Below are 115,343 nucleotides of genomic sequence, written 5' to 3'. Positions count from 1 at the left end.
ATAGAAGGGAATAAAGATAAGCTAAAAGTTTCTGAAGAGGCACCAAAAGTAGAAGGCCTCTCTACAGCTCTTAGAAATATGGTCACTAAAAGTGTTTGCCAATTCCCATTTTACTTACACAAAGAGGCTGCGCACTTTAAAACAGGTGCTATTGGCTTTGGTTTATATGCAAGTCCAATGCATGTGATTTTACAAAACTTTGGCTTATTAAGTAATAAAACCGACTTATCGAGTATTTTAACGCAAGAGCAAATAGTTGATGTGATCACCCCTAATATTAAAGATCGCAGCCGACAAGACCCACCACTTGCTTTTACACTTGCTATTAACTTTGACCCGCGCAAGGGCAGTATTGAAGATGCTGTGGTAAGCCAATGCGTATTAGGTGAAGATTACACCAGCTTTAATAAGCAAATAAGCAAAGGTATTAAGTCGGAGCTCATATTTGTAATGCGACTTTATATTTCACGCACGGGCCGCCCAGATACCGACTACTTATCTAACGAGCTAAAATACGTAAGCCAATACGCCATGCACAAAGCAAAAGATTTAGAAGAAGCCTTATGGGCTGTTGCTGGTGTGGGCGACATGGTTGATATAACTGAAGAAGCTTTAAGTCATCTTGAGCTTAAACAAGAACAAGTTGAACAAATGGGTCGTCGTAAATTAATTTGGTTAAACCGCTTACGCTAAGCGGTTTAACCTTTTACTTATGCGTTTGGCTTTACATTTAGCGGAATAGCTAGCATATACAATAACTGCAATAATGAACCTTGGCATATAGCAGCTTGGGCTTGCTCAATTACTTTAGGCTTGCCATGTACGGCAACACCAAGCCCAGCCTGAGCCATCATGACTAAATCGTTTGCACCATCCCCAATTGCTACCGTTTGTGCTTTTTCAAGGCCTAGTTTTTGTTGAAGTGACTTTAATACCACCGCTTTTTGCTGCGCATCCACAATAGTACCAAGTACTTTACCTGTTAGCTTGTCGTCTTTAAACTCCAGCACATTAGCATGCACTTCATCTAAATTAATTAGCTCCTGAACACGCTCTGCAAAAGGCACAAAACCACCGGACGCAATAGCTAAATACCAGTGGTGTTGCTTTAAAATTTGACACAACGCTTTAATGCCCGGCATTAAAGGAAGCGCACTTTTAAGCTCCTCAATTAAGCTTTTTTCAATCCCTGCAAGTTTTGCTACTCGCTGATTTAAACTTTCGCTGAAATCAAGCTTGCCAGCCATGGCGAGCGCTGTTACCGACGCAACTTCATCATAAACATTGGCTAAACGCGCTATTTCATCAATACATTCAATAGTAATAGCCGTTGAGTCCATATCCATAACAAGCAAACCAGGCTCGTATAAGTTAGGAGGCGTGGCTACTTGCACTAGTTGGCAATCAAGCGAGCTTGAAAACTCTTGAAGCGCTAACGGGTTTATTGCTTGCTCTGCATTTTGTGCATAAAAACACAACGCAGGCGCTAAGCCTAAATCTGGTTGATACTGACATACAGCCGTTACTGTTTGATTATATTTAGCTAAAAACTCAATAATTTGTGTTACATGGATGTGTTCGAAATCACCCGCAAATGCAATGCTAAATAACCCTAACTTTTTATCTGGAATATCATTAACCGGTATAAAATTGCCACTACTGTAAGTAAACCACTTATTTAAAGTTAAGTGTTGTAATGGCTGCTCAGCAGCTGGCTGTGCCATGCTAGTTTGCGACATGGGGTCTCCGTGTTTATTTTTATTTTCCTGACTTTTGGCATTTCTTGAATAACTAATATTAACGCTAAATTCGCCATCAGGTGGGGTTTAAGGTTATAGTTAGTGTAGTTGTAACATCAAATCAAAATGCTGTCAGTAGCATATACGGTGACTATGAAAAATAACCATATTAAAAACCCTATATCCGCATCTCAAAGAAAACGCCTCGTACGCTTAATACTTGCGGCTGGCTGTTTTGTATTATTAAGCTGGGTAGGTGTTAATAGTAGTTTTCAGAGTCATCAGTTATTATATGACAGCGCCGACAACACAGCACAAAGCTTAACTAAGTTTATGGCTTTAAACGTTAAAACCCCGCTTATTGAAAAAAACAAACCCCAGCTAAATGCTATTTGTAACGATATAAGTAAAGATAAATTTGTGCTTTCGGCGACCATTTACGATCAACAAGGTATTTTGATAGCCAGTAGCGATAATTGGCAATCACACCATATTTTTGGTCAACTACCTGACTCCACCCCAGGAATTAGCAAGCTAAAAACACCTTTTATGGAACCCGTAATAAGCGATGATGATCGCCCTATTGGTTTTGTGTCGGTAACGTATTTAACGCGTGCAGCTATATCAGACAGCCACAATCATTTTCATGATTTAGGTAGGCAAGTTTTATTAATGCTAGTTATTGCATGTATTTTTACATGGCAATTAGGACGCGGTTTAAAACGCTGGCAGGTGAGTCGTTATATGCAAAAAACTTCTGAGCAAGAGTCATAAAGCGCTTTAGCAAGCGCCTCTTTATCACTACTTTGTTTTAAACTACATAATACGTTGAACACATTTGGAATGTGTAGCGGCGTATTAATTTCTCCCTGATGACCGCTCAGTGGCATTGAAGGCGAATCAGTTTCGAGCACTAAATGTTGTGGCTCAATTTGAGCAATTACATTACGAGTTTTTGCTGCTCGCTCATAAGTTATAACCCCACCTACACCTAATTTAAAGCCCTGTTTAATATAATAGTGCGCTTGCTGTAGTGACCCCGAAAACGCATGTATTACACCACCACATTTTGGCTTGCAGCGTTTAAACGATTGCGCAATTAAATCATGGCTTTGCCGATGGTGGACAATAAGCGGTAAATTCAGCTCATTAGCAAGGGTAATTTGTTTCTCAAATAACCACGTTTGCTTTTCAAGGTTTCCAATACTCCTATCGAGCCCACACTCACCTATTGCCACCAGCTGGTTAATATTTGCTTTTGCAAAATCAAACAGCTGCGCTAAGTGAAGTTCTTTATGAGCATCTAAAAAGTAAGGGTGGAGCCCTGCAGCTATATGCACTTGTGGGTATTTGCTTTTAAACTCAATTAACTGTTTAGATTGCACCAAACTAATGCCTGGCACTATAAAGCGCTCAACGCTCTTTGCGACACATGCTTTTATAAGTGATTCACGCTCTGCGTCAAATTCACTAAAGTCGAGATGGCAGTGGGAATCTATAAACTTCACAGCGTAAACCGTTTAAGGGTTTAAACGTGTAACTTGCCAGCTATTATCATCCTGGCGCTGGTACATAAAGCGGTCATGTAAACGGTGTGCGCCACCTTGCCAAAACTCTATTTTAGTAGGCACTACGCAATAGCCGCCCCAAAAGTCAGGCAATGGGATTTCACCTTTGGCAAACTTGCTCTTCATATTAGCAAAGGTTTCCATAAGCACTTTTCGCGACGACACGGGCCTACTTTGCGCTGAAGCCCAGGCCGCTAATTGGCTTTCTTTAGGGCGTGATAAAAAGTATTTTGCCACGGCAGATGTAGGCAATGGTTTTGCCTCACCGTACACAATCACTTGGCGTTCCATATGGTGCCATGGAAAGTGCAGCGATATTTTGTTATTGCCTTTTAGCTCTTGCGCTTTGCGTGAGCCGGTATTAGTAAAAAATACAAACCCGTTATCATCTAAATGTTTTAACAATACAATACGCTGTGAAGGTTGCCCGGTTTCATCAACCGTTGCCACAACCATTGCCGTTGGATCAGGCACATTACTGCCCACAGCATGCTCAAGCCACGTTTCAAATTGTTTGAATGGATCATCTTGCAAGTTATCTTCGCTTAGCGCGTCTTGCAGGTATTCACGGCGGATATCTTCGAGTTTCATAAACAAATCCTTCTCTGTTTATTAAAGCGTATGTGGGTAAGTTAAGTTAAGGTCAGGCAATCAATAGTAATCAGTAATAAGAACAATTTTATATTTTGGGTTAGTGCTTGGTTAATGTTGGGTTTCGTTTCACTCAACCCAACCTACGGTGCTATCAGCTATCAGCTATCAGCTATCAGCTATCAGCTATCAGCTATCAGCTATCAGCTATCAGCTATCAGCTACAAAATTGATTAACTTACAAAAGTTCGTCAAGTAAAGCCTAAAATCATCTGCAAGTGTAGGAGTGCTAGCAAGGCGGTAAAACTATTTATGCCAAGGAGCATACGGTTTGTATGTGACTTAGGCTAAATAATTTTACCAACGCAGCTAAAGCGAACTACACGAAGCAGACGTTCACCTAAGTAGTTTAGCCTAAGACAAGGCATTCACCCCTACTTATCCCTATGAGCATACGGTGTGTATGTGATTAGGGTAAGTCGGGGTGGATAACGCAGTATTAGGTTAAAATACGACGGTGATTACATTTGCTCCATGACTTCAATGCCTAACAAATCCAATCCTGTTTCTAGTGTTTTAGAAACCAAATTACATAGCACTAAACGGCTGTCACGTACGTTTGGCTCTACTCCTTCTTTAAGTACTGGGCAGGCTTCGTAGAATGTCATGTATAAGCTAGCTAGCTCGTATAAGTAACCACATAATACGTGCGGAGTGGCCTCATTGATCATTAAATCAAGCACTTCTTCAAGCTGTAGCAGTTTAAGTGCGAGTGCTTTTTCTTGCGGCTCAGCTATGGCTACATCAGCATTTAGCGTAGCGGCATTTACTCCTGATTTACGGAAAATACTACGCACGCGAGTATAAGCATATTGTAAGTAAGGTGCTGTAGCGCCTTCAAAGCTTAGCATGCTGTCCCAGTTGAATATGTAATCGCTGGTACGGTGCTTAGAAAGATCAGCATATTTAACTGCGCCAATACCTACTTTACGAGCAATTTCGCTGCGATCATGATCCGATAAGTCAGATTCACGCTCTGCTAATTTTGCTGCTGCACGGCTAATTGACTCTTCAAGTAAATCAGCAAGTTTAACAGTGCCACCTGTACGGGTTTTAAATGGTTTACCATCAGCGCCCATCATGGTGCCAAACGGGCAAAACTCGTAGCTTGTTTCATCGCGTAAAAGGCCTGCTTTACGAGCTGTAAGCTCTACTTGGTTAAAGTGAAGGCTCTGGCGTGCATCAACAAATATTAAAATACGTTCAGCACCCAATTTATTTGAGCGGTAATCACACGCGGCTAAATCAGTGGTTGCATATAAAAAGCCACCGCCTGACTTTTGCACGATAAACGCAGATGGCTCACCGTCTTTATTTGCAAGCTCATCTAAAAATACTACTTGTGCGCCTTGCGACTCTACAGCAATGTTTTTATCTTTTAATAAGCTAATAATATCGTTAAGCTCACTGTTGTAAGCACTTTCAGCCATAATATCAGCTTGAGTAAGCGTTACATTTAGGCGTTTGTAAACTTCTTCAGAGTGCTTAACAGAGGTTGCTATAAATAGCTTCCATAGTTTTTCACAGTGCGCATCGCCGCCTTGTAGTTTAACGACGTAATCACGGGCTTTATCTGCAAAACCTTCTTCATCGTCAAAGCGTTTTTTAGCGTCGCGGTAAAACGTTTCTAAATCAGCAAGCGCTACCGACTCTAAGTCTACGCCTTGGCTAATTTGATCTTCTAAATGCGCAATCAGCATACCAAATTGTGTGCCCCAATCGCCCATGTGGTTTTGACGAATTACTTTATCGCCTCTAAATTCAAGGGCGCGTACAATGGCATCACCAATAATGGTTGAGCGTAAATGACCTACGTGCATTTCTTTTGCAAGGTTAGGCGATGAGTAATCTACCACGACTGTTTGTGGCTTAGTGTGCTCGTTAACGGCAAGTTTTGCATCGCTGTTAGCCGCTTCTACGCTTTTGGCTAAAAACTCAGGCTTTAAATGAATATTAATAAAACCAGGGCCAGCAATCTCAGTTTTTTCAGCAATATCGCTTACATCTAGCTGATCAATAATTTTTTGCGCAAGCTCACGTGGATTACTTTTCATTTTTTTAGCGGCGCCCATTGCACCATTAATTTGGTAATCACCAAACTGTGGGCGTGTGCTTTGTGTAACCGCTGGGTTTGTATCTTCAGGTAGGCCTGCTGCGGTCATAGCTGCAATGGCTTTTTCTACTAAAATAGTACGAATGTTCATTATATTATTTACCTTTGTAAGCCCGCCTTAGCAGGCTTTCAGTTAACTGTAGTCAGTTGATTCTAGTTTTCGCGCGTATGGTTAAAGGTTACTTCTGGGTAACGCTCTGTTGATAAATTAAGGTTTACACGGCTCGGTGCTATGTAAGTTAAATTATCGCCACCATCCAGTGCTAAGTTGCTCTCGCACTTACGTTTAAACTCTTCAAACTTTTTAACGTCATCACTGCTTACCCAGCGCGCTGTATTGACGTTTACACCTTCGTAAATAGCATCTACGTTGTACTCAGCTTTTAAACGCGCTACCACCACGTCAAACTGTAGTACACCTACCGCGCCTACAATTAAGTCGTTATTAATAAGCGGTCTAAATACTTGTACTGCACCTTCTTCAGAAAGTTGTACTAGGCCTTTTAATAACTGCTTTTGTTTAAGCGGATCGCGCAAACGAATACGACGAAACAGCTCAGGCGCAAAGTTAGGAATACCGCTAAACTTAAGCTTTTCGCCTTGCGTAAAGGTATCACCAATTTGAATGGTACCGTGGTTATGTAGGCCTATAATGTCACCTGCGAATGCATCTGCTGCACGCTCACGATCGCCCGCCATGAACGTTACCGCATCAGAAATACTTACCTGTTTACCAAGGCGTACATGGTTCATTTTCATGCCTTGGCTGTATTTACCCGACACAATACGCATAAAGGCAATACGGTCACGGTGTTTAGGGTCCATGTTGGCCTGTATTTTAAATACAAAACCAGTAAAGTTTTCTTCTGATGCAACTACTTGGCGGTCTTCTGTTTCACGTGGTAATGGCGTAGGCGCCCACTGCGTTAAACCATCAAGTACGTGGTCAACACCAAAGTTACCAAGGGCGGTACCAAAGTACACTGGCGAAAGTTCACCCGCTAAAAATAGTTCAAGATCAAACTCGTTTGAAGCACCAATTACAAGTTCAAGCTCTTCACGTAGTTGCTCAGCTAGTTCTTCACCAATGGCGGTATCAAGCTCTGGGTTATCAAGGCCTTTTACAGTACGTACTTCTTGAATAGTATGACCTTGGCCTGTTTTGTATAAAACCGCTTCGTCGTTATGAATGTGGTAAACACCTTTAAACTCTTTACCACAACCAATTGGCCACGTAATAGGCGCACAGGCAATGTTTAGCTCTGTTTCTACTTCATCGAGTAGCTCCATTGGGTCACGAATATCACGGTCACACTTATTCATAAAGGTAACAATAGGGGTAGTACGTAGGCGCGTAACTTCCATAAGCTTACGAGTACGTTCTTCTACACCTTTTGCGGCATCAATAACCATTAAGCACGAATCTACTGCGGTAAGAGTACGATAAGTATCTTCTGAGAAGTCTTCGTGTCCAGGGGTATCAAGTAAATTAACCAGCGCTTTGTTATACGGAAATTGCATTACAGAGGTAGTAACCGATATACCACGCTCCTTTTCCATTTCCATCCAGTCAGACTTTGCATGCTGATTAGAGCCACGGCCTTTTACCGTTCCGGCTTTTTGAATCGCTTGTCCGAACAAAAGTACTTTTTCGGTGATGGTGGTTTTACCAGCATCCGGGTGCGATATGATTGCAAAAGTCCTTCGCTTGCTAATTTCGTTGATAATATTCTGGTCTGCCATTAATAAGTTCTTTTAGTTTGATGCCAAGTTACATGCATAACATTAGGTGTATGCAAGGCAACCCGTTAAGTTGATCGTTATTAACTGGGCTTTGAGCAATTTAATATGAATAAATTGACAACAATTAACGCCATATAGCTAATTTTTTAATAGTGGCAATTGTAACAGGAGTCGGTATAAAAGTGTGCTATCTAACTCAAAAATATCTTGGCTTTGTAAGAAACCGATATGGCTAATTCAACTTGAGAACGATTAAAAATAAGTGAAAGGTAATAATTTAAACATTTTTTAATTAATATTTGAGCTAATGCTGGCTATGAATTTTTAATTTAATAACTTACTTTCAGTATGTTACGACAAATAAAACAGTCCATATATTAAGCAACCAACTTTTATAGCTGATTATATTTCAGCCATCAAGACAGCTATAAGCTTGTGTAATAAAGTCGTAACGCATATTATTGATAGATTGCACGGAGGATAAGTAGTTTGGTCATGAAAACCAGTAAGTTAAGTATCAGGTTATTGTGGTATATAACACCTTTAGTTATTTTACCTTTGCTCTTTTTAGGTGGCTTTACGCTCACCAATGTAACTAATTCAACACAAAAACAAGCTGATTTAATAATGAGCCGTTTTGTTGAACAGCAACAGCAAAAAATATTTAACTACATTGACTCTTTTCACTCGACAGCAAAGCTACTTTCTACCTCGCCAGTACTCAGTGATTTTTTAACAAATGACATTAGAGCTAACGGCGATCATACCCGCAGACTTGGCGCTTTAATGGATGTATTTGCCAGCTACAGCGAAGCCTATCCAGACATTATTAGTATTAATTTAGTTTCTGCCAGTGGAAAAAGTGATGCGTATTACTCTAATAACTTAACCACTGCGCCTAAAAGTTACCCTTTTTTTAATAAAGTGCTGCAAAGTAATTTAAGTAAACAGCAGTTTATGATTCAAAAGGACGATGGCACCACAAGTTTGTATTTTATACAGCGAATTTATAGTGTTGATTACTATTTAAAACGCCCACAACAACTTGGTTTTATTGTTATACATGTAGAGCCTTCAATACTTAATACTAGTATTTTAGAAGCCCCATATAACAACACCCTTAATTTAATGCTTACCAAAGACGGTAAGATTTTATTTAGCTCCGACTACAACATGCGCGGTCAATATATTAGTGAGTACGAGCTTAATCAGGTACACAGCTTGGCCGATATTGGTATGCTTTCGACTATTGAGCTTTCAAGCATTGATAAAATTGAGCGAATGATTTTTGCCGTGCAAATGCCCGGTGGTTATTATTATGTTTCTACTATTCCTAAAGGCGTACTTTACCAATCGGGTAAAGCCATAAGCCTTATTACCGGCTTAATCGTTATTATATCGGTGATTACCCTACCTATTTTAATTTTTGTAGTAGTACGTAACTTATTACTTAACCCTATTGAGCTATTAGGTGCTGCCAGCCACCGCGTAGGTGACGGTGATTTATCAGTGCATTTACCTGCTCATACCAACGATGAAGTAGGCGTACTGTTTAACGACTTTAACCACATGGTTAATCAAATTAGGCATTACCAGCAGCAGCTTGAAGAATATAAACATCATCTTGAAGACAAGGTAGAAAGCCGTACTAAAGCGCTTGAGGCAATGAATAGTCAATTAGAGCTTGCTATTGGGCAAGCCGAACAAGCAAACCAACTTAAAAGTCGCTTTTTAGCGAATATGAGTCATGAAATACGCACTCCGCTTACGGCTATTATGGGCTTTACAGAGCAGCTATTACATAACGATAAAGTAGCTAACGATAAACAGCATTTAAGTACTATTTTACGAAACTCAAAACATCTATTAGAGCTTATAAATAACATACTTGATTTATCTAAAATTGAAGCTGAAAAGCTCGCTGTTGATCAGTCGGCATTAAATGTAGTGCAGCTAGTGCACGACATTGAATCGATAATTGAGCCTTTAGCACAAGAAAAACAACTAACGCTAAACGTAAAATACGATCTGCCACTTCCACGTACCATTTACAGCGATGTAACTCGCTTAAAGCAAATACTTATAAACATTGCTAATAACGCGGTTAAATTTACCGAGCAAGGTAACGTATCTATTTGTGTGCACTATTTAGAAGCTAGCCAAAAGCTTGAGTTTGTAATTAACGACACCGGTATTGGTATGTCTGAGCATCAAATAGAGCGAGTATTTAAACCGTTTGAACAAGCTGATGCCACGACGACCCGTCGATTTGGCGGCACTGGGTTAGGCTTATGTATTTCTAAAAACTTAGCGCAGCTACTTGGCGGCGATGTAACGCTTGAAAGCGAGGTGGGCGTTGGTAGCCGCTTTACAATCACCGTGGCGTGTAAACTCTCTGACGATCAACCAATGCTTGAGTTTTTAACTCAACAAAGCCAACTAGTGCCAGAAAAAGACCCGTTTTTATCGTTTGCTACAAACAGCTTTGACGCCAATATTTTAGTTGCGGAAGATAACCCAGATAACCAATTATTAATTAAACTGCTACTACAAACTTGGGGCCTTGAGCCCGATATAGCTAATAATGGAGCTCAAGCGGTAGAAATGGCTCTAGTTAACGACTACCAGCTTATTATTATGGACATGCAAATGCCGGTAATGGGCGGTTTAGAAGCCACTAAGATGCTGCGCCATGCTGCTTACGACGGCCCTATTATTGCACTTACAGCTAATGTAATGAACCATGACATAGGCACTTACCTAGAGGCTGGTTGCGATAAAGCACTTGCTAAACCTATAGACAAAGACGCCCTAGAAAACGTACTAGTAAGTTACCTAAATCTTGAAAAAGATAATCAAAATAAATGGGATAGCTTATTAAAAAGTGAGAAATTTCAGCAGATTGCTGACAACTACTTAGCTAATTTACCCGCTCATCTTGAAGAGGTTAAAGCTTTACAATACACAGATGATTGGGAAGCATTAAGAACAATAGCGCATAGTATAAAAGGTAGTTCAGGGTGTTTTAACTTTGACGAAATTTATCACAGTGCAGCTGCACTTGAAGAAAACCTAAAAAGTAATAATAAAGTACCCAGAGATGAGTTAGTAAGTGATTTAATAAACGCTATTGAGCAAGCTATACAAGATAAAGTAAGTTAAATAGGTTTGAGAAGCGTTGTTGGCTACGAAAAACCTAAGCTCAAAGCCATACCCATTAAAATAGCATCTTCAAAGCCATTTTTAGCAGGGTTATCACTTGGGTAATAGTTCTTACGCACCGACATTTCTATAAAGCCAGCACGCTCGTATAAGGCAATTGCGCGAGTATTTGACTCTCTGACTTCTAAAAATAAGTTTTCTGCGTTTTGCTGTTCGCCATATTCAATAAACTGACGAAGCAACTGCTTAGCAATGCCCTTACCTTGCTCGCTTGGCGTTACACAAATATCCATAAGTGTAAAATCAGGCCCCGCTTTTTCACCAATATAAAAACCCACTAACGTGTTTTTATTAAACGCCGCTAAGTTAAAGTAACGCCCCCCCATACATGAACTCATTGTTTTAAGTGTCCAAGGGTGGCTATGGCATGCTGTCTCAATTGCCATTAATTGCTCAATAGCGCTTTCATCTACTTCTTTAAAGGTTATCAAGGTGTTTACTCATTAAGGCCCATAAAGCGCGTTTATCATTTGCACTGAGCTGTTGGGTTGGCAATATAAGCTTATCATCGGTTAACTGCATTTCACTGCCTTTTAAAACACTATTAATGACCATAGGTTGAACACTTAGCTTTATATCAGTAAATAACTGCTTATTAAGTGTTAAAGGCTCAGCCTCAGTGCTTTGTATAGGCGCTGACGAAGAATTAGTATTTTTTGGACGATAATGCTGATTTAGTTCGAGGTTTTCTATACCAAAAATAGCTGCGTAACGTGGATGCATAACAACTCAGTAGATTAAACACTTGAACAATATATGAAGTAATAAAAACGATGTAAAGAAGAAATGGCAGGGGCGGAGAGATTCGAACTCCCAACCGTCGGTTTTGGAGACCGCTGTTCTACCAATTGGAACTACGCCCCTGCAATGTCGACGAATTATAGAGACCTTTGAGAAAAGGTAAAGTAAAAAATCACTTTTTTAGTTTAACTGCTTTTAAAACATACAAAACGATGAAATAGCATGCTAATTAGCTGTTTGTAGCCACTTAAAATTACGTAATGTTGAGATTAAAGTAACTCGTTATACTGCAATTATTTTTACGTACTTGTTGTGATAAGTAATATAAAAATAAAAACAGAACATAAAACAACCACATTTTTATTTTTGCAAATCATAGAATGCGCCAGAGCTAAACACATAAACAAATCAATAACATTGGCATCAATTATGATACACTTTTTGTCTTAGAGGATCCGCGCCTTATCACCTAATTACATATTTCATCATGTATCTTATTTACGTGGATCATACACAATGCAAATATGGAGGAGCTTTACTATTGGCTTTTGCCTGTAGTCACGCCATCTTATATGAAGTTTAAATCAAAAAAATACAGTATCGACTCAACCGATTATCAAGTAGGTCAAGATAATGTTAGTAAATGGGGCATGGATATTCATAGTAATGTGTTTTCCGTTTCTATTGGGTTATCTCTACTATTTATTATTACTCTACTTGCCCTCTCACCTAGCGAAGCTAAAGACGCTATTAACACCATAAAAAATGCAGCTTTAACAAACTTTGACTACGTATTTATGTGGGGCGCAAACATACTCCTACTATTTGCAATAGGCATAGCAGCTTCACCGCTTGGTAAAATTAGATTAGGAGGCGATAAAGCAAAGACGGAATACTCTACCCTTTCTTGGATCTCTATGCTGTTTGCAGCAGGTATGGGTATTGGCCTTATTTTTTGGGGTGTGGCTGAGCCTACCGCGTTTTACACTAACTGGTTTGGTACACCGCTAAATGCTGAGCCCTTTACTGAACAAGGCCGAGAGATGGCCTTAGGGGCAACGGTATTTCACTGGGGTCTGCATGCATGGGCTATTTATGGCATGACCGCATTATGCCTAGCGTACTTTGTTTATAACAAAGGTTTACCGCTTTCTATGCGCTCAGTGTTTTACCCTCTTTTTGGCGATAGAGTATGGGGCAAGCTCGGTGATGTTATAGATGTAATGGCCGTATTAGTAACTCTTTTTGGTCTTGCTACATCGCTAGGCCTAGGAGGCTCGCAAGCGGCTAGTGGCATAAGCCATGTTTTAGGGTTCGAAAATTCATTATTATTACAACAAGGTATTATTTTACTAATAATGGGCCTAGCTATTTTATCTATTGTGCGTGGCATGGATGGCGGCGTTAAATTACTCAGTAATATAAATATGGGCATTGCTATTGTGTTTTTAGCACTTGTATTTATTTTAAACTTTACCACTGTACTTGATTCAGCCTACACAGCAGTAATAGGCTACGTAAAAAATATTATTCCGCTGAGTTCTAGCACCGGTCGAGAAGATACGCAGTGGCTTCACGGTTGGACTGTGTTCTATTGGGCTTGGTGGGTGGCTTATGCTCCGTGTTTTGGTATGTTTGTAGCGCGCATTTCTAAAGGGCGTACCATACGCGAATTTTTAGTATATGTACTTCTTATCCCCACTTTAGTAACCACTGCGTGGATGTCGGTGTTTGGTGGTGTAGCTATTGATCAAGTTATAAATGAAATTGGCGTACTCGGTGCTGATAAAGGTATTACCGATGTGTCACTTAGCTTATTTTATATGCTTGATGCGTACTCTTTTGGTACCGCGCTTTCACTTTTAGCTGTAGCATTAATAATTATATTCTTTGTAACCACACTTGATTCTGGCTCTATAGTAATTGACAGCCTTACATCAGGCGGGAAGCTTGAAGTGCCAATAAAGCAAAAGCTAGTATGGGCTAACATTGCCGGCATAATTGCAATGCTAATGCTGTGGATTGGCGGTACTGAGTCTATTCAGGCACTGCAGTATATAACTATTATTGCCGCGCTCCCTTTTACGTTTATTTTGCTGTTTGGCAGCGTAAGCCTTGTAAAAGGGCTGCTGACTGAGTTAGAGCCAAAAACTAAACATTAAAAATTAAAAGCTAAGAACTAAAATTAGCGCGTAAAAAAGCCCGTTTAAAAAACGGGCCTTTTAATGCGCAATAATAAGCTCAGCAAAGTAAGCTTACTTATTTGGTATTATTCCCACTCAATTGTGGCTGGTGGCTTACCAGAAATATCGTAAACTACACGTGAAATACCATCAATTTCGTTAATGATACGGTTAGATACCACGCCTAAAAACTCATATGGTAAATGTGACCAACGCGCCGTCATAAAGTCGATAGTTTCAACACAACGAAGTGATACAACCCAATCGTACTTACGTGCATCACCCATAACCCCTACCGATTTAACTGGTAAGAATACAGTAAACGCTTGGCTTACTTTATGGTAAAGCTCAGCTTTGTGTAGCTCTTCAATGAAAATCGCATCAGCGCGGCGTAGTAAATCACAGTATTCTTTTTTAATTTCACCAAGTACACGTACACCTAAACCTGGTCCAGGGAAAGGATGACGGTAAAGCATGTCGTACGGTAAACCAAGCTCTAAACCAATTTTACGTACTTCATCTTTAAACAATTCACGAAGTGGCTCAACTAGACCCATTTTCATGTCATCTGGTAATCCGCCCACATTGTGGTGAGATTTGATAACGTGTGCTTTACCTGTAGCAGATGCTGCTGACTCAATAACATCTGGGTAAATAGTACCTTGGCCTAACCATTTAGCGTTTTTAAGCTTTTTAGATTGCTCATCAAATACATTAATAAACGTGTGGCCAATAGCTTTTCGTTTATCTTCTGGGTCTGATTTTCCTGCTAAGTCATTTAAAAACTGATCCTCAGCATCAACCTTAACAATGTTTAGACCAAACTTATTACCAAACATGTCCATTACTTGCTGACCTTCGTTTAAACGAAGTAAACCGTTATCAACAAATACACATGTTAATCTATCGCCAATTGCGCGGTGAATAAGCATAGCCACAACCGATGAATCAACACCACCTGATAGGCCTAAAATAACTTCATCATCGCCAACTGTGTCTTTAATACGCTCAATGGCATCATCAATAATTTTTGCAGGAGTCCACAGTTTTTCACAACCACAAATATCAATTGCAAAGCGTTCTAATAAACGTTGCCCTTGATGAGTGTGCGTTACTTCTGGGTGAAACTGTACGCCGTAAAAACGTTTTTCTTCGTTAGACATAGCAGCATGCGGACACGTTGGTGTTTTAGCTGTTGTGCTAAAGCTTGCTGGTACTTCCATAACTTTATCGCCGTGGCTCATCCATACGTCTAAAACGCCGTTGCCGCCATCGGTAATATGATCTTCAATTGCATCAAACAATGCACAATTGCCTACCTTTTCCACTTGCGCGTAACCAAACTCTTTTTTATCAGAGCTGTGAACGCTACCGCCAAGTTGAGCGGCCATTGTTTGCATGCCGTAACAAATGCCTAATACAGGAACACCTGCATTAAACACATACTCAGGAGCGCGCGGGCTGTTTTCAAGTGTTGTTGATTCTGGGCCACCAGAAAGAATGATACCTTGTGGGTTAAACTCGCGGATTTGCTCTTCAGTCACATCCCATGCCCACAGCTCACAATAAACACCAATTTCGCGTATACGACGCGCAATTAGCTGAGTGTATTGTGAACCAAAGTCTAAAATGAGAATTCGTGAATCGTGAATATCTTTGCTCATGGAGTATCTCGTAAAGTCTGATGCTAAATGTCATTTGTTAATGTAAACGACTAAAAAGAGGGCTTGCAAAGCAAGCCCAATAAATTATTAATTACGCGCTTAACCTAAGCGGTAATTTGGTGCTTCTTTGGTAATTTGCACATCATGTACGTGCGACTCACCCATACCTGCAGATGTAACACGTACAAACTGAGGTTTTGTATTAAGCTCTTCAATAGTTGCACAACCGGTTAAGCCCATTGCACTACGAAGACCGCCTACTTGCTGATGAATAATCGTTGCAATTGGACCTTTGTATGCTACGCGACCTTCAATACCTTCTGGTACTAACTTGTCAGCTTGGTTTGATTTTTGGAAGTAACGATCTGATGAACCTTCTTTTTGATCCATCGCACCTAAACTACCCATACCACGGTATGATTTGTAGTAACGGCCTTGATATAACTCAACTTCGCCAGGCGCCTCTTCAGTACCAGCAAGCATTGAGCCCACCATTACACACGATGCACCCGCAACAAGGGCTTTAACTATATCGCCAGAAAAACGAATACCGCCATCAGCAATTACTGGAATGTCGCGGCCTTTTAGGCCTTCAACTGCGTCAGAAATAGCCGTAATTTGTGGAACGCCACAACCCGTTACGATACGTGTAGTACAAATTGAACCTGGGCCGATACCTACTTTTACTGCATCAACGCCTGCATCAGCGAGGGCAATAGCACCTTCAGCTGTTGCTACATTACCCGCAATAATTTGTAAGTCAGGGTATGCTTGACGAGTTTGCGATACACGGTCAATAACACCTTGAGAGTGGCCATGAGAAGTATCGATAAGTAGAACATCAACACCTGCTTCGACTAATGCAGCAATACGCTCATCAGTGCCAGCGCCAACACCAACCGCAGCACCTACACGTAAACGACCCTGATCGTCTTTACATGCATCTGGTTTATCTTGTGCTTTTTGGTAATCTTTAACGGTGATCATGCCTTTGAGTTTAAACGCATCGTCTACGACTAAGATTTTTTCAATGCGGTGTTCATGCATTAAACCTAAAATCTCTTCGCGAGAGGCACCCTCTTTAACAGTTACAAGCTTTTCTTTTTTAGTCATAACAGTAGAAACTGGCTGCTCTAGCTTAGTTTCAAAACGCATGTCACGGCTTGTTACAATACCAACAAGTACATTGTTGCTATCGGTAACAGGAAAGCCTGAAAAACCCTTTTCCTGAGAAAGCTCAACAGCGTCTGCAATAGTTAAATCTGCAGTTACTGTTACAGGGTAAGATACAATACCCGCTTCGTAGGTTTTAACTTTACGAACATTTTTCGCTTGTTCTGCGATGGTCATGTTTTTGTGGATGAAACCAAGACCGCCTTCCTGCGCAAGGGCAATAGCTAAACGTGCTTCTGTAACAGTATCCATAGATGCTGAAATAAGCGGCAAGTTAAGTTTGATACCACGCGTTAAGCGAGTTGAAATATTTGCCGTGTGTGGCAAAACAGTAGAATGACCAGGTACTAAAAGTACGTCATCAAAGGTAAGAGCTTCTTTAGCAATTCTAAGCATTTTGGCAACTTCTCACATGTGGATCTAAGATAAGGAATTGCGGCCAAATTTTAACAGCGTTGTTGGCATTCGTAAATAATATTTCGCAAATATTTATGATAAACTTGTCTCATAAATAGTTTTAGGTTGTTTTTTATGTTTTCAAAGCCTTCGCAGACGGTTTACACCGTTTCACGCCTTAACAGAGAAATTCGTACAGTGCTTGAGCAAGGCTTTGCATCTTTAGTGCTCACTGGTGAAATTTCTAATTTTATTACCCCTGCGTCTGGGCATTGGTATTTTTCGTTAAAAGACGATAAAGCGCAAATTAAGGCTGCTATGTGGCGAGGGAATAATCGCAACCAAAGCTACCGCCCAGCCAATGGCGCACAAGTCACCGTAAAAGCACGAGTATCACTTTATGAACCTAGAGGTGATTACCAACTTATTGTTGAACATATGGAGCCCGCAGGAGAAGGTCAGCTTAAGCAAGAGTTTGATGCATTGAAAATGCGCTTAGCCGCCGAGGGGTTATTTAGCTCTGCCTACAAAAAACCTCTGCCACAAAATATAAACCGTATCGGTGTGGTTACCTCTGCTACCGGCGCTGCAATAAAAGATATTTTAACTGTACTTAAACGCCGTGCGCCGCAATTAGAAGTCATAATTTATCCAGCCATGGTGCAAGGTAAAGAAGCCCACATACATTTAATTAATCAAATAGAGCTGGCAAATGCACGTAATGAAGTAGACGTACTTATTTTAGGGCGCGGCGGCGGTTCACTTGAAGATTTATGGTGTTTTAACCACGAACAACTTGCGCGCGCTATTTATCAAAGTGAATTACCCATAGTAAGTGCGGTAGGCCACGAAATAGACACAACCATTAGCGATTATGTTGCCGATGTTCGTGCTGCTACTCCATCAGCGGCTGCTGAGCTTGTAAGCCCTAACACGCAAGAGCTACACAATAAAGTAACGCAACTCATTAACCGTTTAAACAATGCATTTAAACACGATATTGCAGATAAGCGCGCGCTTGCCACGCAACTTCAGCACCGTCTTAACTTGTGCCATCCACGCAATCAGCTAAATCAAAAGGCGCAGCGATTAGATGAACTGAGCATTGCGCTGCACCAAGCTATGCGAAACCGTTTATATCAGCAAGAGCGCACGCTTAATAATTTAACGCCGCGCTTAATGCGTCAATCACCAGATAAAAAGCTAGCGCAGGCCTCTCATCAACTGTCGCAGTTACAAGCAAGGTTAAACCAAGCTATACAACAACAATTACAGCAAGCCAATAATAGCCTAGCATTACAAGCAAGTAAGCTGGACTCGGTAAGCCCTCTTAATGTTTTAGCGCGCGGTTATAGCATCACTAAAACACAACAAGGAAAAGTGGTTAAATCGGTGGGACAAATTAAAACAGGCGATGTGTTAATTACAGAGCTTGCCGATGGCTCTGTAGAATCGCAGGTCATACCTATTACTTAATACTGATACAGTTTAAAGCTCTGTGCTTAACAACAAGCTAAGCTTAGTATCACTTGATGTAGATGTAGAACTTACAAATTGCTTCCAAAACTCTTGTTTCATCAACTTGTCGTTTAACTCACGCCATTGAGCACTCCCAAATGCATCGTTATCAGCGGGTGCGGCAAGTTCAAATTCACATACCGTCGTTTTACATTTAGCGCTAACAACATCAGGAATAATTGCCAAATCTGCGGTTAATAAAAAATCTTGTAATGCCATTTCAGTACGATAAGCCCACTCTTCGTCACGTACTTGCTCGTCAAATTTATCACGTAAGACTTTCTCAAAATCTGAAGGGCCTCTCATTTGCTTTAAAACACTTTTAAGTGCTGCTTTTTGCTCGGCAAGTTGTTGCTTAAGTTGCACAACTTGTTCTTCTAGAGGTAACTCATCAATTTCTTGAGGTTCGAAAGCGGTGGAAGTAATATTTTCATTTTGCTCTAAACTAACGGCTTGTTCAGTTACAGCTGGTATAACTTTATTTGCTACTACTTTACTGCTTTTTGGCTGCTGAGCATGAGTTTTTTGCAAAAGAGCATTACTTTGCTGTAACTTAACTGGCTCTAAATTATTTGGGGTAAAATTAAAATAACCCCAAGTTAAACCTACACCAGCAATAAACCCAATACCTAGAGTTAACAAACTATTCTTGTTCATCTTAATTCCTTTTAAGTTTTATTTTTTTACTTACATGTCACAGCATAGCACTGGTATGTGATTCGTTTTCAGGCTCGGGTGTCGCTAAAAAGTTTTGGTTCATACTTTGCGCGGGACAGGGACAATCCGGTTTACCTATAATTTTAGCAGGTACGCCAACAGCTGTGGTATGTGGCGGCACTGCTGTTAGTACCACTGAGCCTGCGCCAATACGTGCGCCCTCACCCACTTCAATATTACCAAGCACTTTAGCACCTGCGCCAATTAGCACACCCGCTCTAATTTTAGGATGACGATCGCCTTGCTCATTACCTGTACCACCAAGCGTTACCGATTGCAGTATTGATACGTTATCTTCAATTACCGCCGTTTCACCAATAACAATACCTGTTGCGTGGTCAAACATTATCCCTTTGCCAACCTGACATGCTGGGTGAATATCTACACCAAACACTTCAGAAGTACGGCTTTGAATAAATCGCGCTAACTCTCTGCGATTTTGTTGCCACAGGCAATTAGCCAAACGATGCGCTTGAATAGCATGAAAACCTTTTAGGTTTAACATTACAGTAAGGTGAGTTTCAGCAGCGGGGTCGCGGTCTTTCACTGCTTTAATATCTTCGGCAACAAAAGAAAGCATGCGGTCACATTTTACAAACGCTTGGTCAAACAGCTCACGAATAGTAAATGCAGAGACCACAGCATCTGCCAATTTATTAGCAACAATAAAGCTTAACGCCGAACCTAAGCACTCATGATTCAAAATGCATGAATACACATGACTTGCTAAAAGTGGTTCGCGAGTTACTACTTCATTTGCTTCACTACGAAGCTGTTGCCAAATTTCATGACGCATAATACTACACTGCCTTAAATTGATATAAAAAGAGCCTTTTCCTAAGTTTAACGGATTTAAAGCCTAAGGTGTTAACGCCTTAGTTATTTGTTCTGGTTATTAGGTATAACTAAGAGTAAAAAAGTTATATGAACGCTAAATCACTCACACATAAAGCATCTTTTCCTTTATTTTTTGCTTTATAAAGTAAATCGTCTGCTTCTTTGATTAAATGAGCACATGTAAAGTCACTATTTGGTGTAATAGTCGTGAGCCCTACACTAACAGTAAGGGTTCTGCTGGGTAAAGAATGCTTATTTTCAATGTTTAAATGTTTTAATTTTTCTAAAATATCGTTCAATACTAACAAGGCCTGATCTGAGCTTGTATTTCCATAAACTAACACAAATTCTTCACCACCAAAACGGGCACATAAGTCACCTGGGCGTTTAGTAAATTCATTGAGTACTTTAGCCACCTTTTTTAAGCATGTATCGCCTTGTTGGTGCCCGTAGGTATCATTAAGTAATTTAAAATCATCAATGTCGATTATAGCCAACGACAGCGGCATACCTAAACGCTGACAACGATTCCACTCTTGCTCTAAAAAGGTATCAAAAAAGCCTCGGTTAGCAATATCAGTTAAGCCATCAATAGCGGCAAGTTTTTGTACTTGCTCTTCGGCTAGTTTACGCTCGGTAATATTTTGATGGCTAATAACATAATATTTTTTATCACTTAGTTCAAAAGGCACAACACGCATCATAAACCAGCGTTTTTCGTTTTCGCTATGACAAGGATACTCTAAATAAAAATCACTTTGCTGTTGCTCTATTATCGCTAAAATACCTTGATACGCATTTAAGCCAAACTCATCGCCATTATCTGCGGCTTTTTTGCATTCTACTAAGTAATTTTTTTGCTCCCACACATCACAGCAAGTACAGTCGTTTTGCTCACCAAAGTTTTGCCAGCTCTTGTTTACAAAAACAATCTCCCCTGAGTCATTAATCACGACGACCTGATCCGGTGTGGTGTCTAAAACTTGCTTTAAAAACATTTTATCGTCTAACACGTGCTTTCCATTTTAATTTTTCTGTTTATCAGTATAGTCATTAACATTTTTTTAATAAAAAATTATTAAGCAGCATAACTCTAGGTATTATTTTGCTCAGTATGCTTAAATCAAAGCATATACTATATGACAGCCTGTTAAATTAACTCAAATTTAAATTTGTTATTTTTATAATAAAAATCAAAAGGTAACGATGTATGACAGGCTTTTTGTCATACGTCAAAACAAGTACTGGCATACTACTGACGGCGTAAAAAATAATAATTACCGCTAAATTAGCATCGTCAACTCAACAAGGATAACGATGATGAAAAACGATGTATTGAATACTAAAAAACTTGGTTATAAATTTTACTTTCAAGATGGTGATAATCAAATAGCCTGTTTTGGAAGTTACTTTACCGGTAAAGAGGAAGTGTTTGTAAACGATGACCTATTCAGTAAAAAACGAAATATCTACTGTGCAAGCACACACTCTTTTGCTTTTGAGGGCTCACAGTACCAAGTAAAATTTGACATGCTTAATATACTTACAGGGCGTCTGGAGTGCACTCTTTATAAAAATAGCAGTGTGATAGACAAACAAGTTCAAAGTAGTCTTTCAGACGATCCTAAAAAGGCAGCATTTTTTCTTGCTGGTTGTACATTAGGTGGCGCGGTGTTTGGCTATACAACGGCAACCATTGTTGAACTATTTGTAGGGAAGCTTTAACGTGCAATTAAATCCTACAACAGTTAAATCGCTTAGAAGTAAGTTAGATTGGACGCAGCAACAGCTCGCAGATGCCTGCGATGTAAGTTTGCGGACCATTCAACGGGTAGAAAAAGAAGGCGCCGCTTCTAAAGAAACCACTATGGCGCTTTGCGCGGTACTTGAAGTACGCCAAGGCGAGCTAATTAAACTTGATGAGCCTATAAATAATGACGTTAAAAGTACGCCAACTAAAAGCTTTTTAGCGGGGGTTGTTATTAGCTCCTTAATAAGCTTTGCTCTAGGCGCAGGCTCAGTGCTTTTAGCGACTAACTAATATTACGCTTCAATAACACTAATTAAATAAAAATGCCCCAGGCTATAAGCACTGGGGCATTTTTTATATGTTAGAAAAAGAGATTAATTACTGAAACACTTTTTCAACAGCCATTACTTCAATGTTGTTAGCTGGAATAGCTAATGTGTAATCGGCAATGACTTTATCCTCAGCAACAAGCGCTGCTGGTTTTTCTGTGTTGTAAACCATTGGTGAGGTTTGCTCTGACACTAAACGTTTTTTCATGTCTTCGCCGTCACCGGTAATAAACACGTACTGTACGTTTTCTGTTTGAAGGTTATCTTTTATCACGCGATTAACATCTGCAAGCGTTAGCTTTTCAAGCTTACTTGTCACGTATTTTACAAACGACTCTGTGTTGTAAAATTCGCTATCAAGTGCATACCCTAACTGACGGTTTTGACTTGCTACTAGCTGCGGCACGTAGTTTATTAAAAAGTTACGAGTTGCTTCAAAGCCTTTTTCGGTTAAGCCATTTTTAATGAGTTTATCAAGTTCAAACAACGCAGTACGCGTTGCAAAGTGTGCATCGTTATTAGAGCGCAGCGGGCGTAACCAAATTTGGAATATTTGCTCAGAGCGCCCTAAGTTTGCATCAGGCTTAGTTTGAAACATGCCACGCGGGAAGTATTCAATGTACGAGTAATCACCGTAGTTCATACCACGTGTTTGACGAATTCGCTCATACAAGTATGAGTTAGAACTACGATGCTCACCAAAGTACGAGCGCACAAGCCAAAGTGCTGTCCAATCTTCGCTGCTGCGAATAGTATCAATTGGGAAACCAAACGATACCGCGGTAGATTGCGCCGACTTTTCTACAATTGTTGCATGATGACCTTTAAGGACTGGCGCATCAGGAATACTTAAACGGCTTTGCTCACCTTTAGGTAAGGTTGCTAAGTCGCTCATAATATTTGCTTTAAGTGCGTTAGGCACTGCGCCAATTAAACCAAGTGTTAGTTTAGATTGGGTAAGCTCTGAGTTATAGAATGCTTTAACATCATCAAGGGTAAGTGCTTCTAAATCAGAAATATCACCATAGTTGTAGCTCTCATATGGGTGGCCTTTATAAAGCGTACTGTAAAGCACCTCTTTACCAAGCTCTTCATCGTTAGAGGCTTTTAAGCCCGACTTAATACCGTCGATCATTTCCTTTTTAAGGCGTTTAAAGTCATCGTCTCTAAACCCTGGATTAAGTAATTGATCACTTACAAGTGCATACCAAGTTTCAGCGTTATCTTTATGAATACGCCCTTGGAACGACAGCATTTCTTTATCTATTTGATAACCAAAGCTACCCGCAAGCGGATAAAGCGCTTTTTGAATTTCTTTGTAACTAGTACTTTGTGAGCCACCTTGAGCAAGCATAGCGGCGGTGAGCGCGGCTACACCTTTTTTACCTTGAGGGTCTGCGGCTGCACCTGTATTGAATAAAAAGTTTACGTCAATCAGCGGCGAGCTATTAGTTTTATCAAGCACTTTAAATACCGGTGCCTCTGGTGCTTGCTCAAGCTTTGCGACTGCTGCACTTAAGTTAGCCTCTTGCTCAAACCCTGGGGCTTTATCAAGTGCCGACATGGTCACGGTTGTACGCGAGTCATCTACAAAGTATTTATTAGCCACGGCTTTAATATCTTGTGCTGTGATGTTGTCGGCCGATTTATAAAGCTGATTAATAACCTCAGGGTCGCGCTCAAAATGCATGTAACTTGCAAGGGTTGATGCAATCGCTTGAGATGAATCTAAGCCATTAATAAAGCTGTATTTAAGGTTAGATTTTAAATCGCTTAACTTTTGCTCATCAACAAGTTCAGTGCGTGCTTTAGCGTAAGTGCGGTTAATTGCATCACGTGCTTTTGCTAAATCTTCTTCGTTTTCAACTTTTACAAATACATGTAATAAACCAGGATCTTTTGTCTCTGGATTGTAGGTAAACATTTGACTCGCTATTTGTTTATCAACAACAAGCTCTTGGTATAAGTCAGAGTTGTTTGAAAAATAAAGCTGTGAGATTAAATCAAGCGCAGCTCTGTCTTTTTTAGCAGGCTCCCATGGCGCACCTTTATACGATACAAGTAACCAATGCCCTGGTAAGGCTTCGTTTTGTTCATGTATATATTTAGGTGCTTGCTGCTTTGGCTCAGCTTTAATATCGGCAACGTAATCGCCTTTTTCCCAACCACCCCAATGCTTTTTAACCATTGCCATAGTGGCTTTAGGGTCAACATCCCCTACAATCACTAGCGATACATATTCAGGCTTATAAAACTTATCAAAAAACTCTTTACCGTATGCCATTTGATCTGGCATGGCTTCTATATCTTCAAAAAAGCCCATAGTGGTATGTTTATAGGTATGCTTATCAAAGGCTTCTTCGCGTACAGCGCTTAATAATTTACGAATTGGACTGGCGTTATTTTTTAAATATTCACCTTTAACCGTTAGCGCTTCGGTTCTAAATTGCTCTTCGGTGTAGGTTAAGTTTTGAAAAATATCGGCTTCAATTTCAAGTACTTTATCAAGGTGCTGCTTTGAAAAATTTAAATGGTAGTTAGTGTAATCGTTAGTGGTGTAAGCACGGTTATCGACCCCTGCATTTTTAAATATGGCAGTGTATTCGTCTTGCGGAAATTTTTTAGAGCCTTTAAACATCATGTGCTCAAAAAAGTGAGCAAAACCGGTTTTACCTTCTTTTACTTCATTGCGCGAGCCAACTGATACCGGAATTTGCAGCGAAACTACATCTGGGTAATCGGTTTTAACTACCATTACACGTAAGCCGTTATCTAGCTCTTCAATTAAGTACTCTTGCGAAAATACACGTTCGTCAGCTTTTGTTGTTTGCTGCTGTTGTGCTGTTTGGGTGTTTTCGCTTTGCTGTGTTACGCAGCCAGTTAGCGCTAGTGATACCGCTAAGCTTGTTGCTAATAATTTAAATTTCATTATTGTCCCTTTTTAAATTGAGCAAATTTATTGTTAGGTTTATTACTAACTCACATTCGATTATGCCTTAAAGCGAGTAAATGTAAGAGCTTTAGCCCATTTTTTATGTAAACAACTGTGTCAATCAGGCGGTTTATTAAATTGTCAGTATGAATATTCCTCACCTAAGTTGAAAAATTTTCATTAGATAAATCTATCTAGACGTCTAAATGGCTGCTATATTAAATTACATACATTGGACTAAGCTGGAATGAGGATTATGGCTTTATCACTTCAAGAGAAAATAGAAGACACCAAACAAGGTGTTTATCTTATTGGTACTACCCCGCCTAAAGTTGGCACCGATAAAGCGCAATTAAAAACCATTGCAGAGAAGCTATTAGGGCGCTTGCACGAAATTGAATACGACGGCGTAATAATTTACGACATTCAAGACGAAAGCAGCCGCACTAACCAAGCTCGCCCATTTCCGTTTAAGCAAACTGTAGACCCACGTGAATACAGCCAATTACTTCGTAATTTATCTGCTCAAGATGTAATTACATATAAAAGTGTAGCGCAACGTGGCGTAGGCGAATTTAAAGATTGGCTAAGCGAAACTAAAAACGACTACGATTTAAAAAATGTGGTTTTAGTGGGTAGCCCATCATCGGTGGGTGATATAAAACTAAGCCTACCGGATGCCTATAAAACATTGGCAGAGCAAAGTGATGACTTCTTTTTAGGTGGCGTTACTATTGCAGAACGCCATTCAAGTAAACGAAATGAGCACGAACGCTTAATAGAAAAAACAGCACAAGGTTGCCAGTTTTTTATATCTCAGGCTGTTTATGATGGGCAAGCCACAATTGATTTAATCACCAGTTACGCGCGTACCTGCAAAGCACAAGGCATTACACCAAAACGACTTATTTTAACGTTTACTCCCTGCGGCGGCGAAAAAACCTTAGAGTTTATGCAATGGTTGGGTATCTCAGTGCCAGAAGCCACCAAATGGCGCATGCTTGATGCAGAAAACACATTAAGTGAATCTGTACGTATTTGCCGCGAAAACCTCGACTTAATCCTTAAAAGCTGTGCGCACCTAGACGTGCCACTGGGCTTAAATATTGAAAGCTTAACAAACCGTAAAGAAGAAATTGATGCATCAATAAATTTATACCGTTTATTAAAAGCCATTATGGAGCTCAACCTAGCTGAGAAACAAATCGCTTAAAAGTTAAACTAAATTCACACCCTTCTTGGCAAGCCTAATAGCTTGCTTTTTTATCGCTATGATTAAGTGTACTGCTTTTATTGTTAAGCTTTTTTAGCCTGCTTATAAGCTTGTTTATTTTTATACATGGCTTGGTCTGCGTCATTGAGTAATGCGTCAAATGGTTGTTTTTGTTTATCCGTAAAGCTATAGCCAATACTCAGCGATATATCGCGAACACCTTTTTTAAGTAAAGCTTTTGAATACTCAGTGGTAATTTTATTAATAATGTAGCTAAGCTTACTTTTATCACTTACCTGCATTACAGCCACAAACTCGTCGCCGCCTAAACGCCCTACTATATCAGCATCTATTAAATGTGTTTTTAGGGTATTAGCCAAAATAATTAACGCTTTGTCGCCTACTTCATGGCCGCAGGTATCGTTTAATTTTTTAAAATCGTTTATATCAATAAACAAGCAGCATACGTCAAAGCCTAAACGCAGTGCTAAGTTAAGCTTTTGCTGAGCTAGCAAGGTAAGTGCGCGGCGGTTATAAATGTTTGTAAGTGGGTCAAGCATGGCTATTTCGCGCATTTGCTCAAAGCTATAAATAAGCGCTAAATCGTCTTCAATCAAGTCGCGAAGCTGCTCTATTAGCTCAAAATACTCATCGGTATAACTAGTTTGTTTTGTGTCTTTTAAACATAGCGTGCCAAACACATCACCTTCGGGCCAATGAATGGGTAATCCTAGGTATGATTGAACGCCATCTTCAACAACCTCAGGCATGGTATTCCATTGCTCATTATTGCAGGCATCGTTAACATATAAAATATTGTTATTTTCCGCTACGTATCTGCAAAAAAGAGGTGTTTGTGGAGGGAGTATTGAGTTGGTTTCAAAGTTAGAGCCGCCTTCATTACTTCTAATTACAACCCGGTAGCCTTTGCTAGTTGCCTGTACTATATAACCTGACGGAGCCGAAAACAGCCCCGTAATAAGATCAATGGTCTTTTGCCATTTGTGCAGTGATATTTGGCCATCGACTCCCGAAAATGCCCATTGATCCGTTTCAAACATAACTTTACCTCAGCTATTTATTAGCTCAAGTATAGGCAAAAAAGCGAAACAAAAGCTATTACTTACGGCGTCTACTGGGTGCTCTTTGACCTGTAATGCGTTTTTTATCACGATCTTTTCGCGCTTTATTGGTGTTTTTACGATTATCTTTAGGCTTTTTGTTTAAATCTGGCTCGTAACCTTCTAACCATTGAGGCGCTAAACGCGTATCAAGCAGTACTTCTATTTCTTCCAGTAACCATTGCTCATCAATACTTACTAGCGACATTGCAAGGCCTTGCTCACCGGCGCGACCTGTACGGCCAATACGGTGCACGTAGTCTTCAGCTATGTATGGCAGTTCAAAATTTATTACGTATTTAAGCGCAGGAATATCGAGCCCGCGCGCAGCTACATCAGTGGCAACTAATACGCGTGTAGTGCCTTCTTTAAAGTTTTGTAGTGCACGGTCGCGCGCGCCTTGCGATTTATCACCATGAATGGATTCTGTTTTTAAACCGTCTTTACACATTTCTTTAGCAAGCTTATCGGCCATTTGTTTAGTACGCGTAAATATGAGTACTTGGCGCCAGTTTTTCATACCAATCATGTGTGATACCAGCTCACGCTTTCTGTCTTCATCTACCGAATAAATAACTTGCTCTACTTCAACGGCAGCCGAGTTACGTTTATCAACCTCTATAAGCTCAGGGTTTTTAAGTAGCTTTTTACTCAACTCAAACACGCTATCGTCAAATGTTGCTGAGAACAATAAAGTTTGGCGATCGCCTGGAATGTGGCGCAGAATACGTTTTATTTCGTCAATAAAGCCCATGTCGAGCATGCGGTCTGCTTCATCAAACACTAATGAATCAACACTTGAAAGTATCACACTGCCTTTAACTATATGATCGAGTAATCGCCCTGGGGTTGCGACTATTACTTGCGCTGTTTTAAGTGCTTTAATTTGCGGGCCAATACTTGCGCCGCCATACGCTAAAGCGCCATTAATATTGCTGCCTTGTGCGTACTTTTCAAAGCTGGCAAATACTTGCTGAGCAAGCTCACGCGTTGGCGTTAAAATGACCACTCGGGCAATGCCTGGCTCATCTTTTTTAGGTGTATTTAAAAGCTTATGTAGTAGTGGTAATACAAAGGCTGCTGTTTTACCTGTGCCTGTTTGTGCACTGCCCATTACATCGTTGCCCGCTAAAATAGGCGGAATAGTTTTAACCTGAATTGCGGTTGGCGTAGTGTAATTATTTTGCTCAATCGCTGTTAATAATAACGAATCGAGTTTAAGAGATGAGAACGATGTAGCAGACATAGGCTTAGCTTTAAAATAACAAAGAGCGCTATTATACCTGAGCTTTAGTAATAAAAAAGGCGCTATAAATAGCGCCTTTATTTAAAATAAACTTTAAGCCGGTTTTAATGTGGCTTTTCGCTCATTATAAAATGCGATTAAATCGTCAACGGTTGCCTGGCAATATTCACGAATACCCGACACCACCATGTGCTTTTCACCAAAGCCGACTTTTTCGCCGTTTTCTAGTAAATTAAAGCGCAAAGTAATTTTTCCGCGTTTACCGGCATACTCAAAACTTGGCTCAGCAAATTCAAGCGTAGGTTCTTGAATATCAATGTTATCAAGGTTAATAATCATCGACTCGTAAATAACCATTGGGCGCGCAGGGTTAATCATCACCTCTTGCTTACCCATTAGTGGAATAATTACATGCGGGAAAGCCGCACCAGAAAACTCAACATAGTTTTTTATTAGGCTATTAGTAAGTGTTGGGCATTTGCTGGTTTTACCTTCGCGTTTTACCTTTAATATAACTTTATCGCCGTTGGTTACATCAAATTCGTCATCCCCTTGTGGGAAATTAAGTTTAGTGTTTTCGTCAACCATACCAGCAAAGGTAAATTCCATTCGCTCACTTATACCATAGCGGTCTAACACTAAAGAAAAAAGTAAGTCTCCTGGCGCGCAAAACTTTTTAGCATCTTTGTCATGAAGTGGGTTGTAGTCATCGGCAACACATTTTGCGAAACGACAACCTTGCTCACGAGAGATAGAAACGTAATCAGCATGTTGCTGAAAATAAGGACTTAACATAGTTTGTTCACTGCTTAAACTGCTTATAACCTATCCATACTACCAGAAATAAAATAAAGAGAGGTCGAATCACTTACTAAATCTTACAATTAACTTAAGAGTAAATGTTGCACACTTCTGTTTTTGTTAGTAATTTACTTTCCAAACTACATAAGGGACTAATAATTATGCTACGTGTTATAGCAACAATAAGCGTACTAACAACTTTGGCTGGGTGCTCTGGCATGACTTATCATACAGATATAGACAACGGCGTTTTATCTCAAGAAATTGGCACCTACGTTAATAAAAGAGATTTGCAGCAATTTTATAGCGACCAAGAAGCACACGAAAGTGGCGCAACACTTTTAGGGAGAATAGAAGGCGAAAGCTGCGATGGCGACGGTAGAGGCAATAAAAATATAAGCTACAATCGCTCTAAATCAAACGCGATTGATTCGCTTAAAGCGGATGCAATGCGCAGAGGCGGCAATGCCTTTACTATCAATTCTTGTAGTGAAACCTCAGTATCGTATTGTGACCTATCTGTTTTATGCACCGGACAGGCCTACGACTATTAATTAAATACCCTTAACTCTGGCTAAATATTTAATGCAAAGCTAAGTAATACACGCTTGCCCGACTCTATTTTAGTTACACTGTGCTCATACTTATCGGGTCTAAATAAATACACGCGGTTAAACCAATTAATAATGCATTTAGAGCATTTAAATGCCCCGCCAGTTTTAGGCTTTACTAGTACAAAATTAAGCTTGTAATAGCGACCTTGTTGCACTGGGTCAATATGATTCATTACGCTGTGGTTTGTAGGGTAAGTAACTAAATTTATTGAAAAGGTATTGCTGCTAAATAAGGCTTTGTTTTTTACAGGTGCAATCATACTGCCTCCTTTGGGTTTACATGCAGCATTATAGCATTTAGTAAATTACGAATGCTTGCGCTAAACAATATCAAAATACCATGACATATAGCCAAACAGCCTGAAACAAAAAAGCCGAACTTAATTAATAAGCTCGGCTTTTTATAAAGTAAGACTAAAGATTATGCACTTGGGTATGTGCGGTACGCACGCTCAATATTTTTAGCCTGCTTTTTAGAAATACCTAAATGAGCAAGCGCTACACGTAAACGCGCACGTGATAGATCAGAGCCCAAAATTTCCATTGCATCAAGCACTGAGGTAGATGATGTTTTACCTGTGATTGCTACAAATATCGGCTCTAAAAAGTCTTTAATTTTAAGCTCATGGAATGTAGCGACTTCTTTTGCAATGGCAAAAATAGCTGGTTTTTCAAAGCTACGTAAGCCTTCTAATTGCCATACAAAAAATTGTAGCGCTTGGCGTATTACGTTTTCGTCAGCTTTGCCCGCAGTTAAAAGTGCTGGGTCGTAAGTTGGAATCCCCCCAACAAAGTGACCGGCTAAATCAACCATATCCGACAACGTATTAATACGCGTTTTAGCTTCTGGTAATACTTTAGCTAGCATTTCACCGTTAAACTTCCAATCAACAAAACGCTGCACAAGCTCTTCGTCAGTTAGGTTTTCGCGGATCCACGTGCCGTTTAACCAGCTTAGCTTGTCTACGTCAAATACTGGGCCACCAAGCGATACACGCTTCATGTCGAAGTTTTCAATCATCTCGTTAAGGGTGAATTTTTCACGCTCATCAGGCATTGACCAACCCATACGGCCTAAGTAGTTAAGCACTGCTTCTGGTAGGTAACCCATTTCTTTATAGTAATTAATACTGGTTGGGTTTTTACGCTTAGAAAGCTTTGATTTATCTGGGTTACGCAATAATGGTAAATGCCCTAGCACTGGCGCTTCCCAACCAAAATCTTCGTAAAGTTTTAATAGTTTAGGTGCTGAGTTAATCCACTCTTCGCCACGGAAAATATGGCTAATTTGCATGTGGTGATCATCTACCACGTTTGCTAAAAAGTACGTTGGGAAACCATCGGCTTTTAATAGCACTTGCATGTCTACGTTTTCCCACGGGATCTCAATTTCGTCGCGTAGGTAGTCGTTAAATTTAAAGGTGCCTTCGCTTGGTATTTTCATACGTATAACGTAAGGCTTACCAGCAGCTAGGTTTGCTTTAATTTCGTCTTCTGTGTGGTTTAAACCACGACCATCGTACTTAGGGCGCAGACCTTCGGCCATTTGCTCTTCGCGCATTTGATCAAGCTCTTCGCTTGTAGCAAAACAGTAAAACGCTTTACCTTGCTCAACTAGCTGGTGCGCGTATTTTTTATATAAATCGCTACGCTCAGACTGACGGTACGGGCCAAATTCGCCACCTACATCAGGGCCATGATCCCACTCAAGGCCTAACCAACGCAGGCTATCCATAATAGCTTGCTCTGATTCTGGTGTGCTGCGCACTTGGTCGGTATCTTCAATACGAAGAACAAACTCGCCGCCTTGCTGTTTAGCAAAACAGTAGTTAAATAAAGCAATGTAAGCTGTGCCAAGATGCGGGTCACCTGTTGGTGACGGGGCAACACGAGTACGGATTGTCATGGTAATGTCTCTTTAAATAAGTGAGATAAAAATTATATGGTTACGTTTAAGCTGCTACTTTATTTAAGTAAGCAATAATATCGTTTGATTCGTATAGCCATTGTACTTGGCCATCTTTTTCAATACGTAGGCATGGCACTTTAATTTTGCCGCCTTGCTCTAACAACTCTTGACGATATTGCTGATTATTTTTTGCATCACGTGTTTCTACTTTTAAGCCTTCGCGCTTAATAGCACGGCGCACTTTTACGCAAAACGGGCATGATTTAAATTGATAAAGTTTAAATTGTGAGGTTTGCAGATCAAGCTTTGCTTGCTCGTCGCTTGCACGCTTTTTACTGCGAGGAGTAAATACAAAATTAAAGAATAAAATTATACAACCTAAAAACCAACGAACGAATTTCATGTTTTGTGCTCTGCCTACAACAATTTAAGGAGCCAGATTTTAGCACAAATTTACAATCAAAAAAGCTCAATGCTGTTATCTACTTGTTGTTGGAAGTTTACGCCTAATTCATTATAAGAAGTTACTCTGTTTCGGCCATTATTTTTAGAGTGATATAGGGCTAAATCTGCTTGGTTAACAATGCTTGAAACCGTATCAATACTGGCAAGTTCTAAAAAACCACAGCTAATGGTGAGCTGCCCTACTTGCGGAAAAGGATACTCTGCAACATTTAAGCGTAATCTGTTAAGGGCAACACGCGCTTCGGTCTCTGTTTTAGTTTGAAATAATACCGCAAACTCTTCACCACCGTATCTAAATACGTAATCCTCTAATCTAAAGTTATTTTTTAAAAGCCTTGCCACTAACAAAATAACCTCATCGCCAATTACATGCCCGTAGTTATCATTTACATTTTTAAAAAGATCAATGTCGGCAATGGCTAAATACCATCGGCGCTTATTTGAAACCTCACTTCGTGGTTCTAAAAAGCCATTACCTGAAACTATTTCAATTACTTTTTTGTCAAATGTTTGCCTATTTAATAGCTCAGTTAACGGGTCTAAGCGCGATTTATACAAAAGCCCGAGTTGATTAGCATAAATATTTAAAATATGAATAGCCAACGCGGTTATGCGTTCACTTAGTGCATGCTGAGTTTCTATTAATAAAACCCCCATTACTTCGCCTAAGTGATAAACAGGTAAGTAACTTCTAATTACGTTGCTACTGCGGCTTACTCGTATTTTATTCTGAGAAACCTTATTAAGAACCAATAAGGCTTCTGTGGGAGATAAAGCTTTAAGGCTACTGCTGGTGTTAATTAATGTAGGAGGCAATGGCCTCGAAATATGTTTATTTATGTATATGGCAAAGTGCTTGATTTCGAGTAAATCGGCAATAATTTGAATAAGAGCAGTGTCTAAGTCGCTTTCCTCTTCTTGCTGTGTAAGCTTAACAATCCATTCATGCCCGCAACTATTCGCCTTCATTAAAAATGCCTAAACTGTTTATTATCTCAACAGTTTAGACAAAATTATCAGTTTTGCTAAATTATTAGCAACACCTTATTCCCATACTAAAGCATGGTTTAAAATAAGACTAAATCGTCTCGGTGTAATACCTCTGCTCCTGTATCGTAATCGAGTAAATTGCCTATTTGATTTGAATGCGCTCCTTTAATTTTATTTACCTCAACACTGCTAAAGCGTGTTAGGCCACGTGCAATAACTTGGTTATCGACATCAATTAGATCTATTAAGTCGCCTCGCTCAAAGCGACCAAATGCACTTGTAACTCCTTTAGAGAGTAAACTTGCGCCTTTGTTTTGCAGTGCTGCAATGGCCCCTGCATCAATCATTATTTGGCCTGTGCTTTTAGGCCCTGCCATTAGCCATTTTTTACGGCCATCTTTTGGCGCACTAAGCTTTAAAAAACGCGTCCCCGGTAATTGCTCACTCATGCATTTTAAAATAACGTTGTTTCCAGCACCTTTGGCAATAATAACCTCAACCCCTGCGCGCCTTGCTATATCGGCAGCTTGGAGTTTTGTGGCCATACCGCCGGTGCCTAAGTTTGTCCCACTGCCACCAGCAAGTTGGCGAAGTTCATCGTTTATGTGGGTTACTTCGTCAATTAGCTTTGCATCAGCATTAGTGCGCGGGTCGCTGGTAAATAAGCCTTCTTGGTCGGTAAGTAGCAATAACTTGTTGGCATTAGCCAAAATGGCTACAAGGGCCGATAAGTTATCGTTATCGCCCACTTTAATTTCGCTTGTAGCGACTGCATCGTTTTCGTTAATAATGGGCACTACATCGTAATTTAATAATGCGGTGAGTGTATCGCGAGCATTTAAATAGCGAGCGCGATCATCTACATCCGCTCGGGTTAGTAACATTTGCCCTACGTTAATACCATATAAAGCAAATAAGCTTTGCCAAATATGGATAAGTTGGCCTTGCCCTACTGCCGCTAACATTTGCTTATCAATCAGGCTTCGGCCACAGGGTTTAATAAGTTGCTCACGACCTGCTGCAACAGCGCCGCTTGATACTAAAATGACTTGGTGGCCTTGTTTTTTAAGCTCACTACACTGGCGTACAAGTTCAACCATGTGAGCTTTGTCTAATTTATCGGTGCCACCAGTAAGTACACTTGTACCAAGCTTTACAACTATTACCTGTTCCCTTTGCATTATTTTTTACTATTAAAATTTTTAGATAATTTAACTTATACCAGCTCGGTATTTTTGAACAAGTTAAAATTATTCATGCTAGGATCGCATTATATTTTATTGTTTAAATTACCCGCTATGCCCGCCAGTTTATGTTTAATTATTGCCACCTTTTTATGGGGCAGCTCTTTTATTGCACTTAAGTATGCTATTGCCATTTACGACCCCGCATTAGTAATATTTTTGCGCATGCTGACCACGTTAGTTTTATCGCTCTGTTTATGGCGTTACGTTATTCGATTTGAATATTTAAAAGGTGACTGGAAATATTTACTGGGAATGTCGCTTGCTGAGCCTTGCTTATACTTTTTATTTGAAGGTCATGCAATGGAGTACACCTCAGCCTCGCAGGCGGGTGTTATTGTGTCGTGCTTGCCTATTATTGTGGCGTTACTGGCGTTTTTAATGCTTAAAGAGTACATAAGTAAAGCCATTGTTGTCGGTTTTACCTTGTGTATTGGCGGCAGTATTTTACTTACATTACTCTCTCCTAACTCCGAGCAAGCACCTAACCCGCTGCTAGGTAATTTTTTAGAATTAATGGCCATGGTGTGCGCTGCTTTTTATACCGTTAGTATTAAACATTTAGCAAACCGGTACTCCCCCATTACCCTTATTGCACTTCAAGGTATTAGCGGTAGTTTATTTTTTGCGCCCTTTCTATTTTTTATCGACTTGCCAAGCGAAAACCAACACGACTTAACCGCACTTATGAGTATTTTATATTTAGGCTCGTGCGTCACCCTTGGTGGCTATGGCATGTATAACTACGCCATTAGTAAAGTGTCGGTATTAACTGCGGCAGCATATTCTAATTTAATCCCTATATTTACGCTTATTTTGTCAGCCATTATTTTGGGAGAAGTACTTAACGTTTGGCAATGGCTGAGCATCTTTGTCGTGTTTATTGGTGTGATGATAAGCCAGCGTCATCAAGAACTAGTGGTTGATATTCCACTTAGTGAATCTGGCGAAGATATTAATGCAGATACTACTTTATCTGGCATTAGCTCAGCTGAAACCAATAGCCTTAAATCAGTACCAGCAGCCAGTGAATCAAAAGGGTAACAGGTGAGTAAATAAAGCCCCGACTTTTGTAAAAACTCATGTTGGGATTGATGAATCACTTCTATCCCCGTTACTTTATAAACTTGTATTTCTGCGCTTTGCAATTGCAAAGTGAACGTTTCACCCACTTTAGCGTGTTGCAAAAATGCAAAGTGGGTGTCGTTATGCCCCGCGATTAACGCACCTTTTGGATTACCGTGCGCTTTACCACCAAGCTCTCCGGCGGGTAAGAATTGGCTTGGGGCAAATGCCAAATTACGACCGCTTGCCCCCGCCAATACAGTCAGCGTTTTATTATGCTTAGGCCAATTAAGCTGTGCAGTTACAAAGTTGTCGGCGTAAAACCAAGGTTTTACTTTAGCGCTTGGGGACTTTAGTGCTTCTTGCCATGCTTGCTCAATTAATACTTGAGCAAGCCATGCCTTTGCTTGCATATAAACACCATGACCAAATAATCCAAGCCCAGCAATTAATAAGCCTGTACTTAGCCACTTTTTCATTTATGTTCCTTACTTAAATTAAGCCCTCGGCTTATTTTAAGCGCGCCACAGCTAAGTAATAAAATACAGCCGAGTAATATATGTAACCTACTTTGCCCATCGGTTTGTGGTAAGCGCATAGCCAGGCCTTGTGGCGCTGTGTTTTTAGCTAGTGCGGTTTGCTTTGCTACGTCTTTAATTTGAGTGTGTTCAATAGCTATAAAAGCAGTAAACGGGCTCAGTAATTGATGGGCGAGAGCCAGGCTTTGTACTTCCTCCTTTACTTCGTTTGGCTCATTATATAAAAGTAGTGATTTGATTTTTTGACGCGCCCATAACTTATCAATCCCTTTTGCATTTGCACTATTTTGTGCACTTAATTTAATACTTAATGGGCCTTGTGCGGTTTGCCCAGCAAGTACCACATTGTTTGTTTTATCAAGCTTTATAGCCACCATAATTGGTTCACCAAAGTATAAATCGGGTAAAGGTGATGGCCAAAAATCTAAGCTACTACCGCTTTTATCACTTAGCGCTAAATTAGTAATAGCCGGGTGAGCGAGCTTATCAAATAGCTGCTGCATTTTAGGCTGCACCTCATTTTTGCTGCCAATAAAAGTAAATGATCCTTTGCCTATATCAGCAGCGCGGCGCATAAAAAAGCTATTAGGTGCACTGCCAATGCCTAAAGTAAATAAACGGCTATCGCCTAATTTACGCTGAATGTTTTTAAATAAAGCATCTTCGTTACTTACGCTGCCATCAGTTAAAAATACGACTTGGCGTACAAAGCCTTCAAAACTACTGCCATCAAGGACTGCATTAAGCGCACCTTGTATTTCGGTGCCACCATCGGCCTCTAGGCTGTAAATAAAGCGCTCTGCGCGGCGCAAATTAAAATCGCTGGCAATAAGTGGCTTATCACTCATTGGAGTAACCACGTTATCAAAGCCAATAATATTAAAACTGTCGTCGCTATCGAGTAACGAAAGCGCATAAAACAAGGCCTTTTTAGCTTGTTCCATAGATTGCCCGTGCATAGAGCCTGACGTATCTACAACAAATACCATTTCACGAGGTAAGCGCTGCGTTTGTACAAAGTGATCCCCCGGCGGCATTAGCATTGCAAGCCCATACCTGTCGCCATTTTCAAACTGCTGGGTAAAAAATGCAGCCTGAGCGCTTTCTTTTTGAAGCGGTTTAAACTCAAGTACAAAGTCGCGGTTTATGGCATTTTGCTCATTTAACGCAACGGTATATTGGCCAAATGCAGGGTTATGAATATCTACGTTATGAAATTTAGAGTTTATATCCACCAGCTCTAAACCTACGTCTATATTTATATTTAAGCTAAATTTGCTATTAGGCGTATCGCCGTGGCTTTGCGCCGCGCTTTGTATACTATAAACCGGGCTTAACCAGCCGTTTGGCGCCGAATTAAATGCTGTTCTTTCGGTATTACTTTGCTCAACTTCACCACTAATCGCGTGATAACGCGGTGTAATAGTCGTCGGAAAACGAATCGCAAATGTACCGCGGCTATAATCAATTATCTCTTGATACTCAAGTTCAACAACAACCTGCTCGCCAGGGCCAATATTTGCTACGTTAGTAATAAACATATTAGCGCGTTGCTGGCGTACTAGAGCCGCTTGTTTACCTGCTTTTTTAGCTGCGTGATATTTTTTTTCAGCCTCTACTTTTTTATCAATTTGGCCTTTAATGACTCTTTCGCCTATACGCATCGTCATGGCGTGCACGGCGCTTTCATCAGGCAGCGGAAAAACGTAACGGGCATTAACCGCAAACGGGTTTTCGTTTTGATAAGTTTGCTTAACTACCACATGGTTAATTAAGCCTGTTAGGGTCATGTTAGCGTCACTTTTTAAAATAATGGCTGGCGCTAAAGGTGCGCCGCCACTGTCAAAAAGTTCAAGCTTGGGTGATTGTGCATGGCTATTAAAACTTACCAGCAGCACACTCACTAAAAAAATAAAAATGCTTACTTTAGTAAGCATTTTGGTTGGGTTACTCAACATAAAATCACTCCATCGAACGCTTAGCTTTACATAAATTCGGTTTGGTTTAGTTACTCGCCGTTTGGCCATTTACAATATTCATTGAGCGAGTGGTAAGCGTTACGCGTCTATCAAAAAAGTTGTCTTTAACTGTGTTGCTACGAGCTAATGTTTGCTGCTCGCCAAATGCTTGTGTGCTTAAACGTTTATGGCTAATACCGTGCTTTATTAAGTAACTTTGAACTGCATTTACACGCTTTTTAGACAATAATAAGTTGGCTTGCTCGTCGCCACGTTGATCAGCAAAACCACTTAAATCAAGCGCCAGTTGTGGCTGGTTATTTAAAAGTGTGACTAATTGATCAAGCTGCTGTGCAAAGTGCGGCGCTATAACACTTGAACCCGTTTTAAATTGCACTGTCATGGCAAGTAGGTTTTTTATTTGTGCTTGGGTTAATTGCTCATTTTGATTGGCAAGCACTTCTAACTGCTGCTCAAGCCTATTGTTATGGTTAAGCACGTGCATGTAGTCGCTGGTTTTTTCCTGCATAAGTGTAATTGCTTGTTGCTGCTGGGCTATTTTGTCATCGGCTACTTTAGAGTCACCAATTAAGCCCCCTGCAAATGCGCCAATAAATGCCCCAACAGGCCCACCAACAACACCACCAATAATAGCGCCCGCACCTAAACCAATGGCGGTTTCTTTATGTGCTTCTTTAGAAGGCGTGTTAGCAGTTGATGCAAATGCAGGTGAACAAACACTGGCTACTAGCGTTAATGCGATTAATGTCTTCTTCATGGTAGTCCTCTTGAACTTGTTTTAATTTGTGATGTTTTGTTTTGATGGGTGTATTAAAACAGTCGCAAGTGGCAACAAAGGGGAGCAAAAATGGCAAACCGCTGAGCAATTGTGGCAAAAAAATGGCAATTGCCTTTTTAACCGTACACAGCTTAAAAACTTCGATATAGTGCAAAATAAGTTAGATAGGATAATGATAGAAATGAAAAAAATAGCCATCATTGAAGATGAAACTGCAATCCGCGAAAACTATATTGAAATGCTTAGCGCACAAGGTTACCAAGTAAGTGGCTTTGCAGATCGCGCCAGCGCAGAGATTGCATTTAAAGACGCCCTACCCGATTTAGCCATTGTTGATATAGGCTTAGGCCACGAAATAGATGGCGGTTTTTTGCTTTGCCAAACCTTGCGTACGCTTTCTAAAACACTGCCTATTATTTTTTTAACCGCCCGCGATAGCGAAATAGACACAGTATGTGGCCTGCGTATGGGCGCCGACGACTACCTAACAAAAGATATTAGCTTGGCACACTTAGCTGCGCGTATTGGCGCGCTATTTCGTAGAATGGAAGCCCTTGAGCAACCTGCCGATGCCAATGCACTTATAACCCGTGGGCAGCTGGTGCTCGACACGCAACGTATGCAGGTATTTTGGCAGCAGCAATTAGTTGATTTAACGGTCACTGAGTTTTGGATGTTGCACTCACTCGCGCAGCGACCAGGGCATGTTAAAAGCCGGAACGATTTAATGAGCGATGCAAAAATTTATGTAGATGACAGCACCATAACCTCACACGTAAAACGTATTCGCAAAAAGTTTATGGCACTTGATAGCCACTTTGACTGCATAGATACCGTGTACGGCATGGGTTACAGGTGGGAACAACACTAATGCTACGATTTGGCCTGCGCAGTAAATTTATATTACTTTCGTGCTTTTTGTTTTTACTGCCGTGGCTAGGCTACGAATACGTATGGGAAATGGAAAAGTTTTTACGCCAAGGCCAAGAAAAAACTCTGGTAGGTACTACTCGCGCACTTGCCACCGCGCTGCATGAGCGCCCCGCACTCTTTGACGAGCAAACCAACTTTTTAGATCAAGTAGTAAAAGGGCGCGACTTATATGCGTACAATCTTAAAAATCCAATTCAACTTGATGGAAAACTGGGCGACTGGCAAAGTTATCAACCACTCTTTTGGCAATACGATAAACGCTATTTACAAAAAGCAGACAAGGAGCATAAAGCTGAGGATTTATCGTTTGAGCATATGGTGGGTAAGTTTGATAATTACTTATATGCGCTATTTAAAGTAACCGATAACACATTAATTTACCGTGCAAAAAACAGCTTAAGCATTACCAATAACGATTATTTAAAAATTGGATTAAAAACCCCTGACGGCCAATTTAATACATATATTATTGCGCCGCGCCAAGATGGCTGGATCAATGCGTTTGATGCCAACACCAAAATACCGTTTACAAAAATTCAGGGGTATTTTGAAAGTACCAAATCAGGTTATAACGTAGAGCTGCGCTTTCCTATAGAGTTACTTGGTAATAAACTTGGCTTTGCCATTGTTGATGTAGATAGTAAAAATGCATTGGCAGCACCTAAAACTATGTCGACTTCTAATTTAAATAACCCTAGCGATCTAGGCTCAGTGCTTGTACCGTCTCCGGAAATTAACCGCATTTTAAAAGGTATGGGCCACAGTGGCAGCCGTATTTGGGTGGTCGACAACCACCACCGTGTGTTAGCACAATCGGGAACAATTCAAAATGCCGATGGCGTATGGGCCGATGGCCTTAAAAATCAAGCACCAAAAACGTGGTGGCAGCGCTTTGAGCAAAATTACTTACACCCACTGTATTATAAAATTTTAACCCGCCCAGAAAACGAATTTTTAGACACCCTACATGATGTAGCATCAATGCAAGGCACCCATTTGGCAAAGGCCTTAAAAGGCCAGCCGGCATCATCGTGGCGGTTAACGCCCGACAGTAAAGCCGTTATTTTATCGGCGGCCTACCCTATTTGGATTGACGATAAAGTCATAGGCGCAGTAATCGCTGAAGAAACCACAAACGGCGTACGCACGCTACGTAATAAATCGCTCGAAAAACTCTTTAACGTTATTTTAGCGGTGATGCTCATAGGCACCGTAACCTTGTTCTTTTTTGCCTCTCGAATATCGAGCCGCATTAGGCGATTGCGTGATACCGCAGAGCAAGCAATTGACGCCCAAGGCCGTATAACTGGCAGCATTAATTACAGCGATGCTAACGATGAAATCGGTGACCTCTCTCGTAGTTTTTCAAACATTGTTAGTCGACTTGGTGGGTATACCGACTACTTAGAAAATATGTCGTCGAGGTTATCGCACGAGCTACGTACACCGGTTGCCGTGGTGCGCTCATCACTTGAAAACTTACAAAGTTTGCCACAAAACGAGCTTAGCCAAAAATACCTAGAGCGTGCCAGCGAAGGGGTTGAACGTTTAGGTAAAATAATTACCACCATGAGCGAGGCCACACGCCTTGAACAAAGTATTCAAAGTAATGAGCCCGAGCCATTTGATTTACAAAAGGTAATAAGTGGCTGCATGCAAGGCTATCAACTTACCTACCCTAAACAATTGTTTAAGCTCGATATATGCCAAAGCCCACTGCCCATGCAAGGAGCACCTGAGTTTATTGCGCAACTGCTAGATAAGCTAATTAATAATGCGTTGGAGTTCAGTAAAGCAAATACGGCTATTAATGTAAGCCTTAAGCAGAGCGAAAATAAAGCTATATTAGCGGTAAGTAACATAGGCCCCGCCTTACCAGAGGGGCTAACTGAGCATATTTTTGATTCTATGGTGTCGGTACGAAGCCAGCAAATGCAGCAACAACCACATTTAGGTTTAGGGCTTTATATTGTAAGGCTGGTGTGTGACTACCATAAAGGCAGCGTAACTGCGCAAAACAACGAACAGAGGGATGGCGTAATATTTAAAGTAACCCTCCCGCTGCAAGGATGATATGCATATAAGGGCGGCTATTTTATAAACCGTCCTTATTTTTTGCACACCGATTACAATTTAGTACAACTTCAAATGTAACTATTCACTTTTAATTCAGTCGAATGGCCATACCCTACATCACATTAAAGTATTAAATTTAAGGATTACCTATGAAACCATCACTAGAGCGTGAAGAACTAGATTTTATTTTTGACTTATACAGGCCCTCTAAAAAGCCTGAATCTGAAAACGTTAAACCAAAAAGTGCTAATTACAAAGACTTAAGAAAACCCGAAACAGCTAAAAACCAAGTTATATCGCAGTATTTAGTTTAGATAATTAAAGCACTCGCGTTTCATGTTTTTCATTTTGTAAAAATGATTTTATACAGTTTATTTCTGCCAGCTTTACCTCTTCGCCTATTTCTGGGCCTTTTTTGCCATTTTTAAGTGCATTTTGCACTATCTGCTTTTTATCCATTTTTTGTAGTTCGCTAAAAATTGCTCGCAGCTTAGTTGCTTGCGGGTATGGCTTATCAACAAGTGCTTCTCCGCGCCCTTGCGCATCGCATTGGCAAGCTTGAGTAAATGCAATAAATCGCTCAGGGTGCACAAGTGCGTTTAAATTAGTCACGATTAACTTATGAATAGTTTGCGCCCTTAACTGATCAACCGTGTGACACAAAGTATGATTGTCGCTAGTGAGAACACCAATATCACGAAATCGGTTGGGTACTTTTAAACGCTCACAAAATTCTTCAACTACAGCTACACCTTCGCGCTCATGGCCACGTAAATTACCGCGCTTTTTAAAACTCAATGCTTTACCAAAATCATGGGTAAGTGCAGCAAAACGAGTCTCAAGGTTAAAATTCAAATCGGCAGCGCGCCTTAAAACCAGCATGGTATGTATAAATACATCGCCTTCTGGATGATGATTCGCTGGCTGCGGCACACCCTCCATTCCCTCTATTTCAGGAAAAATACCTAAGCCATGCAATGCTTTAAAATAAAGTTCTGGGTGTTTTTCGCCAAGGGCCTTTTCGGTTTCAAGCCATACGCGTTCGGGCACTAAATGATTAAGCTCACCTTTATTTTTAAGCTCTCGCATTAATGCATAAGTACTTGGATGAATACTCCACTGGCTGCCATAGCGCGCTAAAAAACGCGCAATGCGTAATACACGTACAGGGTCTTCTACAAATGCTTGTGTGGTGTGGCGCAATATTTTGTTTTGTAAATCACTTTGGCCATTAAATGGATCAATAATGCTGCCATTTTCGTCAAGTGCCATTGAGTTAATGGTTAAATCGCGCCTTGCTAAATCTTCTTCAAGGGTTACATTTGGGCTGGCATCAACCACAAAGCCGGTATAGCCTTTACCGCTTTTTCGCTCAGTACGGCCCAGTGCATATTCTTCTTTTGTTTTTGGGTGTAAATAAACTGGAAAGTCGCTACCTATTGGCACAAAACCAAGTGTCTCCATAGTTTGTGGCGTCTCACCTATGACTACGTAGTCGTTATCTTTTGATTCTATGTTTAGTAGTTGATCGCGCACTGCGCCGCCAACAAGATACACCTTATTTAAGCTACTTTTCACTTTATTCCCAATAACACTTGCCCAATTGTTTGACACTAATCATATCATTATTTAAAAAATTCTGCGGCGTTTGCCAAGCTCGAGTAAGCTCATTACAATGGCGCATTATTTTTAAGTTGCAGCCTCACATTCAATGAAAAACCATTCATCAAAAAAAGAACTTATGTTACTCCCCATTTTATTAGTGGTTATTTTAATGTGCGTGGCGGGTCATTTTTTACTGCAAGCAAACTTTCAAGACAGCAACATGGTTGAGTACATGTTGGCAGCACTGCCATTTGCAATGTTTGGATTAGTTATTGTGGCATTTAAAATGGCAGCTAAAAGCGAAAAAGATGAGCAAAGCGAGCAGGACTCTTAGTCCTGCTTTGCTGATTTAAAGTACATGGTAGCCAAACCAGTCTGGCTTTATTGTTTGAGCTTGCCCGCTTGGGGTCAGTTTAATATTTAATTGGCTGTCGAGTAGGTCAATGGCAAAGCAGTCATCCACATCGTGTAAATCATCTTTATGAATATGGCTAAGGCCTGCGAGCAAATCTCTTTTAGCACGTTGTTTGGCCTCATTGCTACTACTTGCAACATACAGTGCAAAGTCGTGTTGCTCAGCCATAGAGTCACTTCTATAAGCGCCTAAATTAACAAAATAAAGCTGCTTATTTTGCTCAACATAGGTATCAACTACTTCTACTTTAAAGCCATCAATATGGTTTATGGCCATAAAGCTATCCATATGTACGCTACTTTTATCGCCCACCCATTGGCTTTTTAACTTTGAGTAGGTTTGCTCTATATTCTCCCCTACTACAAAGCGAATATCGTGCATTTCTATGTGGCAACCTTGGATTCGCCCACCTAAATACACCATAAATAACTGCATTTGCTTACCTTTATAAATTATCTACATCAATATTGTGTTTTTTAATCAGTTTATAAAAGTCTGAACGGTTTCGTTTAGCAAGCTTTGCGCCTTCGGCTACATTGCCACCGGCCATTTTTAAAGTATTGATTACGTAGTCGCGTTCAAACTCTTTTTTAGCATCGTTAAGTGATAACGGCTCTACATTTTTTTCGTTACTATTAAGGGCTGCCAACACTAAGTGTTCTGATATTACTTCGCTTGGCGTTAATGCAACAACTTGCTCTACTACGTTTTGCAATTGGCGAATATTACCTGGCCAATCGAAGCGTACAAGTGCATGCATGGCATCGCTTGCAAAACGTTTTTCGCTTTGATTCATACGTTTGGCAATACTTGCGCTAAAATGCTGTGCAAGTAAGCTTATGTCTTCACGGCGCTCATGAAGTGGCGGTAGTTTTAAGTTAACAACATTTAAGCGATAATATAAATCTTCCCTAAATTGCTGATTTAAAATCGCATCCGGTAAGTTTTTATGAGTTGCAGACACGATTCGCACATCAATAGGAATTTCTTCTTGAAAACCCACCGGCCGAATGGTTTTTTCTTGAAGTACTCGCAGTAACTTAACTTGTAAGTTAAGTGGCATATCACCAATTTCATCTAAAAATAACGTGCCGCCCTGCGCTTGTTGAAACAAACCTTGGTGATCTTTCACAGCGCCTGTAAATGAGCCTTTTTTATGGCCAAATAATTCGGACTCTAAAAGCTCCCCTGGTACAGCGCCGCAGTTAATAGCCACAAATGGCCCTTCGCTTACATGACTGTGTTGGTGAATCGCCTGTGCAAGTAGCTCTTTACCTGTACCACTTGCACCAGAGATCAGCACATTAACTTGTGTTGGCCCAAGTAATTTTACTTGCTCAAGCAAATGCAGCATAGCCCCGCTGCGTGTCACAATATTACTTTTTGGAATAACTTCATCGGCGTTAACGCCATGTATTTCTATAGCTTTTGCAAGGCTGTCGAATAGCTCGTCTTTATCTACTGGTTTTGTTATAAAAGCAAAAATACCTTGTTTAGTGGCTTCAACCGCATCAGGAATAGAGCCATGAGCTGTCATCATAATAACGGGCAATGCTGGGTAGCGGCTTTGCAGTTGGCGATGTAGTGTCATGCCATCCATTTCATCCATGCGCAAGTCGGTTATTACCGCATCAAACACTTGGTTTTTGAGTATTTGCAGTGCCGTAATACCACTTTCGCAAGTAGTTACTTCATAGCCTTTAGATTCGATACGAATAGCCAGTAATTTTAATAAGCTGGCGTCGTCATCAACTAATAATACTTTTGCGCCTTGCGGCTTTTGTTCGGCCATAATTACTGCTCCTTGGTATCTTCGCGCAATAAAAGTTGCTGCTCTATAGTTGCTAATGACGAGAGGGTTTCTTGCATTTTATCATTTAGTGCTTGTTGCTCTTTTTTAGCATTTATTTGCATTGTTACTTGCTGCTTTTGCAGCCATAAATATTGCTTTATATCGTCAGGCCAAAAGTAAGCTAAATCGAGCTTTAGTAATTTACTCATAACCGCATTAGGATCAGTATTTACGTTTAAGCACATGTATTTAAAAAAGTGTTTAAGTTCTGTCTCACCTAAGTAAGCTTGCTTAACCGGCGCAACTTTAAATCCGCCACATTGATTAGCATGCCAAGCAATAACTTGCTCTGCAGGTGGATAGGTTGGTTCGCTTTTAGGGCGTGCTTTTGGGCTAGGCAGTGTGCTTTTATTTTTTGTTGTTGTGGTGGTATCAACTACTGGCGCAGGCGAAGACACCACACTTTGTTGTTGTGCGTTATTTGTTTCACACCCAGATAAAATAATAGTACTGATCAGCACACATAAAATAGCCATTAAACGCGAGCGCATGCTAGTTAACTCCTTGATTTATTGTTATGGGAATTTTTATTAAAAATTGGCAACCATGAGGCTCATTATGCTCAACGCTTAATTTACCCCTTAATTGCTCTACCGATTCTTTAACTATGGTTAAACCTAAGCCACTGCCTTGCAGCGTAACATCTTTATTATGTTTACCTTGGTAAAATGCGCCGAAAATCTGTGTTTTTTCTTGCTCTTTAATACCACAGCCATGGTCTATTACTTTTATATTTAGCTGGCTTTGCTCAAGCGCTAAATCTATAGCTACGTGCTGCCCTTGCTCTGAAAACTTTAAGCCATTTGAAATAAGCTGTATTAAAATCATTTCTATTAATTCACTAGGCAAAGCAAGCGGTTTATTTGGTAAGTTATTTTGCCACTGAAGTGCTTGATTTCGGGCACTTAAACGATGTTCAAAATGACTATTAATTTTCTTAATTAAATAGCTAAACTCTACTTCACTTAAACTATCTTTGCTGGTACGAATTGCATTGTAACTAAGTAGGCTATCAATCATGGTTCGCAGACGCACCATTGACTGACTAATCAGTTCAAGTACTGCTTTTTGCTCGTCGGTTATAGGGCCTACAATTTCATCACTTAAAAGGTCAGTTCCTTCGACCATTGAAGCAAGCGGTGTTTTTAGCTCGTGTGTTACATGGCGTAAAAAAGTGTCTTTTTGCTGTTCAAGTACACGCAGCTGCTCTTGCACCCACTGCAGCTTATTACCAAGCTCAACTAACTCTGCTGAGCCATGAACGGCTATTTTTTGCTGCCAATGCCCTTGCCCTAATTTATCGATTACTGAAGTTAAGCCTTTAAGGCGCTTACTAATACGCCATAAAAAACCGCCGCCCACAATTAGAGTTAGCGGAATAAGTGCCACCAGCCAATTTATAAATGAAGACTGCAATGAAGAAAGCTCATTTTGATTGTTCTTTATTTGCTCTGCATTTACGTCGCGAAGCCATATGGTCAGCTCTGCAACTAAGTCACTAATAGGTAAAAATAAATCTGCTTGCTGCTGTTTTTCTTCTACTAATTGAGTATGAGCAGTTTGTAAGGTGTGTGCTAAGCGTTGCCAATTAGCGTTGTAATCGGCTGATGAGCTAAATTGGGTTAACTCATCAATACTTTGCAGCGATGTTTGCCATTTATCTACAATTAGGTCATCAAGAGATTCACTTTTTAAAACCCAGTTTTGCCGAGTCGCACGCTCTAAACTATTGAGCTCTTGCTTTAAAGTATTGAATGATTTGGTAACGTGATAATTGTCACTGACTATTTGCTGAATAACGGCGAGTTGTTTATTAAGTGCATTTAAAAACACAATTACCACTAACGAAAGTGGTAATAAAGATAACAACATACTTATTACAAACTGTCCGATTAAGTTAGGGCGCCAATTAAGTAATGCATGGTACTTTTTAGCCATAGTTGCAGGCATTGTGTTTAGTCCTTTGCTTTTTAGTATCTATTATCAGGCTTTTACCTTATACACTAGCTGAATCAGTAATTATATTTAATACGTTCAAGCCCTATTACGCCTTAATTGTGGCCAAATGGCAACAACGTAAGCTATTGATATAGTAGCCATACAAAGCAATGCAGTTAAAAGTGTTGCAAAAATCACACAAAGCTCTGTAAAAATTTCTTACCTTAAAATCAAAAAACAAATAAGCAATTGATTATTAACAAAAATAAAAATTGGCATTGTTTTTGTAGTAGCTAATCTAAATTTATTTAAAAGGAAATAATTATGAACAACCGCTTTTTAGTGATCTCATCATTAGCTGCTTTAGGCTTTTTAAGCGCAAGCGCCTTGGCAATGGACGTTCAAGCCACTTTTAATGAACTAGATAAAGACAGCAACGGTACTTTAAGTGAAGCCGAAGCTGGTGAAGACGCAGTGCTTCATGAGAATTTTTCGCAAATCGACACCAACCAAGATGGTCAGTTGTCGCTAAACGAATTCAAAAAGTTCATTCAATAACTCATTAAATAAGGAATGTGATTATGAAACAACTTATAGCCGCTTTTTCGTTAATGTTTTTAGCCATTAGCGCAACCGTATTGGCGTCGCCAATGCATGTTCGCTTTGCTCATTTAGATAAAGACATGGACGGACAAATTACACTTGCTGAAGCAAAGCAAGACAAAGAAGTAATGAGACAATTTTCTGATTTAGATGAAGATGACGATGAAAAGATTTCAAAAAAGGAATTTGAAAGTTTTAAGCCATAACTCGCTTTAGTTAAGTTTTATTTAAGCTTGTTACAGGTAAAGTTGAATTAAAAGCATTTGCCATAATCCCTGAGGGAGTGTGTAAACGGATTTAATGTTGGGAGTTAAATTACGGCAAGTGCTTTTTCACTATTTTAATAGCTCATTTTAAATACATCTTTTGGAAGGAATACCATGAAGATACTTACATTTGTATCAAGCCTATTTTTGCTTTTTAGCTTTAATGCCGCTGCACTTGATGTAAAACAACGCTTTGATCATCTCGATAGCAATAAAAGTGGCTACCTAACCCAAGATGAACTTGAACCTCAACCGCAACTTTTGAGCACGTTTGTGATGTGGGACAAGAACCAAGATAACCAAATTTCGTTAGTCGAATTTAAAAATTATCTCACCAATAACCTCTACTAAGTGATTTGTATGAAAAACATAAGCTATATGGCGCTCTTCGCGTTTAGTATTTTTAGCGCAGCTACCTTTGCAGCCAACAACAATATTGCAGAGCAATTTAAAAAATTAGATAGAAACAAAAATGGCTTTTTATCTCGAGCAGAAACCGCAATAGATCCCGCCTTATGGTCACGCTTTGCAAGCTATGATAAAGACAAAGACAGCCGACTTTCACTTAGCGAATACGGCATATATGCAAGTAAGTAATAATTCAAAAGTTATGGCTAGGTTATTGCCTAGCCTGAAATTTATTTATGGTTAGTAATAAAACTTACGAGCAGGACAATTTTTTAGATACTCTTCGCCTGTCGGTTCTGGCGTGAGTGAATAATCCAGTCTAATATTTGTTAATACTGGTTGCTTATTTGTATTTTGAGGGGCTGCCTTCCAACGCCACAACTTGACAGCTTTAAGAGAGCTTTGATCAAACACACCTTCTGGGTATGAAGAAATGACCTTATAACCTTGCGCTTTACCTTGTGAATTAATGACTGTCACAAGCTCGACACACCCTGTAATGCCTTTTTTAGCGGCTTTAGCCGGATAGATTGGCTCTACCCTTTTTTTGTTTAGCCAGTATTCTTTTTCTGTATCACGTAATTCTGGAGTAGATAAGTCTAAATAATTAAGCTTAGATATATCTTCCGAAGAATCTGTAGTTGAACTGCATGCACTAAGTAAGGCAGTCATTGGAAATATAAAGTATAGAGCTTTCATAGCAACTCCTTATGCGTTAATAAATCGCTAATACTAGGTAGTATTCACATAAATTACCTAATACGCAACCAAAAAATAATATGGTATTACTCACCTCTCACATTGGTATTATAAATTTTGGTTTGCTAGTGTTAACGCACAAACAATAAAAAATAATACCTTATGCAACTCAAAACATTGATAAAACCACTGCTACTAGTAAGCATATTAGCTAGTTCGTGCCACGCTATTGCTCAAACCAAAGTTATATACAACGCAAACGGCTACACACCTTTATACAAAGGTGAAGTACAGCAATTTTCTACCCTTGTTATTAAAAATGGTAAGGTAATAAAACTAGGTAGAGATGCCCTTAAGAATAGCTTTCCTGATGCGAAACTAATTGATGCACATGGCAACACTTTGCTACCGGGTTTGATTGACGCACATGGCCATGTAATTGGCCTTGGCGACAACTTATCGCAATTAGATGTACGAGGTGCAAAATCGGTTGATGACGTTACTTCAAAATTAAAAGAGTTTGCTAAAGATAAACAAGGCTGGATTGTAGGCCGAGGCTGGAACCAAGAGCTTTGGAGCGATACCCGCTTTCCAAGCGCTAAAGACTTAGATAAAATAGTTAACGACCGCCCTGTTGTACTTTCACGCGTTGACAGCCACGCTATTTGGGTAAATAGTAAAGCGCTTGAACTTGCAGGCATAACCGCTACAACCAAAGCGCCTGAAGGCGGTGAAATAATAAAAGATGAGTTTGGCAGCCCTACAGGCATATTTGTTGATAAAGCCGAAGCGCTAATTACAAAACATATGCCAGCTCCTTCAAAAGAAGATATTAGTAATTCACTAGATGCAGCCGGCAAGCACTTATTAAGCTTAGGCATTACCTCAACACACGATGCAGGTATTGATAAAACCACATGGCAAGTTTACAAAGAACGTGGCGACTTAGGTAATTTACCACTTAGAATTGTGGCTATGTTAAGCGGTGCAAGTCCAGATTTAGAAGAAATGCTAAAAGCAGGCCGCTACCATGACAAAAATGACTTTATGGAAATTCGTAGTGTTAAAGTATATGCCGATGGCGCATTAGGATCTCGTGGTGCTGCCCTTATTGAAGAATATGCAGACAGAGCAGGTCATCATGGTTTAATGCTTGAAACACAGCAAAAGCTCGAGTCTATTTTTACTCAAAGCTTTAAAAGCGGCTTTAGCGCAAATACGCACGCTATTGGTGATAAAGCAAATAAGGTAGTTCTTGATGCCTATCAAAATGTATTTAAAAAAACTGGCGGAATACTTCTTCGAAACCGAATAGAGCACGCGCAAATTGTAAAGCCTGACGATATTCCTCGCTTCAAAGCATTGAAAATAATTCCATCTATGCAACCTGTTCATGCTACTTCAGATATGCACATGGCAGAGCAGCGTTTAACTGACAAACAACTAAGCGGTGCTTATGCTTGGCAAACATTTTTAAAACAAGGTTCGGTAGTGGCTGCAGGGTCTGATTATCCTGTAGAACTGGCAAACCCATTTGATGGCCTGTATTCAGCTATTACACGGATGGATCATAATAAATTGCCTGAAAACGGCTGGCGTGCAAGTGAAGTACTTAATAGGGAAGATGCATTACGTGCGTTCACGCTAGGCGGTGCTTATGCGGCACATCAAGAGTTTAAAGTTGGCAGCTTAGAGAAAGGTAAATGGGCTGACTTTATTTTAATAGACAAAGACTACTTTAAAGTACCCGTTGAAGAAATTTATAGCACTCATGTATTACAAACATGGGTTGCCGGTAAGCTTAAGTACAAAAAAAAAGTTAACGATAAATAAAACAAAAAAAGGGTTAACTCACGTTAACCCTTTTTAGTACCACCGAATAGTTTAGCTTTTTGCCTGAACTACTTTTGGCTGGCGATATAATTTAATAATATGATACATGTTTACTAGCGCAAGTAAGCCATTAGTGAAAATGACAGGTACGGCGTTAATTGCCACACCATAAGCTGTAAAAACAATACAGCCAAACATATTATACCAACGCAGTTTAACTACATCGGTCATTGTTAACGATGCAACCAATAAAGCTGATGCAATATAACCTAAATATTCCCAACTCAATTGTTCTCTCCTAGGCTTTAGGTTAGCATTACATTACTGCTAACTTATGGCACTTATAAGTATTGCAAAGTGTTAAATAAAAAAGCTAACTTGCATAAAAACCCAAAAAAGTTTGCTGGTGGTTGCCAACAACTTCCTAAATCATTACACGGGAAATGAAGGTAAAATAATACATCTAGCAAGGCTAGATGTAATTGCAAGTTAGCGTAAATTCTTAGAGCTTTAATGTTAACGTCATTAGGGTGTAATAAATAGGACAATTGTCCGAAGAGCATATTGATGTTTCAATACCATTTTTCTAGTTACCTTGTTGAACAACTTCTTACCTTTGCGGGTAGTAGTTATCAGCAATCAAAAAAAGAAGTGCTGATCCACCAAGATCAGCCTTTAAGCAAGCTTGTGCTTGTACGCAGTGGCACTGTGTCGTTTAGTTACGATGTAGGCAACGGACGCCGCCTGCTGTTAGGTCAATTGGATTGCAACAATACGTTGATAGGCGAAATAGAAGCGCTTAACAATAACCCGTGTATTTATACTGTTACGTGTTTTAGTGACGTAACCTATAACTTAATTGAATTGCGACATTGGCGAGCACTACTACTCGAAAAGCCAGAACTTAGCTTATACACAGCACAAACTATCGCGGCTAAGTTTCAGGAAAACCAAAAAATCAATTTAGATAAGTTATTACTACCCCTGAGCTACAACATAGCTAAGGATTGCTTATTAAGAGCCGAGAACAACAACCCTACGCTTCTAAGAGCTTACCCTACAGTGAATGCCGAAGCCGAACGCTTTGCAACCACTGAGCGAGCTTACAGACGCGTTGTGACTGAACTCGTTGAAAAAGATCTAGTGCAAAGAAGTACTCATGGTTTGCAGGCGGTCGACATTCCCAAACTTAGCGAATATGTTGATAGCTTTGCTCAACTTTAAGTTATTTAAAATTTTCTCATAAAAAAAGGCCTCAACGGCCTTTTTTTATGGATAAATTACATATTACTTTTCTAGTAAGATATCGTGAATCTTCGCAAGGTCTGATTTACCTTCAATGATTTCATCAGGCGTTAAACCCGATAACTCATGCGGGAACACTAACCACTCTTCCGATTCATGAATGTAGTAATCTGGAATAGTATCTACTTTTGAGTTTTTAGGTTTGTAGTACGGGCACGCAATACGAATGTCGCTAGGTAGGTTTAAACGCATTAACTCAGAAAGCTTTTCTTTAAGAGCGACAATACTGCGGCCTGAGTCAAATACATCATCAACAATTAGTAACGAGTCACCCGCATTGGCGTTTTCTACAATGTAGTGTAAACCGTGTACTTTAATTTCTTTTGATTGTTTACCAATGCCGTAATAAGACGAAGTACGAACCGCAATATGGTCGGTTTCAATACCTTTGTAATCGTAATACTCTTGCACAGCAATACCGATTGGTGCACCACCTCGCCAAATACCAATAATAAAGTCTGGACGAAAGCCGTCTTTATAAACTTGTGCCGCTACGCGGAATGAATCTTCAAGTAGCTGTTGAGCTGTGATGTAGCACTTATCTGACATAGTTAGAACCCCAGTGGTGAGTATAACATTTGAGTGAAGGCTCTTTAGCCAATAAATAAACACTCAAACAGGTATTGGCGCAGGATTTTACCGCAAATAAAAAAAAATTGCTTGCCTGTAAATAATAAAATAGGCACCAAAAGGTGCCTATTTAAAGTATTAAAAGCCTATTTTACGTATTATTAAGCTTTTTCTAACAATGTACGGGCAACTGTTCTCATGCCTTGAGTTGTTGCACCCGCAGCCCATTGACTGGTGCTGCCCATATTAAATGCAGCAGCTAAATCTATGTGTACCCAACCTTTACCATCGTTTGGTACAAAGCGTGATAAAAAGCCTGCCGCGTTTGATGCGCCGCCGTAACCGCCACCTTTTTGAGCACGGCTATTAGCCGTATCAGCGTATGGTGATGGGCAATTTTGCTGGTGCCATTTTTCAAGTGGTAATGGCCATGCTGCTTCCATTTCTTGAGACGCAAAATCTTCTACTTCACGAACTAGTTCTTTATCAAGTGCAAATAAAGCGTTGTACTCTTGGCCAACAGCAACAAGTGCAGCGCCCGTTAACGTAGCGGCATCAATAATTAATGGTGCACCCGTTTCGCCTGCAGCCATTAAGCCATCGGCAAGTACTAATCGTCCTTCAGCATCGGTATTTACAATTTCAACAGTTGTACCGTTTTTGTAAGTTAAAATATCGCCTAACTTGTATGCATGACCAGAGATTAAGTTCTCTGCACAACATAAAAATAATTTAATGCGTTTTTCTACACCACGATTAATAGCCAATGCTAAACCTGCGGTTACCGTTGCTGCACCGCCCATGTCGCACTTCATACCAAGCATACCTTCGCTTGACTTGATTGAATAACCACCAGAGTCAAATGTAATACCTTTACCTACAAGGGCTGCACTTACTGGTGCATTTTCATCGCCTGTAGGGTTGTAATCAAGCTCAAGTAATACAGGAGGGCGAACACTGCCACGGCCAACCGCATGAATACCAATCCACTGTTGCTCTAATAAGGCATCACCTTTAATGATTTGGTAACTTACGTGCTCAGGCGCTAATGATTGAATAAATTCAGCTGCTTTTTCAGCAAGGCTCTCTGGGTAAATGTCATCAGCTGTGCCGTTTACCATTTCACGTGCCCATGTAGCCGAGGCTTTTAAATGTGCAAGCTCTTTAATATCTGACTGTGCGTTATCTGTAAATTCAACACCATCTAATAACTTTGGTGTCACAAAGCCTTGGTAAAAAGCCCACTGGCTTTCGGTGCACCATGCATCACCAGCTAATACAACGCTTTTTACGCCTTGGTTAGCAATAGTACGCGCTGCTTTTTGAACATTTTTTAATGTTTCTTGCTCAGATAAATGAACCGTTGCGCCTTGCTCGTTAAAAGACAACGTGGCGCTTTCGCCCCAATGGCTCGGTGCTGCGTGTTCGCTTAGTTGAACAACAAATTTTTCACTCATGTTAGAATATCCTTGCACTTAAATGTGCCAACGAGTTTACTATAGTGCGCACAAGTTCCCAACAGCTTGAGATAAATAACATAAACCTACGTACCAACTGCGTTTAGTATTGGAATATTTAATGAAATACAGCCCAGCCCTACAAAGCGCGACCCTATTAAAGCGCTACAAACGTTTTTTAGCCGACCTACAACTTAAAGATGGCAGCGAGTTTACCGCTCATTGTGCCAACACAGGCAAAATGACCGGCTGTGCAGAACCTGGCTTTAGCGCTTTTTATTCAACCAGCGACAACGCCAAGCGAAAATACCCACAATCACTAGAGCTGACCAAAAATAATTTATCGCAACTTATTTGTGTAAATACAGCCATTGCTAATAAAGTGGTTGAAGAGGCTATAAACAACAATGTTATTACTGAGCTTAACGGCTATGAGCAACTGCAAAGCGAAGTAAAGTACGGCAGTGAAAATAGCCGCATAGACTTTTTACTTACCGATAGCAGTAAAAGTGATTGCTACGTTGAAGTAAAATCGGTCACATTACTAAGTCAAAGTGACCCGCAAAGCGCTCAAGGCTATTTTCCGGATGCGCAAACGCTGCGTGGGCAAAAACATATTCGCGAACTCATTGAAATGATCGAACAAGGCCACCGTGCAGTATTACTGTTCGCTGTATTGCACGAAGGTATAAATAAAGTGAGCGGTGCTGCACATATAGATGAAAAATATAACGCACTATTAAACCACGCTATTAGTAAAGGTGTTGAGGTTTTAGTGTATAAGGCAAGCATTAGCGCCAACGAAATAATACTCAATGAGAAAATTGCATTTATAGCTAACTCGTAAAAATATGAGTCTATAATGCTTAAAATTAAAAATTTAACTTGTTTTTAAACTTTTTGCCCATATTAATAGGCAAGTTTTAGAAAGCGAAAATGCGGCTATTAAAAGAACAATTAGCAAAAAATGTGCTTTTTAGCCGCAAAATATGGTTGAAGCTAATTCGATTAATCAAAAATAAATTTGCCTAGGGTATAAGATTCTGCTATTTATACCGCCGGCTAATGCTGAGGCATTAAATTAAGGATTTAGGAGAGAGTTATGCCAGACCAAAAAAGACATGGTTTATTGGCTCAGGCCGGTTTAGAACCATACCAAGAAAAGCCGGGCGAAGAGTATATGAATGAAGCACAACGTGCTCATTTTAAAGCGATTTTAGAAGCATGGCGCAACGATTTACGTAACGAAGTTGACCGCACAAAATCGCATATGCAAGACGAAGCTGCTAACTTTCCTGATCCAGTTGACCGCGCTGCGCAAGAAGAAGAGTTCTCTTTAGAACTAAGAACTCGTGACCGCGAACGTAAACTGATCAAAAAAATTGAAAAAACAATCAATTTAATTAAAGAAGACGATTTTGGCTTTTGTGAATCATGTGGCATCGAAATTGGCATTCGCCGCTTAGAAGCGCGCCCAACTGCTGATTTATGTGTAGATTGTAAAACACTTGCAGAAATCAAAGAAAAACAAGCTGGACGCGGTTAATTAACCAATATTAATTAACTATGTCTCCTACAGCCGTTACCACGCCTTTGCGTGACTATCGCGGTCGTTTTGCACCGTCTCCTTCTGGGCCATTACACTTTGGCTCACTTGTGGCGGCTGTGGGTAGCTTTCTTGATGCTAAAGCTAACCAAGGAAAGTGGTTAGTACGTATAGAAGACATAGATACTACACGCGTGGTCAAAAACGCTGACTCCGATATTTTACACACCTTACAAGCCTACGCCCTCAACTGGGATGAACCCGTTGTTTATCAAACGCAGCGCTTAGATTTATATCAAGATGTTACTCAAACACTTTTAAAACAAAATCTTATTTATGCATGTCGTTGTACGCGTAAACAAATAAAAGCCATTGGCGGCATTTATCAAGGGCATTGCAAGTCACTTAATCATGATAAAACTACAGGTGCACTACGCCTTACTCAGCAATACCCCACTACTCATTTTAGCGATTTAATACAAGGTGCTATAAACGTAAATAAAGGCCTCGCCGTTGAAGATTACCTTATAAAGCGAAGTGATGGATTATTTGCATACCAGCTTGTTGTTGTTATCGATGATATTGACCAAGGTATAAATCGTATTGTTAGAGGCGCTGATTTAATTGAACCAACAGCAAGGCAAATAAGTTTATTTAAACAACTCAACAGCCCTACTCCTGAGTTTGCCCATTTACCTTTAGCGGTTGCAGAACCTGGCTTTAAACTCTCTAAACAAAATTACGCACCAGCAATTAGTAAACAAAACCCAAAACCTGCTTTAATCAGTGCGTTTGAATTTTTAGGTTTGCCCATCAGCACCGATTTAATAGATTTAAATATTGAACAATTAATTGCGTGGGGAGTTAAAAACTTTAGCATAAAGCAAGTACCTAAAGTGCCTGAAATACAAATTTCTCAACATCCTACTCACCAAGCAGTCCAATTTACGCATTTAAGCAAATAAAATAGCTAAAAACGGCTTAATTTCAACACATCAACTTAATTTTTAAACCCTGCTGGTATATGATAGCCGCCTAAATATATGCTAATTATGTTAAGCAGCCAGTAATACGTTTTAACGCCTATACTTGCTGCAGTTTTGATTGCAATACAGAGCCAATCAACACCTTCTGTAGGAGACAGATTATTATTTCCAAGCTTTTTCAATTTTGCAGGCAGATTATTGGCCCAAGTACCAATACTGAAAGTGCCGCTGTAAGTAGCGAACCGTTAGTGATCCCGCGTGGTGAACATGGTATTTCTCGCAAACAATTTAGCCCAAATGCAATCAAAGTATTATACCGCTTAAAAGACGGTGGTTACGATGCCTACCTAGTTGGTGGTTGTATTCGCGATATATTGTTAGGTCAACAGCCAAAAGATTTTGACGTAGTAACAAACGCAACGCCTGATCAGGTAAAAAAGCTTTTTAGAAACTGTCGCCTTATTGGCCGCCGCTTTCGTTTAGCGCACATTGTATTTGGTCGCGAAATTATTGAAGTAGCCACAATGCGCGGGCACCACGAAGCGCAAGAAGACAAAAACCAAATAAGCCAATCAAGTAATGAAGGGCAATTATTACGCGACAACGTTTTTGGTAGTATTGAAGAAGACGCCGAGCGCCGTGACTTTTCAATCAACGCTTTGTATTACTCAATTAACGATTTTAGCATTCACGATTACGCTAACGGCTTAGCTGCAATTAAAGCAAAGCAAATTGAGCTAATTGGCGATCCTGAAACACGTTACCGTGAAGACCCTGTTCGTATGCTACGAGCGGTACGCTTTGCTACAAAACTTGATATGAGCATTGCACCTAATAGCGAAAAGCCAATTACTGCACTTGCCAGCTTACTTGATAACATTCCGCCTGCGCGTTTGTTTGAAGAAGTACTTAAACTGTTTTTAAACGGTAAAGCCGAAGCTAACTTTTTAATGTTACGTCAATACGGTTTATTTAAATCGCTATTTCCTGAACTTGATAAAATTTTAGATAAAAATCCAAGCGGTCTTGAAACTGCATTTATTCAGCAAATGTTTCAAAACACCGATAAACGCATAAATGCTGACAAAAAAGTAACACCCGCTTTTGTATTTGCCGCCTTACTATGGTTTCCGCTACTTGAACGTACTAAAAAGATTCAAAACCAAGAGCAACTTTCTGAATACGACGCTTTTGCACAAGCAATGAATAAAGTACTTAGCGATAATTCACAGCATATTGCTGTACCAAAACGCTTTACCTTAGGTGCTCGCGACATTTGGCATATTCAGCATCGTTTAGATAAACGAGCAGGTCAACGTGCTTACAGGCTAACGCAACAGCCTCGCTTTAAAGCAGCTTACGACTTTTTATTATTACGCGTAGATGCAGGCGAAACACAACATAGCGAATTAGCGCAGTGGTGGACTCAATACTTAAGCAAAGATATTAACGGTCAAAAAGAGATGGTGAAAAACTTAGGTCATCAAGGTGGACCTAAGCCACGTAAACGCCCTCGTCGCCGTAATACAAAAAAGCCAACTGAGTAAAAACATGCAGCGTGTTTATTTGGGTTTAGGAGCCAACCTAAACTCACCAAAAGAGCAGCTTGATAACGCAGTAACAGCGCTTAAAAAGCTGCCTAATTGCGAATTTATAAGCGTATCGCATTACTATGCAAGTAAACCTATGGGCCCGCAAGATCAGCCCGATTACGTTAACGCAGTAGCCTGTATAAAAACATCCCTTGAGCCAGAGCAATTACTTGATTTCACTCAAGCAATTGAACTTGAGCACGGCCGTGTTAGAAAGGCCGAACGTTGGGGGCCGCGCACGCTAGACATAGACACGCTACTTTTTGGCCAGCAGATTATTAATACGACCCGTTTAACTGTGCCACATTATGGTTTATGCGAACGTGAGTTTGTAGTTTATCCGTTACTAGAACTTGCACCCGAACTTATTTTACCAAGCGGTATTGCATTAAAAACCATTGCAGATGGTTTACCGCTCAACGACCTACAGCAATTACCTCTGTAATTAACCAAGGCTTTAGCCTGCGAGGAATATTATGTCTAAAATAACCGTTTCTACTTTAAATAAAATGAAAGCAGAAAATAACAAAATCACTGCGCTAACGGCCTACGATGCCAGCTTTGCTAAGTTATTTCATGATAACGGCGTAGAAGTTATTTTAGTGGGTGATTCTTTAGGTATGGTACTTCAAGGTGGCGACGACACGCTTGGTGTAACTAATCAAGATATCGCCTATCACACACGTTGTGTACGCGCAGGTAGCCGTGAGCTATTTGTTATTGCCGATTTACCATTTATGACCTATTCAAGTGTAAGTGACACCTGTAAAAATGCTGCAGAGCTAATGCGTGCTGGCGCTAATATGGTAAAGCTTGAAGGTGGCGAATGGCTATACGACAGCATTAAAACACTAACTCAGCAAGGTATTCCGGTATGTGGTCATTTAGGACTTACACCTCAATCAGTGCATGTATTTGGTGGTTTTAAAATTCAAGGCCGTGAAGACGACAAAGCACAAAAAATGATTGATGATGCAAAAGCACTTGAAGCAGCAGGCGCGCAATTATTAGTACTAGAATGTATTCCAAGTGCCCTTGCTGAACGTATTACTGATGCGATTAACATACCTACTATTGGTATTGGCGCAGGAAGTTTAACCGATGGTCAAATATTAGTAATGCACGACCTTGTGGGTATTTCAGCAGGTTACATACCTAAATTTTCTAAAAACTTTTTGCTCGAAACAGGCAACATGCCACAAGCCGTTCAAAAATATTGTACAGACGTTAAAAGTGGCGCGTTCCCAAGCGCCGAACACGAGTTTAAATAATGCAGTCAATTACAGAAATCAAATCATTACGTAGTCAAATTAAAGCATGGCGCCAAGCAGGTCTTAGCGTGGCATTAGTGCCAACCATGGGTAACTTACACCGAGGCCATTTTTCGCTTGTTGAAAAAGCAAAAACATTGGCCGATAAGGTAGTCGTAAGCATTTTTGTAAACCCAATGCAATTTGGCGCAAATGAAGATTTAGATAACTACCCGCGTACACTCAATGAAGATAAACAAGGTCTTGCCGACCTTGAAACCGATATTGTATTTACCCCAAGCGTAGACACCATTTACCCTAACGGTTTAGGTGCACAGAGCTTTGTTGATGTACCCAATATATCTATGGGTTATTGCGGCGGCTCACGCCCTGGTCACTTTAGAGGAGTCGCAACTGTTGTTACTAAGCTATTTAACTTAGTACAGCCAGATTATGCCTGCTTTGGTGAAAAAGACTTCCAGCAGCTGCAAGTTATTAAAACCATGACCCGCGACTTATCAATACCAGTTGAAGTTATTGGCGTACCTACGATGCGAGAAGTCTCAGGCCTTGCCATGAGCTCGCGTAACGGATACCTATCGGCCGATCAAAAAGCGACTGCTACAGTACTTTTTAAAACCTTAAACGAATGTGCAGAGCAAATAAAAAGCGGTAATAAAGACTTTATTGCACTGAGTAATAGCGCTAAGCAAAACTTAGAAGCGGCAGGTTTAAAACCTGACTATTTTGAGATAGCTCAACGAGATACATTAAAAGCTGCTACACTCGAAGATACACAATTTGTTATTTTAGCCGCAGCCTTTTTAGGCAGTGTTAGATTAATAGACAACTTACAAGTTGTTATTTAATACCCATTCGCTAATTAAGTAATCTATTTTGAGGGTGGAAAGCCTGTTAATAGCTAGGAAAAAACTCGTTATTGAGTTGTTCTCGGCAATTACTCCTGTATTGCTCTACCTTCTGCATCTATGCAGTCGTAAATGAGGGTTTTTAATGCAGGTAGCGACACGTTTAGCCCCAAAATGATTAAGTATTATCGCGGATTGGTATAACACTTTAGCGAGCGACTTTAAGGATAAGATAAGCATGCAAACTTTACTAAAATCAAGCGTAGTTGCCCTTACTTTTGTACTATTAGCAGGTTGTCAAAACCAAGTTGAAAACCCTGAAATGAACCAGTGTGCTCAACAAAACTACCAGTGCGAAACCAGCTGTGAACAACAAACAACTGCTGAAAGTTTAAAAAAACAAGTATGCTCGGGTAAATGTGTAGAAAGCTATAACCAGTGTAAAGTACAGGCCGAAAAGTTAGGTAATATATAATTTAGCTTTAGATTATAGATACAAAAAAACCGCTCATTGAGCGGTTTTTTATTAACTTAGATTTATATTATAAACCAAGCTTTTTAAGTTCAACTTCTACTAACTTAGCAGATAGTGGTACGTAACCATCTTTTTCAACGATTTTTTGACCGTCTTTAGAAAGTACCATTCTCAAGAACTCTGCTTCAATTGGCGAAAGTGGCTTGTTAGGGTGCTTATTTACGTAAAGGTATAAAAAGCGAGACAGTGGGTATTTACCTTGCGCAACGTTTTCAAGTGTTGCATCTACAAAGTTAGTGCCTTTTTTAGCTAGTGGCACAGTACGTACACCTGACGTTTTGTAACCAATACCTGAGTAACCAATAGCATTTAATGATGAAGAGATTGACTGCACTACAGATGCAGAACCTGGTTGCTCGTTTACGTTGTTACGGAAATCACCTTTACATAGTGCTTTCTTTTTAAAGTAACCGTACGTACCAGATACAGAGTTACGTCCGTATAATTGAATGTCTTTTGCAGCCCAGTCGCCAGTTAAACCAACATCACTCCAACGGTTAACTTGCTCAGATGCACCACACTTACGAGTAGAAGAAAAAACAGCATCTACTTGGTCAATACGAAGACCTTCAATTGGGTTATCTTTGTGTACAAATACCGCTAGTGCATCAATTGCTACACGTACTTCAGTTGGTTTGTAACCGTAACGCTTTTCGAACGCTTCGATTTCTTTAGATTTCATTTTACGGCTCATAGGTCCCATATTTGAGGTACCTTCGGTAAGCGCCGGTGGAGCAGTTGAAGAACCTGCCGCCTGAATTTGAATGTTTACATTTGGGTAAATACGTTTGTACTCTTCAGCCCAAAAAGTCATCATGTTGGCTAACGTATCAGAACCTACAGATGAAAAGTTACCTGAAACACCGTTAATTTTTTGATATTCAGGAATTGCTTTATCAAGTGCAACAGCCTGCGCAGATACTAAAGTTGTAACAGCCACACCCATTGCGGCAACTAAATTTTTAAATTTCATGTGGGGTTCTCCGATTTGTTCGTCCCATTTCCTAACTGCCGTCTACTCTAAAGTGAGTAGATGACAGTTACATTACCCTTAAATGACACTTTTATGACTTTGATTTTTTACGCTTGTGGAACTATCTTATCTATTGAAAATTCAAAAGAAAAACACGATCCTTTACCCACCACGCTACTAATATTTAATTGGCTGTCATGCCTTGTAAGCACATGTTTTGTGATCGCAAGCCCTAAACCTGAGCCACCGGTTGTTCGGCTTCTGGCTTTATCTACGCGGTAAAAGCGCTCGGTTAAACGGTTTATATGCTCAGGCGCAATACCATCGCCATTATCATTTACGCTAAAACAGGCATGATTATTTTTACGCTGCCAAGTTACTTCAATTTTTCCACCGGGTTTAGTGTAATGAATTGCGTTAAATACTAAGTTAGAAAATGCGCTGCGTAGCTCATCCTCTGCCCCTTTAATATCTAAAGTGGTATCAATATTAAAAATTAGCTCGTGGCCTTTATCTTGGTTAATTGATTGCGCTTCGGTTTGAATATAACCAAGTAGCTGAGGTACATTTACTACTTTATCGCTGTCTTGACGACGAGCGCCTTCAATTCGCGATAGCGATAGAAGCTGATTAACTAAGCTATCCATGCGCTTACATTGCTCAAGCATGGTATTTTGCGCTTTATTCCACATAGCAGGCGGTGGCATCATATCGCCATCCATCATTTCTAGGTAGCCTGTCACTACCGTAAGCGGCGTGCGCAGCTCATGCGATACATTGGCAACAAAGTCTTTGCGCATTTGTTCAAGCTGTTTTAAACGCGTTACATCACGCACAACAACCATAAGCTGAGTACTTGCATACGGCATTACCCTAAACTCAAGCACTTGCTCTATTGCATGACCATTATCAAGTTCAAGTGGCTCCTCAAACTCACCACGGTGCATATATTTTGCAAATTTAGGTTCGCGTATTAAGTTATCTAAGCGCTGACCATGATCTGTAGGCCACTGCAGACCTAACACCTTAAGTGCTAACTGATTACACCACACAATACTTAAATCGTTTTGAAGTACTATAACTGCGTCGGGCACCGCTTCAGCGCCATCACGAAATCGCCTAATTAAATCAGCAAGTTCGTTACGCTTTTTACGATTGCGATGTTGTAAATGATATATACCTTCAAAAACTTGCTCCCACGCGCCCTCACCTTCAGGCGGATTAAAGCTACGTTGATTTAAGAGCCAGTCACTTAAACGATAAAGTTGATGGTAGTGCCATACAAGAAGGGAAGTTGTGCCTAAAAATAAAAGCAAAAATGGTGCGCCAACTAGCACACCAATTAATAATAAGGGTAAAAAATAAATACACAGGCGCTTTGCTAACGCCTGCTTGTTAACAACTCGATACATACACTCACTTTACCTTAGAGTAGTACTTTACAAACAAGCAAAGCTGTAAGTACGTTATAATTTGCTTGAAAAACGGTAACCTGCGCCACGTACAGTTTGTACTAAACGGTCATGTCCAAGTGGTGCAATCGCTTTACGCAAGCGGCGAATATGCACATCAACAGTACGGTCTTCAACGTATACGTTAGTGCCCCAAACATGATCTAGCAGTTGTTCACGGCTATACACACGCTCTGGGTGGGTCATAAAAAAGTGTAATAATCTAAATTCGGTTGGACCCATATCAAGCTCGCTTCCCTCAGAGGTTACACGATGCGAGATAGGATCTAAACGAAGACCATGAACTTCTATCGCTTCTTCTAATGACGTTGGTGAAACACGGCGAATAACCGCTTTAATACGTGCCATCAGTTCTTTAGGTGAAAACGGTTTAGTCACGTAATCATCTGCGCCAACTTCAAGGCCGCGAACTTTATCTTCTTCTTCGCCGCGAGCAGTAAGCATAATAATAGGAATTTGACGAGTATATTCACTTTGCTTAAACTTTTTAGCAATTTGAATACCGCTGCCTCCTGGCAACATCCAATCAAGTAAAACCATGTCTGGGTAAGGTTCTACCATTGCAGCAATGGCAGAGTCGTAATCTTCTGCTTCAATTGCCTGAAATCCATTTTGCTCTAAAACAAAAACCAACATCTCCCTAATAGGAGCTTCGTCATCTACGACTAGTACTTTACGTGACATTCCAAATTATCTCTTACGCTATCGAATTAGTTTTCATTATTATGACTAAGTATGACATTTTTATGAAAGTGTAACGTGTAAATTAAAATCGTGGTAAAAAAAACACAAATTAGTGACAAAAACCCTCATTAACGTCATATTTTTAAAAACATTTTAATTATTAATGTCGTTAAAAACATATTTTAAAGCGATTACAGTTTTATTTCATTTGAGGATAAACAAAATCTTTTTGATGGGATCATCACTTTACTAACTTAGCTTACAAACTTTTGCTTTTGCCCAATATTAATGGATGCACGTAACCATTCGCTCAAAAATAGATCGGTTTTTTACTAAGAGCTAAGTAAAAGATCAGATTTTTACCAAGCAGATCGGTGTTGAGATCAGAGTTTTACTTAGTCAAAACGCTAAGTTACTGATTATTTGTATAAATAAAAAACGATCAGATTATTTATAATGCAAAAATGGCCTTAATATAAGCTGTGCTTAGTAAATTAATGATCCAAAAAATAGGTGCGTTAGTAAATGCGTGATCCCAAATAACCGGGTTAGTAATACAGTGATCTCAGCATAATAAAATTGATAGGCATTAAAAAAGCCAGCAACTAAGTTACTGGCTTTTGAAAAAATCGCTTATAAGAGCGTATTATCTAATTTTTGGGTCTAGTTCGCCGCTTAAGTATTTAAGGTGCATTTCATCGAGTGAAATTGGCTTAATTTTACTTGCCTGCCCTGCTGTGCCAAACGAGTTATAACGCGCTACACAAATCTCTGTCATCGCTTTTGTAGCTTCTGCTAAGTATTTACGCGGGTCAAAGTTAGATGGGTTAAGCGCCATATGGCGGCGAATAGCACCGGTAGAGGCTAAACGTAAGTCTGTATCTATATTTACCTTGCGAACGCCAAACTTAATACCTTCTACAATTTGCTCTACTGGTACACCGTAAGTTTCAGGAATTTCGCCACCATATTGGTTTATGATCTCTAACCACTCTTGTGGTACAGACGACGATCCATGCATTACTAAATGCGTATCAGGAATACGTGCGTGGATCTCTTTAATACGATCAATTGCTAAAATATCATCCGTTGGCGGACGCGTAAATTTGTAAGCCCCGTGCGATGTACCACAAGCAATAGCCAGCGCATCAACATGAGTTTTATTTACAAAGTCTGCCGCTTCTTCAGGGTCGGTAAGCATTTGATCCGTAGTTAGTTTACCTTCTGCGCCTACACCATCTTCTTCGCCAGCTTCACCTGTTTCAAGTGAGCCAAGTACACCTAACTCGCCCTCAACCGATACGCCACACGCATGCGCCATCGCAACGGTTTCGCGTGTTACTTCTACATTGTATTCGTAGCTTGAAGGGGTTTTACCATCGCTCATTAATGAGCCATCCATCATTACAGATGAAAAACCTAGTTGAATTGAGCGTTGGCAAACACCGGGTGAGGTGCCGTGATCTTGGTGCATTACAACGGGGATATGTGGCCATTCTTCAACGGCTGCTAAAATCATGTGGCGGATAAATGGAGCACCAGCATAAGCACGTGCGCCTGCTGATCCTTGAACAATTACTGGGCTGTTTGTTTTATCAGCCGCTTCCATTATTGCGCGCATTTGCTCTTGGTTATTCACGTTAAAGGCTGGAACGCCGTAACCGTGTTCAGCTGCATGATCTAAAAGTTGTCGCATACTGATTAAAGCCATTGGGTATTCTCCAATTTATCGACAGCAGTCTCCTACCATCTAGTTTGAACGGATTTGTTAGTTTGGCGTTTAAATAACACCACGAAAAATCACTGCTTCGCAGCAAAGTTCCGTCAAAATTAATTATTAAATTAGGGTGAGAGGTATTTAATAATTAATTGTTGGCGAGGGTTTCCCCTCACCTTACACGGCTAAATAAATTTATTTAGCGCGCGACTCTAGCATTTCTACTGCTGGAAGCTTTTTGCCTTCTAAAAACTCTAAGAACGCACCACCACCGGTAGAAATGTAAGAAACTTTATCGGCAATGCCGTATTTATCAATTGCAGCTAAGGTATCACCGCCACCAGCAATTGAAAACGCTTTTGAATTTGCAATTGCTTGTGCAATAGCGCGCGTGCCATTACCAAACTGATCAAACTCAAATACGCCAACAGGGCCATTCCACACTACAGTACCTGCATTTGCTATAATTTTAGCAAGTTGGCTGGCTGTATCTGGGCCAATATCAAAAATCATATCGTCGCTTGTCACTTCGCTTATATCTTTAAGCGTAGCAACAGCTGAGTCTGAAAACTCATTACCTACTACAACATCGGTAGGAACCGGAATTTCGCCATCGTTTGCTTTAGCTGCTGCACATAAACGATTTGCTTCGTCCATTAAATCAGCCTCGTAAAGTGATTTACCAACCGGATGACCTGCAGCTGCAATAAAGGTATTAGCAATACCGCCGCCAGTTACTAGCTGGTCAACAATTTTAGAAAGAGAGTCTAAAACGGTTAATTTAGTTGATACTTTTGAACCACCCACAATAGCCACTAATGGGCGAGCTGGGTTATCAAGTGCTTTACCTAATGCTTCAAGTTCAGCCGATAATAGCGGACCTGCACAGGCTACATCTGCAAATAAGCCAACGCCATGCGTAGAGGCTTGTGCACGGTGAGCCGTACCAAATGCATCCATTACATACACATCACACAGTGCTGCAAGTTGTTTTGATAACGCTTCATCGTTTTTCTTCTCGCCTTTGTTAAAGCGTACGTTTTCAAACACAACAACTTCGTTATCAGCAACTTCAACGCCGTTTAGATAATCTTTTTCAAGGCGCACATTTTGCTCAAGTGCATCGTTTAGGTAATCAGCTACAGGTGCAAGCGAAAACTCTTCATCATATTCCCCTTCCGTAGGACGGCCAAGGTGTGACATAACCATTACTTTAGCGCCTTTCTCAAGCGCTAATTTAATAGTAGGTAGCGCAGCACGAATACGCGCATCTGACGTCACTTTACCTGCTTTCACTGGTACATTTAAATCTTCACGAATTAATACGCGTTTGCCGTTTAAATCTAAATCTGCCATTTTTATGACCGACATGAACATCTCCTTAGTTAACGATTCTTGAACCTGAAAAATATATTTAAAATTATTATAAAATACGTTTACTTAGCCATCATAGCACGAGCGGTATCGAGCATACGATTAGCAAAACCCCATTCATTATCACACCACACTAATAACTTTATCAGCCTTTTATGACTAACACGTGTTTGAGTACCATCGATAATACAAGAATGCGGGTCGTGATTAAAATCAACCGATACCAATGGCTCTTCGGTGTAACTTAAAATGCCTTCTAAGCGGTCTTTCGCTTGTGCTTTAAGTGCATTATTTACTGTATTTAAATCAACATCAGCGTTAACCGTCACGCTTAAATCCATCGCCGTAACATTAATCGTTGGTACACGCACCGCTATCGCTTCAAAGCGGCCTTTAAATTTAGGCAATATGCGGTCTATACCACGGGCAAGCTTTGTATCGACCGGAATAATAGACTGACTCGCAGCGCGAGTACGGCGTAAATCATGATGATACGCATCAATTACTTGCTGATCGTTCATCGAAGCATGAATAGTAGTAATAGCGCCCGACTCAATACTAAACGCATCGTCTAATACTTTAATTACGGGTACCACACAGTTCGTGGTACACGAGCCGTTAGATACAATAGTGTGCTCGCTTTTAAGCTCATCGTCGTTTATGCCATAAACAATTGTGGCATCTACGTCGTTATCAGCCGGATGCGAAAACAACACCTTTTTAGCGCCCGCAGTAATGTGTAGTTGTGCGTGTTCACGCGAATGATAAACACCAGTACATTCAAGAACTACATCTACATCAAGGGTTTGCCAAGGTAATTCTACTGGGTTTTCTTCACAAAAAAGTGCAATGGTATCGCCTGCAACACTAATGGTGTCTTCACCAAGTTTTACAGGAAAAGAAAAACGACCGTGGGATGTGTCGTATTTTAATAAATGAGCAATAGCTTCAGGGTCAGCAAGTTCGTTAATCGCAACAATTTTTATCTCGTCGCTCAAACCTGACTCGTACAACGCGCGGACAATATTTCGACCAATACGACCAAAACCATTAATTGCAAGTTTGATTGCCATGAAATATAAAATCCACTCTCTTTACGTGCAGATAAAGGCAATATGCCTTTTAGATGGCTGTATTGTAATCGACCTTGAACATTATTATAAGAGGGAGCGATTAGAAACTTTGAATTAACCCAAAAGTAGCTAAAGTGCAGGCTACTTTTGAGTAAGTACAACCTAAAGAGTTTAACTAAGTGCTTTCAATGCATTAATAATATCTTCTGGCTCTGAGCGTGTGCGGTAATCAACATCAACATAACGCCACGTTACCCTACCTTCGCTATTTAAAACAAAGGTTGCAGGGATAGGTAAAATGCTGCCATTGCCGTTATTAAGCGACTCTAAATCAAGGCCGCGGTCTACCCGCATATGCTCTAATAAAAATGTAGGGACTTTCCACGCTACGCCATAACTTGCTGCAACATCTGCATTTTGGTCACTCAGTACTACAAAATCCATGTTACTTATTTCGTTTTCGCTCATTGAGCCATCAGGCACTTGCGGGCTAATAGCCACCAACTGTGCGCCTAATGCATGAATTTCAGGTAAGCGTGATTGAAGCGCTTTTAGCTGCAAATTACAGTATGGACACCAACTACCACGATAAAAAGTAATAACCACGGGGCCTTTAGTAAGTAACTCGGTTAACTGCACCAATTGACCATGTTGATTTGGTAACTCAAAGTTTGGCGCGTTTTGGTTTAGAGCAAGTGCGTTAGCACCCTCTTGAAAAGATTTTGCTTGAGCAATACTCCCATCAACACCTTTCATAAAAGCAGGATTACCTTTTCGCCCTGCTGCTACTTTTGCCTCGGTTTGTGCTTTTAATGTGTTGCTTTCATCGCTCATAGTATGGCTACCTTCAAATTAATCAAAAACGTAAAGCCAGCTTACATTATGATAATGTATTTGGAATGAAAATTTTAACTTAATCATCTACTTCTAAATCAAACACCACATTTATAGATGATTTAAATGTAATAGTTTCATGCAGGTATCTACCTTGCTTAAATGGATTTCTAGTAACTTTAGAGCCGGTCACTACTATTCGCTCAAAACTATCTGCGCCATAACCATAACTTGAACGGTTAGAATTTGAATTAATACTGTAAATTTTTCCAAGTTCTGCCCCAAACGCTTTAGCAAGCTCGCTTCCTTTAACTATAGCGTTTTCTATTGCGCCTTGTGTTGCTTCAGCTTCTAACTGCTAAGATTTTGAAGACATAAGCTCAATATTCGTCACTTCATTAATTTTTACACTTAGTGCAAAATCGATAAAATCATTCACTTTTTCAATATTTCTTAATGTTACTTTAAGTGTTCTTGTTGCTACATATCCTGCATTTATTGCTGTACCGCTCTCGACATTAAACATATCGTCATCATTATGAGTTAACAGGCTTGAAGCGGAAACATCAGTCTCCTTAACATCATACTTGCTTAAACCTTTAAGTAACAAATTCACTCGGTCATCCACATCACGTTTAGCATCAAGTGATTTGTCTTTAAAGCTTATTACTTCGAAAGATATTTGAGCCATATCAGGCACAGCCAATATCTCAGCTGATCCTTGCACTGCAATATGACGATTAGCAGGTAAGCTTGAATTAGCAAAAGCGATAATTGGGAATAAGGTTAAGAAAATAGTGGTAATGAGTTTCATAATTTACCCTGAATAAGTGCCATGCTGAGTTATGCGTTAATAAATAACAGCCAATAGTATTTATGCGAATGTTTAATCACTGTGTGTTTGAGCAGCTTTTGACTTTGGCTTAATCGTTTTTTCTTGGTGTAGATTAGGTATTAATGCTGAAATATTTTCTTGTGAAATAATAAGTAACTTATCTTGTTTATTATCATAAACAAATAAATTCCCCATTGTTGAGGCTACTATTTGAACATTTTGAAGTTGAGTTACTTTACTCTTAGCAATTGGATAATTTAATGACAAGTGATAATTCATTGTTCTTTCATTTATTATATCTTTACTGTGTGAATGCGCCAACATAGTAGGGTATGTAGATATTATAAGTGCTAAAAATAACATGACTGAGTAACTAGGTTTTAATAAATAGAACGGGTAACCAAAGCCATAATAAAGTTTTTTTAACACGGTTGTTTTACTAGGATCTGGCATGTGTCCTGAGCGCCAATTTAAATAAATAGCTGTTAAAACGATGATCGCAGTATAAAGAGTAATAAGTAAAGGATTTGAAATCAGTGCCAGTAGAAAGTCACTTATTTCAATAAAGTTGAATACATCAACCGAAAAGTTATTAAGTAAAACGTAAAGATACACAACACCTGATAAACTACCCAGTAAGTAAAGAATAGTAAGAAACACACCAAAATTATTGTGAATGTACTTTTTAACTGCTTTAAGGTCATTGTTTAACTGGTTGTGATACTTACTGGCGGCTTCAATTACCATAATAAATCCTTTTAAAATTCTTATCTTAACAAAATAATTAGTAAATGCTGTAGTTTTGTTAAATTATTGACCTCAACTGCAACTCTTTACCACGGCTTATTTGATTGCACTGAGCTAGTAGTAATTCGGCGGTCGCTTGTGCATCGGTAAGCGCATGATGACAATGATAACTTGGTAACTCATAACGCGCACGACACGCACTTAGGGTTAAATCATCTTGTTTTATATCACATGAATGATTAATTAAGCGTTTTTGTTCTATATGGAGCGTATCGAGGATGAGTTTGGGTTGAATATGAATATTTGCGTTTTTTAGCGCCACTTATACAAAGTTCCAATTAAGCATTGCATCATTGAACACTAAATACAGGCTTAATTGGTAAATATAGTTTGATATGTAATAAGTGTCTTTCTACTAGCCTGAAAATACAACCTCGTTAGTATTGTTTTAAGCTTCTTAATAAATTTAAGGTGAATAGTCACACTTTAAATTTATTAAGGTTAATTCTTAAGTTATTAATATATCTTGCGATACTTTCATTTGCTTCAGATGTATCTTGTGCTCCTGTCGATGTTTCTGTAGCAATATCTGTAATGTTAATTAAGTTTTGATTTATTTCACTTACAACAGCTGACTGTTCTTCTGCAGCGGTAGCAATCTGCAAGTTCAAATCCGTAATTTCGTTCACTGCAATGGCAGAATCTGCAAATATTTCTGATGTTTCAGTACTCTTTTTAAGGCACTCATCGGCACTACTAATTCCCTTATTCATACTCATCACTGCATTTTTAGCTTCACTTTGTAAACGGGTAACCAAACTTTGAATATCAACAGTAGAAACTTGTGTTCGTTGCGCTAAAGCCCTTACTTCATCAGCAACAACAGCAAAGCCTCTGCCTGTATCACCAGCTCGCGCAGCCTCAATTGCAGCATTTAAAGCAAGTAAATTAGTTTGCTCAGCAATGCTTTGTATAGTGTCCAAAACACTGCCAATATTATTTGTTTCTGTTACAAGGCTCTCTATCACAGTACTTGCTTCATCTATTTCTGTAGCTAAACGTTGAATGACTAACTTTGCTTGAGACGCTTCTAATTTCCCTTTTAATACTCGCTCTTTAACAGCCTCGGTCACTGTTGATGCATTTTGAGTATTACTTGCCACCTCTAAAGTTGTACAGGTCATTTCTTCGACGGCAGTTGATACCATTTCAGTTTCAACCCTTTGCTTGTCAACGTTTGTCACAGTTTTTTGCATAATATTTATTGCAAATTTAGATGAATCATCTAATTGCGATAAATGTATATTCGCTTCACTGATTGTTTCTCTTAGCATTAATAGAAACTTGTTGAATGCTCTTGCTGTATCTCCTATTTCATCGCTAGCACTTTCATCAAGCGTTAAGGTTAAATCGCCATCACCATCGGCTATTTCAACTAATCTATTTTTTAGTCTAATTACTGGTTGAGAAATTGCTCTGCTTATAAAATATGATAACGCCATACCAACAATAACGGAGAAGAGGAATATATATAGTATTAAATCAATACCTTGCTTTTCATCACTTTCAGCTTTTAAGGCTGAATCTAAAGTAAATTGCTGTATTAGGGAAAGTAGTGTTATTAGTTTTTTTTCAAATTTGTCTTCTGCGACTTCAATTGTACTTATTTTATCGCCCAAATCAGAAACAGATTGAGTTTTAACCGCTTTAATTACATCATTAATGTTCGCTGTAATACTTTGATATTCTGTATTTAGAAGCTTCAAATCATTCGCTAAGGCTTTAAAACTTGCTTTAGCCTTTTCGCTATGAAGCTGAGCAATAGAGTCACGAACAAATTTTTCTGATTTATTAAATTCACTTTGAATTTTTTGTGTTAGCGACGAAAGCTTATTTTCAATTTCTTCATTGCTTCCACCTGAGGCTAAACTTTCGTGTAACAAAACCCGCTGAAAATATATTGTTTGCTCTAATTTATGCTCCGACATTGTAGTAAGCATATTGCTAAGAGGAATATCTCGCTCAGCTATGTCAACTAGCTCCATACCTATTTTATTCATCTGTATTAAAGATATAACCCCAATTATCAACATTAGTATAATTTGCGAAATACCTAGAAAGTAAATTTTACTGGTAATAGACAGCTTACTTAACATTTTAAACCTCTTCAATTTTAGGGCTAAACCTTACATCATTGCTGAAAAGTAAAAATCAAAAAGGTCGAGTAATAGCAAAACCAATAACAATAGCCTCTTCGTCATCAATAAAGTCTACCGCTACAGTAGGTGCGATACCAAAATCTCCAACATGAAAATCATAAGCGCTACTGATACGGTATAAATCTTCATTGTGGGGGTGCCCTCCACCGATGCGCTCTTCACCAAAACCAACCCCCAAACGAATATTTTTAGTCGGATGATAAAAAAGAGAAGCTAAAACTACAGCTGTACCATCGCCATGATGTGCATCATTTGTTCTTTCGTATACCACTCCTGCGCCCCATTCATTAGTAAATTTATACTCATATTCAATCCCAAAGGTAAATTCACTTTCACTATCAAAATGAGTGGTGCCAATAAAAATTCCGGGTACGTGTTTAACTTCGTCACTTGCTTGAGCAGCTGGAATTAAAAATATCAGAGAACACGCGATGCACTTTAAAATTTTATTTCTCATATTTTTCTCTTTTAAATAAACAATAACAAAATTATATATTTCTAGAGCTACAACAGATCTAGACGACACACTTTGGAACAATAACAACTTAACATTATAGATAACTTATATTTACATATTAGTTTCTTTATGCGATCTAGCAAGATTCAATGCTATATATGTAGAGTAATCATATTTAATGAGCTTTAAGGATTAAATTTATTTAATAAAAAACAGGGAGGAATTCGTTTTTAGGTGAATAATTTTTGTGTGTTCTGTTATCACTAATAGCCAATCAAGGTTAGGTTAATTAAAATAAACCTGTATTTTAAAGCGGTAAGTCTATGTTAACTCACCTACCTTTAGCTCTTTGCCACGGCTTATTTGATGGCACTGAGCTAGTAGTAATTCGGCGGTCGCTTGTGCATCGGTAAGCGCATGATGACAATGATAACTTGGTAACTCATAACGCGCGCGACACGCACTTAGGGTTAAATCATCTTGTTTTATATCACACGAATGATTAATTAGTCGTTTTTGTTCTATATGGAGCGTGTCGAGGATGAGTTTGGGTTGAATATTAATATTTGCGCTTTTAAGCGCCACTTTTAAAAAGCCCCAATCAAGCATTGCATTATGAAACACTAAAATACAATCACTAAAGTGGCTGCTTAATTGCGCTAATATACTGGTAAGGCTTTGCCCTTTAGCTAAAGTATCGTCGTTAATTCCATGATATACAGGGCTTTGCTCTAGGCTTTTAACATCTTTATTAACTAAGTGTTTTGACTCACTCATTTTTATACATTGGTTATCTATTACAACCCACGCTACCGATACAATTTCGTGTTGTTTTGCATCAAGCCCTGTTAGCTCTAAATCAATAACTAAATAGCGCTGTGTTAACGCATTTTGACTTAATAAATTTCGCTTTTTAAAGTATTCGCTAAGCAATTTTTTCACCATGGTCTTTCCTAAAATACGCCTTATAAACTGCCACGAGCAAATTTAAACGCGGCGGCTTGCTGCGCTTGCTTAACTAAGTAAAAAGCTTCTTTTAACTGATGGCGCTCAAGCGAATTTAACTTATCAGGATTAATACAGTTACTTGGTAATCCCTCTTCATTTATCTGAGTACTTAAGCGCAGTTGAGTTAAGAATCGCCAGCAATCTTTTAAATTATATATATCCTTTTTACTGAGTAAGCCGTGCTTTAAAAGCGCATCTAATCGCTCTTGTGTATTAGCGCGCCTAATTCCAGCTTTAAGTGCGTATAACCTTGCTATGTCGTTAATAATAACCACACCACGTGTTTTTAAATCTATGTATTTATTATTTTGATCGGTTTTTTCGGTTTTAAACTTGTTAAATAGACCAATCGGTACGCTGTTACTGCTTATATCGGTTGCCATAGCGGCATAAAATAATTCATTGCGAGATATGCGAGTAAGCTGCTCACAAAAGCTGCTGTACAAGGCATTTGAGCCTTCAATAAAGCGCAAATCAAAAAATATTTTACAGTTAAGCATGGCGTTTGGCGTTGGGCTTTTTATCCATTTAAAAAAGCGCTCACACCAGTCACTTATACTCATTCGGCATAAATCGCTGCTGGCCATAATATTTCCAGGGCAACGTCTAATTCCACACTCTACTAACTGTTCACATACAAACTCCCCCATATGTTTAAAGTAAGCGTGTTGTTCATCACTTAAATCATCAGGCAGTAGTAAACCGTTGTCTTGGTCTGAGTGCAGGGTTTGCTCTTCTCGCGCTTGCGAGCCAAAACAAATAAAGCTAAAACTGGTGGGCGCTGCACCATTATCTTCTTGAAATAAATGAATAAGGCGCGATGTTAGTGCATCGGTTAAACCGCTTAATAATTTACCAATTAGTGATATATCATCAATGTTGTATGAAAAACTACGCAGGAGCTCAGGAATTTCTTTTGCGTAGCGTTTTAAGTCAGTAATGGTATGCGCTTTATAAATGCGGCCAATGAGTTGTACTGGATCGCTTTTTTGCTGGCGTAGTAAATCGGTGCTAGTAAGCATACCCAACGGTTTATGGTTTTCATCAAGTACAGGTAAGTGGTGAATATTATATTTAAGCATTAAATGCAGCGCAGAAAACACGCGGTTATTTTCAAAAATAAACTTGGGTTTAGCGGTCATTATGCTGCTAACAGCTTCTTTTGGGTCTACTTCGTCGGCAAGTACCCTGTTACGTAAATCACGGTCAGTAACTACACCTACTAAATGGGCATGTTCGGTGATCATAATTGAAGACACGCCATGCTCTTTCATTTTTTTAGCACTTTGCCTAATGCTCGCATCGGGCGCTAAAGTTATCGCTTTGCGGGTCATAAGCTCAGATATTTTACGCTCAGACCAGCTATCGTTTTTACTTTTATAATGTGATGAGAGTAAACGGTTTGCGTGCGCCCTTACAAAATATTGCTCAAACGGTTTGTATTCACGGCGTAAAAAATCAAAGTGCTCTTGGCTGAGCATATACACTATGCCCTCTTTTTGAACCGCTAACCTATTTTGTATTGCTTCTCCGGTTAAAAGCGAGGGGTAACCAAAATAATCACCTTGCGCTAAACGCGTTACTACGTCGCCTTTGGCATCAACCAAGTCGTACAAACCTGAGCGAATTAAAAAGAGCTTTGGACTTTCGCTTTGCAGCCATTGTGCTTGGTTTTCGCGTGTTAGGTAAACACAATCTAAATGGCTTACAAAGTATTCGCATGCACTTGTTTGCAACATACTAAAAGGCGCTTGCATACACACATACTGGGCTACTTCTTGTTGTTCTACACTCATTGTTGCACTCATTAAAAAGTATACACTGCACCAATGTACTCATTATTTATACAAATAAAAAGCCCGACTAAAGTCGGGCTTTTGGTGCTTTATAAATAAGTAGGCTTAGTGAGCATGTGCTCCAGCCGACCCTTTAGGATTACGAATACCTTCTACCATTTCTTGAATTTCAACAGGTGTAGGCTGAGTAAACTTAAGTACAGTCGCTGCAACTACAAAGTTAATAATCATACCAACTAGGCCTATGCCTTCTGGAGAAATACCTAAGAACCAATTTTCAGGACTATTAAGCTCAGGGCTTACAAACTTAAAGAAGATAATATACGCAGCGGTAAAGCCAATACCCGTTACCATGCCGGCAATTGCACCTTCTCTGTTCATTGTTTTAGAGAATATACCCATGATAATTGCTGGGAAGAAACTCGCCGCCGCTAAACCAAAGGCAAACGCGACCACCGATGCTACAAATCCTGGCGGATTAATACCAAAGTAAGCGGATATAACAATAGCAACCATCGCAGCTAATCGAGCGGCCAGTAGCTCTTGCTTATCGCTAATATCGGGTTTAAGGGTTCGCTTGAGTAAATCGTGCGAAACAGAGGTCGAAATAACCAGCAGTAAACCTGCGGTAGTAGATAGTGCTGCTGCAATCCCCCCTGCGGCTACTAAGGCAATTACCCATGCTGGTAAGTTGGCAATTTCAGGGTTAGCAAGAACCATAATATCGCGGTCTACTTTTACTTCGTTTGCGCTATTTGGATCTTCAATTTTACCCGCTGTGTAGAACATTTTGCCATCACCGTTTTTATCATCAAAGGTAATAAGGCCTGTGCGTTCCCAGTTTTTAATCCACGCAGGTGCTTCTGCGTACTCTGTACCACTGCCGTCTTTACCGTTAATGGTATCAATCATGTTTACACGAGCAAACGAGGCAACCGCTGGTGCTGTGGTATAGACAATAGCAATAAATACCAGTGTCCACGCTGCTGAAATACGTGTGTCTTTAACACGAGGTACAGTGAAAAAGCGAACAATTACATGTGGTAAACCAGCAGTACCCACCATTAACGCACCTGTAATTGCAAATACGTCAATCATGCTCTTAGAGCCTTCGGTGTATTGGGCAAAGCCAAGCTCTGCACTTAAACCGTCTAACTTATCGAGTACATAAACGCCGTCGGTGCCAATAAGTGTGGCGCCAAAACCTGTTTGTGGGAAGAAGTGGCCTGTCATCATCATTGAGATAAAAATAGCAGGAACAAGGTATGCAAATACAAGCACACAGTACTGTGCTACTTGCGTGTAGGTAATGCCTTTCATGCCTCCAAGTACTGCATAAAAGAATACAATCACCATACCAATGTATACACCGGTTTCAATTTCTACTTCTAAAAAGCGAGAAAATACCACGCCTACGCCGCGCATTTGCCCTGCAATGTAAGTAAAACAAATAAAGATGGCACACAAAATAGCAACAACACGCGCTGTTTGTGAATAGTAACGATCGCCAATAAAATCAGGTACCGTGAATTTGCCGAATTTACGTAAGTAAGGCGCTAAACACATAGCGAGTAATACATAACCGCCGGTCCACCCCATTAAGTAAACGCCGCCATCATACCCTGCGAACGAAATAATACCCGCCATTGAAATAAACGACGCGGCGCTCATCCAATCTGCAGCTGTTGCCATACCATTAGCAAGTGGTGGTACGCCGCCGCCCGCTACGTAAAATTCTTTAGTTGAGCCCGCTCGAGCCCAAATTGCGATGCCGATATAAAGCGCAAAGCTTAAACCAACAATTATAAATGTGAGTGTTTGAACATCCATTGCTTAGCTCCTATTCGTCTACGCCGTATTTTTTATCTAACGTATTCATTTTGAAAACGTACACAAAAATCAAAGCAACAAAGGTGTAAATCGCGCCTTGCTGGGAGAACCAGAAGCCAAGTTTAAACCCAAAAAAACGTACTTCATTAAGTACATCTACCAGTAATATGCCAAAGCCAAACGAGACCACAAACCACACTGCTAGTAATTTAAACAGTAGTGAAATGTTTTCTGCCCAATAAGCTTTTGCTTGTTCTTCATCTTTAAAAGCCATTTTTATTTTCCCCTTTAAGCATCGCAGTATCGCGATGGGTGGTTTTTTATCTTCGCTAATCAATTTAGCAACGCAGCTTAAATATTGAATTGAGACCATAGTCGTAACAGCTTGTTAACGTTTACGTAAACTGTAAATACACATTTTATAAATAAACATTAAAATCATATTTTTCATGAAGTTAAGCTACTATCAGAGTGTCAGTAAAGTGCAGTAACTCTAAATTGGTCAATAATGCGACATTAGTCTAATAAAAATACTAAATATAAATTTACTTAATATATTCAATAGATTATAAAAATAAGCGCGTTTTAAAATAAAAATCTGCACGCACACTTATTGCCAGTTCTGGTATTGTGTTAATGCTCTCAAGGTTGAGGGAAATGTTTTACTAATAAGGTTAATAACAACATGACTGCCGTACTCATTATTGTTGCTTTAGGTTATATAGGTGTGCTGTTTTGGCTTGCCAACTGGGGCGATAAAACAACACCATTGGCAAAGCGTATAAGCCACCACCCTTTTGTATATTCTTTATCTTTAGGTATTTATTGTACATCGTGGACCTACTATGGCTCTGTAGGTACAGCGGCCACCAGCAGCTGGAGTTATTTACCCATATTATTAGGCCCTGCACTGTTGTTTTTTTTCGGCCAAGGGTTTTTACGCAAACTGGTGTTAGTCAGTAAAAAGCAAAACATAACCACCATTGCCGACTTTATTTCTGCGCGTTATGGCAAGCGCCAAACCACTGCAATTATGGTTACTTTAATCGCATTATTAGCGACTATTCCTTATATTGCGCTGCAATTAAAAGCCCTTAGTACCAGCTTTTTACTGCTGCAAAGTAGTAATAAAATATCGGGCGATATGCTCGCGCTTTCGGCCACATTAATTATGGCAATGTTTGCAATATTTTTTGGTACGCGCAAAGTGGATGTAACAGAGTACCGCTCTGGTTTAATGCTTGCTGTAGCATTTGAGTCGATGATAAAACTTATTGCACTTGTTGCAGTAGCAGGGCTTGCTGTTTACACCCTTTTTAATATGCCTGTCGCAACCTCGAATAAAGTAAGCGAGTCTATTTGGCAGCACTGGGCCGATTTTAACTTTTTTAGTTTTAACTTTATTGGCCAATCGCTCATGGCTGCTGCGGCAATTATATGTTTACCGCGTCAATTTCACGTAACCGTGGTCGACAACCAAGACAAGCGCCATTTATTTACTGCCCGCTGGGCGTTTCCGCTTTATTTACTACTTACCGCCGCGATGATTTTACCCATTGCCACCGCTGCTATTCATCCCGATATTGGCTCTGGTTTCTCCCCCGACAGCTTTGTGTTAGCACTTCCGTTAATTCATGACCAAGCATTTTTAACCACCTTTGTATTTATAGGCGGGCTAAGCGCTGCAACTGCAATGATAGTCGTTGCAACACTTACGCTAAGTACTATGATCTCAAACGATGTAGTATTACCCCTAATGCTACGTCGTAAATTTAAACGTAATTTAATTACCAGTAGCTATAAATCGCGCATATTACTTGTTAGGCGTTTTACTATTGCTGGCATATTAATTTTGGCCTATTTTTATCAGCAATGGTTTGGCCACAGTAGTGCGCTGGCCAGTATGGGCTTAGTTGCATTTTCGTTGGTTACACAATTATTACCCTCAATAGTCGGTGGTTTATATTGGCGAAAAGGCCATGCTTATGGCGTATATGCAGGCTTAGTGGCGGGCTTTATTTGTTGGATATTATTTTTAATGATGCCAATACTTGATGCTGGCGCAGTGATTGATAGCGAGCTGCAACAAACGCTTATTACTCGAGGTACTTTAATTGCGCTGTTTGCCAATATTGGTTGTTACATTAGCTTTTCGTTAGGAGCAGAGGAGCGCTTAATTGATAAAATTCAAGCAGCTGCATTTGTTAATCCTAAAGATCAGGCTATTTTATCTCGCCGCTTAAACAAAAACGTAAAAGCCACGGTTTACGATTTTAAAATACTTTTGCAAACCTTTTTAGGCATTCAGCGTAGCCAGCAAGTTTTAGCTCATTATGCGCTAGCGCATCATTTAAATGACAACAGCGGACACCCTGAGCCTGAATTTATAGCTTACTGCGAGCGCGCACTAACCGGTGTATTAGGTGCATCTTCTGCTCAAGCACTTATTCATACAGTATCATCGGGTAAACGCATGGCCTTTGAAGAAGTAGTCAACTTTTTTGACGAAACCACACAAGCCCTGCAATTTAACCAAAATTTATTGTATACCTCGCTTGAAAATTTAAGCCACGGTATTTCGGTTGTCGATAAAGATCTAAACCTAGTTGCATGGAATAAACGCTACGGCGAAATGTTTGGCTACCCAGAGGGCTTTTTAGAAGTAGGCCAACCCATACAAGACATTATTAGATACAACGCAGAGCGCGGTGAATGTGGCCCCGGCGAAATAGACCGCCAAGTAGAAAAACGCGTTCAGCATTTAAAAAATGGCAGCTCTCATCACTTTATACGCCATCGCCGCAACGGCCAAGTATATGAAATGATTGGTAACCCCCTACCAGATGGCGGCTTTGTAACGAGCTTTTCGGATATTACTAATCACATTAGTACGCAAAATGCCCTTGAAGAAATAAACATGGATCTTGAAAACCGCATAGAAGCGCGAACACAAGAAGTACAAACCATTAATAAAGACTTACAAGCACAAATAGATAGCCGCGTACAAACAGAGCAAGCACTTACTTTAGCCAAGCGCGAAGCAGAGCAGGCCAACGACAGTAAAACGCGGTTTTTAGCGCTCGCGAGTCACGATATTTTGCAGCCACTTAATGCAGCACGATTATACCTTGCCGCTATTGACGAAAAACAACTCGATAAAACTAATCAAAATAGCTTTGATAAGCTTGGCGATAGCCTAGATTCTACGGTGCATCTAATGTCGGCATTATTAGAAATTGCCAAGCTAGAACAAGGTGCCATGACCCCTACCCCGCGCCATTTTTCTATTGATGATATTTTAGCGCCACTGCAAAGTGAGTACGCTATTTTATCAAGCGATAAAGGCCTTAAGCTTAGCGTGCGATCAAATCAGCAAATAGTGCACAGCGATATAACTTATCTACGTCGTATTATTCAAAACTTAGTATCGAACGCTGTTAAATATACCGACAGAGGCCGAGTACTTATTGCCTGTAGAAACCGTAAACACAATTTACGAATAGAAGTATGGGATACAGGCCCAGGTATTAGCGAAGTAGAACAAGCTAAAATATTTAACGACTTTTACCGCATAGAAGCCGGTGACAACAAAGGTGTAGGCCTCGGGCTTGGCGTTGTAAAACGTATGGCCGATTTATTAAGCTTAGAGCTTGATGTGCACTCAGAGCCAGGCAAAGGCAGCCGCTTTAGTATTGAAGTACCCTACGGCGATGCGCAATTTGTACAACAAAAACCAGCCGCTAGCAGCTTAATAGAAAACCGCGCGGCTATAAATATAGTGGCCGTTGATGACGACCCAGAAAATCTAGCGGCTATGGCCAGCTTACTTAAAAAGTGGCAAGCCAATTACACCTTATTTGACGATGTCGACAAGGTGCTTGAGCATGCAAAACAAAATAAAGCGCCAGATGTAATTTTAATGGATTATCAATTAGGCAATGAGTGCGATGGCATCACTTTAATTAAAACGCTCAGAGAGATATGGCAAGGCGATATTCCGGCTATTTTAATTACCGCAGTGCGCGACACCGAGCTAAAACAAGAAACCAAAGCAGCTAATATTCATTATTTAAGCAAACCCATTAAGCCTGGTAAGCTAAAAGCACTGCTTAATCACAGTACTTAATTTTATTAGTTACTTAGCTTTTGCTAAGCTAAGTAAGCAAAAGCCCAGTGTGTTTACTGGGCTTTGCTTTATAAAATATCAGTATTATATAACTTTTGAGCGGCTTCTAAGCTTTTGAAATAACCAACTTAAACCCACCAATGAGAGCCCTAAGCCAATAAACGAAAGCGCTTTTAACAGCCCCGTTAAATTAGCCATATCAATTAAAAACACTTTTACAATAACCGCAGCGAGTAACCCTAAGCCTATTTTTTGAATGAGTAACTGGTTTTTAAGGTGCCCTAATATAACTGTACCGGCGCCTAGTATTAGCCAAATAATAGAATAGCTATACAGCTCTGCGTTACTTGCCCCTTTTGATAGGTAAATATAAGGCCCTTGCCAGTATTGGCGAATAAAACTGTTAATAGCGATTAAGCCAAGTAAACCTGCAACTCCAAGTACAAACGGCGCTACCTTAGCGTTTATTGGTTTAATAAGTGAATATAACCAAATCGTTAAGCCTGCAGGTACTAACCAAAGCAAAAATAGCCAGTTAAATACAGGGAGCTCGCCAATATAAATAGAGCTTAATAGAGGGTTGTCATCGAGTAGTGTTTTAACTGAAATAAAGCCAGCTCCGCCAGCTAATACCCCCCCTGCAATTTGATAAAGCTTAGTTAAGCTCCCTGCTATACGTGCGCGATGTAAATAAACGCAGCCCAGAGCAAGCCAGTTACATGTAAGCAATATTTGCTCATAAAAACTAAGCGAGTCAAACTGTGGATAATGCCCAACAAGCTGATAACTTGTTTCTGTAGTAATAAATAGCGCTAAACAATGAAGAGCGGCCCCTTCTAACCATACTTTTAATTGCGATGACTTATAGCATTTAGCCGCAGCAAAAAATAATGCGGTACACAGCGGATAAACAATAATGCTCCAGTGCAAGCCAAATAATGTGAGAGCGTCGTAACTTGGTGTCCATGGCGCAAGCGTTAAGCGCAGTAATAAAGCAGCCACTAGCGCTTTAATTGGCCAATGCGGCATAGGCACATTAAAACGTTTTATAAGCACGCTAATTAACAGTACTTGAATAGCTAATGCAATGGTTAGACCGCTGTCGCTTAATAGCATGGTGATTGCTAAAGTAATATTAGCATTTGCCCCTACCCAATAGGTAAAACGTTGAAATAGCGTTGTATTATGTTGCGCACACTTAATTAAAATAGCCGCTACAACAAATAATACAAAAGCCCAAAGAGGGTAAGCTGTACTTAATGCGCTATTTGGAATAAGCGAATATAACGTACCTATCATCACAAAAACGCTAAACGCTGCACTAATATGAAACGCTAAACGTTTAATATATTTTTTACCAAAATAAAGCCCGTACGCCATAAAGCCAAAACCAAGCAATAAACCTAAGCCGTATTCGCTTTTAAATATAAATAATCCATCATCAAAAAAAGCTGATAAAGAATTCATTTGCTCTGCGCTTATAATCATTAAAATAGCGATAACCAGCGATAGCCCTTGCCATAAATCCCAGCGACTATTTTTAAGTACTAACAATAATAACAATCCAATGCTCAACACACCGATAGCTTGCCACTGTAAAGTGTAATAACTAATCGACATGGTAAAAATTAACGGGACTATAAAGGCGAGTAATAAGAGGTGATCGGGTAATACTTTTACAAGGCGCTTTAAAGAGTGCGGGCGATGTTCAATGCTTTTTAATTTTAAGCCTAAACGCGGCAAAGCAATCAAGCCAACAATACTAAGTAATGCAAAGGTTGCAAATAACCATGGTGTATTGCTTTTTAACTGTGTAATTAAAAATCCGACTAAATACCAGCCTATGTGCCCTGCCCATAATAAGTACCAAAGCCAAGCGCGCTGTACTTTTTGTGCAACCAATGATGCCGACAAACTAACAAAGCCCACATACATAAATAACGCTAATAAATTATTACTGCCGGTATTAACCCAAATAGGCACACTGTATGCGCCAATTATACCCAGTACAGCTAGCAAAGGTCCTAGCTTAAGCGCCATAGCACTGGCACTTATAGCAATGATTGCAAGTACAATAAATGCAGCTGTTGGGCTTATCATGCTGTAGGAGCTATAAGCTAAAAGTGTTAATGCAAAGCATGTAATAAAACCGCCGCTGGCAAGCGCTGCCGGTATATAGTTATTAAAGCCTTCAAAAATAATACGTTTGTAATGTAAGTAACTTGCCACTGCAATTAAGCTCAGCCCAAATACGCCACCTAAACTAAGCCTCGTTAGGGGTGATAAAAGCCCGGCTTCTAAACTGTACTTAGCTAAAAATATACCGCCGAAAGCAAGCGCTATTGCACCTATCCAGGTCATCCAGTTTTGCTCAAACCCAGTGCGTAATTTTTCAAACAATGTGGTAATAAATGAAGGCGTGGCTGGTTTAGCTTTTTTAGGCGCTGCCGGCTTTTGTTTTACCGCGCCAATGGGTGCACTTTGGATAGCTAAAGTTGGCTCAGTGTTTATAGCCATGGCCTGAGGTTCAGGATCAGGGTCTTTTACTTCACCCTGCACATTATTAAATGGCACTACTTTAGAGGCTTGTAATTTCGTTACTTTAGCTCTCAATACTGCAATTTCTTGCTTTAATCCGTTTAATTGTATTAATGCAATTAACCCACACAAAGCCCCTGCAGCAATAACTAGCATTGCTATAACTGCTAACCCAACTAAATCATCCATGGCATGCTCTTATTATTTATTATGCTATGAGTGTACCTAATTACTAATTAACAAGTAAATTTTGTTCAATAAAAAAGCCTAAACACATTATATGTTTAGGCTTTAACACTACTTAAAACTTAAATTAATTACTCAACGCTATCAGTAACGGTAAGGTTAAGTGTCATTTTGTAGCCTGATGCACTTGTTTCATCATGCTCTAAAATTAATATGTAGTTACCCTCTTGAGTAAAGTCCATATCGCTTTGCTGAATAAGTACAATTTGCTGGCCATTATCTTCGTATACGGCGTAAACAGTGTAAACTTCGTTATCAACAACTTGCTCTTCTTGGTCGTATTTATCTAGGCCATCTACAACATTACTTGTGTCGTCTACTGTTTCGCCATCAAGGGTAAAGTAAACGTCAATGTCTGATACTGTTTGTCCGGCGTAACTTTCGATTAAGTTAACTACCGATACGGTATGGCTGTAGCTACTTGGCGTTAGGTTTTCTTCAACGCTCATCATACGAAGGCCATTATCTGCATCGTTATAAAAAATACCAACAGCACTTTGCTCACGCTCAAGCGTCATTAAAAAGTTATCGGCAAGTTTAGTGCCTTCTTCGTCGTACATAGCAATGCTGTAACTATTAGGTGAAAGCTCAATGTAATTTGTGTAGGTATCGCTTGCTACTGTATCTGTTGTGTTTTCAGTAGTACCGCGGGTTGTTGTAAAACTCACTGGCGAGTAATCGTCAACTGTATTTATAAAACGTAACTGCCCTAAAGCTGATTGGTGCTTAAGCTCAGTCACGTAGTTATTATCAGTTACTACATCTAAAGTAATACCACCGTCTTCGGTTGCATAGCTTGGGCGGATCATTGCTACGTAGCTTGCTTCATCATAAAAGTACACTGACGATGACTCGTAAATAACATCAGTGCTTCCCGCTTTAGTAATATAAATTGTGTAGTAACCTTCATCTAAGCTTTGTAAGTCTAACTCACTTAAATACTGCTCTGATGAAAAAAGATTTGCGCTTTCAAATACGCCATCATCGGTTGCAAGGTAAACATCGTAGCTATTGTCTTCACCTGCGATGTTGTAAAAATCTAAGTTAAACTCACCGGTATCACTTGTTGTTGGCACGCTTAACTCTGTAAATGTAGGCTCGTCAAAATTGCCGCTCATTATTACTAACTGCGTTTTATCACCTTTAATTGATACTTCTTGTTCGCTAATAGTAATGTAGCTGTCGTTTGCATCTAGGTATTCAAAGCTTACATCGTAAGTACCAGTGCTGTAGTTATGGCGTGTAGTTACATCGGCAAAGTCGGTGCCAGAACGTTCTGTTTCTTCAACAAACAAACGTGTGTAAGGGCTATTGTATGAGCCATTATAAAGTTGAATATAACCGGTTGAGCTTGAGCTATCGCTACCGCCACAGCCAGCTAAAATAGATATTAAACTTATTGGTAAAGCAGCTTTAAGTAGAGTGTGAGTCATTAAGTTATTCCTTATTATTAAAATCACTATTATGACTCTATTGCAGCATTAAAATTTCATGGTTTACAAAGTATTACCCTCACTGACATTTCCTTACGTAATCGTTAAAAAGTGTAGCAAATGTGCAAATAATAAGGACGCTTTTTTACATTGTAAAAATCAGTTAGGTGCAATTTCAAAACGGTCTCGACCTGTTTGTTTAGCTACATATAGAGCTTGATCGGCACGTTTCATTACTTTATCAAAGGGCTCGTTAGGAGTTTGTTTTGCTACGCCAATACTTACTGTTAAGTGGCGAACATTTTTAACATTAATGCTGTGTGCAAGGTCTATTAATTGCTGACAAAAATCACTAACTTGCAGCATCTTACTTGTTGGTAAATAACCTCCGAACTCCTCACCGCCTAGGCGCGCAAACTGAGCATTATCTACAAATATATCATTGTATTTATTTGCTAACTGTTTAAGAATTATATCGCCCACATCGTGGCCAAACTCATCATTAATAGACTTAAAGTGGACTATATCAATAATTAAAATAACGTAAGGTGTTACCTCTGCACTTCTAACATGTCGGTAAAAGTAACGCCTGTTATGTACCTTAGTTAAATCATCAATAATTAGCTCACACGCTAATCGGTTATGAATAATTAGCTCACACGCTAATCGGTTATGAATAATTAGCTCACACGCTAATCGGTTATGAATACTTTGCACAAAACGCATTGTTTTAAATAAACCATAAGAGGTGAATAGCATACCCGATGTTCTGCATAAATCTTCAAAATAAACACTAACCCAAAAAGGCTGAACAACTAACTCATCAAGTACATCGGCAGTGGTGCCCATAGTCCAAAGCAATAAACCTAAAGTGGAGAACACATATGCTTGCCTAGATAGCTCAGAGCACTGAACCATCCAAAATAAAAATATAAGTACAATTAAGTTACTAAAATCGGTAGTAAATCCATATACGTTATTTTCTATATTTAAAGGCGGGAAAGTATTTAAAGCATACACCGTAAAAATAATCATGTAGAACAGCAAAGCCAAACTTACCGCTTTATTTACCCAGCTCATTTTATAAAAATTAGAAAGCTTAACGGTGAGCTTTACTGTTTCAATCATATTATTATGCTTTTATCTGTTTAATAAAAAACTATAGCATAATAATAAAACCCCGCATGGGCTTAAAACTCATGATAATACATATAAATGAGCCTAAATTACGGTACTGAGTCCCCATAATCCTAACACTAAAATAGTTATTGCAATCATTGCCTTTGTTTTGTGTTTACTGATAATTCGCTCTGCCTGATTACCCGCGTAATAAACGATGATTGCCAAACCAAAATATCTAATTGAACGAGCAATGCCTGCAGCCAGTAAAAATAACCAAATTGAATACTTTGTAGCGCCGGCAGCAAGCATCGCTATTTGAAACGGTATGGGCACAATGCCAAGGGTCATAACAAACCAAAAGCCTTGGTCCTGCATTCGCTGTTTAACATTTTCAAACTGCTCCGGGCTCGAAAACGTATTAATAACCCAATCGCCAATAGCATCAAATAAATAATAGCCAAGTGCATAACCAAACAAAGCACCAATAATACAGCCCACGGTCGCCATAAGGGCTATTAACCAAAGCTTTTCACGACGTGCCTGCATAAGGGGTACTAGCACAGCTTCAAGCGGAATAGGCACTATGGTTGACTCTAAAAACGACGCCACAGTAATACCCGTTAGCATGTGTTTAGAATCGATAAATTTACGTGTTTTTTCTTTTAATTTTTTTTGAATGGCCATGTGCAATCCTTTTAAAGGCGTTAGTAAATTTATATATGCTTTAATCATCACATAATTAGGTTAATACAGCCTGAAAATTTCACTACTACTGGCGTAACTTATTTATTATTAACAAATTAGCAATATTCATAAGAATATTTTATTATGTGCCAATGCAGTTAAATACCTACCAAAGCAGTTAAAATTTATGCAAAGTGCGCGTTTTATTCCCTTTCGAAAACGAGATATTGTTGATATGTGTAGTGATGAGTTAAATAACAGCTCTGAGCAAACGTCGTTTAAACAATTTTGTGATTTATTAGCAAGCCTTATCCATTACGATTACCACGCAACTCTTGAATCGCTTAAAAATAACTACGCCCCCTTTGATCCTAATAGCGATACACGCTCTTTAGCGCCGGTTTCTAATGATCAAAAAGCGCAGTGCCAACGTGAGTTTGCGCGCGATTTTGCCAAAGTACTCAACGCCGCTAACTTTGAAGTAATAACCAATCAAGATTTACAAGATGCACTAAACGAAGAATCACTTTTTAAAGTGCGCCTTGAGGTAGAGTTTGACGACTTTGAAGAAGTGGTTTTTTATCGCCGTGGCGAATCACAGCTCACTGAAACCATAACCAGCTTTTGGGGTCTTCGTAAAAAGCCCCTACACTTTACCAATTACGACCGCGTTGCGGTGTTTATTCGTTTTAAAGATAAAGCCCACTTTGACGCTAAAAATAAAACGCCTTTAGGGTTTGAGCCAAGCTCGACCATAGTTAAGCTGTTTCAAAATGTCCCAAAAGCCGACCTTGAAATGCTATTTCCTAATAGCGAAGTACGTATGCGCCCTATTGATAAAGTGATTATTGGCTCATCGGCTTTAATTGGCGGTGCAGTTGTTTTAATTACAAAGCTTGGCGCATCAATTTTATTATTATTTGCTTTGTTTGCTTTTTGGGGTGGCTTTAGAAGTGAAGCCGTAGAAATGACCCAGCAACACTTTATTACCTTTGCTATTGGCATGGGAGTATTTGGCAGCTTTATTTTTAAAGAGTGGAGTAAATTTAAAAACCGTAAAATTAAATTTATGAAAGCCCTAAGCGATAACCTTTACTTTAAAAACCTTGATAACAACGCGGGTGTTTTTCATACCCTTATAGACGCCGCCGAAGAAGAAGACGTAAAAGAAGCTCTGCTGGCCTATACGTTTTTACTGAAATCTAAAAATGGCTTAAGCGCACAAATGCTTGATGAGCAAATAGAGGCGTGGTTTAAAACAAAGTATAAGTGCGAGCTCGACTTTGAAATTAGCGATGCGCTTGAAAAGCTCACTCGGATGCGTTTAGTAACCTGCACTAACAATTTGTATAGTGCAATAAATTTAGATCATGCAAAAACTATTTTGGATGATCGCTGGGATAACCTGTTTCAATATAATTAATCTGCAATGTTTACCTAACAACAAAAAAGCAGCTGTAATTACAGCTGCTTTTTACATTACTTAACAAGATGCAATTAGCTAAGCAGCTTGATGCCTAGTAAATTTTGCATGCACTAATTTATAAAGCGCAGGCAGTATTAATAGCGTCAGTAAAGTTGATGAAATAATCCCACCAACCACAACCGTTGCCAGCGGCCTTTGTAGCTCAGCGCCGGTGCCTGTATTTAGAGCCATAGGAATAAACCCTAAACTCGCCACTAAAGCCGTCATTAGTACTGGTCGCAGACGCGAAAGCGCACCGGTTTGTATTGCATCTATCAAACAAAGCCCATCGGCTCTTAACTGCTTAATAAATGACAGCATAACCACGCCATTTAATACCGCTACACCACTTAGCGCGATAAACCCCACACCTGCAGATATTGATAACGGCATATCACGTAAAAGCAACGCAAGCACACCACCACTAAGCGCAAGTGGTACGCCGCTAAATATAATTAACGAATCACGAAGTGAATTAAACGCGCTGTAAAGCAGTCCAAATATAAGCAATAAAGTAACTGGCACCACCAGCGATAGCCGCTTACTTGCTGATTCTAGCTGTTCAAACGTGCCGCCATATTCAATCCAATAACCACTAGGTAAATTAAGCTGCGAATTTAAAGCTGTTTGCGCATCGCTTACAAAGCTTGCTAAATCGCGCCCCTCTACGTTTGCAGTTACTACAACATTACGCTTACCGCTTTCACGGTTTATTTGATTAGGCCCTTTATCAATACTAATATTTGCCACCTCGCCAAGCGGTACAAATGCAAGGTCGGGGTTAGCACTTTTTGGCACGGCCACTGGCAAACGCGCAAGCTGTGATACATCGCTTGACCAGCGTTCATCTAAACGCACTAATAACGAAAAGCGTTTATCACCTTCGTAAATAAGCCCAGTTTGCACACCGCCTACCGCAGCGCTTACACTTTGCTGTATGTCAGTTACTGTTAAACCTAACAGCGCCATGTGGTCGCGAAGCGGCGTAACCGAAAGCGTAGGCAGGCCTTCCATTTGCTCAAGGCGTACATCGGTTGCGCCAGTAATGCTTTGCACCAAGGCTGTGGCTTTTTCGCCATACTGTTTTAATGTTGATAAATCATCGCCGTAAATACGCACTGCCACATCGGCCCGCACGCCAGCTATTAACTCGTTAAAGCGCATTTCTATTGGTTGGGTAAACTCATAGTTGTTACCTGGTACTTCATTTACCAAATTGCGAATTTGCTTAACCAGTTCTTCTTTTCTTAAAGCGGGGTTAGGCCATTGCTCGCGCGGTTTTAACATTAAAAAGGTGTCGGCAACGTTAGGTGGCATAGGATCGTTTGCTACATCGGGCGTACCAATTTTTGAAAATACATTAGCCACCTCAGGCTTAACTAAAATGGCTTGCTCTAGCTCTTTTTGCATTTTTACCGATTGCTCAATACCGGTGCCGGTAATGCGCAGCGCATGCATAGCTATATCGCCCTCATCAAGCTGCGGTAAAAACTCAGCCCCCATATTTTTAACTTTAAAGCCAAGCGCAATTACAAGCACAGCCGCAATACTAACCACAACCCACGGTAGTTTTAGCGATAAACCAAGTAGCGGTTTATAACCTTTTTTAATACCGCGCATAACCGTATTTTCGCTCTCGCTTACCTTTCCTCGCACACATACTGCAATAGCAGCAGGTACAAAGGTAACGGCAAAAATAAGTGCCCCCACTAATGCAGCAACAACAGTAAATGCCATTGGCTGAAACATTTTCCCTTCAACCCCGCTTAGTGCAAACAGCGGTAAATACACCAGCATAATAATTAAAATGCCAAATACTGCTGGGCTGAACACTTCTTTAGTGGCGGCGGTTACCACATTTAAACGCTCGCTTAGTGTAAGTAGCCTGCCATGCTTATGTTGTGCAAGGCCAAGTTGCCTTAAGCAGTTTTCAACTACTATTACTGCGCCATCAACAATTAAACCAAAATCGATTGCGCCTAGACTCATTAAGTTACCCGACACCCTATTACCTACCATACCGGTAATGGCAAATAACATACTAAGCGGAATAACCATGGCCGTAATAAGCGCACCGGTTACATTACCTAATAACAGCAGTAAAATAACAATAACTAGCACAGCCCCTTCGAACAGGTTCGTTTTTACAGTGTCTATGGTTTTATCAACTAGGGTTGTTCTGTCGTACACAGGCTCAACCACTACACCTGCTGGTAGGCTAAGTTGTACATCTTTAAGTTTTTCAGCCATGGCTTTTGCCACTACGCGGCTGTTTTCACCAATGAGCATCATGGCGGTGCCGAGCACGGTTTCTTTACCGTTATAAGTAGCAGCGCCGGTTCTGAGCTCTTTACCTAGGCGCACATTTGCTACATCTTTAATGCGTACTGGTGCATCATCGCGCTTAGCAACCACGGTATTGGCTATATCATCAATGGTTTTTAATTGCCCTGGTGAGCGCACTAAATATTGCCCGTCAAAACGCTCTATAAATCCTGCGCCTTGGTTACTGTTATTTAATTTAAGTGCCGTAATTACATCGCTTAGCGTGAGCTTATAAGCGAGTAGCTTTTCAGGCATGGGCGCTACTTGGTACTGGCGCTCAAAACCCCCTTGGCTGTTTATTTCGGTAACGCCTTTTACTTTTAATAGCTGCGGGCGAATAACCCAATCTTGCAGGGTACGTAAATCTTCTGCATTAAATGGCGTACCATCATCTTTTAATGCACCGTTATTTGCATGCACAGAATAAGTAAAAATCTCCCCTAACCCGCTGGCAATTGGCCCTAAGTTTGGTTCAATATTGGCTGGTAGGTCTGAACGAATACTTTGAATGCGCTCTGATATTTGCTGGCGCGCCCAGTAAATATCGGTGCCTTCATTAAAAATAACGGTAACTTGCGAAAGCCCATAACGCGAAATTGAGCGGGTGTAATCAAGCCTAGGAATACCCGCCATTGCAGTTTCAATTAAATACGTAATACGCTGTTCGGCTTCAAGCGGGGTAAAACCCGGCGCTTTGGTATTTATTTGAACTTGCACATTAGTTATATCGGGTACGGCATCAACGGCTAAATTTTGTGTGTTGTATACGCCAAACACAGCAAATAAAAGTGTGAGTGCAAGCACCATCATGCGGCGCTTAACCGCAAACGAAACTATCCAGTTAATCATGTTGCCTCCTAGTGAGAGTGACTTGCGCCGCTTTTTAAAATATCGGCTTTAATTACGTAACTGTTTTGCGTTACGTACTCACTGTTTGGCGAAAGCCCTTCAAGCACTTCTACCCAATCGCTGTTTTTAGCACCGAGTTTTACTGGGCGTACTTCAAACACATTGCCACTTTTTATAAACACGCTAGGTTTGCCGTTAAATTCTTGAATAGCAATCGCTTTGACGCGTACAGCCGCATCTACTTTTGCAGTACTAATGTCGCTATTAACATGCATACCTGGTCGCCAATGGCCATCAGGGTTTTTAAGCTCGATTCGCGCACGTGCAATGTGCCCGCCACTCATCATTGGGGCTATGTAAAACACCTCACCTTGGGCATTTAAATGATGATGTAAGTCATACACTGTGGCGCTTTGCCCTATGGCAAGCTTTTCAATGTTATCGGGAAAGGCCGACAGCTCAACCCATACGGTTTCAAGGTTTACTATTTGCATTAGCGCGCTACTGGCAAGCTCGCCGCGCTTTAAATATTGCTCGGTAATAACGCCTGTAATTGGGCTTTTTATGGTGTAATTTTGCAGGGTTTCGCGGTTAGTTATACTGGCAAGCTTCTCGCCTTTTTTAACGTTTTGACCAATGCTTACAAAAATATCGTTAACTAAGCCGGTATAAGGCGCCATTACTTCAACGGTGCTCTGCGCAGTGGGTGCTATAACACCAAATAAAGTATCGGTTAGCTCAACGCTACCTGCTTTTGCAATGTCAGTTTTAATACCAGCGCGTTCAACTGCTTTCTCGCTTAGCGTTGTACGCCCTTCTTCTTGCTCATAATGATAATTTATTTCAGCGCCTCTATAGCGAGCCATTACATCAAGCTTAAAAGAATGCGGCTCGTTTACGCTCACGGTACTTACTAAATAGTCATCTTCAGCTTTAAAGCGAATAAGCTGTGGCGCTTCGCTTAAACGCTGCACGTTTACGGTTACGTCTAACTGATTTATATCAACGGCTTTATTGTTATTAAACCCATATATTCGCAGCTCGGTATTACCGGCAAACTCGGTTAATTTAAGTTCTAAATCAAGGGCGTTATTGGTTAGTAAAAATCCGCCATGCGGGCCTTTTTGTGTGTGTTCGTCTTTATGACCTTGTTCGTGGCTGTCACCATGACTTTCTTCGTGATTGTCGTCAGATGCCATAGCCGTGCTACTTAAAAATGGGAGTGTAAGTAATTGCGTAATTAATAATGCGATAAGAGTTTTATTCATGATTGATGAGTCTCAATTAAAGGTTGGCCAGTTAAACGCTCAAGGGTAAGCAGCACTTGGTATAGCTCGCTATGGGTGTTAATAAGTGCACGTTTAGAATCAAATAAAGCTTGCTGTGCGTCGAGTAACTGCAATACCGATATTTGCCCTTGTTGATAGCTTTTTAAACTTTGTTTTATGAGCGTTTGCGCTTGTGGAATAACGCGCTGTGTTAAAAGCTGTGCCTGTGTGCTTTTACCTTGGTAATACGCATAGAGCGTGCGTATTTGCTTACGTAACTGAATACGTAATTGCCCTTGTTGCTCATTAAGTAGCGCAAGTTGATGCTGCGCCGCCTCAATATTACCGCCATTAGCATTACTTAATTGCAGCGGCATTGAAAACGAAAACACTAACGAGCTGGCATCAGTTTGCTGGTTGTAACGCACACCACCACCAAGGGTTAAATCGCTTTGACCGCTAGAGCGTTGCAGCGCTAAATTAGCCGTTTGTTGCATATATTGCTGCTGTAGTAGTGCAAATTCTGGTGCTGTATTTACCGCAGCAAGTAGCGCGGCTTCACTTTTAATAGCAGCCATTTGTGAAAAATCGCCCGCATAGTAATCACTCACTTGCTCCTCTTGCCAAAGCTCATTGAGTGCTAAGCGAGAGCGCTCAAATTCACTTTGTAGCATGGCCGTATTTAAATCTACTTGACTTAATGCATAACGCATGCGGGTTACATCAGCACTTGAGACCGCACCGGCTTTAGCGCGTTTTTCAATTGCGTTGAGTGCCTGCTTAACAGTGTTTTTACGCTCACTGTTTAGTGCAATTAACGCCTGAAATTTTAATACTTGGTAATAACGCTCAGCGGTGGTTGCTAAAAGTGCTAACCGAGTATTTTTATACTCAATTGTTTGCGCTTTTATATTTGCAGTAGCGTAATTAATACGATTTTGGCCTTTATCGCCAAGCTCAATTAACTGGCTTAAAGCCAGCGTGTACTGCGCCCCCGAAAACGCATGAGAGCCATGAGTTCCTAAAAAGTTTTCAGCTTCAAAGCTCAGCTCAGGGTTAGGTGAAAGCGCGGCTTGGCTTTTAAGCGCGGTTAATATTTTTTGATGGTACGGGTAGCGTTTAAGCTGTAAGTTTTGCTGCTCAGTATTTTTAAGCGCTTGCTTTAGCGTTAATACGTTTTGAGGCTCGCTTTTTGCCAAAGCGTTCAGTGTTGGTAATGCACACAGTAGCGCTACCAGCATAAGTGGTTTTTTATTCATATAGCATATCCGTTTTAACAAACAGAGTTGGCTTAATCACTATGCCTGTTTTAAAAACAAGCGCAATTAAGCAACCTAAATATGTACATAATTAGCCTTGTAGCGCACAGGCGCAGGCAGTTATATACAAAGTGTTTAAAATTAAAAACTAGCTATAAAAATTGGGTGGCGGAACATCCGGTGGGTAATTTAAACCATTGTAGCAAGCAGGCTGAGTTGCTTGGCTTTGCTCAGGGTTTATAGGGTGATTTAGTGTACTGTAGTAACCACAGTGGCAATGCTGATGGGCATGAATTTCGGTAGGTGGTTGCGCGTCTTCATCGTCTGTATCGGCCACAGACTGAACGTGCGAAGCATGATCGACTTCTTCTTGTAAATGATACGCAGCAGCATCACAGCTAATAAAGCTGTGTACAAGCACTAAAAGTATCACGACTAAAAAGTAGTTTGAGCGCATCCATTACCTAAAACTATAAAATGCAATTTAAGAAACCGCACAATACCTTAAATTTATTCAAATGTAGAGAGCCGCTCACGTTATTTTCTAAATTCACTTGGTGATACACCCACTGATTTTTTAAACCGTTTTGAAAAATTAAATATATTAGGATACCCCACGTAAGCGGCAATATGGGCAACAGGCCAGCGGGTATTTAGTAGCAAGTTTTTAGCCCGTTTAATACGTAAGTAAATAAGCTGCTGCATTGGGCTTTTACCAAATTGCGCTTGGCATAACCTGTGTAAATGCGATGCTGAGTAATGTACTTGTTCGCACATAGCTTCTATTGTCCAATCAAATTGCAGGCGCTCTTCTACTTCTAAAAACAAGCTGGTTAATCTGTTTTGCCCGCCTATTTGCGGCTCGCTTTGAAGCGTAGTATTTAAGTAATGGCTTAAAATAGGCATTACGCCTTCGCGCAAAGTAGCGTTTGCCTCGCTGTATAAAAGCTCCATAGCTAAATGCAATGGCGCTAATTGCTGGTTAGTTAATACTTTAGCCTGCGCTAAATTTAAATGTTGCCAACGCTTAGTATTTGCAAGGTTTAGCCAAATCACATCCCATTTTTCGCTCGCTATTTCAACCTCAAAACTTTGCCGTGCTGGCAATATAGCTAAGCTATTTTCGGCAAGTACATATTGGTTATTAATGGTTTTTAGCGTGCCCTGACCACCCAAAGTATAAAACAGAGTGTGTTCAAGCGGGTTGGTACGTGCAACACAATAATCGCCCAATAAATTTGAGCAACCTGCCAGCTCTATTTCAAGGCTTGGCATTTGCGAAAGCGTGTTTAAATCAATAAACCGCTCTATACACTCTGGGCCAATATCGAGTACATCTTTAATGGTGTTGCGCATAATTTAAAATGATAGTTTTGGATAAATAAAAGAGAGCTTTAAGCATAACCTCAAGGCATTATTTTAGCTATATTTAAGCCACTTTAATTGCCACACATGCAATAGGACACTTATGAACTCACTACAGCACATAATTAACCGCCGCGATTGGGAAAACCCAATTTCGGTGCAAGTTAATCAAGTAAAAGCGCACAGCCCACTTAATGGTTTTAAAAGCGTTGACCATGCCCGTACAAACACGCAATCACAAAAACAAAGTTTAAACGGCCTGTGGGATTTTAAATTATTTGATAAACCCGAAGCGGTTGATGAGTCATTACTAAGTGAGGCACTCGCCAGCGACTGGCAAAGTATTCCTGTGCCTTCTAACTGGCAATTACACGGCTTTGATAAACCTATTTACTGCAACGTTAAATACCCCTTTGCCGTAAACCCGCCATTTGTACCAAGCGATAACCCAACAGGTTGCTACCGCACAGAGTTTACTATTACGGCGGAGCAATTAGCTCAGCGAAACCATATTATTTTTGAAGGCGTAAACTCGGCGTTTCACCTTTGGTGTAACGGACAATGGGTGGGCTACTCGCAGGATAGCCGCTTACCCAGCGAATTTGATTTAAGCGAGCTGTTAGTGGCTGGCACCAACCGCATTGCGGTTATGGTTATCCGCTGGAGCGATGGTAGTTACCTAGAAGATCAAGACATGTGGTGGCTAAGCGGTATATTCCGCGATGTTAATTTACTTACCAAACCACAAAATCAAATACGTGATGTATTTATAACCCCAGATTTAGACGCCTGCTACCGCGATGCCACTTTGTATATAAAAACCGCAATAGATGCGCCAAATAACTACAAAGTCGCAGTACAGGTTTTTGATGGCGAACAGGCACTGTGTGAGCCACAAATACAAAGCACTAACAATAAACGCGTTGATGAAAAAGGCGGCTGGAGCGATGTCGTATTTCAAACAATTGATATACAAAGCCCTAAAAAATGGACCGCCGAAACCCCAACCTTATACCGCTGTGTTGTAAGCCTGTTAGATGAGCAAGGCATTACAGTAGACGTAGAAGCCTACAACATTGGCTTTAGAAAAGTAGAAATGCTCAACGGGCAGCTTTGCTTAAACGGCAAGCCGCTGCTTATTCGCGGTGTTAATCGCCACGAGCATCACCCAGAAAACGGCCACACAGTAAGCACCGCCGACATGGTTGAAGATATTAAGCTTATGAAGCAAAATAACTTTAATGCTGTACGTACTGCTCACTACCCAAACCACCCGCGTTTTTATGAGCTGTGTGACGAGCTAGGTTTATACGTAGTAGACGAGGCCAATATAGAAACTCACGGTATGTTTCCTATGGGTAGGCTTGCAAGCGATCCGCAGTGGGCTGGCGCATTTATGTCGCGCTATACGCAAATGGTTGAGCGCGATAAAAACCACGCATCTATTATTATTTGGTCACTAGGTAATGAGTGCGGGCACGGTGCAAACCACGATGCAATGTACGGCTGGTCAAAAAGCTTTGACCCATCGCGCCCAGTGCAATACGAAGGTGGCGGCGCAAATACCACCGCAACCGATATTATTTGCCCTATGTACGCCCGTGTAGATACCCATATTGCCGACGACGCCGTACCTAAATACTCTATTAAAAAGTGGTTAAGCCTACCGGGTGAAACGCGTCCGCTTATTTTATGTGAATACGCCCATGCTATGGGTAACAGCCTAGGTAGCTTTGATGATTACTGGCAAGCATTTAGAGAATACCCGCGTTTGCAAGGTGGCTTTATTTGGGATTGGGTAGACCAAGGTTTATCTAAAACTGATGAAAACGGTAAGCATTATTGGGCTTATGGTGGCGATTTTGGTGATGAACTAAACGACCGTCAATTCTGTATTAACGGCTTATTATTTCCAGATCGCACGCCGCACCCTAGCTTGTTTGAAGCTAAATACAGCCAACAGCATTTACAATTTACGCTGCGTGAGCAAACTCAAAACCACTATACCGTTGATGTATTTAGTGATTATGTATTTAGGGCAACTGATAACGAAAAATTGGTTTGGCAGTTAATAGAAAATGGCCAATGTATAGAGCAAGGCGAGCAAATTATTAATATTGCTCCGCAAAGTATGAAAACGCTAACTGTTAATACAAAAACGGTGTTTAAAGCCGGTGCGCAATATCACCTTAATTTAGATGTAGCACTGATTAACGACTCAAGCTTTGCAAGTGCCGAGCATGTATTAAACACCGAGCAATTTAAGCTTATAAATAGCCAAAGTTTAAGCGCTGATACATTTAAGCCCGCTTTAGTAGCTGCTTCAGCACATAGCGCTATAAATATTAGTGAAACCGATACGCAGATAAGTATTGAAGGCGATACCTTTAAACTTGTGTTTAATAGCCAATCAGGCCTTATTGAGCAATGGCTACACAATCAAACCCAAGTTATTAAAAGCCCATTAGTTGATAATTTTTACCGCGCCCCGCTTGATAACGACATAGGCGTAAGCGAAGTAGATAACCTAGATCCTAATGCATGGGAAGCGCGCTGGCTAAGAGCGGGTATTGGGCAGTGGCAGCGTACATGTCGCTCGTTTGAAGTAGTGCAGTCAAAGATAGATATACGTATTAAATGTGTATTTAGTTATGAATTTAATGGCGCAGTACAAGCAAAAACAACATGGCTTTATACACTTAATAATACAGGTGAAATTAACTTAAATGTTGATGTACAACTAAACGACACTTTGCCACCCATGCCACGCATAGGGTTAAACACAACGCTTAATAAACAAAGCGATACACAAGTAAACTGGCTTGGTTTAGGGCCATTTGAAAACTACCCAGATCGCAAAGCGGCTGCGCGTTTAGGTTATTACAGCGCGCAACATAATGAGCTACATACACCGTATATATTCCCAACCGATAACGGCGTGCGTAGTGATTGCCAATTACTTAGCGTTAATAATTTAACCGTAACCGGTACATTTTTATTTGCCGCCAGTGAATACTCTCAAAGCATGCTTACGCAAGCAAAGCACACCAATGAGCTAGTAGCTGATGATTGCTTACATGTACATATTGATCATCAACATATGGGGGTTGGCGGCGATGATTCGTGGAGCCCAAGTACCCATAAAGAGTATTTACTAGAGCAAACGCAGTACAACTACTCTTTAACTTTTTCGGCTAAATAACTTAGCACTAACCCATACAAAAATAGCGGCTAAATTAGCCGCTATTTTTTAATTATAAATTCCTGCCGCTATTTATCAGCTAGCTTTTTAGCAATAACACTATCAACCGAAAAGCTACCTGCACCTTGAATAGCAAGCGCTGCAGTTGCAACTAATAAAGTAAGTGCGTATTCGTAACCGTTGTTAGCCATAAATAAACCATTGTTAATGTGTACACTAAATATTGCAATCAACATTGTAAACGCCGTAACTAGGGCTGCTGGGCGTGTTAATAAACCAAGTGCTAATGCAATGCCGCCAAAAAATTCAGCGCTGCCTGCCATTAAAGCTAACCAGTATCCAGGATCTAAGCCAATACTTGCCATCCACTGCCCTGTGCCTTCAAGGCCGTAACCGCCAAACCAAGCAAATAATTTTTGCGCGCCGTGCGCTGCTAAAATTAAACCAACTGGTACACGTAAAATAAGTGCTGCTACGCCTGCTTTTGAGCTAAGTAATGTGTTTAGTAATTTCATGAGTTTTAGTCCTGTTTAATTTATTTGAGCATTAGATTTTTTCTAACCGTTAAGTACAGTTTACTATCATCATTTAAAGACATTAATATCGATATTATTGGTTAATTATAAACGCTGTGTTTTTAATTTATTTAATACCAATTCGCTTAATTAAGTGATCTATTTTGAGGATGGAAAAACGTGTTGATAACTAGGCAAAAAATTTGCTATTTAGTTTTTCTAAATGAGAATTTTTTAACGCAGATAGCGATACGTTTAGCCCCGCAAAATGATTAAGTATTATTGCGGATTGGTATAAGTCACAAAAAAGCCGCTAACTTTAAACGTTAGCGGCTTTTAGTTTTAAGTTACTTAAAAGCGATTAAGCAACAGCTTGTTCTAAAATTTCGCGGCTTTCTTTTAGCGTAATTGCTTGGTTTTCACCAAGTGCTAGCATGCCATGCGCTTCAAGTTTACCAATAATATTGTCAATAGCGGCGGCTTTGTCATCGCCATGTTCAGTAAGCACAGTGGCAACATCTAAGCTGTGGTAAAACGCTTCAATTGCTTCAATTGTTTGCTCTGCTAAATCATCCGATTGCGCAAGACCAAATACGTTTTTACCCATTTGCTCTAGCTTCGCTTTTTTAACTGCAAATTGGTTACGTAATAAAGAAGGCTGAACAATAGCAAGTGAACGCGCATGGTCAACACCGTAAGCAGCTGTAAGCTCATGGCCAATCATGTGTGTTGCCCAATCTTGTGATACGCCAGAACCAATTAAACCATTAAGTGCTTGGTTTGCTGCCCACATAAGGTTTGCACGCCATGCATCGTCTTGGTTTTCAAAGTTATCGCCCAGCGTTTTAAGCGTTCTTAAAAGTGCCTCTGCGTAACCTTCTTGAACCAATGCTGTTTCAGGGAATGTAAGGTACTGCTCACAGGTATGAACCCATGCATCTACTAAACCATTTACAAGTTGGCGCTGCGGTAATGTTTTCATTACATCAGGGTCCATAATCGCAAATTTAGGCAGTACTTCTGGTGATGCAAACGGTAGTTTTTGCTTCGTTGCTTCTTTGCTCACAACTGAATTTTGATTAGACTCAGAACCCGTTGCAGGTAATGTTAATATTGCGCCGATTGGTAATGCGCTAGTAATAATATGCTTACCAGTAGGTATATCCCAACCTTCGCCATCATAAACTGCAGATGCTGCAATGTATTTAACGCCGTCAATTACTGAACCGCCGCCTACACCTAATACGAAGTCGATATCCTGTTCTTTACAAATTTTTACTGCTTGGTCTAACACTTCAATTGTTGGGTTAGCGCCAACGCCTGAGAACTCAACCCAATCAAAGCCTTCAAGTGCTGCTGCAACTTGGTCGTACACGCCGTTCTTTTTAATTGAACCACCGCCGTACACTACTAATACTTTTTGATCTTTTGCGATCAAATCGGTTAGTGATGCAATTTGCTGTTGGCCGAACTGAATAAGTGTTGGATTTACGTAGCTAAATTTCATTACTTTGCTCCTAGGTGACGGTTAAATACTAAATAGAATGCTTAGTTACTCACTAAGCTAAATTCCAATGAGTGCATATTAGTGGCAAAACAAACATTAAAAAAGCCTAATAAATGCCTAAAGCTTGCCTAATACTGCCAACGTTGTTATTTTACGCAAAATTTGTACGATAAAAGGTTTTTTAATGCCCACTATAGCCAGCATGTTGCAGCAATACGCCGAGCACAATGATTTGCTCAATTTTGAAGGCGTTACGAAAACTATTATTCCCGGTGTTTACTTTCATCGTGCGAGTAAAAGCTCACCTCGTCAGCCACTCATTTACAACTCTGGTATTATTTTAGTTGGCCAAGGGCATAAAATAATTCATTTCCCTGATCATCAAATAAAATATGGTGCTGGCGACTACCTGGTTTTAGGTGTACCCGTCCCACTTGAATGCGAAGCCTTTACTGATAACGGCCTACCTGTAATGGGCGTAGTTATTGATATTAACCCAGCAACATTACATAAGTTAGTAAACCAAATGGGCGAACATACGCCATTTACTTCTGGGCAAATGAGCGGTGTGCAATCAGCAAAAATAGATGGTGCTATGGAGCAAGTAACTCATCGTTTATTAAGCGCACTAAATAGCCCGCTAGAAGCCGATATTTTTGGTGAAGATATAATTAAAGAATTGGTATACCGTGTACTTTGTGGTCCTCAGGGTCATACCTTAATTGGCCTTGCCATGCACGATGGGCACTACGCCCGAATAGCACGAACACTTTCTACCATGCATAAAAGCTATGCAGATCAAATTACTGTTGAAGGCTTAGCTGAAGAGGTAAACATGAGTGTGTCGTCGTTTCATCGCGCCTTTAAACAAGTGACCTTTGAATCGCCATTGCAATACTTAAAAAAAGTACGCTTAGCCAAAGCAAAAGAACTCATTACAAGCAACGGTAGTAAAGCAAATGAGGCTGCATTAAAGGTAGGCTATACCAGCCCCTCGCAATTTAGCCGCGAGTTTAAGCGCCACTTTAATAAAACGCCAAGCGAAGTGTTAACTCAATTGCACAGTTAATTTACTGGGGCGTGTTGTTTATAGTTGGTTTAATTTACAGATGCATAGCGAGCTTCCCTCGGTTTCAACCTCGCGCCGCGATTAAAACGCTCCTAGCTTGAATATATTTCAATCCACAAATTTAAATACACCGTAATTAACTAATAGCTAAATAGGCGAGCTCTGCTAGTATAAAAAAATGTAGTATTTATTTTCTCTCGCCTATGGCTTTTAAAAAGTTAAATTTTTTAGCAGTACTCACACTTTATCTTCAGTGGCCTAAAAGGTACGTACTCTTATTTGTAGGCACTTTTTTAACTACTTTATTATTTACTAACCCTGTATTTGCTGCACAAACTTGTGAAGTTAGCCAAACATATCCAATAACAACGCCCTCAAAAACTTTAAATGCAGACGAACAAGTAAGGTTAGAAACCCGATTTGGTAAAAATCAATATTTGGTAAAGTGCCAATTACAGCACGGTGGCGTGTTTAGTTTTAATCGCTCTACACTTGAGAGTTTTGAATGGCGGCAACAAAATAAAATACTTACCCCTATAAAATACAATAAACCCGCCTTTTTAATAGAGAGAGGAGAAACTAAGGCAGTTTTAACTTTATATTCACCCATGCCGTTTCGTCCTGTATTTAAGTGGCAACCTATTGAAGTATTTATGCAAAAAAGCCAACAGCAAAACCTAATTTTAGGGCTGTTTTATGGCTTGTGCATTACGCTTATTTTGTATGTGTTAATTATGGGAAGCCGCTTAGAAGACGATATATTTAAGCTTTACAGCTTATACATTTTTTGTATTGGCGGCTTTATACTTTTACAAGAAGGGCAACTGTACTTATTTTTAACCACGCAGCACAACAGTACTTTATTTAATATATACCTAATGTTTATTGGCTTTAGTGTTATAAGCGCAACCTGGTTTATTTGTGCTCTTTTGCAAATTAAAGTTAGCTGGCCAAAAGTAGATCCCCTTTTAAAAGGCTTAGCTTTAGTTGTAATGCTGTTTTGCATTTTACAAATACTGTTTAAAACGCCACAAATGTGGAACATAGCTGGCAAAGTTACGGGTTATACAACCTTGGTTATTATTGCTGTGGTATTTGTATTATCGGCTTGGCAAGCTCGCAAAGGTATTCGCGAAGCTGCACTTGTATTTATAGCGCTTAGCTTTGTGTTTGTGAGTATGATTTTTAGAATTTTATTAATAAACGAAAGCCCATTTATGCGCCGCTACGGTTTAATTATAGCCTTTGCTGTAGAGTCATTTTTACTAGCCGTGGCTGTTTCTAGGCGTATTAGCCGTATGCGAATAGCACAAAGACGCGCCGAAACGGAAGCCGATTACGATCACCTTTGTGGCATTTTAAACCGCCGTGGCTGGGGTAAAAAATCAGCAGGACTTATTGAGCAGCACGCCAAAAAAGGCGGTGTTTTATGCTTAATGTATATAGATTTAGATGACTTTAAACAGATAAACGACAATTATGGGCATGCCGTAGGCGATGAAGCTTTATGTAAAGTAGCCGCCAGTTTAAAAAGGATTGTACGTACCAACGATGCAGTCGGTCGCTTAGGCGGTGATGAATTTGTTGTACTTGCCCACTTTTATACCAAAGCGCAGGTAAATCCAAAAACGCACCACCTAAAAACAGAGTTAAACAAACTCACCATTACGCATAACGACCAACCTATTGCTATAAAAGCAAGCATTGGCAGCAGTGTATTTAGTGAGCCTCCTAAAAATATTGACGAAATTTTAAAAGCCGGCGACACCGCTATGTATCATGAAAAACTACAGCGAAAAGTAAAGCCTCTCACTTTAGTTGATGGCTAGCTTTAAGTATTTAAAACCGTAACCGGCTTAGCAAACTGTTTACGGTTTATATAGTGGCTCATAATAATAGTAAACAATGTTGAGCAAACCGCTGCGGCTGCATATACCTGCCAAATAACAAAATTAAATTTAAGCGCAAGTGCAATTACAGCAAAAAATATACAGCCCCCTAACGAGCCAATAATGCCACCATTAAGTACTTTATAAGCCGAGAACTTTTTATCACTTGCGTGGGCAATGCAGCCCATAACCGCTAATATCACCGGAAAGGTAGATAGTAACCCACTCCACATAGCGCCAATATTTGCCGAAATAAACGTAACTAAAACAATAAAGCTAGTAACCAACAGCATTTTTACCGGCAGCTCCCACGCAGCGGTAAATGGCTTAACGTCAGGTGCAAACTGTAACTTACTCGATGCACATGCCAACGTAAATAAAACGCTCAGCGAAATAACACACGCAAGCGCAATATTAATGGGTAATACCAAGGTAAATACACTAAATAAGCACCACAGCGTTAACGCAGCAAAAAGAGCTTTAATAACTGAGTATTTTGTAAGCATTGCCGCATAACAAAAACAAAATAGCCCTATACCACTCATGCCATACAAAGATGCAACCGCTGAATTACTGGCAAATAACTTGCCTTGCTCAAGCGCAATAAAATAAGAAATAGGTCCAGATGTAATTGGCAGGCCAGGAATAATGCCACTCACAAAGCTGCCTAAGCGTTTTTGAGCATAGTTAATTAATAATAAAAGTAGAGGCGCAATGGTGAGTTTTAAAAGCAACATAATAATTATAAAGTATGAGAGTTACTTTAAAGTCTACGTTTTAAATTATGTGTTGTAGAGTGAATAAAAGTAACGCATATAATGCAATTATTTTCACCTGTGGGTACACAAAACCCCACAGGATACAAAAAAAGGCCACTATAAAAGTGGCCTAATATTTAATAAAAAAACACTAATTACGCTTTTTTAAATAAAACCTTAGGGTTTACCATGGTTTTCATTTCAAGCACGTTACCGTTTGGATCTTCAATAAAAAAAGTTTCTTGTTCAAACTCATCACCTACAAAACGGCGGTACGGTTTATCAAGGTACTCAAGCCCAGCTGCTTCAATACGTTTTTTTAAACCGTTAAATTCATCTTCTGATAAATGAATACCAAAATGAGGCACAGCTACTGCGCCCATATCTACATCGTGGCGAACGGTTGGTAAGCGCTCAACACTTTGATGCAGTGTTAACTCATTACCCCAAAAATCTATATCTACCCAGCGCCCTTCTTCGCTATTACCTGTTTTACAGCCAAGCACATCGCAATAAAACGCTTTAGCTACTTTTAAATCGCCAGCCGGAATAGCCAAATGAAGACAGTTAGACATAAATTACCTTTAATTTTTAGTATTTGTATATTAATAACCTCTATTATACATAAAATATAATTTATGAAACATTAACAGCCACAAATAAGCATAGACAATACCAAGTGAGATTAAAAAATAACCTTAATAACTTTTTAAGCTAATAATGCTGTTTTATTTATTAAGGATTGTTAGAAAGCGTAAAAGGATTAGTTTAAAATGCGCCGCTATGATTAAATTCTTATTTTTAAAATTCATCACTTTCTTTTTTGGCTTTTTAGCCTGCTTTGCAATGCACACCACTTTTGCATTGCCTTTAGTGATTTCGGCCGCACTTACAGGGCTTGTTGGCTCGTTTATTCCTTTTCCTGCGCGTTATAAAAATCATCCGTATGCTGCAATTTACGCAGGCAGCTTTGCTGGAATGTGTTCTACGCACTTAATTACAAGTTATTGGGAAATAGCAATAATTTCAGTCATTGGGGCTAGCTTATATGTGCTTACTATAAATATGTTTACAGGCTTTGGCGGTAAGCTTGGCAGTGTTGCCTTTGCAAGTGTCGCTTTATTTATGTTAGCTAAAGGCGTCGTTTTATGAACATAGAATATCCACTTATTGCTTTACTCGGCGCATTTTTAACGTTTTATTTAGCTAAACACAATCGTTTTGATGGCATACGCGCCTCTGCCTCACTTTCTATTATTGCCTATTTAATTTTAAGCGCCTTAAACCTAAACCCCAACTTGTACTCAGTCGTATTTTTTGGAGGCACATTTATAGGCATGAGCGCCCCACATCGATTTGGTATTTACACGGTTGCTAGTTCATCTATTTTATTTTCGTTACTATTTGAATACTTAGTACCTAAGCTCGATGGCTATGGCGGTGCATTAGGTATTAGCGCATTTTTGTCGGTGTGTATTTGCCATATGTGCATTTTATTAGGCGCCCCGAGAAGTAAAAAGCCAACCCCAAAATAAAATAGTTAAATACTAAAAAAACCCTCTTGTTAATTTTAATACTTAAGTTAAATTCAACATCAAAAAATTCATACCTTGGTATGTTCCTTTTTCCTACAACTCTGTTAAAATCTTCTGCGAACTTTATTTACCCTAAATAAAGATTAATCATATATGGATTTATGAATATGAAAAAACTAATCGCAGTAGCAGCTTTATCTTTACTTCCTTTCTCTAACGCAATGGCTGACCAAGATATTGGTTGTGGTCTAGGCTCTATGTTATTTGCAGGACAACAAGGTAAAGGCGTTAAAATTTTAGGCGCTACAACTAACGGTACTTCTGGTAACCAAACTTTCGGTATCACTTTTGGTACTTTAGGTTGTGACGGTACTGGTACAGTAACTTCTTCTGAAAAAATCGCTTTATTCATCGATGGCAACATGGAGCAACTTGCTCGTGATATGTCTCAAGGTGAAGGCGAAACTTTAGCTACACTTGCTGAGGTTTGGGGTGTTGCAGAACAAGATAAAGCAGCATTTAACAAGCTTGCTCAAGCACAGTTTTCTTCAGTATTTACTTCTGAGAACGTAACTTCACAAACAGTTTTAGAAAACCTAAACACTGTTGTAGCAAGTGACGCACAACTAGCTTCTTATACTCTTTCTTAATCAGCTAATTTAGCCGGTTTTATATGTATAAATAAAGCCACTAGAGTAACCTCTAGCGGCTTTTTTTTATGGTTTTGGGTATGCAAAAAATATTAGTTATTCTGTTAGTTACGCTGTTTAGTACATATTCTAATGCTAAAAGTATTGAAAATAATACGTTAGCCACACACCCTTACTGGCTCAAATTAGGCCACTACCGCAATACCACATTAGGTAGCTTTAAAAGTGAAGTAGACAGTGCTGAGTTTTTTATAGCACCCACAGGTAAAACAAACCCAGTTGATGAGCTAAATGCCACCATTAGCGCATTTAATGGCAATAAAACCAGCCAACAAAAATACAGCTGCCAATTTCCTGCTCGCTACACATGGCTAAAATCAAAAATTAATAATAATTGGCCTGCACTTAATTGCCCTGAGCTTTTAGCATGGCAACAAGTAATTAATCCTCAAGGGGTTACGCTGGTATTTCCTACTGCATTTATGAATAGCCCTTCATCAATGTTTGGGCATACATTGCTGCGTATTGACGCTAAAGATCAAACCCGTAATAAAGAACTTGTTGCTTTTGCTGTAAATTTTGCAGCAGAGCCTGATGGCTCCGATAACGCTGCTATGTATGCATTAAAAGGGCTTGTTGGTAGCTACCCTGGTAAGTTTTCGCTGATGCCGTATTACAAAAAAGTACGTGAATATAACGACTTAGAATCACGCGATATTTGGGAGTACAAACTAAATTTAACCGAGCAACAAGTAGAGCGGATTCTACTGCATTTATGGGAGCTACAAAGCGCCACTTTTGATTACTTTTTTATAGACGAAAACTGCTCGTATCAGTTACTGGGGCTATTACAATTAGCTAAAGATGATCTTAATCTAACTTCGCAATTTAACATGCAGGCTATTCCTTCAGACACTGTTGCCGCACTTAGAGACAACAACTTGCTGCAAGCTCCTAATTACCGCCCTGCTTTTGGCACTAAGCTGTATCACTATTCAACACAGTTAAGCGATCAGCAACTTAGTGATGCTAGAGCGCTTATGCAAGGCAAACCATTAAATACCCGTAATTACTCACAAAAAGAGCTAGTAGCTATACTTGAAATGGCGTACGAATGGCTAAATTTTGAATTTTACGATAAAGCCCTTAACCGTGAAGAAATAGCCCCAAGGCTTACTAAGTTACTATTAATGCGCAGTAAGTATGCTGTCCCTTCTCCTTTATCTAAGCCCAAAAAACCTAAAGCCTCGCCAGAGCAAGGCCATGGTTCTTCAAGGCTAGCAGCTAAAAGAGTGCAAAATAATAACCAGCAAAATACCACCAACTTAGCTTATCGCCTTGCTTATCACGATTTACTCGACAGACCCGCAGGCTTTATACCCGGTGCACAAATTAACTTTTTTGACTTAGAAGCCAACCTTACAGATAACGGCAATAGCCACATTGAGCACTTTCATTTACTCGATGCTATGTCGCTTGCCCCCGATAACCGTGTATTTGATAGCTGGTCATGGAATATCAAAATGGGTTTTGACAGACAGCCAAATCAAAACAAACGCTCAGGCCGCTTTTTTACTAAAGGTGGATATGGTAAGTCTTACGGTAATCCAAACAGTGTGCATGGCTATATTTTGGGACAATTTGAGCTAAATACTGGAGATACTTCTAACCAGCTAAGTGTAGGGCTAGGCAGTGAGGCTGGCGTTATTTGGCAAGTAAATAACAAAAACAAGCTTGCGATTACAGGTAATATGTTTTGGCTAAGCGATAATGCCGCTAATAACCACAGCGAAGCTGCGCTAACTTGGAGCTACGCATTGTCGCGCAATTTAGCACTGCGCAGCCAAATAAAGCACAAAAAATGGCATAGCCACAATACAGCTGCTAGCTTAGCCCTGCAGTTTTACTTTTAAGGCTTTATTTAACTTTAACGCTACTTGTTGGGTAGCCAAGTACTGCCTTACATTTAGCTTTTAAACCTTTTGCTTTGAACGCACTTTTAAATAAATGAGCCCACTGATGAAACGTTATCAGCAGTGGGCTATTACTATTTAATTGCCCTACTATGCCGTATTTGCATGGCTGATTTTTATCTTCTTCTACAAAGGTATCAAATAGCTTATCCCAAATAATAAGCACGCCTGCAAAGTTTTTATCAAGGTAGCTTTTATTAATCGCATGATGAACCCGATGGTGAGACGGCGTATTAAATACGCTTTCAAACCAGCCTAACTTGCCTACTATTTGCGTATGCACAAAAAATTGATACGCCAAATTAAGTGCCACTACGCTAAATACGGTTAATGGGTCAAAGCCTAGCAAGATCATAGGTAGCCAAAATACCCACATACCCGCTACGGGGTACATTACACTTTGCCTAAATGCAGTTGTAAAATTCATTTTGGTAGAGCTGTGATGCACTACATGCGCAGCCCACAGCCAGTGAATATGATGCGATACCCGATGAAACCAATAATATAAAAAATCTTGCAGTAAAAAGGCAAAAGCTATGCTTAAAATACTTAGTTCAATATCAAATAACCTGTATTCATACAGCCAATAAAAAAAAGGCATAAGCAGTAATAAAGCAATTGCATCAGCACCTTGATGGAGTAGCGCTAAGGCAGTATTTGCCAGGCTGTCTTTTATGTCGTAATAACGTTTAAACTTAATAAACTCGTAGCAAACAAAAAGCAAAAATACCGGGCTTAGGACGAGTAAAATAATTTCTGAGCTCATACATCACCCGCTAGCAAATAATATTCTAATTTATTTAATGCTTGGGTTATATCTTTTGTAATTACATGTTTTAGAAGAATATTTGGCAGCCACCAAGGCGCTTTGCATTGAATATAGTAACTTAAGTTTGTTTTAAAACCTTCTAGCGATGTATTTGCGCTTAGGTATATATCGCCTTGGTGATTAGCGACAGGTTTATTACCTATTATTTGATAGCAAATATGGCTTTGATTAGCACTTATAATTTGCTCGTTAAACGCCGTATTTGCCATTTCAACTTGCCGAATAGCGCCTTTACCCCCTTTTAGTTCACCGTTATTTGCAGTCGCTATTAGCTTAAATTTAGCATTAAAAAATCGCCCTAGTTGCTTATGATTTAACAGTATTTCTGTTATTTTTGAAGGCGGTGCATCAAGCGTTTTCTTTATTTTAATAAAAATCATTATTTACAGTATGAGGTTATTTAGCATTCAACTAGCATATAAAAACTTAACATGGCAAACTTGCTCATACACGACCATTTTTTAGCTTTAGACGACAAATGCACACATTGGCTGATCATTATTTTTCGAGTATTTTAGATTACTTGCAAACTCAAGATGTTGATAATAAAGCGGCACTTAATGCCATCAGTTTTAATGAGTATGTAAATAAAAGCAGCCAGCAACTTGCTCCGCGTATAAGCTTACAGAGTTACAACGCATTATTAAGTTTTGCCTGCACGACACTTAACAACCCACTATTTGGATTTGAGCTAGGAAAACATATTCGCACTGCCGATTACGGTGTACTGGGCTATTTAATTGAATCAAGCGATAACCTTAGCAATGCAATACAAGCGCTTTTAAACTACGACAGCTTAGTAGCCGATATTGGTAAAGCTCAATTTTTGTCAAATAGCGACACAGCAACCGTTCGCTGGCTGGCGCATCCGAGCTGTAATGAACAAGTTGTATTACGAAATATGACTGCGTGGGTGAGTGTTATTCGCCAGCTAATAAGCTCATCACTTTCACCAAGTAGTATTAGCTTTACCTATAATTGGCAGTTAAAGCAACAGCAGCACTTAGAGTCGTGGTTTGCTTGCCCAGTTAAAAGTAATGCGCAATATAACCAGATAAACTTTCCAAGCGGTTACTTAACCCTTGCATTTAAAACCGACAACGCCGTTATAAATAAAACATTTAAACAACTATCTGAACAGCAGTTAACTAGCCTTAAAAGCCAAGGATGTATAAGTGAAAAAGTTAAACAATTACTTACAGCAAAAACTACATTGCAAAACTGCAACCTATTAGGCATAGCAAATGCGCTCAATGTAACGCCTCGTACATTACAACGGCGCTTAAAAAAACAAAGCTTAACTTTTGCTCAACTACTCGAAAAAGAACGTAAAAGTCGTGTTGTTAATTTATTAGGTAATATGCCGCTTACTGAAGTATCAAACATTTTAGGTTTTACAGATCAAAGCTCTTTCAATCGTGCTTTTATGAGGTGGCATAATTGCTCGCCTTTAAAATTTATAAAAGGCAATATTCAAAACCAAAAATAACTATTTACTTACATTAAATATACATTACATATATACCTTTTAAGCTACACTCATTACACTAGCTGTAATATTACTTAAAAAGATTTATTTATGTTTGTGCGTGTTGTATTTAGTGCCATGGTAATGATGTTGTATAGCGCCCTATGCAACGCTCATTCTGTCACTTTTATTGCCGAAGACCTTCCGCCGTATCATTTTATAAATAAAAATAACGAACCCGATGGCGCATTAGTTGATATAGCAAAAGCAGTAATAAAGCAGAGCCATTTAACCGCCAAGTTTGAAATAATGCCAATGGCACGTATTTTTAAGCAACAGCAAGCAAATTCTAACGCAATAATGCTATCGCTATTAAAAACACCAAATCGTGTTAACAACTTTACTTGGTTAGGCGAGGTATATTTTGCAGATGCTTATTTAATTAGTTTAAAAAGCCACATAGATGAGGTCGTTCACTTAAATTTTGCTAAAGAATATAAAGTGGCTACCATTCGAGGCTATTCAAGCGAAGCTTACTTAAAGCGTAAAGGGTTTACAGAAAACAAAAACCTAGTTCTTGTTAGTTATTACCAACAACTTTGGCAAATGCTATATAAAAATCGTATCGATTTTGTAGTAACGAATACACTCACCCTTAATAATGAGTTGGAAAGTTCAGGGCTCGACCCAAATCTAATAACCAAACGCATTCATCTAGATGAGCTACCCTCTTCTCTTAATTTTGCTGCAAGCAAGCTTTTTGATTCTCAATCTGCACAAGAAATTGCTCAAGGTTTAGCACTTATAAAAGAAAATGGCGAATACAGCGCTATTTTACAAAAGTGGCAACTGCCCATACCAAGCACTGCCAACAAGTTGTAATAAATAGCGCCTATAATTTTAGCAAAGCTAACAATGCTACTTGGCTATGCGAACAATCAAAACACCTCAAGGTATTACGCTTAACTACCAAGACGAAGGCGATAAAAAATCCCCTGTAATAATTTTAATTATGGGCTTGGGCGCACAAATGACCGTGTGGCCCGACTCGCTTTACTATGGCTTGGTAAAAAAAGGCTTTAGAGTTATTCGTTTTGATAACCGCGATACTGGTCTTTCAACTCACTTAGAGCACCACACAAACCCCAGCTTATTTAAATCGTGGTTGAGTAAACGCTTACCAATACGCGCTAAAACTCCTTACTTACTTGATGACATGGCTGATGACGTACTGGCGCTTATGGCAGCCCTTAAAATTAAAAAAGCACATTTTGTGGGGGCTTCTATGGGCGGTATGATAGCCCAGTTAATTGCAGCACAGCATAAAAAAAAGGTGCTCAGTTTAACCACTATTATGTCGAGCTCTAGCCTGCCAAGACTCAGTGCTAAAAGCATTGGCGTATTTATAAAGCTTGCAAAATTACAGCCTAAAAATACCAGCCACGATGAGGCAATAAATTATAATATTAAGCTTAATCAACTTATTGGCAGCCCTGCTTATCCGCAATCAGAAGACGCACTTCGCCATCATGCAACGCAAATTGTAGAGAGATCACATAATCCAAGTGGCTACAAACGCCAACTTATTGCTATGGCCGCAAGTAAAAACAGGCAACATTTAATTCGTAAAATTAAAACGCCCACTTTAGTAATTCATGGCTGCGACGATGTGGTAATACCCGTAAGTGCAGGCAAAAAAACAGCCGCACTTATAAAAAAAGCCAAGCTAAGAGTAGTCCCTGGGATGGGCCATAACTTTGCGCCAGAACTTATGCCCCTTATGACAAAGTGGATAGTTAAGCATGTAAAAAAAGCGCAGCGCAAACACCTAAATAAAAAACGCAAAAAACAGCAGCAACAAAAAACCACATTGGTATAACCAAAAAAGGGCTATAAAAATTAAATAGACAAAGAATTGGTAATGTTGATATTTTAAATTGGTATGTTAGATTAAAGTTAAGCGAAGTTAATATCGCTCATTTTTAATATCATCACACAGAGACAACAATGAAAAATCTAACATCTACTTTTAAACTCACAGCACTGGCTGCTGTTACTCCTTTATTATTTATGGGCTGCGCTAGTACAAATACTAAAGTTGAAAATAATGCAGCAGTCCCTGCATCAAAATTTGATTTATCAAACTGGAAAATTAACGTACCTGTCGATTTAAACAACGACGGAAAAATAGATACAGTAGACGTTGAAGCAATTCAAACTTACGCGCACCCTGATTTTTTCTACTTGGATGATCAGGGTTATATGGTATTT

102 protein-coding genes, 1 tRNA gene and 3 pseudogenes (2 of these 106 running past the window's edge) are annotated in these 115,343 nt (G+C 39.8%); 41 read left to right on the top strand and 65 right to left on the bottom strand.

Annotated features, from left to right (window positions below):
* A protein-coding gene (locus tag ATS74_RS01615; RefSeq protein WP_058547193.1) for a PilZ domain-containing protein crosses the window boundary here: on the top strand, positions 1–693 show its 3' end. Its footprint begins 1,785 nt before the window's first position; the window shows 693 of its 2,478 coding nt (coding positions 1,786–2,478); the start codon falls outside the window, past its left edge; the stop codon is at positions 691–693.
* A gap of 17 nt (positions 694–710) precedes the next feature.
* Here the strand turns inward: ATS74_RS01615 and serB are convergent, their stop codons facing one another.
* Positions 711–1,739 carry a phosphoserine phosphatase SerB gene (gene serB / locus ATS74_RS01610; protein ID WP_058547192.1) on the bottom strand — a complete coding sequence of 343 codons (1,029 nt, stop codon included), beginning with the start codon at positions 1,737–1,739 and terminating at the stop codon, positions 711–713.
* Between the two features lie 153 nt (positions 1,740–1,892).
* Here serB and ATS74_RS01605 point away from each other — a divergent pair, with 153 nt between their 5' ends.
* Entirely contained in the window at positions 1,893–2,513 is a 621-nt protein-coding gene (locus tag ATS74_RS01605; protein ID WP_058547519.1) for an AhpA/YtjB family protein, read from the top strand.
* Here the strand turns inward: ATS74_RS01605 and ATS74_RS01600 are convergent.
* The 4 genes from ATS74_RS01600 to prfC all read right to left on the bottom strand — a co-directional run bounded on the left by ATS74_RS01600 (position 2,480) and on the right by prfC (position 7,814).
* Positions 2,480–3,247: a TatD family hydrolase gene (locus ATS74_RS01600; protein ID WP_058547191.1), complete on the bottom strand. Its 768-nt coding sequence runs from the start codon at positions 3,245–3,247 to the stop codon at positions 2,480–2,482. The genes ATS74_RS01605 and ATS74_RS01600 overlap by 34 nt on opposite strands.
* A gap of 12 nt (positions 3,248–3,259) precedes the next feature.
* Complete coding sequence (gene pdxH, locus ATS74_RS01595) at positions 3,260–3,898, bottom strand: pyridoxamine 5'-phosphate oxidase (RefSeq protein WP_058547190.1); 639 nt, start codon at positions 3,896–3,898, stop codon at positions 3,260–3,262.
* 521 nt (positions 3,899–4,419) lie between these two features.
* On the bottom strand, positions 4,420–6,162 hold the full coding sequence (argS, locus tag ATS74_RS01590; RefSeq protein WP_058547189.1) for an arginine--tRNA ligase: 1,743 nt from the start codon (positions 6,160–6,162) through the stop codon (positions 4,420–4,422).
* A 62-nt stretch (positions 6,163–6,224) separates the two neighbouring features.
* Positions 6,225–7,814, bottom strand: a complete 1,590-nt coding sequence (gene prfC, locus ATS74_RS01585; protein WP_058547188.1) for a peptide chain release factor 3 — start codon at positions 7,812–7,814, stop codon at positions 6,225–6,227.
* Positions 7,815–8,309: 495 nt separating this feature from the next.
* Here prfC and ATS74_RS01580 point away from each other — a divergent pair, with 495 nt between their 5' ends.
* Positions 8,310–10,976, top strand: coding sequence for an ATP-binding protein (locus tag ATS74_RS01580; RefSeq protein ID WP_058547187.1), 2,667 nt, complete (start codon positions 8,310–8,312; stop codon positions 10,974–10,976).
* Between the two features lie 23 nt (positions 10,977–10,999).
* Here ATS74_RS01580 and rimI read toward each other — a convergent pair whose 3' ends face one another.
* From rimI to ATS74_RS01565, 3 genes are all read right to left on the bottom strand, one after another.
* A complete protein-coding gene (gene rimI, locus ATS74_RS01575; protein WP_058547186.1) occupies positions 11,000–11,467 on the bottom strand; it encodes a ribosomal protein S18-alanine N-acetyltransferase in 468 nt (155 codons plus the stop codon).
* Positions 11,454–11,759: a hypothetical protein gene (locus ATS74_RS01570; RefSeq protein WP_058547185.1), complete on the bottom strand. Its 306-nt coding sequence runs from the start codon at positions 11,757–11,759 to the stop codon at positions 11,454–11,456. The genes rimI and ATS74_RS01570 overlap by 14 nt, the downstream gene beginning before the upstream one ends.
* Before the next feature lie 64 nt (positions 11,760–11,823).
* A tRNA-Trp gene (locus tag ATS74_RS01565) sits at positions 11,824–11,900 on the bottom strand.
* A 449-nt stretch (positions 11,901–12,349) separates the two neighbouring features.
* Here ATS74_RS01565 and ATS74_RS01560 point away from each other — a divergent pair.
* Positions 12,350–13,939, top strand: a complete 1,590-nt coding sequence (locus ATS74_RS01560) for a BCCT family transporter (protein ID WP_058547518.1) — start codon at positions 12,350–12,352, stop codon at positions 13,937–13,939.
* Positions 13,940–14,046: 107 nt separating this feature from the next.
* Here ATS74_RS01560 and guaA read toward each other — a convergent pair whose 3' ends face one another.
* Together guaA and guaB are read right to left on the bottom strand one after the other, a co-directional pair.
* Entirely contained in the window at positions 14,047–15,624 is a 1,578-nt protein-coding gene (gene guaA, locus ATS74_RS01555) for a glutamine-hydrolyzing GMP synthase (protein ID WP_058547184.1), read from the bottom strand.
* Positions 15,625–15,723: 99 nt separating this feature from the next.
* Positions 15,724–17,193, bottom strand: a complete 1,470-nt coding sequence (gene guaB / locus ATS74_RS01550) for an IMP dehydrogenase (protein WP_058547183.1) — start codon at positions 17,191–17,193, stop codon at positions 15,724–15,726.
* Between the two features lie 135 nt (positions 17,194–17,328).
* On the opposite strand from guaB, the gene xseA reads away from it, so the two are divergent.
* Complete coding sequence (gene xseA, locus ATS74_RS01545) at positions 17,329–18,669, top strand: exodeoxyribonuclease VII large subunit (protein WP_058547182.1); 1,341 nt, start codon at positions 17,329–17,331, stop codon at positions 18,667–18,669.
* A gap of 12 nt (positions 18,670–18,681) precedes the next feature.
* Here xseA and ATS74_RS01540 read toward each other — a convergent pair whose 3' ends face one another.
* The 3 genes from ATS74_RS01540 to ATS74_RS01530 all read right to left on the bottom strand — a co-directional run bounded on the left by ATS74_RS01540 (position 18,682) and on the right by ATS74_RS01530 (position 21,278).
* Positions 18,682–19,368, bottom strand: a complete 687-nt coding sequence (locus tag ATS74_RS01540) for a hypothetical protein (RefSeq protein WP_058547181.1) — start codon at positions 19,366–19,368, stop codon at positions 18,682–18,684.
* 37 nt (positions 19,369–19,405) lie between these two features.
* Positions 19,406–20,224, bottom strand: coding sequence for a serine O-acetyltransferase (gene cysE, locus ATS74_RS01535; protein ID WP_058547180.1), 819 nt, complete (start codon positions 20,222–20,224; stop codon positions 19,406–19,408).
* 124 nt (positions 20,225–20,348) lie between these two features.
* Positions 20,349–21,278 carry a sensor domain-containing diguanylate cyclase gene (locus tag ATS74_RS01530; RefSeq protein WP_058547179.1) on the bottom strand — a complete coding sequence of 310 codons (930 nt, stop codon included), beginning with the start codon at positions 21,276–21,278 and terminating at the stop codon, positions 20,349–20,351.
* Positions 21,279–21,582: 304 nt separating this feature from the next.
* On the opposite strand from ATS74_RS01530, the gene ATS74_RS01525 reads away from it, so the two are divergent.
* Together ATS74_RS01525 and ATS74_RS01520 are read left to right on the top strand one after the other, a co-directional pair.
* Complete coding sequence (locus ATS74_RS01525; RefSeq protein ID WP_058547178.1) at positions 21,583–21,990, top strand: hypothetical protein; 408 nt, start codon at positions 21,583–21,585, stop codon at positions 21,988–21,990.
* Position 21,991: 1 nt separating this feature from the next.
* Positions 21,992–22,306, top strand: a complete 315-nt coding sequence (locus tag ATS74_RS01520) for a helix-turn-helix transcriptional regulator (RefSeq protein ID WP_054982750.1) — start codon at positions 21,992–21,994, stop codon at positions 22,304–22,306.
* Between the two features lie 87 nt (positions 22,307–22,393).
* On the opposite strand, the gene ATS74_RS01515 is transcribed toward ATS74_RS01520, so the two are convergent.
* Positions 22,394–25,273: a M16 family metallopeptidase gene (locus ATS74_RS01515; RefSeq protein ID WP_058547177.1), complete on the bottom strand. Its 2,880-nt coding sequence runs from the start codon at positions 25,271–25,273 to the stop codon at positions 22,394–22,396.
* A gap of 259 nt (positions 25,274–25,532) precedes the next feature.
* On the opposite strand from ATS74_RS01515, the gene ATS74_RS01510 reads away from it, so the two are divergent.
* The gene (locus ATS74_RS01510) at positions 25,533–26,489 is read left to right on the top strand and encodes a methylenetetrahydrofolate reductase (protein WP_058547176.1); all 957 of its coding nucleotides are present in this window, start codon (positions 25,533–25,535) and stop codon (positions 26,487–26,489) included.
* A gap of 83 nt (positions 26,490–26,572) precedes the next feature.
* Here the strand turns inward: ATS74_RS01510 and ATS74_RS01505 are convergent, their stop codons facing one another.
* The 3 genes from ATS74_RS01505 to ATS74_RS01495 form a co-directional block, all read right to left on the bottom strand.
* Positions 26,573–27,550: a sensor domain-containing diguanylate cyclase gene (locus ATS74_RS01505; RefSeq protein ID WP_058547175.1), complete on the bottom strand. Its 978-nt coding sequence runs from the start codon at positions 27,548–27,550 to the stop codon at positions 26,573–26,575.
* Between the two features lie 58 nt (positions 27,551–27,608).
* On the bottom strand, positions 27,609–28,856 hold the full coding sequence (locus ATS74_RS01500) for a DEAD/DEAH box helicase (RefSeq protein ID WP_058547174.1): 1,248 nt from the start codon (positions 28,854–28,856) through the stop codon (positions 27,609–27,611).
* 93 nt (positions 28,857–28,949) lie between these two features.
* A complete protein-coding gene (locus ATS74_RS01495; protein WP_058547173.1) occupies positions 28,950–29,651 on the bottom strand; it encodes a DUF3581 domain-containing protein in 702 nt (233 codons plus the stop codon).
* 167 nt (positions 29,652–29,818) lie between these two features.
* Here ATS74_RS01495 and ATS74_RS01490 point away from each other — a divergent pair, with 167 nt between their 5' ends.
* Complete coding sequence (locus tag ATS74_RS01490; protein ID WP_058547172.1) at positions 29,819–30,211, top strand: hypothetical protein; 393 nt, start codon at positions 29,819–29,821, stop codon at positions 30,209–30,211.
* Between the two features lie 20 nt (positions 30,212–30,231).
* On the opposite strand, the gene ATS74_RS01485 is transcribed toward ATS74_RS01490, so the two are convergent.
* The 5 genes from ATS74_RS01485 to proB all read right to left on the bottom strand — a co-directional run bounded on the left by ATS74_RS01485 (position 30,232) and on the right by proB (position 34,816).
* Entirely contained in the window at positions 30,232–30,531 is a 300-nt protein-coding gene (locus ATS74_RS01485; protein WP_058547171.1) for a hypothetical protein, read from the bottom strand.
* Positions 30,532–30,692: 161 nt separating this feature from the next.
* Positions 30,693–32,177: a glutamate--tRNA ligase gene (gltX, locus tag ATS74_RS01480; protein WP_058547170.1), complete on the bottom strand. Its 1,485-nt coding sequence runs from the start codon at positions 32,175–32,177 to the stop codon at positions 30,693–30,695.
* Positions 32,178–32,223: 46 nt separating this feature from the next.
* The gene (locus ATS74_RS01475; protein ID WP_058547169.1) at positions 32,224–32,583 is read right to left on the bottom strand and encodes a glutaredoxin family protein; all 360 of its coding nucleotides are present in this window, start codon (positions 32,581–32,583) and stop codon (positions 32,224–32,226) included.
* Positions 32,584–32,639: 56 nt separating this feature from the next.
* Positions 32,640–33,614, bottom strand: coding sequence for a GGDEF domain-containing protein (locus tag ATS74_RS01470; RefSeq protein WP_058547168.1), 975 nt, complete (start codon positions 33,612–33,614; stop codon positions 32,640–32,642).
* Positions 33,615–33,712: 98 nt separating this feature from the next.
* The gene (gene proB / locus ATS74_RS01465; RefSeq protein WP_058547167.1) at positions 33,713–34,816 is read right to left on the bottom strand and encodes a glutamate 5-kinase; all 1,104 of its coding nucleotides are present in this window, start codon (positions 34,814–34,816) and stop codon (positions 33,713–33,715) included.
* A 117-nt stretch (positions 34,817–34,933) separates the two neighbouring features.
* Here proB and ATS74_RS01460 point away from each other — a divergent pair, with 117 nt between their 5' ends.
* Positions 34,934–35,923: a DMT family transporter gene (locus ATS74_RS01460; protein ID WP_058547517.1), complete on the top strand. Its 990-nt coding sequence runs from the start codon at positions 34,934–34,936 to the stop codon at positions 35,921–35,923.
* Here the strand turns inward: ATS74_RS01460 and ATS74_RS20060 are convergent.
* The 3 genes and pseudogenes from ATS74_RS20060 to pdsO form a co-directional block, all read right to left on the bottom strand.
* A pseudogene (locus ATS74_RS20060) lies at positions 35,923–36,357 on the bottom strand (class GN sortase); the annotation flags it as partial. The gene ATS74_RS01460 and the pseudogene ATS74_RS20060 overlap by 1 nt on opposite strands.
* A gap of 62 nt (positions 36,358–36,419) precedes the next feature.
* The gene (locus tag ATS74_RS01455) at positions 36,420–38,441 is read right to left on the bottom strand and encodes a marine proteobacterial sortase target protein (protein WP_058547166.1); all 2,022 of its coding nucleotides are present in this window, start codon (positions 38,439–38,441) and stop codon (positions 36,420–36,422) included.
* A gap of 46 nt (positions 38,442–38,487) precedes the next feature.
* Positions 38,488–39,219 (bottom strand): sortase-associated OmpA-like protein PdsO, encoded by a 732-nt coding sequence (pdsO, locus tag ATS74_RS01450; protein WP_058547165.1) that lies wholly within the window; start codon positions 39,217–39,219, stop codon positions 38,488–38,490.
* A 202-nt stretch (positions 39,220–39,421) separates the two neighbouring features.
* Between pdsO and pdsR the strand changes: the two genes are divergently transcribed.
* From pdsR to ATS74_RS19980, 3 genes are all read left to right on the top strand, one after another.
* Complete coding sequence (pdsR, locus tag ATS74_RS01445) at positions 39,422–40,111, top strand: proteobacterial dedicated sortase system response regulator (RefSeq protein ID WP_058547516.1); 690 nt, start codon at positions 39,422–39,424, stop codon at positions 40,109–40,111.
* Positions 40,111–42,246 carry a proteobacterial dedicated sortase system histidine kinase gene (gene pdsS, locus ATS74_RS01440; protein WP_058547164.1) on the top strand — a complete coding sequence of 712 codons (2,136 nt, stop codon included), beginning with the start codon at positions 40,111–40,113 and terminating at the stop codon, positions 42,244–42,246. The genes pdsR and pdsS overlap by 1 nt, the downstream gene beginning before the upstream one ends.
* 152 nt (positions 42,247–42,398) lie before the next feature.
* Complete coding sequence (locus ATS74_RS19980; protein WP_201023012.1) at positions 42,399–42,563, top strand: hypothetical protein; 165 nt, start codon at positions 42,399–42,401, stop codon at positions 42,561–42,563.
* Between the two features lie 4 nt (positions 42,564–42,567).
* Here the strand turns inward: ATS74_RS19980 and ATS74_RS01435 are convergent, their stop codons facing one another.
* The gene (locus ATS74_RS01435) at positions 42,568–43,827 is read right to left on the bottom strand and encodes a multifunctional CCA addition/repair protein (RefSeq protein ID WP_058547163.1); all 1,260 of its coding nucleotides are present in this window, start codon (positions 43,825–43,827) and stop codon (positions 42,568–42,570) included.
* Between the two features lie 133 nt (positions 43,828–43,960).
* On the opposite strand from ATS74_RS01435, the gene ATS74_RS01430 reads away from it, so the two are divergent.
* Positions 43,961–44,188 (top strand): hypothetical protein, encoded by a 228-nt coding sequence (locus ATS74_RS01430; RefSeq protein WP_058547162.1) that lies wholly within the window; start codon positions 43,961–43,963, stop codon positions 44,186–44,188.
* Positions 44,189–44,203: 15 nt separating this feature from the next.
* Here ATS74_RS01430 and ATS74_RS01425 read toward each other — a convergent pair whose 3' ends face one another.
* Genes ATS74_RS01425 through ATS74_RS01410 form a run of 4 tightly spaced genes read right to left on the bottom strand, consistent with a single transcriptional unit; the run spans position 44,204 to position 48,071 of the window.
* Positions 44,204–44,704, bottom strand: a complete 501-nt coding sequence (locus ATS74_RS01425) for a DUF1543 domain-containing protein (RefSeq protein WP_058547161.1) — start codon at positions 44,702–44,704, stop codon at positions 44,204–44,206.
* A 10-nt stretch (positions 44,705–44,714) separates the two neighbouring features.
* Entirely contained in the window at positions 44,715–46,061 is a 1,347-nt protein-coding gene (locus tag ATS74_RS01420; RefSeq protein WP_058547160.1) for a sigma 54-interacting transcriptional regulator, read from the bottom strand.
* 2 nt (positions 46,062–46,063) lie between these two features.
* On the bottom strand, positions 46,064–46,612 hold the full coding sequence (locus ATS74_RS01415) for a hypothetical protein (RefSeq protein WP_058547159.1): 549 nt from the start codon (positions 46,610–46,612) through the stop codon (positions 46,064–46,066).
* A 1-nt stretch (position 46,613) separates the two neighbouring features.
* The gene (locus tag ATS74_RS01410; protein ID WP_058547158.1) at positions 46,614–48,071 is read right to left on the bottom strand and encodes a sensor histidine kinase; all 1,458 of its coding nucleotides are present in this window, start codon (positions 48,069–48,071) and stop codon (positions 46,614–46,616) included.
* A 312-nt stretch (positions 48,072–48,383) separates the two neighbouring features.
* Here ATS74_RS01410 and ATS74_RS01405 point away from each other — a divergent pair, with 312 nt between their 5' ends.
* From ATS74_RS01405 to ATS74_RS01390, 4 genes are all read left to right on the top strand, one after another.
* On the top strand, positions 48,384–48,617 hold the full coding sequence (locus tag ATS74_RS01405) for an EF-hand domain-containing protein (RefSeq protein ID WP_058547157.1): 234 nt from the start codon (positions 48,384–48,386) through the stop codon (positions 48,615–48,617).
* A gap of 23 nt (positions 48,618–48,640) precedes the next feature.
* Positions 48,641–48,868 (top strand): hypothetical protein, encoded by a 228-nt coding sequence (locus ATS74_RS01400; RefSeq protein ID WP_058547156.1) that lies wholly within the window; start codon positions 48,641–48,643, stop codon positions 48,866–48,868.
* Positions 48,869–49,042: 174 nt separating this feature from the next.
* Positions 49,043–49,279, top strand: coding sequence for an EF-hand domain-containing protein (locus tag ATS74_RS01395; protein WP_058547155.1), 237 nt, complete (start codon positions 49,043–49,045; stop codon positions 49,277–49,279).
* A 9-nt stretch (positions 49,280–49,288) separates the two neighbouring features.
* Positions 49,289–49,525, top strand: a complete 237-nt coding sequence (locus ATS74_RS01390) for a calcium-binding protein (protein WP_058547154.1) — start codon at positions 49,289–49,291, stop codon at positions 49,523–49,525.
* Positions 49,526–49,576: 51 nt separating this feature from the next.
* Here the strand turns inward: ATS74_RS01390 and ATS74_RS01385 are convergent, their stop codons facing one another.
* Positions 49,577–50,035: an energy transducer TonB gene (locus tag ATS74_RS01385; protein ID WP_058547153.1), complete on the bottom strand. Its 459-nt coding sequence runs from the start codon at positions 50,033–50,035 to the stop codon at positions 49,577–49,579.
* A 162-nt stretch (positions 50,036–50,197) separates the two neighbouring features.
* On the opposite strand from ATS74_RS01385, the gene ATS74_RS01380 reads away from it, so the two are divergent.
* Entirely contained in the window at positions 50,198–51,868 is a 1,671-nt protein-coding gene (locus ATS74_RS01380) for an amidohydrolase (RefSeq protein WP_058547152.1), read from the top strand.
* A gap of 51 nt (positions 51,869–51,919) precedes the next feature.
* Here ATS74_RS01380 and ATS74_RS01375 read toward each other — a convergent pair whose 3' ends face one another.
* Positions 51,920–52,156, bottom strand: a complete 237-nt coding sequence (locus ATS74_RS01375) for a YgjV family protein (protein WP_058547151.1) — start codon at positions 52,154–52,156, stop codon at positions 51,920–51,922.
* A 279-nt stretch (positions 52,157–52,435) separates the two neighbouring features.
* Here ATS74_RS01375 and ATS74_RS01370 point away from each other — a divergent pair, with 279 nt between their 5' ends.
* Complete coding sequence (locus ATS74_RS01370; protein ID WP_058547150.1) at positions 52,436–53,092, top strand: Crp/Fnr family transcriptional regulator; 657 nt, start codon at positions 52,436–52,438, stop codon at positions 53,090–53,092.
* A 63-nt stretch (positions 53,093–53,155) separates the two neighbouring features.
* Here ATS74_RS01370 and ATS74_RS01365 read toward each other — a convergent pair whose 3' ends face one another.
* On the bottom strand, positions 53,156–53,722 hold the full coding sequence (locus ATS74_RS01365; RefSeq protein ID WP_058547149.1) for a phosphoribosyltransferase: 567 nt from the start codon (positions 53,720–53,722) through the stop codon (positions 53,156–53,158).
* A gap of 182 nt (positions 53,723–53,904) precedes the next feature.
* Positions 53,905–55,200 (bottom strand): aminopeptidase PepB, encoded by a 1,296-nt coding sequence (pepB, locus tag ATS74_RS01360; protein ID WP_058547148.1) that lies wholly within the window; start codon positions 55,198–55,200, stop codon positions 53,905–53,907.
* A 121-nt stretch (positions 55,201–55,321) separates the two neighbouring features.
* Between pepB and sfsA the strand changes: the two genes are divergently transcribed.
* From sfsA to ATS74_RS01320, 8 genes are all read left to right on the top strand, one after another.
* Entirely contained in the window at positions 55,322–56,047 is a 726-nt protein-coding gene (gene sfsA, locus ATS74_RS01355; protein ID WP_058547147.1) for a DNA/RNA nuclease SfsA, read from the top strand.
* Between the two features lie 255 nt (positions 56,048–56,302).
* Positions 56,303–56,746 carry an RNA polymerase-binding protein DksA gene (dksA, locus tag ATS74_RS01350; protein WP_058547146.1) on the top strand — a complete coding sequence of 148 codons (444 nt, stop codon included), beginning with the start codon at positions 56,303–56,305 and terminating at the stop codon, positions 56,744–56,746.
* 20 nt (positions 56,747–56,766) lie between these two features.
* Positions 56,767–57,711, top strand: a complete 945-nt coding sequence (gene gluQRS, locus ATS74_RS01345) for a tRNA glutamyl-Q(34) synthetase GluQRS (protein ID WP_058547145.1) — start codon at positions 56,767–56,769, stop codon at positions 57,709–57,711.
* A 269-nt stretch (positions 57,712–57,980) separates the two neighbouring features.
* Positions 57,981–59,279 carry a polynucleotide adenylyltransferase PcnB gene (gene pcnB / locus ATS74_RS01340; protein WP_058547144.1) on the top strand — a complete coding sequence of 433 codons (1,299 nt, stop codon included), beginning with the start codon at positions 57,981–57,983 and terminating at the stop codon, positions 59,277–59,279.
* A gap of 4 nt (positions 59,280–59,283) precedes the next feature.
* Positions 59,284–59,769, top strand: coding sequence for a 2-amino-4-hydroxy-6-hydroxymethyldihydropteridine diphosphokinase (gene folK, locus ATS74_RS01335; protein ID WP_058547143.1), 486 nt, complete (start codon positions 59,284–59,286; stop codon positions 59,767–59,769).
* A 31-nt stretch (positions 59,770–59,800) separates the two neighbouring features.
* Entirely contained in the window at positions 59,801–60,595 is a 795-nt protein-coding gene (panB, locus tag ATS74_RS01330; protein ID WP_058547142.1) for a 3-methyl-2-oxobutanoate hydroxymethyltransferase, read from the top strand.
* A complete protein-coding gene (panC, locus tag ATS74_RS01325; RefSeq protein ID WP_058547141.1) occupies positions 60,595–61,443 on the top strand; it encodes a pantoate--beta-alanine ligase in 849 nt (282 codons plus the stop codon). Before panB ends, panC begins: the two co-directional genes overlap by 1 nt.
* A 238-nt stretch (positions 61,444–61,681) precedes the next feature.
* Positions 61,682–61,918, top strand: a complete 237-nt coding sequence (locus tag ATS74_RS01320; protein WP_058547140.1) for a hypothetical protein — start codon at positions 61,682–61,684, stop codon at positions 61,916–61,918.
* Between the two features lie 67 nt (positions 61,919–61,985).
* Here the strand turns inward: ATS74_RS01320 and ATS74_RS01315 are convergent, their stop codons facing one another.
* From ATS74_RS01315 to ATS74_RS01240, 16 genes and pseudogenes are all read right to left on the bottom strand, one after another.
* Positions 61,986–62,951 (bottom strand): PstS family phosphate ABC transporter substrate-binding protein, encoded by a 966-nt coding sequence (locus tag ATS74_RS01315; protein ID WP_058547139.1) that lies wholly within the window; start codon positions 62,949–62,951, stop codon positions 61,986–61,988.
* 107 nt (positions 62,952–63,058) lie between these two features.
* Positions 63,059–64,363 carry a phosphate regulon sensor histidine kinase PhoR gene (gene phoR, locus ATS74_RS01310; protein ID WP_058547138.1) on the bottom strand — a complete coding sequence of 435 codons (1,305 nt, stop codon included), beginning with the start codon at positions 64,361–64,363 and terminating at the stop codon, positions 63,059–63,061.
* A 54-nt stretch (positions 64,364–64,417) separates the two neighbouring features.
* Entirely contained in the window at positions 64,418–65,107 is a 690-nt protein-coding gene (gene phoB, locus ATS74_RS01305; protein WP_058547137.1) for a phosphate regulon transcriptional regulator PhoB, read from the bottom strand.
* Positions 65,108–65,753: 646 nt separating this feature from the next.
* The gene (gene fba, locus ATS74_RS01300) at positions 65,754–66,818 is read right to left on the bottom strand and encodes a class II fructose-bisphosphate aldolase (protein WP_058547136.1); all 1,065 of its coding nucleotides are present in this window, start codon (positions 66,816–66,818) and stop codon (positions 65,754–65,756) included.
* A gap of 201 nt (positions 66,819–67,019) precedes the next feature.
* Complete coding sequence (locus ATS74_RS01295) at positions 67,020–68,195, bottom strand: phosphoglycerate kinase (RefSeq protein ID WP_058547135.1); 1,176 nt, start codon at positions 68,193–68,195, stop codon at positions 67,020–67,022.
* Positions 68,196–68,260: 65 nt separating this feature from the next.
* On the bottom strand, positions 68,261–69,271 hold the full coding sequence (gene epd / locus ATS74_RS01290) for an erythrose-4-phosphate dehydrogenase (RefSeq protein WP_058547134.1): 1,011 nt from the start codon (positions 69,269–69,271) through the stop codon (positions 68,261–68,263).
* A 171-nt stretch (positions 69,272–69,442) separates the two neighbouring features.
* A complete protein-coding gene (locus ATS74_RS01285) occupies positions 69,443–70,105 on the bottom strand; it encodes a peroxiredoxin-like family protein (protein ID WP_058547133.1) in 663 nt (220 codons plus the stop codon).
* Between the two features lie 79 nt (positions 70,106–70,184).
* Positions 70,185–70,919 (bottom strand): annotated as a pseudogene (locus ATS74_RS01280) (SIMPL domain-containing protein).
* A gap of 72 nt (positions 70,920–70,991) precedes the next feature.
* Entirely contained in the window at positions 70,992–71,687 is a 696-nt protein-coding gene (locus ATS74_RS01275) for a hypothetical protein (protein WP_058547132.1), read from the bottom strand.
* 58 nt (positions 71,688–71,745) lie between these two features.
* Positions 71,746–72,051: pseudogene (locus ATS74_RS01270) on the bottom strand (3'-5' exonuclease); the annotation flags it as partial.
* A gap of 115 nt (positions 72,052–72,166) precedes the next feature.
* Positions 72,167–73,843 (bottom strand): methyl-accepting chemotaxis protein, encoded by a 1,677-nt coding sequence (locus tag ATS74_RS01265; protein ID WP_235591983.1) that lies wholly within the window; start codon positions 73,841–73,843, stop codon positions 72,167–72,169.
* Positions 73,844–73,898: 55 nt separating this feature from the next.
* Positions 73,899–74,363 carry a hypothetical protein gene (locus ATS74_RS01260; protein WP_058547131.1) on the bottom strand — a complete coding sequence of 155 codons (465 nt, stop codon included), beginning with the start codon at positions 74,361–74,363 and terminating at the stop codon, positions 73,899–73,901.
* Positions 74,364–74,684: 321 nt separating this feature from the next.
* Entirely contained in the window at positions 74,685–75,308 is a 624-nt protein-coding gene (locus ATS74_RS01255) for a 3'-5' exonuclease (protein ID WP_058547130.1), read from the bottom strand.
* A gap of 20 nt (positions 75,309–75,328) precedes the next feature.
* Positions 75,329–77,167 carry a DUF294 nucleotidyltransferase-like domain-containing protein gene (locus ATS74_RS01250; RefSeq protein WP_058547514.1) on the bottom strand — a complete coding sequence of 613 codons (1,839 nt, stop codon included), beginning with the start codon at positions 77,165–77,167 and terminating at the stop codon, positions 75,329–75,331.
* A gap of 105 nt (positions 77,168–77,272) precedes the next feature.
* The gene (locus ATS74_RS01245) at positions 77,273–78,997 is read right to left on the bottom strand and encodes a sodium:solute symporter family protein (protein WP_058547129.1); all 1,725 of its coding nucleotides are present in this window, start codon (positions 78,995–78,997) and stop codon (positions 77,273–77,275) included.
* Positions 78,998–79,007: 10 nt separating this feature from the next.
* The gene (locus ATS74_RS01240) at positions 79,008–79,271 is read right to left on the bottom strand and encodes a DUF4212 domain-containing protein (RefSeq protein ID WP_004586074.1); all 264 of its coding nucleotides are present in this window, start codon (positions 79,269–79,271) and stop codon (positions 79,008–79,010) included.
* A gap of 411 nt (positions 79,272–79,682) precedes the next feature.
* On the opposite strand from ATS74_RS01240, the gene ATS74_RS01235 reads away from it, so the two are divergent.
* Positions 79,683–83,123: a PAS domain-containing hybrid sensor histidine kinase/response regulator gene (locus tag ATS74_RS01235; RefSeq protein WP_058547128.1), complete on the top strand. Its 3,441-nt coding sequence runs from the start codon at positions 79,683–79,685 to the stop codon at positions 83,121–83,123.
* 84 nt (positions 83,124–83,207) lie between these two features.
* Here ATS74_RS01235 and ATS74_RS01230 read toward each other — a convergent pair whose 3' ends face one another.
* The 4 genes from ATS74_RS01230 to ATS74_RS01215 all read right to left on the bottom strand — a co-directional run bounded on the left by ATS74_RS01230 (position 83,208) and on the right by ATS74_RS01215 (position 89,146).
* Positions 83,208–85,850, bottom strand: a complete 2,643-nt coding sequence (locus ATS74_RS01230) for a DUF2339 domain-containing protein (protein ID WP_058547127.1) — start codon at positions 85,848–85,850, stop codon at positions 83,208–83,210.
* A gap of 128 nt (positions 85,851–85,978) precedes the next feature.
* Positions 85,979–87,340, bottom strand: a complete 1,362-nt coding sequence (locus ATS74_RS01225) for a hypothetical protein (protein WP_058547126.1) — start codon at positions 87,338–87,340, stop codon at positions 85,979–85,981.
* A gap of 159 nt (positions 87,341–87,499) precedes the next feature.
* The gene (locus ATS74_RS01220; protein ID WP_082660545.1) at positions 87,500–88,468 is read right to left on the bottom strand and encodes a GGDEF domain-containing protein; all 969 of its coding nucleotides are present in this window, start codon (positions 88,466–88,468) and stop codon (positions 87,500–87,502) included.
* A 93-nt stretch (positions 88,469–88,561) separates the two neighbouring features.
* Positions 88,562–89,146 (bottom strand): YqaA family protein, encoded by a 585-nt coding sequence (locus ATS74_RS01215; protein WP_058547125.1) that lies wholly within the window; start codon positions 89,144–89,146, stop codon positions 88,562–88,564.
* Between the two features lie 187 nt (positions 89,147–89,333).
* Here ATS74_RS01215 and ATS74_RS01210 point away from each other — a divergent pair, with 187 nt between their 5' ends.
* The gene (locus ATS74_RS01210; RefSeq protein ID WP_058547124.1) at positions 89,334–90,569 is read left to right on the top strand and encodes a TMEM143 family protein; all 1,236 of its coding nucleotides are present in this window, start codon (positions 89,334–89,336) and stop codon (positions 90,567–90,569) included.
* Between the two features lie 78 nt (positions 90,570–90,647).
* Here the strand turns inward: ATS74_RS01210 and ATS74_RS01205 are convergent, their stop codons facing one another.
* The 5 genes from ATS74_RS01205 to ATS74_RS01185 form a co-directional block, all read right to left on the bottom strand.
* Entirely contained in the window at positions 90,648–93,785 is a 3,138-nt protein-coding gene (locus ATS74_RS01205; protein ID WP_058547123.1) for an efflux RND transporter permease subunit, read from the bottom strand.
* A gap of 8 nt (positions 93,786–93,793) precedes the next feature.
* Positions 93,794–95,053, bottom strand: a complete 1,260-nt coding sequence (locus ATS74_RS01200) for an efflux RND transporter periplasmic adaptor subunit (RefSeq protein WP_058547122.1) — start codon at positions 95,051–95,053, stop codon at positions 93,794–93,796.
* A complete protein-coding gene (locus ATS74_RS01195) occupies positions 95,050–96,312 on the bottom strand; it encodes a TolC family protein (RefSeq protein ID WP_058547121.1) in 1,263 nt (420 codons plus the stop codon). The genes ATS74_RS01200 and ATS74_RS01195 overlap by 4 nt, the downstream gene beginning before the upstream one ends.
* A gap of 148 nt (positions 96,313–96,460) precedes the next feature.
* Positions 96,461–96,769, bottom strand: a complete 309-nt coding sequence (locus tag ATS74_RS01190; protein WP_058547120.1) for a hypothetical protein — start codon at positions 96,767–96,769, stop codon at positions 96,461–96,463.
* Between the two features lie 80 nt (positions 96,770–96,849).
* A complete protein-coding gene (locus ATS74_RS01185) occupies positions 96,850–97,668 on the bottom strand; it encodes an AraC family transcriptional regulator (RefSeq protein ID WP_058547119.1) in 819 nt (272 codons plus the stop codon).
* 112 nt (positions 97,669–97,780) lie between these two features.
* Between ATS74_RS01185 and ATS74_RS01180 the strand changes: the two genes are divergently transcribed.
* Positions 97,781–100,879 carry a beta-galactosidase gene (locus tag ATS74_RS01180; RefSeq protein ID WP_058547118.1) on the top strand — a complete coding sequence of 1,033 codons (3,099 nt, stop codon included), beginning with the start codon at positions 97,781–97,783 and terminating at the stop codon, positions 100,877–100,879.
* Between the two features lie 68 nt (positions 100,880–100,947).
* Here ATS74_RS01180 and ATS74_RS01175 read toward each other — a convergent pair whose 3' ends face one another.
* Positions 100,948–101,394, bottom strand: coding sequence for a DoxX family protein (locus ATS74_RS01175; protein WP_058547117.1), 447 nt, complete (start codon positions 101,392–101,394; stop codon positions 100,948–100,950).
* Between the two features lie 361 nt (positions 101,395–101,755).
* Positions 101,756–102,901, bottom strand: coding sequence for an iron-containing alcohol dehydrogenase (locus tag ATS74_RS01170; protein ID WP_058547116.1), 1,146 nt, complete (start codon positions 102,899–102,901; stop codon positions 101,756–101,758).
* A 184-nt stretch (positions 102,902–103,085) separates the two neighbouring features.
* Here ATS74_RS01170 and ATS74_RS01165 point away from each other — a divergent pair, with 184 nt between their 5' ends.
* Entirely contained in the window at positions 103,086–103,970 is an 885-nt protein-coding gene (locus ATS74_RS01165) for an AraC family transcriptional regulator (RefSeq protein ID WP_058547115.1), read from the top strand.
* A gap of 203 nt (positions 103,971–104,173) precedes the next feature.
* Positions 104,174–105,799, top strand: a complete 1,626-nt coding sequence (locus ATS74_RS01160) for a sensor domain-containing diguanylate cyclase (protein WP_058547114.1) — start codon at positions 104,174–104,176, stop codon at positions 105,797–105,799.
* Positions 105,800–105,801: 2 nt separating this feature from the next.
* Here the strand turns inward: ATS74_RS01160 and ATS74_RS01155 are convergent, their stop codons facing one another.
* Together ATS74_RS01155 and ATS74_RS01150 are read right to left on the bottom strand one after the other, a co-directional pair.
* The gene (locus ATS74_RS01155) at positions 105,802–106,596 is read right to left on the bottom strand and encodes a hypothetical protein (RefSeq protein ID WP_235591982.1); all 795 of its coding nucleotides are present in this window, start codon (positions 106,594–106,596) and stop codon (positions 105,802–105,804) included.
* Positions 106,597–106,772: 176 nt separating this feature from the next.
* Positions 106,773–107,192, bottom strand: coding sequence for a VOC family protein (locus ATS74_RS01150; RefSeq protein WP_058547113.1), 420 nt, complete (start codon positions 107,190–107,192; stop codon positions 106,773–106,775).
* A 271-nt stretch (positions 107,193–107,463) separates the two neighbouring features.
* Between ATS74_RS01150 and ATS74_RS01145 the strand changes: the two genes are divergently transcribed.
* The 4 genes from ATS74_RS01145 to ATS74_RS01130 all read left to right on the top strand — a co-directional run bounded on the left by ATS74_RS01145 (position 107,464) and on the right by ATS74_RS01130 (position 110,715).
* Entirely contained in the window at positions 107,464–107,769 is a 306-nt protein-coding gene (locus ATS74_RS01145) for a hypothetical protein (protein WP_058547511.1), read from the top strand.
* A complete protein-coding gene (locus tag ATS74_RS01140) occupies positions 107,766–108,152 on the top strand; it encodes a hypothetical protein (protein ID WP_058547112.1) in 387 nt (128 codons plus the stop codon). The genes ATS74_RS01145 and ATS74_RS01140 overlap by 4 nt, the downstream gene beginning before the upstream one ends.
* A gap of 167 nt (positions 108,153–108,319) precedes the next feature.
* Entirely contained in the window at positions 108,320–108,802 is a 483-nt protein-coding gene (locus ATS74_RS01135) for a DUF3015 domain-containing protein (protein WP_058547111.1), read from the top strand.
* 80 nt (positions 108,803–108,882) lie between these two features.
* Positions 108,883–110,715, top strand: coding sequence for an Lnb N-terminal periplasmic domain-containing protein (locus tag ATS74_RS01130; protein WP_058547510.1), 1,833 nt, complete (start codon positions 108,883–108,885; stop codon positions 110,713–110,715).
* A gap of 4 nt (positions 110,716–110,719) precedes the next feature.
* On the opposite strand, the gene ATS74_RS01125 is transcribed toward ATS74_RS01130, so the two are convergent.
* Both ATS74_RS01125 and ATS74_RS01120 read right to left on the bottom strand, forming a co-directional pair.
* The gene (locus ATS74_RS01125; RefSeq protein WP_058547110.1) at positions 110,720–111,541 is read right to left on the bottom strand and encodes a sterol desaturase family protein; all 822 of its coding nucleotides are present in this window, start codon (positions 111,539–111,541) and stop codon (positions 110,720–110,722) included.
* The gene (locus tag ATS74_RS01120) at positions 111,538–111,984 is read right to left on the bottom strand and encodes an SRPBCC family protein (RefSeq protein WP_058547109.1); all 447 of its coding nucleotides are present in this window, start codon (positions 111,982–111,984) and stop codon (positions 111,538–111,540) included. Before ATS74_RS01120 ends, ATS74_RS01125 begins: the two co-directional genes overlap by 4 nt.
* A 98-nt stretch (positions 111,985–112,082) precedes the next feature.
* Between ATS74_RS01120 and ATS74_RS01115 the strand changes: the two genes are divergently transcribed.
* The 4 genes from ATS74_RS01115 to ATS74_RS01100 form a co-directional block, all read left to right on the top strand.
* Positions 112,083–113,093: an AraC family transcriptional regulator gene (locus tag ATS74_RS01115; protein WP_058547108.1), complete on the top strand. Its 1,011-nt coding sequence runs from the start codon at positions 112,083–112,085 to the stop codon at positions 113,091–113,093.
* 90 nt (positions 113,094–113,183) lie between these two features.
* On the top strand, positions 113,184–113,954 hold the full coding sequence (locus ATS74_RS01110) for a substrate-binding periplasmic protein (protein ID WP_058547107.1): 771 nt from the start codon (positions 113,184–113,186) through the stop codon (positions 113,952–113,954).
* A 46-nt stretch (positions 113,955–114,000) separates the two neighbouring features.
* Positions 114,001–114,951 (top strand): alpha/beta fold hydrolase, encoded by a 951-nt coding sequence (locus ATS74_RS01105; RefSeq protein ID WP_058547106.1) that lies wholly within the window; start codon positions 114,001–114,003, stop codon positions 114,949–114,951.
* Between the two features lie 128 nt (positions 114,952–115,079).
* Positions 115,080–115,343, top strand: partial view of a polysaccharide lyase family 7 protein gene (locus ATS74_RS01100; RefSeq protein ID WP_058547105.1) — the 5' end (the start) only. Its footprint extends 825 nt past the window's final position; only the first 264 of its 1,089 coding nucleotides appear in the window; it begins with the start codon at positions 115,080–115,082; the stop codon falls past the right edge of the window.

It is taken from the genome of Pseudoalteromonas sp. H103, from assembly GCF_001469205.1.
Classification (GTDB): domain Bacteria; phylum Pseudomonadota; class Gammaproteobacteria; order Enterobacterales; family Alteromonadaceae; genus Pseudoalteromonas; species Pseudoalteromonas carrageenovora.
The sequence above is the reverse complement of the archived record's forward strand: the minus strand, read 5'-3'. Positions and strand labels throughout refer to the sequence as shown.

What these genes read in the sequence shown, in the direction of transcription:
- ATS74_RS01495 (WP_058547173.1), bottom strand. Translation starts at nt 29,651, where the DNA reads ATGTTAAGTCCTTATTTTCAGCAACATGCTGATTACGTTTCTATCTCT.
- fba (WP_058547136.1), bottom strand. Translation starts at nt 66,818, where the DNA reads ATGGCTTTAATCAGTATGCGACAACTTTTAGATCATGCAGCTGAACAC.
- ATS74_RS01385 (WP_058547153.1), bottom strand. Translation starts at nt 50,035, where the DNA reads ATGAAAGCTCTATACTTTATATTTCCAATGACTGCCTTACTTAGTGCA.
- ATS74_RS01230 (WP_058547127.1), bottom strand. Translation starts at nt 85,850, where the DNA reads ATGGATGATTTAGTTGGGTTAGCAGTTATAGCAATGCTAGTTATTGCT.
- panB (WP_058547142.1), top strand. Translation starts at nt 59,801, where the DNA reads ATGTCTAAAATAACCGTTTCTACTTTAAATAAAATGAAAGCAGAAAAT.
- pdxH (WP_058547190.1), bottom strand. Translation starts at nt 3,898, where the DNA reads ATGAAACTCGAAGATATCCGCCGTGAATACCTGCAAGACGCGCTAAGC.
- ATS74_RS01180 (WP_058547118.1), top strand. Translation starts at nt 97,781, where the DNA reads ATGAACTCACTACAGCACATAATTAACCGCCGCGATTGGGAAAACCCA.
- ATS74_RS01245 (WP_058547129.1), bottom strand. Translation starts at nt 78,997, where the DNA reads ATGGATGTTCAAACACTCACATTTATAATTGTTGGTTTAAGCTTTGCG.
- ATS74_RS19980 (WP_201023012.1), top strand. Translation starts at nt 42,399, where the DNA reads ATGAAACCATCACTAGAGCGTGAAGAACTAGATTTTATTTTTGACTTA.
- ATS74_RS01110 (WP_058547107.1), top strand. Translation starts at nt 113,184, where the DNA reads ATGTTTGTGCGTGTTGTATTTAGTGCCATGGTAATGATGTTGTATAGC.
- ATS74_RS01235 (WP_058547128.1), top strand. Translation starts at nt 79,683, where the DNA reads ATGACTGCCGTACTCATTATTGTTGCTTTAGGTTATATAGGTGTGCTG.
- pdsS (WP_058547164.1), top strand. Translation starts at nt 40,111, where the DNA reads ATGCTACGATTTGGCCTGCGCAGTAAATTTATATTACTTTCGTGCTTT.
- epd (WP_058547134.1), bottom strand. Translation starts at nt 69,271, where the DNA reads ATGGCAATCAAACTTGCAATTAATGGTTTTGGTCGTATTGGTCGAAAT.
- ATS74_RS01275 (WP_058547132.1), bottom strand. Translation starts at nt 71,687, where the DNA reads ATGGTAATTGAAGCCGCCAGTAAGTATCACAACCAGTTAAACAATGAC.
- argS (WP_058547189.1), bottom strand. Translation starts at nt 6,162, where the DNA reads ATGAACATTCGTACTATTTTAGTAGAAAAAGCCATTGCAGCTATGACC.
- ATS74_RS01190 (WP_058547120.1), bottom strand. Translation starts at nt 96,769, where the DNA reads ATGCGCTCAAACTACTTTTTAGTCGTGATACTTTTAGTGCTTGTACAC.
- ATS74_RS01405 (WP_058547157.1), top strand. Translation starts at nt 48,384, where the DNA reads ATGAACAACCGCTTTTTAGTGATCTCATCATTAGCTGCTTTAGGCTTT.
- ATS74_RS01580 (WP_058547187.1), top strand. Translation starts at nt 8,310, where the DNA reads ATGAAAACCAGTAAGTTAAGTATCAGGTTATTGTGGTATATAACACCT.
- ATS74_RS01415 (WP_058547159.1), bottom strand. Translation starts at nt 46,612, where the DNA reads ATGCGCTCGCGTTTAATGGCTATTTTATGTGTGCTGATCAGTACTATT.
- ATS74_RS01475 (WP_058547169.1), bottom strand. Translation starts at nt 32,583, where the DNA reads ATGAAATTCGTTCGTTGGTTTTTAGGTTGTATAATTTTATTCTTTAAT.
- ATS74_RS01140 (WP_058547112.1), top strand. Translation starts at nt 107,766, where the DNA reads ATGAACATAGAATATCCACTTATTGCTTTACTCGGCGCATTTTTAACG.
- ATS74_RS01210 (WP_058547124.1), top strand. Translation starts at nt 89,334, where the DNA reads ATGCAAAGTGCGCGTTTTATTCCCTTTCGAAAACGAGATATTGTTGAT.
- prfC (WP_058547188.1), bottom strand. Translation starts at nt 7,814, where the DNA reads ATGGCAGACCAGAATATTATCAACGAAATTAGCAAGCGAAGGACTTTT.
- xseA (WP_058547182.1), top strand. Translation starts at nt 17,329, where the DNA reads ATGTTTTCAAAGCCTTCGCAGACGGTTTACACCGTTTCACGCCTTAAC.
- ATS74_RS01485 (WP_058547171.1), bottom strand. Translation starts at nt 30,531, where the DNA reads ATGATTGCACCTGTAAAAAACAAAGCCTTATTTAGCAGCAATACCTTT.
- ATS74_RS01430 (WP_058547162.1), top strand. Translation starts at nt 43,961, where the DNA reads ATGAAAAACCATTCATCAAAAAAAGAACTTATGTTACTCCCCATTTTA.
- serB (WP_058547192.1), bottom strand. Translation starts at nt 1,739, where the DNA reads ATGTCGCAAACTAGCATGGCACAGCCAGCTGCTGAGCAGCCATTACAA.
- ATS74_RS01170 (WP_058547116.1), bottom strand. Translation starts at nt 102,901, where the DNA reads ATGAAATTTAGCTACGTAAATCCAACACTTATTCAGTTCGGCCAACAG.
- gltX (WP_058547170.1), bottom strand. Translation starts at nt 32,177, where the DNA reads ATGACAATCCGTACTCGTGTTGCCCCGTCACCAACAGGTGACCCGCAT.
- ATS74_RS01500 (WP_058547174.1), bottom strand. Translation starts at nt 28,856, where the DNA reads ATGTCTGCTACATCGTTCTCATCTCTTAAACTCGATTCGTTATTATTA.
- ATS74_RS01130 (WP_058547510.1), top strand. Translation starts at nt 108,883, where the DNA reads ATGCAAAAAATATTAGTTATTCTGTTAGTTACGCTGTTTAGTACATAT.
- ATS74_RS01370 (WP_058547150.1), top strand. Translation starts at nt 52,436, where the DNA reads ATGTTTCAATACCATTTTTCTAGTTACCTTGTTGAACAACTTCTTACC.
- guaB (WP_058547183.1), bottom strand. Translation starts at nt 17,193, where the DNA reads ATGCTTAGAATTGCTAAAGAAGCTCTTACCTTTGATGACGTACTTTTA.
- ATS74_RS01185 (WP_058547119.1), bottom strand. Translation starts at nt 97,668, where the DNA reads ATGCGCAACACCATTAAAGATGTACTCGATATTGGCCCAGAGTGTATA.
- ATS74_RS01540 (WP_058547181.1), bottom strand. Translation starts at nt 19,368, where the DNA reads ATGAACAAGAATAGTTTGTTAACTCTAGGTATTGGGTTTATTGCTGGT.
- pdsR (WP_058547516.1), top strand. Translation starts at nt 39,422, where the DNA reads ATGAAAAAAATAGCCATCATTGAAGATGAAACTGCAATCCGCGAAAAC.
- ATS74_RS01215 (WP_058547125.1), bottom strand. Translation starts at nt 89,146, where the DNA reads ATGGCCATTCAAAAAAAATTAAAAGAAAAAACACGTAAATTTATCGAT.
- ATS74_RS01165 (WP_058547115.1), top strand. Translation starts at nt 103,086, where the DNA reads ATGCCCACTATAGCCAGCATGTTGCAGCAATACGCCGAGCACAATGAT.
- ATS74_RS01160 (WP_058547114.1), top strand. Translation starts at nt 104,174, where the DNA reads ATGGCTTTTAAAAAGTTAAATTTTTTAGCAGTACTCACACTTTATCTT.
- ATS74_RS01255 (WP_058547130.1), bottom strand. Translation starts at nt 75,308, where the DNA reads ATGGTGAAAAAATTGCTTAGCGAATACTTTAAAAAGCGAAATTTATTA.
- panC (WP_058547141.1), top strand. Translation starts at nt 60,595, where the DNA reads ATGCAGTCAATTACAGAAATCAAATCATTACGTAGTCAAATTAAAGCA.
- ATS74_RS01205 (WP_058547123.1), bottom strand. Translation starts at nt 93,785, where the DNA reads ATGATTAACTGGATAGTTTCGTTTGCGGTTAAGCGCCGCATGATGGTG.
- ATS74_RS01105 (WP_058547106.1), top strand. Translation starts at nt 114,001, where the DNA reads ATGCGAACAATCAAAACACCTCAAGGTATTACGCTTAACTACCAAGAC.
- ATS74_RS01455 (WP_058547166.1), bottom strand. Translation starts at nt 38,441, where the DNA reads ATGTTGAGTAACCCAACCAAAATGCTTACTAAAGTAAGCATTTTTATT.
- ATS74_RS01510 (WP_058547176.1), top strand. Translation starts at nt 25,533, where the DNA reads ATGGCTTTATCACTTCAAGAGAAAATAGAAGACACCAAACAAGGTGTT.
- ATS74_RS01525 (WP_058547178.1), top strand. Translation starts at nt 21,583, where the DNA reads ATGATGAAAAACGATGTATTGAATACTAAAAAACTTGGTTATAAATTT.
- ATS74_RS01125 (WP_058547110.1), bottom strand. Translation starts at nt 111,541, where the DNA reads ATGAGCTCAGAAATTATTTTACTCGTCCTAAGCCCGGTATTTTTGCTT.
- ATS74_RS01240 (WP_004586074.1), bottom strand. Translation starts at nt 79,271, where the DNA reads ATGGCTTTTAAAGATGAAGAACAAGCAAAAGCTTATTGGGCAGAAAAC.
- ATS74_RS01265 (WP_235591983.1), bottom strand. Translation starts at nt 73,843, where the DNA reads ATGTTAAGTAAGCTGTCTATTACCAGTAAAATTTACTTTCTAGGTATT.
- ATS74_RS01155 (WP_235591982.1), bottom strand. Translation starts at nt 106,596, where the DNA reads ATGTTGCTTTTAAAACTCACCATTGCGCCTCTACTTTTATTATTAATT.
- ATS74_RS01420 (WP_058547160.1), bottom strand. Translation starts at nt 46,061, where the DNA reads ATGGCCGAACAAAAGCCGCAAGGCGCAAAAGTATTATTAGTTGATGAC.
- ATS74_RS01200 (WP_058547122.1), bottom strand. Translation starts at nt 95,053, where the DNA reads ATGAATAAAACTCTTATCGCATTATTAATTACGCAATTACTTACACTC.
- ATS74_RS01175 (WP_058547117.1), bottom strand. Translation starts at nt 101,394, where the DNA reads ATGAAATTACTAAACACATTACTTAGCTCAAAAGCAGGCGTAGCAGCA.
- ATS74_RS01395 (WP_058547155.1), top strand. Translation starts at nt 49,043, where the DNA reads ATGAAGATACTTACATTTGTATCAAGCCTATTTTTGCTTTTTAGCTTT.
- ATS74_RS01295 (WP_058547135.1), bottom strand. Translation starts at nt 68,195, where the DNA reads ATGTCGGTCATAAAAATGGCAGATTTAGATTTAAACGGCAAACGCGTA.
- ATS74_RS01145 (WP_058547511.1), top strand. Translation starts at nt 107,464, where the DNA reads ATGCACACCACTTTTGCATTGCCTTTAGTGATTTCGGCCGCACTTACA.
- ATS74_RS01195 (WP_058547121.1), bottom strand. Translation starts at nt 96,312, where the DNA reads ATGAATAAAAAACCACTTATGCTGGTAGCGCTACTGTGTGCATTACCA.
- ATS74_RS01490 (WP_058547172.1), top strand. Translation starts at nt 29,819, where the DNA reads ATGCTACGTGTTATAGCAACAATAAGCGTACTAACAACTTTGGCTGGG.
- ATS74_RS01410 (WP_058547158.1), bottom strand. Translation starts at nt 48,071, where the DNA reads ATGCCTGCAACTATGGCTAAAAAGTACCATGCATTACTTAATTGGCGC.
- dksA (WP_058547146.1), top strand. Translation starts at nt 56,303, where the DNA reads ATGCCAGACCAAAAAAGACATGGTTTATTGGCTCAGGCCGGTTTAGAA.
- ATS74_RS01225 (WP_058547126.1), bottom strand. Translation starts at nt 87,340, where the DNA reads ATGACTCACACTCTACTTAAAGCTGCTTTACCAATAAGTTTAATATCT.
- ATS74_RS01470 (WP_058547168.1), bottom strand. Translation starts at nt 33,614, where the DNA reads ATGAAGGCGAATAGTTGCGGGCATGAATGGATTGTTAAGCTTACACAG.
- ATS74_RS01320 (WP_058547140.1), top strand. Translation starts at nt 61,682, where the DNA reads ATGCAAACTTTACTAAAATCAAGCGTAGTTGCCCTTACTTTTGTACTA.
- ATS74_RS01460 (WP_058547517.1), top strand. Translation starts at nt 34,934, where the DNA reads ATGCCCGCCAGTTTATGTTTAATTATTGCCACCTTTTTATGGGGCAGC.
- cysE (WP_058547180.1), bottom strand. Translation starts at nt 20,224, where the DNA reads ATGCGTCATGAAATTTGGCAACAGCTTCGTAGTGAAGCAAATGAAGTA.
- proB (WP_058547167.1), bottom strand. Translation starts at nt 34,816, where the DNA reads ATGCAAAGGGAACAGGTAATAGTTGTAAAGCTTGGTACAAGTGTACTT.
- ATS74_RS01365 (WP_058547149.1), bottom strand. Translation starts at nt 53,722, where the DNA reads ATGTCAGATAAGTGCTACATCACAGCTCAACAGCTACTTGAAGATTCA.
- ATS74_RS01425 (WP_058547161.1), bottom strand. Translation starts at nt 44,704, where the DNA reads ATGCAGTTATTTATGGTGTATTTAGGTGGGCGAATCCAAGGTTGCCAC.
- pdsO (WP_058547165.1), bottom strand. Translation starts at nt 39,219, where the DNA reads ATGAAGAAGACATTAATCGCATTAACGCTAGTAGCCAGTGTTTGTTCA.
- pepB (WP_058547148.1), bottom strand. Translation starts at nt 55,200, where the DNA reads ATGAGTGAAAAATTTGTTGTTCAACTAAGCGAACACGCAGCACCGAGC.
- ATS74_RS01250 (WP_058547514.1), bottom strand. Translation starts at nt 77,167, where the DNA reads ATGAGTGTAGAACAACAAGAAGTAGCCCAGTATGTGTGTATGCAAGCG.
- ATS74_RS01150 (WP_058547113.1), bottom strand. Translation starts at nt 107,192, where the DNA reads ATGTCTAACTGTCTTCATTTGGCTATTCCGGCTGGCGATTTAAAAGTA.
- ATS74_RS01120 (WP_058547109.1), bottom strand. Translation starts at nt 111,984, where the DNA reads ATGATTTTTATTAAAATAAAGAAAACGCTTGATGCACCGCCTTCAAAA.
- phoB (WP_058547137.1), bottom strand. Translation starts at nt 65,107, where the DNA reads ATGTCACGTAAAGTACTAGTCGTAGATGACGAAGCTCCTATTAGGGAG.
- ATS74_RS01260 (WP_058547131.1), bottom strand. Translation starts at nt 74,363, where the DNA reads ATGAGAAATAAAATTTTAAAGTGCATCGCGTGTTCTCTGATATTTTTA.
- phoR (WP_058547138.1), bottom strand. Translation starts at nt 64,363, where the DNA reads ATGTATCGAGTTGTTAACAAGCAGGCGTTAGCAAAGCGCCTGTGTATT.
- ATS74_RS01560 (WP_058547518.1), top strand. Translation starts at nt 12,350, where the DNA reads ATGAAGTTTAAATCAAAAAAATACAGTATCGACTCAACCGATTATCAA.
- guaA (WP_058547184.1), bottom strand. Translation starts at nt 15,624, where the DNA reads ATGAGCAAAGATATTCACGATTCACGAATTCTCATTTTAGACTTTGGT.
- ATS74_RS01285 (WP_058547133.1), bottom strand. Translation starts at nt 70,105, where the DNA reads ATGAGCGATGAAAGCAACACATTAAAAGCACAAACCGAGGCAAAAGTA.
- ATS74_RS01220 (WP_082660545.1), bottom strand. Translation starts at nt 88,468, where the DNA reads ATGATTGAAACAGTAAAGCTCACCGTTAAGCTTTCTAATTTTTATAAA.
- ATS74_RS01390 (WP_058547154.1), top strand. Translation starts at nt 49,289, where the DNA reads ATGAAAAACATAAGCTATATGGCGCTCTTCGCGTTTAGTATTTTTAGC.
- ATS74_RS01570 (WP_058547185.1), bottom strand. Translation starts at nt 11,759, where the DNA reads ATGCATCCACGTTACGCAGCTATTTTTGGTATAGAAAACCTCGAACTA.
- ATS74_RS01380 (WP_058547152.1), top strand. Translation starts at nt 50,198, where the DNA reads ATGCAACTCAAAACATTGATAAAACCACTGCTACTAGTAAGCATATTA.
- ATS74_RS01400 (WP_058547156.1), top strand. Translation starts at nt 48,641, where the DNA reads ATGAAACAACTTATAGCCGCTTTTTCGTTAATGTTTTTAGCCATTAGC.
- ATS74_RS01505 (WP_058547175.1), bottom strand. Translation starts at nt 27,550, where the DNA reads ATGTTTGAAACGGATCAATGGGCATTTTCGGGAGTCGATGGCCAAATA.
- ATS74_RS01315 (WP_058547139.1), bottom strand. Translation starts at nt 62,951, where the DNA reads ATGAAATTTAAAAATTTAGTTGCCGCAATGGGTGTGGCTGTTACAACT.
- gluQRS (WP_058547145.1), top strand. Translation starts at nt 56,767, where the DNA reads ATGTCTCCTACAGCCGTTACCACGCCTTTGCGTGACTATCGCGGTCGT.
- ATS74_RS01115 (WP_058547108.1), top strand. Translation starts at nt 112,083, where the DNA reads ATGCACACATTGGCTGATCATTATTTTTCGAGTATTTTAGATTACTTG.
- ATS74_RS01605 (WP_058547519.1), top strand. Translation starts at nt 1,893, where the DNA reads ATGAAAAATAACCATATTAAAAACCCTATATCCGCATCTCAAAGAAAA.
- folK (WP_058547143.1), top strand. Translation starts at nt 59,284, where the DNA reads ATGCAGCGTGTTTATTTGGGTTTAGGAGCCAACCTAAACTCACCAAAA.
- sfsA (WP_058547147.1), top strand. Translation starts at nt 55,322, where the DNA reads ATGAAATACAGCCCAGCCCTACAAAGCGCGACCCTATTAAAGCGCTAC.
- ATS74_RS01135 (WP_058547111.1), top strand. Translation starts at nt 108,320, where the DNA reads ATGAAAAAACTAATCGCAGTAGCAGCTTTATCTTTACTTCCTTTCTCT.
- ATS74_RS01515 (WP_058547177.1), bottom strand. Translation starts at nt 25,273, where the DNA reads ATGAAATTTAAATTATTAGCAACAAGCTTAGCGGTATCACTAGCGCTA.